This is a genomic window from Shimia haliotis (assembly GCF_900114415.1).
Taxonomy (GTDB): Bacteria; Pseudomonadota; Alphaproteobacteria; order Rhodobacterales; family Rhodobacteraceae; genus Shimia; species Shimia haliotis.
Window position 1 is genome coordinate 286,854 of record NZ_FOSZ01000004.1, and the last position, 109,329, is coordinate 396,182.

The window sequence follows — 109,329 nt, forward strand, 5'->3', positions numbered from 1 at the left end:
GGCGACGGCTTTGATTGAACTGGATCTGGTGCGTGAAACAGCGCGAGAGGGTGATCCACGGATCACACAGGGTGAACGCAAGGTGCGGGTTATCGAAGAACGCATTGCCCAAGAAAGAAATCGCTTTGGCAGTGAGATCGAAACCGAAGACGACACCTATTCCCGACTTGTCGGTGAGTATGAAGAGTTGGCGGTGGAACTTGAGTTTGCCAACAGCAGTTACCTGTCTGCCTCGGTGGCGTATGACGCCGCTTTGGCGGAGGCTCAGCGCAAGTCCCGGTATGTTGCGGCCTATATGAATCCAACCATGGCGGAGTCGGCGGAGTATCCGAGGCGCGCGCAGCTGAGCCTTCTTACGCTTGGGGCGTTGTTGGTGAGTTTCCTGATTTTGTGCCTTGTCTATTACGCGATGCGGGATCGGCGATGATCCGGATTGAGGACCTCTGGAAAACCTACCATATGAATGGCCGCAGTAAGGTCGTTGCGCGCAATATGAATGCGACGATGCCATCGCGCACGGCTGTGGCCTTGTTGGGCAGAAACGGTGCGGGCAAGTCCACTTTGATGCAGATGATTGCCGGAACCATGACACCGGACGACGGGCAGGTGGTGTCCAGCGGGTCGATTTCTTGGCCGGTGGGTTTTGCCGGCTGTGCGCATCCCCAACTCACCGGCCTTCAGAACACCCGGTTTGTGGCGCGTGTCTATGGTGTGGACAGCGATGAGCTTGTTGAATCCGTTAGAGAATTCGCGGAACTTGGCCAACACTTCTACCTCCCGGTTCGCAGTTATTCCTCCGGTATGAAGTCACGTTTGGCCTTTGGGCTTTCGATGGGCATTCACTTTGATACCTACCTTGTGGACGAGGTGACTTCGGTCGGGGATGCCACCTTCAAGCGCAAGAGTGATGAGGTTTTTCTGGAGCGGTTGCAGCACAGCGGAATGGTGATGGTGTCCCATTCGATGCAAGCGGTAAAGAGATTGTGCACTGAAGGCGCCGTGCTGGAGGACGGCAATTTGACCTACTACTCGGATATCGACGCCGCAGTGGATCACTACATGGAAATGGTCGAGAAAGACAAAGAGCGGAAGCGGCGCGGTGGTGCTTAGTCTGATCGCCTGTTAACCGGCTGAAATTTATATGAATTTCCTGTCGGCAAAACGTCGGTATTACGTCGGTATTGCGACGGTGCGATTTTGGTGACAGGTCTGGCAAATGCACCGCGCGTTGCGAGGGGAGCTGCTGAACTTGCGATGCGTGAGGATCAGCGGCGGCCAAATACGGTTTGATACATGATCACGAAATCCCAGCATGTGTTGTGATTGTCGCGATAGATAATGTCGAGGGCAGCTTTGCGAGGCACGCAGGCCCGCGCATAGATCTCGTCGGTTTCCTCTGCGGTGGCACAGCGTTCCAGAAGCAGTGCTTCGTGGCGGTGATAGACCAGTGACGCCAAGCCCGTGATACCAGGGCGGGCCTTGAGAACTTCGCGGTACACTTCGGGATGTTGCTCTACATAGCGGCGCAGGGGCGGGCGGGGACCAACAAGGGACACATGCCCCAAGAGCAGGTTCCAAAGTTGCGGTAGCTCATCAAGCCGCTTGGCGCGCAGCACGGCGCCGTTGTCAGTCACGCGCCCGTTTTTGTCGCCGCCTGTCGCCATCCCATCGTTGCTGCCGGTTTGCATGGTTCGGAATTTGACCAGACCAAAGGCCTTCTGAGGGGTTTTCATTCGTTCACTGACGAAGAAAATCGGACGCCCGTCTTTGATCAGCACACGCAGGGCGATCCACAGGATCAACGGTGACAGAACAAGGCCGAGAAACAGCGCAGAGAGAATGTCGATCAGGCGCTTGAAAGGGGTCATCCATGGTCCCTTTCTCGGGATTGGCAGGGGGGGGCGTGTTCGCAGGTACGACACAGGTCCGGTTCATTGTGAACTTTACCTTAGGCGAGGGTGGAGAGAAACAGGGAGATGGACCTGTAAGAGGCAGTGCTTTAACAATCACATAGCATTGGGCAACTGGCACTGAACCGTCGAATTGTCCCGTGAAAAGAACAAGGACGGCCGAAGTGACTTTCGAGAACGTGATTTTACATATCGGTCGCCACAAGTCCGGAACGTCCTCGCTTCAGCATTGGTTGGCGCTTAGTCGGGGGAGACTTTCTGAGGTTGGGGTCTTGTATCCGCACACCGGCGCACCAAACCGGATTGCACATCATCGCATAGCGGGTGCACTTCGGGAAAAGGCGTTTGGTGATGTGGTCCGGCTGGTTGAAGGTATCCGGCAGGAGCAAGCCGGAGAAGACACACTTCTACTGTCCAGTGAAGCCTTTCAGAACTTAGACGACATGGACGGTCTGCAATACATGTTGGCACATTTGGGTGCGCAGAAAGTGACCGTGATCTGCTATGTGCGGGAGCATTTGGATTATGCGGTTTCAGCCTATCGTCAAATGATACAGGCACAGTCCAAGTCGCCAAGTTTTTCCAAATACTGCTATCGGTTTCAGGGCATGACACCTTTCTTTGAGAGGTGGCGCTCGGTTGGGGATCTGCATCTTGCGTGGTATCACCGCGACCTTTTGAAGAACGGCGATATTATTGAGGATTTCTGCGAACGGGCTGGGTTGCCGTTTCAGGAAAGAAACCTTGAGGATCGAAATCCCTCCATTGGCGGTAATCTTCTGGTCTACAAGTTGTTTTCAAATCGGATGAAGGTTGAGGGACTGAAGTACGAAGCATTGCGTAAACTGGCCTTGGAAGAGCCAAGTTTTCGGGCGCCGTTTTTTGTGCCGGATGAGGCCGCAGCCGAGCTTCGTGCGCAAAGTCGGTATAATGCTACGGTTGAAGCCGAACTTGGCGCTGCGCCGGTCCGGTCGTGGGAATGCCACAAGCCGTTGCCGGATCTTGAAACGCTTGAAGGTGATTTTGACCGTATTTCAGTGGCCACCGGAACAAAATTTGATTCTGATATGCTGACCAAAGCCGGACGGTCGCATCGTGTGTTTAGCCTGACTCCGGAGCTGGCCAAGTGACTCTACAAAGCGCAATCGAGTGGGGGCGGGCCCTGTGACGACGTTGTTTGCCATTCAGGCCCACGGAGATATGCCTCAGATAGCGCCTTTGGTGGATGCGCTGGCAGGGCCCCGTTCGCGGTTTCTCGTGACCTTGGATAGCCCTGAGGAAACCGTGGCCCGAATTGGAAAACAGTTAAGGGCGTACAGCACATGGGATGTGGTCGATGTGGCGCAGTCGCGACCTGTAAGTTGGGGCGGCGGGTCATTGACGCAGGCGATGTTTGACGTGCTGAAGCGTGCGATGGACATTCCGGAATGGGATTGGATCGTGAATTTGAGCGCCCATTGCATGCCGTTGCGCTCGCCAGATCATTTAGCGCGCTTCTTGGAACGGGAGCATCGCGAAAAGGGGCGATTGGCGTTTTGCAATGCCTTTAACCTTAAGCGGGACTATGAGCCTTATGCGTGGAGTGACGCGCCGCTGGATCAAGAGCGGGCCTATGCGCGTATTGTGTTTCGCTGTGACGCCGAAATAGCGTCAGACATTGATGCCGGTCGGTTTGATCCGGCACGGGATGTGACCCATCGGCGCAAAGTCCGCTTCATGGAAGTCGGAAAAAACCTGTTCGAAGTGCATAGGATGCGTCCGAAGGAGGCTGCGCCAGTACGTCCTCCGCGGTTTGGCCGGCAATGGGTTGCGCTGCATCGTAGTCTGGTGGACCGGATCGTCACAGATCCGCGGACACAAACGGTATTGGACGACTTGATAACCTGCTTTATTTCGGATGAGAGCTTTTTTCAGGAACTTCTGATGACCGATTTTTTGGGCGTTTCGGATTTCGTTGCCGCGCGAAACCTGCATTTTCAGGGCGGCGGCGCGCGGCCTTTGGATGAGGCGCGTTTTCAGGACGCACTGGAATCGCCTGCGTTTTTTGCGCGCAAGGTTCCGGCAGATCAGTTTGAAGCCTATCTAAAAATTGCGAGAGACCATTGGTGATGACACCGTCGGAATTGTTCCAGAAAGCGCCGAACCGCTGGGCCTATGCTACTTGGATGGACGGGGATCGCGGGTACTTGTTTGTGGAAACACCTAAAGTGGCCTGTACCAAGGTGAAATGTACCCTTCAGGACATTTCGGGATATGCGCAGCCGCCCAATCAGACCAATATTCACTATCGCCGCAACGGGGAGTTTGTGGGCAGTGTGATGGACTATGTCGATCGTGTTGACGCCCTTTTGGCGCAAGAGAATTTTCTGAGCTTTTGTTTTGTGCGTCACCCCGAGAGCCGCATGAGGTCTGGATTTCGTGACAAGATCCAGAACTCTCCCGGCAAGTTCTGGCAGGTCTACCGTGATAGCATTCGCGCCAGATTTGGTCTGCAAGATGACGGCGACATCACCTTTGCCCACTTCGTTCGTTGGGTGCAGGAAACGCCTGATGGACAGCGTGATATTCACTGGCGGTCGCAAACAGCGCTGACAGCGCAGGGGGTTATTCCATATGACTTTATCGGACGTCAGGAGCATTTTGCGCGGGATTTTCGCAAAGTGCTCGAGATGTTGAATGTGCCTGATGCGGCAGAGCGCGCACAGGGGCGGGAGAATTCGTCAGATGCGGCCAGTTCGCGTGAGACCCCGCCGGAGTTGGTGGCTGTGATCGAAGACATCTATGCGGTGGATTATGAGACTTTCGGGTACTGACGCTCAGGTGCTCTGAAACCGATCCATTGCCGATTGCCACACCGCACGGTCATAGATGTTGGCTTCCAGTAAGCGACGGGTGAGATGGGGGTCTTCCTCGGATTCCGGTTTGGCTTGTGTGGTGTTGGCTTTGATGTTTTGAGCGACAAAATCCGGAAAGTGGGGAAGCATTTTGGCACGCAATCTCTGGAGGCTGCCGTTGAAGTCTTCGACCAGGCCAAGAACGGAGAGTTGATTCATACCGAGAATGGCGCGTTCCAGTTCCGGCGCTGGGCCTGGAACCAGAGAGGCGAGGCGTCCGGTCTGGAAATTGCGACATTGCCGATCGCCCTTGCGCGCAAGTCTGGCTTCGACGTAGCCCGCGAGATCGTGGTCCTTGGCGAGCTTGGCACCCCAGGTGTCGGCCACCTGTTTGCGTTCAAACCGATAAGCCGAACGGATGCGGGCCACCGGATCGCGCAGCAGCATCACCGAAATGATGTCCACGTTGGGTATGCGCGGCAACGGGCCGGAACCGGTGTGGGTGGAAAACACCACGGCCTCCGGTGTGTTTTCGATCCAATCCTGCAACGGGGCGGAATTGTCCCCACCCATGGGTGGAAACTCCTGTGTGACCCAGCGGTCGCCGAAATTCTTTTGGAAAATCCGGTCTAACGATGTGCCTGCATTTTTGAATAGATGATAGTGCAGGACGATCGTGCGTTTGGTCGGCATTTGTCTTTCTGTAATCCCCAAGCCTAGATGTGTTGGAACATATCAACACATTCAAACGCCGCGCGCATGTGTTCTTTGCCCGTTTCAAACGAGAATGTCTCTTTTATGTAGGCGCGGGAGTTCTCTGACATTGCCAGCCAGAGGTCATCGTCTTCGCACAAACGGCTTATGGCCACGGCCCAGTCCTCGGGGGTGCGGGCAATAAAGCAGTCGTGACCGTTGCGCAGGCCGATGCCTTCGGCAGCGGTTGGTGACAGTACGCACGGGATGCCGTGTGCCAGCGCGCTAAGCACTTTGCCTTTGATACCGGCGCCGGACAAAAGAGGGGCTACAAACACGCGATGCCGGTGGAATGCGTCGGCAATCTCGTCGACGAACCCGATGGGGGTCAGCATGTCAGAGGAGATATGATCGAGAGCGTCGCCCATGCCTGAGCCGTAGACAGATAGGTTGGCATTGGGCATTGCGGCACCAATGGCGGGCAGCACCTCTTGGGCGAACCATTCCAAACCTTCAACATTTGGATGGTGGCCAAAACTGCCGAGGAACGACAGGCCTGTACGGTTTTTCAGGCCGGGAATTTTTACAGGCACATCCACGACCCAAGGGCATTTGGCGACGGGAACTGCGCCTTCGAGGTGCGATGTGATCACAGCGTGTTCCGCATCATTGTAGGACAGGATCACATCCACATCGCGCATCACACGCAACTCTTTGTCGCGTATATCGCGCATTTGTTCGAGGTTGGTGTCTTGGCCATTGCTAAGAGCGCGGCGCAGTTCACGCAGGAAATGCAAATCCGCATTGTTAAAGAGGACTTTGGCATTGGGCGCGACACGGCGAATGATCGGCAAAGTTTCGTTGGCCACATAGTAGCGAGTAATGAAAAAGGCGTCGAAATCGGCGCCGAATTTCTCGAGGTATTCCGGCACAGACAGGAAGAACGGAGCGGTGATAACCTCAACGCCCATTTTTTGCAGCTCGTCCGTATAGCCGCCGAAATTGGCAAGGTTCTGAGGCAGGAACGTGACCTTGTAACCCAAAGACTGGACCAGTTTGATTTCCTGAATTGCCGCATATGATCCGGCATCCCTGTCTGGACGTGGAGTGGTGTAATCAATGAAAAGAACACGTCCGACGATGCCGCGATCTTTTTCAAGGTCAGGGCGGAAGCCTTCGTTCTGGCCGTGGGAGGCATAGGCTTTGACCCAGCGGCGCTTGAACTTTGGACGGTTCACCTCCTGATACCGTTTGTAGCCGGAGGTTACGTCAGTGCCCGAGGTCATGCCTTCGTAGTGGTAGACAATGGACGAGGGGATGAAGAAAGTTTTGTATCCGGCGTCGCGCACTTTGAACGAAAAATCGGTATCTTCGAAATACATGGGCTCAAGATAGCTCGACAGGCCTCCGACCTTGTCCCAGATTTTTCGGGTCGTCATCAGCGCCGCGCCGGACAGGTAGTCGACTTGACGGGCATAGCTGAATTGAGGAGCCCATGCATTCTGACGATTGCCATAGTTCCATGGATTGCCTGATCCCCAGACCATGCCCCCTGCGTCCTGGAGCTGTCCGTCGGGATAAAGCAGCTTGGAGCCGACCGCCCCCACATTGTCAAAGCGCGAAAAGCCGTCGATCAGCTGATCCAGCCAGCCAGAGGTGACTTCGACGTCATTGTTTAGCAGGACCACGTATTTGCCTTCAGCGGTCGCGACACCGGCGTTGCACGCTTTGATAAAGCGTTGCGGTTCTGCGTTGTGGATGACGCGAATACCGGAGACAAACGTTTCCAGCTCTGTGGTTTCATCGTTGGAGGCATCGTCGACCACAATCACTTCGAAAGAGGCCTTGTTGTGTGCAAGCAGCAAGCTGCAAAGGGCAAGATACGTCACTTCGATCTTGTTGTGGGCAGGAATGACAATGGAAACGTCAGGCTTGTCTACGACAGGGAAGTTGAGTGGCTTGAGGCTGACGTTGTCATACCCCGCTTCGAGCACCGACAATGCATAGGCGGCTTGTTGGCGGTCCGCGTCAGACGCGCAGGTTTTCAACAGAAGTTTGAGCGATTCATAGCGGTGTCGGGCCTGTGCCATCAGAGGCCCGCCGAAGGGGTATTTACCTTCGCGCAGGAGCACGTCGGTCGGAGTCAGGTGGCGCGGCAGCAGCGCATAGGTGGAAAAGAAGACCTGACTACCGGTTTCATCGCGCACTTCGACAAGTTTGTGAGTGCCATCCAGAAATTCATTTGGCACACGTACGAAGCTGGTTTCTGTACCGATATAGGCCCGTTCCGCCTGTTTTCCGTCAAGATAAATGGTGAATTCGCGCGCTTGGGTGCTGCGCAAATTCAGGCCCGCGCCATCGGCACCTTCCAAAGTGATTTCTACATCATCGCCTTTTAGAAGGGGTAGGCTTTGGCCTTGGGCGACAAGTTCCAGCGTGCTGTCGCGCATGATGCGATCCGGCAGTCGCGCCACCAGCCAATTGGGAGATTTGGCAGTCTCTGAACACTTTGCAAGGCGCCGGCTGACGACGAGTGGGTCTTTTTGTACGGCGCGGGCCACATGGGGGTTTGCGAGAAACAGAAAGGGTTCAATGGCGTGGTCTTCGTGAACGTATTTGTCAAATTCCAGCACAAGACGCAAAGTCACCGGCTTGTCATAGCGCGGTAGGGTGAAATTGATTTCCTGATACCCAACCGCGTGTTTCCCCCCCCGCCTGTCATTTGAGAATTTTTGTTCAAACAGCTTTGTGGTTCCGCCGGTATCGGAGTCTGTCACATTGACAATCAGGCGCCCGCACGCTCGGTGGGCGGCAACCCAGGCGCGGAATGCCATCTGGTGGCTGTGTGGAAAGCTCACATGCAACGGTGCAAGAATGGAATACTGGGCCGAGGTGTTGTGGTCAGTGACCATCAACTGCAGGGTTTCGCTGTTTTCGAGAGACCAGTCCTCGAGGTTGTTTACCCAGGCGGAGGGGTAGTCCTCGCCTTCGCCCGTTAGCGGGTTGATGAGTCTTGCAATGTGACCTTCTGAGAAATCCGGTCGGTATTCGACCGGAAAACTCATTTGGTTGTTGCCATTGAGATCCAGTGATTCAAAAGGCGTGTCACGCTGACCCTGGCGGATCGAAAGATGTTCCACTTTCGCGCCATTGCCGACATTGGCATAAATGGATCCTTCATAAAGAACGACTTGTTGGATACCTTGAGGCAACTCGGTCAGCATATATTTTTCCTTCGGCCACAACCAAACACACGGCTGTATATAAAAACCAATTTAATATTTCGAACAATCGTCAATGTAGCACATCACCGTGAGGCGAGGCTTGCTAAATTATTGCTTTTTCAGGTGGAATGTTTCATCTCTGAGGAAACAATGCAGGCTATGCATGAGTTCCGCCGTTGTCGGAAATTACAGAGTGGCTGCAAAGGGTGTGTGCTTTGCGTTAAAGTGAATAAATTAGGCCGTCAAAATTGTTTTTCCGCCTCAGCCTTCACGAGTAGGATTTCCTTTGAGTACCCCAAAAAAAATTACACCTGTGCTTCTTTCCGGAGGGTCCGGGACCCGTTTGTGGCCACTTAGTCGCAAAAGCTATCCCAAGCAGTTTTCACAACTATTGGGCGAAAACTCCTTGTTCCAGCGCTCTGCCGGGCGATTGAGCGGGGTTGATTTTGGAGCACCTATGGTGCTCACCAACTCGGATTTCCGGTTCATTGTGACCGAACAGCTTGCGGCAGTTGGCATTGATCCGAGCGCGATTTTGATTGAACCGGCAGGGCGCAATACGGCACCGGCAGTTCTCGCAGCGGCGCTTTGGCAGGCAAAAACCGATGCGGATGCGTTGATGCTGGTGGCGCCGTCAGATCACGAAATTCCGGATGCCGCGGCCTTCCGCGCCGCGGTCGCCGCTGGGGTGCCGGCTGCGTTTGAGGGTCGGTTGGTGACGTTCGGAATCAAGCCGAATCGGGCGGAGACGGGGTATGGTTATCTGGAGCTTGCCGAGAATCCGACCGATTTTGAGGCCCGTCCGCTGGCGCTGACGCGGTTTGTCGAAAAACCCGATTCGGTCCGTGCCGAGGAGATGCTGGCCGCAGGAAACTACCTTTGGAATGCGGGAATTTTCCTGTTCACCGCCAAGGCAATTATTGCGGCGTTTGAATCACATGCACCGGATCTTATCGCACCCGTTACGGCGGCCGTGGATAAGGGGAAGCCGGATCTTGGCTTTCTGCGGCTTGACCCCGATGCCTGGAACGGCGCGGAGGACGTTTCGATTGACTATGCGGTCATGGAGCGAGCTGAGAACCTGAGTGTGGTGCCGTTCAGCGCGGAATGGTCCGATCTTGGAGGCTGGGATGCTGTGTGGCGCGAAAGCGGGCCGGATGCGAATGGTGTGGCAACGCATGGGGCGGCGACAGCCATTGAGTGCGAAAATTCCTTGCTGCGCTCTGAGGATGAAGGGCTGGAGATTGTTGGCTTGGGGGTCCAAAACCTGATTGCCATCGCAATGCCGGATGCGGTTCTCGTGGCAGATGTGTCCCGCGCGCAGGATGTGAAACAGGCGGTCACGGCTTTGAAGAGCAAAGGGGCGCGACAGGCCACGGCCTTTCCCAAGGACCACCGCCCGTGGGGGTGGTTCGAAAGCCTAGTGATTGGCGATCGGTTTCAGGTGAAGCGTATTCACGTACATCCCGGTGCCGCCTTGAGTTTGCAAAGTCACCATCACCGCTCAGAGCATTGGATCGTGGTTGAAGGCACTGCGAAAGTGACCGTGGATGACGATGTGAAGCTCGTGAGCGAAAACGAGTCCGTTTATATTCCTCTGGGTGCAAAACACAGAATGGAGAACCCAGGTAAGGTGCCGATGGTTCTTATCGAGGTGCAGACCGGCTCGTATTTGGGTGAAGACGACATCATCCGTTTTGAAGACGTGTACGCTCGTCAGTAGATAAATTGGGTGGCGGGTGACTTAGCCCGCCACAACTGCCTGAAGGTCAAAGATCGGCAAGAGTACAGCCAGTACGACCAATAGCACAAAAGCACCAACCAGCATCATCAACATGGGCTCCAGCAGAGCAGCAATGCGTTTGCGTTCGGCAGTGAGATCGCTTTCCACGAGGATCGCGCTGCGTTCGGCCATCGGGGCAAGGCGGGCCGACATTTCCCCCGCGCCGATCAACTGACGGGCAACGGGCGGGATTATGGACAGCCGATCCAGCGCATCGGACAAGCTTGCGCCTTCCTGAAGTCCGGAAAGAACACTGTCTGCTTCTTTGCGAAATTGCACGATATCCAGAACGCGGGCGGCGTTTTCCACCGCTACTGGCACTGTCTGGCGGCTGCCAAGGACCAGCGCGAGTGTGCGCAGGTATTGCACGGCCGCTGCTCGTCGAATGAGGCGGCCGACAAGAGGCACTCGCAGGAGAAACCGGTCTCGCAAATTACGCAAAGTGGGATGCCTGTTTGAGGCGATCATTAATAGAATCAAAACACCAAAGGCAACGGCGAGGCCGGTAATATGATCGCGAATCCAGTCACTTACAGCCAGAACATGGCGGGTAAGAGGGGGGAGTGGTTGGCCGGAGATCTCGAACATCGCGACGATTTCCGGAGCAACGTTGATCATCAATATGGCGCAGACGAGAAACGAAACGACTGCAACAAACGCCGGATAGACAAGGGCGCTGACGATTTCGGCTTTTTCGTTGCCGAGGGTTTCAAGATGGCGGGCGAGTTCCTCGAACACAGCCGCAAGTTCGCCGGCGCTTTCGCCTGCGTGTATCGCGGCAGTCACGTAGGGGGGAAACCCTGCCCCTGCGCTGTCGAGGGATTCTGCCAATGTGCTGCCTTGCATAAGGCTGGCGCGGGTGCGCGTCGCAACTGTAGACAAGGCAGTCCCGTCGCCGGAGGTCCGGATGGCTTCCAGTGCGGATTCAAGAGGCATGTCAGCGGACAGTAAGACCGCCATTTGGCGGGTAAACACCGATTGCAGATCGGGGTTCAGCCGCGTGGTCCGACGCAGGCGGTCAGATAGGTTGGCCCGCTGGCGGGTGGCGTCGAGCTTTTCTACAAACAGACCTTGCGAGCGCAATCGTGCAGAGGCGTCGGCCTCGGTATCAGCTAGGATCAAGCCTTTTGTGCGGGCGCCCGCACTGTCGTAGGCGATATAGGAATAGGGTTTCATGCGCCATCGCCCACAACGCGCAGAGCTTCGGCAAGGGAGGTTTCGCCGGCGGCAACTTGCAAAAGGGCCTGACCAATCAAGGTCTGTTCTTCCGACAGCCCAAGGCGGGTCAATTCCATTTCCGATGCGCCGTTGTCGATGGCTGCGCGCAGGGTTTCGTCCACTTCGGTCATTTCAAAAATACCAACACGCCCAGCATATCCGGAATTGTTGCACGAAGCACACCCTTGGGGTGCGTGTATCACCGGAGGGGCAGACATCTGGTGGCGCAGAAAATGCGCGGCTTCATTCTGAGTTGGTGGGGCGGGTGTTGCACAAGAGGGGCACAGTCGGCGTAACAGGCGCTGGGCGACAACGCCACGCAAGGTGGCGGAAATCAAGAAATCGTCCAAGCCCAAATCGCGCAATCTCACGACCGCGCCGATCGACGAATTGGCGTGCAGCGAGGAAAAGACGAGGTGGCCGGTCAGGGCGGCCTGGGCGGCAACCGATGCGGTTTCGGTGTCGCGGATTTCGCCCACCAGGATCACATCGGGGTCTTGCCGCAAAGTGGCGCGCAGACCGGCGGCAAATGTCATGCCGATGTCGGAGTTGACTTGCGATTGGTTCACGCCGGGCAAATCATATTCCACGGGGTCCTCGACGGTGACGATGTTGCGTTCGTCACGGTTGGTGAGTTTGAGCAGTGAATATAGCGTGGTGGTTTTGCCTGATCCAGTTGGGCCGGTGGCGAGGATGATGCCGTTTGGCAATGCGGAAAGCCTTTCAAGCAAGGCAATCTGATCTTCGGTCAGGCCAAGTGCATCCAGATCCATCAAGCCTGTGGAACGATCGAGAATCCGCAAAACGATGCGTTCGCCATAACTGCCAGGCAGGGAGCTTACGCGGGTATCGATCAGGCGCCCGCCAAGGCGCAGAGGAATACGGCCGTCTTGGGGAAGGCGGGTTTCGGCAATGTCGAGCCCCGCCATAACCTTGAGGCGGCTGACAACGCGTCGAACGGGGACATCGTCGCGCTCCATAATTGTTTGCAAAAAGCCGTCGATGCGCATCCGCACCCGCAGACCGGTTTCAGAAGGTTCGAGATGCAGGTCCGAAGCCCGTGACAGTACCGCGCGCCGCAGAAGTTGATTTACGAGCTGAATGACAGGTGCGTCTTCGGCGTCCTCCAGCAAATCCCGCTGGCTGGCGGCACTTTTGCCTTCCTCTAGATCAAAGGAGAGGCCGTCATCCGGTGCGGTGGCGTTGTTGTCGGCTTGATAAATCCGCTCCAGTGCGCGGTCAAAGGCATCCTGCGCGAGCTGCGTGATGGTCAGCGGTTGGCCAGTGCGTCGACAAATTTCCCGCAAGCCAAGAACTGTGGCACGTGGGCCAACCAGCAGCGCCCCGTCTTCCCGGGTGACCTGATGGTCGCGGGCAAACGCGAAGGGAACATTGTTCGGTGCGGGCGTCTCAGCGGGTGATGGGGAGGCGGGCTGGGAGCGGCGGGAGGTTTCGGCTTTGGGCGACATCGTCGATGAATCCCGCTTCAAAAGGTTGGTTCAAATTGTTGCCGTCAAATGGCAGCGCCGCATTGGGCGTATTGGGGTAAAGATGACTGTCTGCGGGTTGCAAGGCAAGGCTGGCCTTGCGTGTGTCCTTGGCAACCTGCCGCGTGATACGTTGACCCTCGGCCTCGGAATTGATCACGCGGGGTCGGAGCATGACCAGCAGAACGGATTGGTTTTTTGTGGCGCTCTTGCCGCGGAACAGTCCCCCGATCAAAGGGGCTTTGGAGATTCCCGGCACCTTTTTGGAGGTTGCGCCGCTTTCGTTTTCGAGCAATCCGCCAAGCATAATCACGTTGCCGTCGCGCACCAGGACGGTGGTCGAGAGCGCGCGCCGCGCAGTGATTTCACCGCCTGCAGCAGAGGCTGTGCGGGTGAGATTGGAGACCTCTTGTTTGATCAGAAGACGCACAGTTTTGTCAGCGTTGATTTGTGGAGTGACATTCAGGGTTAGGCCGACGTCACGGCGTTCGATTGTTTGGAAGGGGTTTTCAGGGTTCGCACCGTCACCTGTGGAGGTATAGGACCCAGTTACAAAGGGCACGTTTTGGGCCACCACAATCTCGGCTTCCTGATTGTTGAGCGTCATGATCGATGGCGTCGAGAGCAGGCGGACGGAGCTGGTGGATGCGAGCGCGGAAATGAAGCCAAAGAAGGCATTGTCGCCGCTTTGATTGCCGCCGCCAATGACACCACCGTCGCCCGGATTGACCACCTCTCCGTTGACAGCGGCCGAGATCAGGCTGGTCAGGCTGGGACGGCCTTCGAGTGAGAACTGCACACCTCCGACAATCGCGTTGTTGATCACACCGGCGAACTGGCTGGAAAGATCGGAGTAGCCTTCGACGGAGAGCTCAAAGATCACAGCCTCGACGAGCACCTGTGTTGGGCGTCGATCCAGATGGCGCACCATGGCTGTGATGTCACGCATCATGTCCCGCGGGGCAGTGATCAGAAGTGTGTTGGTTTGTGGTTCCGGCACAATACGAACAAGTTGGCCTTGTTCCGTTTGGTCGGAGAAGCTGCGGAGAACGACGTCGGCAAGGGCAGCGGAGTCGGCGTAGTTCAATTGTTCCACAGCCGATGTTGTGACTGTGCCGCGTTGGTCGAGTTTGCTCACAAGGGCACGCACCGTGTCACGAACCTCATCCGGTCCGGACACAATCAGCGCATTGGAGCGGCGATCTACAGAAATTGTTGCTCCGCCACGCAAGAGCCCCATGTTTTCAACAACGCCCACCATTTCTGCGGCATTTGCGTTGCTGAGCCGGATCAATTCGATGGTGTCGTCTTTGGGTTGATCAAGACGCGCGATCAGTTTGGCGATACGGCGATGGTTTTTACCGCGGTCCGAGAGGATCAGCAAACCAGCACCGGGCACGGGGGTGATCACGGCTTCGGCCGGAAGAAGAGGACGGATCACAGTGATCACTTCGTCCAGAGAGATGTGGTGGATCTTGATGACGCGGGTTTCAAATCCGGCGCTGTCGCCGGGCAGCGAGGTGCCATCTGCAAGCTCTCGAGCCACAGTCATGGGCACAATTCGAGCCACAGAGCCACCATCCACGACGGTCAAACGGTTGAGTTCCAGAACACTGAGAAACACTTCGTACAGGGCGTCCGGTGCAAGGCCTTGCGGCGCAAGAACGGTCACTGTGCCACGCACTTGCGGGTCGAGAATGAAATTGCGTCCTGTCGCTTCGGATACAATCTGCACAAAGCTGCGCAAATCGGCGTCGCGCAGGTCTAATTCGACCTGAGCTTGCGATGACGTTGCGGTGACAAGCTGCGCCAAGATCAGGCCCATGGCCAAAGCCAGCGCGCGGATGGGGTGTCTCAACATGGTATCGTCCGCCCTCTTTGAGCGTGCCACCCCTGCTACAAACCGTCAAACAGCCGCCGAACACGTCGGGGCCTCGGTGGGTCTGTCGCGGGATGCTCTGCCCGTGCCTCATAGATAGTCGCCAGTTTTTGGCGTTGTTTTGTGGCAGTTTAGACAATTTTTAAGATTTTGTCGCCAGTGAAATTTCTGACGTTGCGGTGAACACAAGAGGTTGTGGCCAAATCCCCTCAGTTGGGGCTCATTGTTCTTCAAAGCCGAGGAGCGCGCGGGTTCCTGCGCGATCAACCCAAATGCCCTCTTGAGTGATGCTGATGATCTCGACGCCGTCGCTCAGGCTGTCGCCAACACGCACCAGGCGATCTCCGGTCGGGTGGCTTACTATGGCCCAGTCGCCTGTGCCGTCTTGGGCATCGGTGCGCACCATTCCTTTGAGTGTGTAGCCGAGACTTTCAATTGGTGGCATCGGAGGGGGTGGCGGCAGCGCGGCGCGGGGGGGCGTCGGAAGTGTCGGAGGTTGCTTTTCTTCTTTGATCTCTTCGCCAAAAACAGCGGGCCACTGACGCGGCGGTTGTGGTTCGTCGCGACGGGTCTGTTGCAGAGCAGATGATTGGGCAGCGCGCGTTTCGGTCGGCGGAAGCGGAGTGGTCATCGCCGACCGGAGTTCCAATCCTGCCAAGATGAGCCCGGCAAAAGCAATCAGGGTTGCAAAAAAGGCTAGCAAACGCATGAGAGACTCATGTCTTGTCGTGAAGAGAGCCGCTTGGCGTTGATCGTAGGCATGGGCGGCGATGAACCTTTCGAGAATGTGGACGCGGGCGTGCGCTTCATGGTAGGGTTTTTGCAAAGAATATAAAGAGCATGTGATGCAGGCAGGATCATTTTTCAGAACCGCTATGGCTGGCGTGTGCCTGAGCCTTGTTGTGGCATGTGGCGGTGATGGCAACTTTGGCGGGTCTTTTAGCGAAGGCAACAGTTTTGCCTCGCGGTACGCGGCGGCGCGTAATGCGCTTGAAGCCGGAAAATATGATCGCGCAAACAGTATTTATGCGGACCTTCTGGAAGTTGCTGGCGCGGATGAGCCCGGCGTGCGGCTGGAGTATGCGCACAGTCTGTTACGGGCGGGTGACTATGCCGAGGCCCGAAATCAGGCGCGTTTCATCGCGCAGGGCAGCGAAGGTGCAATGCGCGCGTCAGCGCTATATGTGCAAGGTACGGCGCAAGATGAGCTTGGCCGTGACGCTGTGCAAGCCGGTGACAATGCGTCGGCCAAGGCACATTTCAGCGGCGCGGCTGCAGCTCTCGGAGAGGCATTGAAGTTGCAACCGGATCTTGATCCAGTTGGCGCGATGGCTGGCCGGTTGAAGGAAATTCAAATCCGGCTGAAATCTTTAGCTTAGTAGTTGGTCTCAGCCGCGCGGTGTGAGAGTCAAATCCGCGGAAACCACGCCGGCGACGGGTGTGCGCTCAAATCTGAATTTGGAAATTTCGTATCCCCAAATGGGATCGCTATCAGACAGCCAAAGGATCAGGCGCGCGAATTCGACTCTGTCAAAGCGCAGCGACAACCGACCGTCACCGAGATCCGATAACCCCGAAAGCGCGTCACGTAAATCAACCGATATCAGACGCTGTTCCACGCCGGATGCGCCGATGGCCGGAGGGGATTTTTCCGGCGCAGTAACGCGCAGTAGAGCATTTTCCGTCGCACGGTCGCTGACCCATGCGTCAAGGGCGCGGGCATTTTGCAACGCGGCGAGAGCGTCAGCGCGCGCCTGAACAAGAGGGCCAAGCCAAGTAAGCCAAAGCGCGAGCGGCAAGACCACGGCGATCAGAAACGCAATGAGCCCGCGTTCACGGGCCGAGAGGCGACCGAGAAGGTCAATTAGACGGTCGGTCATGCGCCTCCCTCCAATCTAAGTTCCAATGTCACACCGGCGCGGTCACTCACAGCTTCGGAGCGCAAAACATCGACAGTCAAGCCAGCGCCTTGAAGGGCCGTAACCAACGCTTCTCCGGTGGCAAAGTCGGACACTTCGAGAAGCAGGCGCAGCCCGTCCTCATCGCGATATTCGGCGCGTTCCGGAGTGATGCCGGGACCGGTAATCAGGTCGACAGATTCACCAAACAGCGCCAAAGGCGGCAACCCCTCGTCGCTGGTTAAGGCGGCCTTTCGGGCATCTGACAAAGCGCGGGTGACTTGAGCGCGAATGTCCAGAACCGGTCCTGCAGGCACAAATTGTGTGCGCACCGTGTTCATCGTTTGTAACTGTACGGCGCGCCGTTCTGTTTCTAAGGCTTCGACGGAAATCATTAGAGACGCCGCCCAGAGCCCGGTTGCGATCATGGCAACCAAAGCGGGCCAACGCCACGGCAATACCGAACGCCGCAGGCGCGCACGGGTGGCGAATGGATCTCGGCGAAGATCCAGCGCACGTTCACCATGGCCAAATACTTTGGCACCAACCTCAGCGGCTGTTTCTGTCGTCGAAATATCGGATCCCTCAAACAGTGCCTTAATAGACTCTATTTTTGGGCCAATCCAAAGGACCGATTTTGGCGGCAAACCTTCCGACAAATCCCGTTCGAGCATCAGCTGTGTTAGCTGTGCGTCTGCCGCAAAACCATCTTGCGGGCCAAGGCGAACCAATACGCGGTCTGCGTCGGGGTCGGCTTGCAACGTCCAAACGCCTTCCGTTGTGGGCAGCGCGAGATAGTCGGGCAACACGGTGCAATTTGGCGGCGCCGAAGCAATCCATTGCGCGATTTGGTCACGGTCGGCCACAAGGGCGTGGGACCAGGAACTGTCGGCACCCCCGAGAAAAAATGGCCTGATTTCAGCAGTGTTAGTGTCTAATCCGGCGCTATCAGCCAGCTGCCGTCTTGCGACTTGTTCGCGGGTACTTCCGCGCAGGCTGGAAGGTAAGTCGACCGGCAGCACAGGAATTAGTTCCCCAGGTACAAGGGCCACCCCGTCGGGGCCTGTGGTCATCTTGTTGCCGGTCTGCTTCATCATCATGCCTTGTGTCATGGCTGCTCTGTCAAACGATAGGCCACGCGTGGCGCGAGCGGAAGCGGGGGGCGTTCAAAGAGAGTGAAGCGTGTTACGCTGCGGCCACTGCCGTTCTCGGCGACGAGGCGCACGGCGACCCAATTTGTGGAAACGGAAAATCGGCTTTCGTCAATAGCCGGGGTCGCATCCATGCCGCCAGCGGCGATAACGCGGGACCGGAAATCTTCGAGCGAGGTTATTGGATTGCGTTCGCGGTCAAAGATGATCTTGGACAATCCACCTCGTGGCACCTCAGGGAGCAGAGCGCCCAGAACGTCTTTTTGAACTGTGTTCACATTGACGCGGCTGTCCCCAGGCAAAGCGATGATATGCGGTGCGAGTTTCAGAAAGTCGCTTTCGGGGAGCGTTGGCATGGTTTGAAGTTGTCGCACCATCAAAACAGGTCCGCCAATCGGGGAAATCGGTGGCACGCGGTTTTGGTAGCCGGACGGATTTGAATTGATTTTCATGAAACGTACGATGTCCTCACCGCGGGACACCGGCAAGCCGACACGCTGGATAAGCCGGTGAAACGCAGCACGACCGGCGGTGTCTTCGGGATTGGACAGCCAGTTGATGTTAAAGCGGCCTTGCAGGTCCACTGGTTCGATTGTGAGTAAGCTGTTGTCCAACGGCGCCTCAAATGTTCGCGCCCATCTGTCCGTTGCATGATCAAACGAGCGAACGTCCCGCATCAGGGCAGTCCGCATCATGGCCTCGCCACCATCCAAAACAAGCCGCAGTCGTGTTGCGTCCTGTTCGACCAGACGGCGTGCGTGACCCTCTCCCGCCCGCGACAGCAATAAAACGGCAACGGCGGACAGTGCAGCCACTAGGATCAGCGCATTCACCAAAACAAATCCACGGGGCGCACTCATTGTAGCACCTCCACGAGTGTGAATTCGCCAAAGTCGCGTGTCTGAAGTGTGACTTCGATGGCGATTGGAAGTTGATCCGAATACGCGCTGGAGGCAATCGGGCCGAGATCGCTGTCTTGGGCGGGGCCTGAGTTATTGGCGGTCGGATTTGGGTCGTTTGTGCCGCCAACCCATTCCTGTCCCGCCCAGAATGTGCGTATGGCCAAGCCGGTGACTCCGGTAAGGACAGGCACGTCGGGACTTTTTGATGTGGCGCTGGCTGGCGATAGCACTGGCCAGAAGCTGCGGGAAAGTGTGCCGTCAGAAGCAAGTTGCCAATCAACACGGTGAAAGCCGAGCGCGTTGATGGGTGGCAGATCGACCTGACCCGATACTGACAGCTGAAAACCGGTTGCAGATGCGGTGAGTGCCGAGCGCGGCCCGGCGTCACCTGGGGGATCAAATCGCATAGGGGTGGCGTTGGTCAGATCCGCACGCAACAAGGCAAGCGCGCGCGACAGGTCACCGGTTTCCGTTGAGGCGATCTCTAATCGGTCTCGTATGCGCAAAGTGCCCGTCAGAAGTTGCAGACCCATCACCGCCACAAGCGCAAAAAGCGCCATGGCTACGACCAGTTCCAGCAGCGATAGGCCGGTATCGCGTGGGGGATGTGTCATTGTCCCGGCCTTGCATTTGATGCCGCGATCCAAGTGATACGCAATGCCCCCGGACCGCCTGCGCCGTCGACGACGCGCGCGCGAATTGTGGCTTCGGTGAACCCGCCTTCGGTTGGTTGCAAATCTTGCGTGACCGCAAACCGCAATCCCCCCATGTTCACTTCGGCGGGCAAACCCCCAATCGGCAGGCGAAGTTCTTCGGCGCGGTTGTCCGCCACGACGCCGGCCAACAGGCGAGCGCGTTCTTGCATGATGCCGGTGCCGGATTGATCAACGGCCGACAGCACCGCAAGCGTGCCAAGCGCCATGACAAAAATTGCCACAATCAGTTCAAGCAATGTCAGGCCCTCATCGACGCTTTGGGCAATGTTAGAGTCTAATCTTTTGTACATTCCACCCCCAACCATCCGTCGCTTTTGCAAACCGCGCTCCTTGAACCAGAGCCAAAGAAGATAAGGTCAAACGACGTTGTTTGCCCATTTGGAAGAAAGATAATTTCAGGTGCATCAAGGGCTCTGAGTGCGCTGGCCGGTGTTTTGGTCCGAAAATCTGCGCGTCCCTGAAAGCGGATTGATTGGCGGGAGGTTTGCCATCCGTCGGCTGTCAGTTTCATCAAGGCCATGTCGCGCGACGTGAGGCGCAATCCCTGTTGTGTCTGACCGTGGATGGCAAGTGTTCGGGTTCGTTCAAACATCGACGCAAACCGAGCTGCATCTGCGGGTGCTTGGCTGCCGCCGTCACGCAGAGGCAATGAAACTCCAATTGCCAGCACCGACAGCACGGCGACCACCACCAGAAGTTCTATGAGGCTGACACCCGTGTCAGCGCCGGGTTTCACTGTGACAGGGTCCATGACCCGATGTCGGAGTCCGCTCCCGATCCGCCTGGTGCCCCGTCTGCGCCATAGGAGAACACATCAAAGTCGCCGTGAACGCCAGGTGAGAGATATTGATAAGCGGTGCCCCAAGGATCCACAGGTAGCCGGTCCATATAGCCGCCTGTGGCCCAGTTCTGGGCCTGTGGTTCGCTGGTGGGCGCAGTCACCAAAGCTGCGAGGCCTTGTTCCGTTGTCGGGTAGCGGAAATTATCGAGCCGGTAGAGGTTCACCGCGCTGGCAATGGCGGCAATGTCAGCTTGCGCCCGAGCGGCGCGTGCCTGATCAGGACGATCAATGACTCGCGGCACGATTACCAACGCAAGAACGGACAGGATCACGACAACGACCATCAGTTCCAACAGCGAAAAGCCGGCGTCTTGCGCGTTGGTACGCTTTTCTGAGTTGTGCATGTCTTGTCCCGTCCGGTCCCACCCAAGGTTGGCGGTATCATAGGCGCGCTCGAGGCGCGCTGGCAATTGGCAAACGCGCAAAGCCTGCGTAGAACTTTGCTATGTTTCAAACAGATGCCGTTTTTGGATCCATTCCCGTGATTGCCGTTTTTTTGGTGGTGGTATCGCCTTTTGTCGGATCGTTTCTGGCTGTTCTGGTCGATCGCTTGCCGCGAGGAGAGGGCGTTGTTGTGACCCGATCACGATGCAGAAGCTGCGGAACAGTTCTCGGGTGTTCTGACCTAGTGCCCGTTGTTTCTTATGCAGCGCGTCGTGGGCGATGTGGGTATTGTGGCGTGCGCTTGCCGCTCTGGTTGCCGGTCATGGAAATTGCGGCGTTCGGCGTGGCGATTTTGGTGGTTGTCACCCGATTTGGCCCTGTGCCGGCGCAGGATTTGATTTTGAATATGTTGCTTTTGTGGGTGTTGATCACCTTGTTTGCCACAGACGTTTTGTGGATGCGCCTGCCTGACGTGCTGACGTTAACTTTGTGTGTCGTGGCTGTGTTGCTTGCAAATGACAAGGTGGCCGCCTTTTTTGGGGGGGCGCTGGGCGTTGCGGTGTTTGCCGGACTGCGGTGGGGGTATTGGAAAATTCGCGGGCGGGAAGGCTTGGGATTGGGTGACGTCAAACTTATGGCAGGGCTTGGAGCTTTGTCCGGACCATTGGATTTGCCGCTCTTGGTGCTAGTCGCCGCCCTGTTGGCGTTGGCGGGCGCTGCCGGTTTGCGTCTTTCGGGTCGCAAGATTGACGGCACAACCGCTGTTCCGTTTGGCGCGTTTCTTGTCGTGTCGGGCATGCTGATTTGGCTTGCGCGGACCTTGGGCAGCCTTCCTCCTTTGTGACTCTTGGCAATCCCCACTGGACGTGGGGTTGGCTGGAAGGCATTCTTCGCCGGACGCACCCGAATTTGGGTGCAATTCGGAATGGATAACGTGGGTTAATGAAACGCTTTTTTGCTTTCGCCTTTTTACTTTCATCGATTTCTCCCACGGTGGGCTTTGCTGAGGTCTCCGCGGATGCCGGCCCTGTGCCAGCGACGATGGAGGAGATTGAGGTTGCCTATCGCAATCAGGATTTCCCAAGTGTCAGGGCGGGTTTGAAATTTCTCACTGAAACTGAGCCGTCTGGAAGTGTTGCCTATCGCTATGGGCGCATATTGATGGATCCCCGTGCTGGTGACGTGGATATTCCGGAAGCCGCGCGCTGGCTTGAGGTCGCGGTGCAGGCGGAAAACCTGCCGGCGGGGACGCTTTTGGCACGGGTTTTGCTGAGTGGTGGCGACGTGCCCCGTGATGCCGAGCGCGCTGCGCTGCTGTTGCAGGACGGCGCGACGCGAGGGGATCAGGAAGCGCAATATTACCTCGGTTTGCTATACGCCTCGGGTGAAGGGGTGCCGCAGAGCGATCGGGATGCGTTTGTCTGGCTGCGGGCGGCTGCTGAGCAAGGGCATATTGCGTCGGCATATGAGTTGAGCCGGATTTACGCACAGGGCCGCGGCACCGACGCGGATGGAGAAAAGGCACTGGCGTGGTTGCGTCGCGCCGCCGGTGACGGGCATGTGGACGCCCAGTTTTTTCTGGCAAATGCGCTGGAGACCGGACAGGGCGTCAAACAGGATCGCAATCAGGCGTTTGACTGGTTCCGACAAGCTGCGCAGGGCGGGCATATTCTGTCGATGCGAATTATCGGAACCAAGTATCTGCGTGGAGAAGGTGTGTATGAAGACCCCGAGGCGGCGGTCAAGTGGTTGAGCCTCGCTGCGGAAGGCGGGGAGCCCGGGGCCTTGTTCAACATGGGATTGTTGCATGCTGCGGGGGAGGCGGTTCCTCAGGACGATCAAAAGGCACTGGCGTTTTTTACCAAGGCGGCGGAGACCGGCCTTCCGCGTGCCAAAGGTATGCAAGCCACCTTTCTTGAGCGTGGTCGCGGTGCGGAGGCGGATTTGTCTCGAGCTGTGACTCTTTATGAAGACGCTGCAGCAGCTGGTCACAAAGAGTCGCAAGAAGCGTTGGTGCGATTGGCGTTGAGCGGTGCTTTGGAAACTGAAATGGCGCCACACGATGTGGTGCCGTTTGTGGCTGCTGCTGCCGAAGCGGGATCTGCGGAGGCTGTGGGCTGGTTGCAAGAGCAGACGAAGGCCGGTGTCAGCCCTGCGGAAGTGGCGCTGGGCAAGGCGCTCATGGCGGAGACGGGTCGCGCCGAAGAAGGTCTTGTTGTCCTGGAAGCTGCGGCGCGCAAAGGTCTGGCGGAGGCTCAGTATCTTGTGGGTGACGCTTATAGCGCTGGAGTTGGAACTGCGCAGGATTACGTAAAGGCCCACATGTGGCTCAATCTCGCGGCCGCACAGGGGTATGCAGGGGCAGCGGAAAGCCGTGATGTGTTGACGGAATTGATGACAGCAGAGCAAATTGGCGCGGCTCAGGCCGCAGCGCGCGACTTTGTTGCGGAAACGCCGGATGGGCGGACGGATCAGTGATGATCTTCGCACGGGGATTGGCGGTTTGTCTGGTTGCTATCTGGGCTGGCGTGGCGGTTGCTCAAGACAACGCTGGCGCGCTATTTCTTGAGGCGAACCGATATCACACAGGCGACGCGGTGCCCCAGAACCACAGACGGGCCGCGGGGCTTTATTTGCGGGCCGCGAAGCTGGGCCATGCGGGCGCACAGAACCAATACGGAAAGTATCTTTTTTCCGGTATGGGCGGAATTGGCGAGGATCGCGACGAAGCACTCGTGTGGCTGCGCAAGGCGGCGTCCACGGAACATTCTGAATTCACATATGACTTGGCGCGGGCTTTGGAGGGGAGCGGAGCTATAGTCGAAGCAGCCGAATCCTATGGTCGGGCCGCCGAAGCGGGACACCTGGATGCCTTGGCAAGCCTTGGCGTTCTTTATCAACACGGTACTGGTGTGGCGCAGGATTTCGACAAGGCGAGGCAATACTACGAGGCCGCGGCGCTCAGGATGCATCCACGCGCGTTGAACAATCTTGGCTTGTTGTATGTACGCGGCGACGGTGTTGTGCAGGACTATACAAAGGCGGCGGAGCTATTTGCGAAAGCTGCTGATTTGGGTTTGCAGGAAGCAATGAACAATCTGGGCGTGCTTTACGACAACGGTTTCGGCGTTGAGCAAAGCGACGAAGTGGCGGCGATGTGGTACCGGCGCGGCGCGCGCGGCGTTGATGCGAGGCGGTCCGGCCCCATTCTTGATCCGCGACTTGCTCCTCTTCCAGACGATGAGGAATTGCGCCCGCAGGTGATGAAAACCTATCGCGCTCAGGCGCGGGCGGGGGATCCTGTTGCTCAGTTCCTCATAGCGCTCTTGCTCTTGGAGCAAGAGCTGCCCGCCGAAGCAGCACGTTGGTTTGAAAAGGCAGCATCCAAAGGGCACGCGCCGTCTATGGCCAACTTGGCGCGTCTATATTTTTTGGGGCAGGGTGTGCTTCAGGATTACGTTTCCGGCCAGATGTGGGCGACGCTGGCGATGTCAGGCGGCATGCCGCAAGCCGAAGGAATTGCAGATGATCTTGGAGTGCAACTGACGCCTTCTGTGATTGCTCAGGCTCAGGATGCGGCCACTGCGCGATGGGTTTTGCCAACGAAAGATGACGTTAAGTAAAGAAATTTCAAATTTGGTAAAAATTAGTTTAATATGAAATTCATGACTCGCTAAGCTGCGGTCAAAGGATGTGCGTGTTTGGCGCGTCACAACAAGAATATAGCGCCAAGTTACAGCGCGTTGAAACCAGGGATAGAAATCATGGCATGCCTATTTGACCGGCGACTGGCGTTTGTGTTTGCGCTTTGTTTGGCGCCATTTTCGGCTGCGATGGCCGCGTCTGATCCTGTTAAACAACACAATTCGAACGCGGTCTGGTTCGAAAACTGGGGCGGCATGACAAATGCGACGCTTAAGGTTTTTGCGCCTGATGGTCAGGTTACAGAGCTTTATACGGAAGCCGGAACTCCGGTTTATCAGTTGCCGGGAAGGGATGTGCTTGACGGCATCTATCATTTTGAGTTGAGCGCTGCGACTTTGGAGCAGGAAAAGATCGTCAATCAGCTTAACAATGGGCGTGGCGAGGCTGCCAAAGATACGGCCGCAAAATCATACTATGCCTCTGGCCGGTTCACAGTGTCGCGCGGCGTGATCATTGTGCCGGAAGATATCCAAGAAGAAGACGGCAACTAACTGAACCAACAGATAAACGGGGGACGCCCCGTCCATTTTTCAGGGAGATTGGAACGTGAAACAATTAGGGACCAAAACCTTCACAGCGTTGGCGGGCTCGGCCTCGGCGTTCTGCCTGATGGCTGGCGTTGCCAGCGCGGATCAGGTGTTTAATGACGATGTTATTGTCAACGGTAGCCTTTGCGTTGGTTTGGACTGCGTCAATGGCGAGAGCTTTGGCTTTGACACCCTTCGGTTGAAGGAAAACAATACGCAACTGCATTTTGACGACACGTCGACTTCGGCGAGCTTCCCTAACAACGATTGGCGCATCATCGCAAACGATTCATCCAACGGCGGCGCAAACTTTTTGGCGGTTCAGGATTCAACTGCGGGTCGGAATCCCTTCCGCATCGAAGCTGGTGCCCCGAGCAACGCGCTTGTGGTTGAGGCTGATGGCGACCTCGGCATCAAGACGCGCGACCCAGTGGTTGATATTCATGTGGTTGAAGGCAATACGCCAACTCTGCGCCTTGAGCAGGATGGCTCGGACGGGTTTACACCGCAGACCTATGACGTTGCCGCAAATGAATCCAACTTTTTCATTCGCGATGTCACCAACGGTTCGAAGCTGTTCTTCCGCAGTAAACCGGGTGCGCCTGAGAATTCGATTTATATTGCGGCGGATGGCGACGTTGGTCTAAGCACCTCTTCTCCTGACGCGGCAATGCATGTTATTGGCGATGCATTGATTGTCGAAGACACCGACAGCAACACGGCGCCGAACTATGCGCTCGAAGTGCGGAATAATGCTGCTCCGGGCAACCAAACGCTGATGTTCCTGGAAAACACGCAGGGCCGTCCTCGCCTTGAGATGAAAGGTACAGGCAACACGGCCCAAACCGGCAACTGGTCGATTTCCGCCGGCAGCACGTTTGTGCTTCAGGACCGCACCAATGGCGACAATGAAATGATCATTGATCAGTCTGGTAACATGACCATTAAAGGCACGCTGACGGAAAACTCGGACAAAACAACGAAGATGGCGATTGAGCCGGTGAACCCGTCTGAAATCCTCGCGAAGGTGGCTGCGTTGCAAGTGTCCGAATGGACGTACAAAAACGACGCGGCACTGGGTACGCGGCACATCGGCCCGATGGCGCAGGACTTTTACGCGTTGTTTGGCACCGGTGCGAGCGAACGCGGTATTTCGACCATGGACACCTCCGGTGTTGCACTGGCCGCAATTCGCGCGCTGGCCGAAGAGAATGCAGCTTTGAAGGCGCGTCTTGATGCGCTGGAAACCAAGGTTGCCGACTAAAGCGACCGAAGCTTTTGCCGAAGAATTGGCCGGTGCAGTTTCTGCACCGGCTTTTCTTATGGCTGAGGCCTCTGCCAGTCGCTGCAATCAAGTCCGGTGAGAGTTTCGAGGCGGCGCAGATCATTGGCAAATGTCGCCCTGAGAACGCGGTCCAACCACCGTGGCAACGGGGCGTAGTCCCGACTGTGCACGGTTTTTGGCGTCGGAAGATCGGCGGTAGGCACTTCAAGAAATTCATGCACCAGATGCAGTGTTTTGGCGTGGTTTTTCCGAAGATCATCACTTCTGAGAATGAGACACTGGTGCTTTGGAAAATGGTCATAGAGGTGCGCAATCTGACCCGCATAAAAGCCGCGCTGCAGATATGAGATCACCCGATGCCGCCGTTTGCCCATCAAGTACATCCGCACTTCGTTCAGTAGGGCAAATGCGAAGCTTCGCGGTTCATCGCCGCGTTCGTGTTCCATTGCCCAATGCGAATGGGCGCGCGCCACAGGATCGCGCAGCAGCACAATGACCTTCATGTCAGGATTGTAGGCTTTGATGCGCTCGATGCTGGGCGGGTGAAAGATGTAGATAGGGGTCACGTCGCCAGTGACGCGGCTCAGGTCTTGGGCATCAAACAGCGCATGGTAAGCGTCATATTGCGGCGGGTCTTTGTGGCGGTATCTTTTGTCGAAATAGTGCGGTTCCGGCAACCTTTCTATGGACAGCCCGATGTCGGGGTGTTGGCGCAAAAAATGCGCTAAGGCGCGGGTGCCTGATTTCTGTGCGCCAGCGACCACAAAGTTTACTTTTGGCGGCGCCACTGTCATTGGAGTGGCTCGCCAGGCGCCTCAGACAAGAGCCTGTGGCGGAAATGGTTATAGATCTCGTATTCTTGAGCATTGCGTTCGACAAACGCGGCCTTGAGGTGCGTCGGCAGCCCTGCGTTGCGCGGCGTGGCATTTTGATGAGGCGTGCTGGGCGGTGTCGGCCTGCCCAGAGCCGTGGCGATAACCGACAGACTTTTGGGCAGAAGCTCTAGTATACCAACGGCGACACAGTGTTCCTCCATCGCGTCTATAATCGTTTGGCCAGCGGCGGGTTTGGGTAGGAAATTGGTCATTGGGGGACCAAAATCCGGATCGTCGTAGGGCCAGCCAGATACATAGTCATCAAGGCTGAGAGCCACCACACGCTGAAAAGCGGGACTGTTGGGGTGTCTTGGATTGGCCAGCACCCGTTGGCGATAGAAATATCCAGATACCACCCGTTCCCAAGGATTACGCAGAACAGTCACGAGTTGCTGGACTTCGGGATAGAATGCCTCAAGAGATGACCCACGCATCCGGTTGAAATGGCCACAGACCACCGCCGGGGCAGTGGGGTCCGGCAAATTGGCCAGATCCTGTTTTAGCCAGATGCCCTTTCGTTTCCGATGAAGCAGGTAATTGTCACCGAACCATCCAGCGAAAACCCGTTTCACGGAGCTGCCACCGGTTTTGGGGATGTGGCTGAAGATCAGCGGTTGATCGGGATCATAGGTGCGCATATCGAAATTAGGGAAGGCCTTCGGCAACGGAAGCGGGCGAATTTCAATTAATATAGCACCAGCCTCTTGCGCGAAAACACATGCTTTTACAATAGTTCAGATATGGTCTCGATTTCCTTTGTTCATACCGGCCGCTCTTTGCGGTTTATGATTTGTGCCGCAGTCATTGTCCTGCTTGCGGCTTTGTTCTGGACCGGATCGCGGTATCCGGCACTGGACGAGAAGGCGATGATGAGCGGCGCGATTCAGCTTGATGACCCGCTGAGTTTTGACGCGGTCGTCCCGATCGATGGTTCAATGAGCACTGTGGAAAGGATTGGCTACACCACACTGAATTGGTTGAATACCAACAAAAAGGGCATGACTTTCGGGGTGCTCTTTGCGGCGGTTTTTCTGACGTTGATGGGATACGTCAAACAGCGCAGCTTTCGCAGTGGCCTTGCGAATGCGACGCTGGGATTGGTGATCGGTACACCTTTGGGGGTTTGTGTGAACTGCGCCGCGCCGATCGCCCGGGGCATGCATGCGGGGGGGCTGCGTGCTGAGACCACGCTGGCGGCCATGATGGCCTCTCCAACACTCAATGTTGTGGTGATGACGCTCGCGCTGTCACTGCTGCCGATCTATTTGGTTGTGGCCAAGCTTGCGATTTCCTTGGTGATCATATTGCTGGGCGTGCCATTGGTTGCGCGATTCTTGCCGGAAGACATACGAAACCCGGCGCCGATAGTGTCTCCTCCCCAAAGTTGGTCAGCCAGAGAGCTTGGGCTGCCGTTATCCGAAGGGCTTGGCTCGGCCACAGTCGGAGTTGCGACGGATTTTGCCAGAAACCTATGGTTCATCCTTCGTATGACTGTGCCTTTGATGTTTCTCGCGGGATTCTTGGGGGCTATAGCGATCACGGTTCTGCCGGGGGAGATGATCACCGAATTGCCTTTTGGCCTGCTCGCTCTTGTGACCATCGCTTTAGTGGGTTTGTTTTTGCCTGTGCCGATTGCCTTTGACGTGGTTGTTGTCGGTGTATTGCTCGCCGCAGGGCTGGCGCATGGCTATGCCATGGCGCTGTTGATCACATTGGGCAGCTATTCAATCTATTCGTGGTTTATTGTGACCCAATCCATGAGTGCGCGCGCGGCAAATATGATGGCTGGGGTTGTTCTTCTCTGCGGGGTTGCGGCTGGTTTGGTTGTGCAGGGGTGGCATGATCGCCAAAGCGACAACGCTTTGGAAATTCTGACCGGTGAGGCGCCAATCGCACAGCCATTTATGGCTGCCAACGCACAAGAAACCAGCGGTTTGGTGGTGACCTCGAAACCTTTTGCACCGCGTTCTCTGGCGGCGGAGACACCGTTTCTTCGGTTGGAGGCCCATGAAATTGGCATCGACAAACCTCTCGAATTCTCAATGCGGGATATGTGGCCACCGTTTTGGGAGGGCCGCAGCCTGTCGAGTGGCGATATCGACAACGATGGAGACATTGATCTTGTGGTCGCGTCGACCGAAGTGGGGCTCTACGTCTATTCCAACGATGGAAAAGGTCATTTTGACCGCGCTGATGTTTCCGCTGGGCCGCTGGACACTTTGCCGGTCTTCAATGCGGTTCTTGTTGATGTCGACAACGACGGGTGGCGCGAACTGGTGGTGGCCACCTACCGCCGAGGGCTGTTTGTGGTTGAAAACGACGCAGGCCAGCTATTGACGGATGCGCCCATATCGTTGGCCAATCGTGAGGATGCGATTTTGGCCCTGGCGATGACATTTGGAGATCCGGACAAAGACGGCGACCTTGATCTGGCGTTGGGCAATTGGGCGGCGGGATGGTATCGCCGTATCCCCGGCGACGAGTCTCGCAATCGCATTGTTTGGAATGAGGATGGCGTTCTAAGCGGAGACGCCTTTACCGACCTGCCGGGCATTCCCGGTGAAACTCTGTCGATTCTTTTTGCCGATATGAATGCCGACGGGAATGCGGATCTTCTGGTCGGCAATGATTTTGAGATCCCCGACTATTACTATCTTGGCAACGGGCAGGGCGCCTTTGAAGCGATCACCTATCAAGACCGATTGGTAGAGCATGTGCCGACAACGACAATGGGCCTTAAGGTGGCGGATCTGATGAACGACGCGGTGCCCGAACTTTATGCGGTGCAAATTGCGGGCCGATCTTCGGGAGTTTCGGATCGATTGAAAATGCAACCTTTGGAACAGTATTGCGACGGAATTGAGGATCAGGCAGCGCTGGCGACGTGCCAAGAAAACATGGCGATCAAGCGGTGGTACAAATCGGGCAACAGCTTCAATCCGGGATATGCGTCCAAATGTCAGGACATGTCTGGCCGACAGGCAGCCGAATGCAAGGCGATGCTGATCAAGGATCTGGCGATCCAGAAACGCGACCCGAAAGTTTGCCGCCTGATACCGGCGGATCAATGGGTGGCGCAAAGCTATTGCGAGGTTCATTTTATGCCGCCGCGCGCAATTTTACAGGCCGAGGCAGACGCGGCCTTGGCGCAGGTAAAACGCGCAAATGTTTTGCTTGAGCGCAACGGGCCGACTGCGCCCTTCAAAGACACCGCGCAAGCGCGAGGGTTGGAAGTTGGAGGATGGAGCTGGGACACAAAAATTGCGGATTTTGACAATGATGGCTGGCAGGACGTTTATATCGTGAACGGCACTTGGGTGCCCAACGAAGTCAGCCCGTCCAATCTGTTCTTTCACAATCAGGGCGGTGGAACATTTGTGGAAGCGTCCGGATTTTTTGGTCTTGAGGACTATCTTATGACGGCGGCCGCCACGCGGTTTGACATGGATGGCGATGGCGATCTGGATATGATCACCCATCCGGTAAACGGCCCATTGGTGGCCTTTGTGAATACATCGCAAGACGGCAATGCCGTGCTGCTGCGCCTTAGTGACAATTTGGGCAACCGGCATGGTGTTGGCGCGGTTGTGACCGTGACCGACGACCTGGGCGTCACACGCACGCGCGAGGTTCAGATTGGCGGCGGTTTCATGAGTTTTGACGCGCCAGACGTGCACGTTGGTTTGGGCAGCGGAACAAGAATCGAGAGCGGAAACATTCGTTGGGCCGATGGCGTTCTGACCCCGTTGCCCATGCCTTTGCCCGCGGGCGCAACCCACACTATCACCCGAAATTAAAGCGGGGTCCTTGGGCCCCACCGAACCGACGGTTCTGACAAAACGTCAGAAAATAAAGTCGCTGCCGTCCAGATCAGCGAGGTTCACACCGAGCAATGTGATGGTGTTGCCGCCCCCGGTGTCGATCACAACATTGCCGCCCGCAGAGGACAGGATGTGGTTGGTCAACAGATCGGTGATGTCGGTGATCGCACTGACGCCCGACAGGTTGATATCCTCAGCACCGTTCGTGGCGAGGAAATCGGTGATCGTGTCGTCGCCGTGGCCATCCGCGAACACAAACACGTCTGCGTTGCCGCCGCCGGTCAGTTCGTCATTGCCAACGCCACCGTCCAGAGTGTCGAACCCACCGCCGCCGTAAAGCGTGTCGTTGTCGCCACCGCCGCGCAGCAAATCGTTGCCGGATTCGCCCCAGGCGCGGTCATCGCCAGCGGCGCCAATAAAGGTGTCGTTGCCAAAGCCGCCCCAGAAGCGGTCATGGCCATTACCGCCTTCGCCGCTGTCGTTGTCGTTGCCGCCAAACATACGGTCCTGACCGCCGCCGCCCAGCAGAGTGTCGTCGCCGTCACGTCCGAAAAGCGTATCGGCAAAGGTGCCGCCATCGAGCCGATCGTTGCCTTCGCCGCCGTCGAGCCGGTCAAAGAGGTTGCCACCGATCAGAATATCGTTGCCGGCCTCTCCATTCAGTGTGTCGTTGCCGCCATTGCCGCGCAGCAGGTCGTTGCCGGCCCCGCCAAAGAGGGTGTCTTCGCCAAAGTCGCCAAACAACGTGTCGGCGCCGTTGCCGCCAAGCAGTCGGTCGTTGTTGCTGCCGCCATACAGGCGATCGGCGTCACCGCCACCCACAAGCGTGTCGTCGCCGACGCCACCCAGAAGCGTGTCGCTGCCCGCGTTGCCCAGCAGGCTGTCGCGTCCACCCAGACCACGGATTGAATCGTTGCCCGCCAAGCCGTCGATGGTTTCCGCGGCGGATGTGCCATCAATGGTGTCGTTGCCGGTTGTTGGCGTGGGCGTGTTGCCCAGCAACACTGCCAAGGTCACGGTGCCGTCGTTAAAACGGAAGTTTTCCACGTTGTCGTAAACGTCGGTGCCAAAGGCTGACACGATGCGAACGGAACCGCTGCCAAGGTCAGTGACGGTCACGCTGCTCCGGTTGACCGCGATGACGGCGGTGTCTGTGCCGGCCCCGCCATCAATGGAGTCGTCGCCCTGACCGCCAGTGATTGTGTTGTTGGCGTCATTGCCGGTGACGGTATCGTTGCCAACGCCGCCGATGAAGTTTTCGATAACTGTTCCGCGGGCAATACCAACGTTTCCGGTCAAGCCGTTGACGTTGGAGAACTGACCCCCGCGCATATCGATACGGTTGTCGGAGGTCGAGGTCGACAAGTCGAATGTGTCCGTGCCGCCATTGTCAAAAATGGTGTAAGACATCGAGTTGGCGGCAACCGAAGGCGAGTTGACGCCGTTGTAAAGTTCGCCAAATAGGGTCGCCCAATACCCGCCCAAGTTGGTGTTGGCACCCCAGGTGGTGTTTCCATTTGTCACCGTCGATGCGCCATAGAGGTTCTGGCCCGCGATGACGTCCGCCATCATCAGGCTGACGATATAGGCGAAGGAGGCACTTGTTGTGGTGTTGTCGGTCTGGTCGAAGTACGACATCACAGAAATTTGCCAGCTGTCGTTGCTGAAGGTTTCGTCGGTGCCGTAGGTTGCCGACCCGTTGTAACCACCTTGGTGGCCAAGACCCAAGGCATGTCCGATTTCGTGGATATAGGTTTGCAAGCTGTACGTGCCGATTTGAGTACCCGAACCTGAGAGCCAGGCCGTTGACACGTTGATGTCAGAGCTAAGAATTGTTGAGCCGGCGACGGACGAGACCGCATAGGCTCCTGAATCGTTGTCATCGAATGTGATGTCTGCGGATCCGACGGTTTCAACAAAATTCAGATTTACAACGGTTTCCCACACCTCAAGCGCCCAGCGTGCGAGCGCCTGACCCTGGGCAGTCAAGCCGGTCAGGTTCACAGAGATGATGTTGTCCGAAGACGTGCTGAAGGCTCGCCCCGCGCGGTTGGTATTGTCCCAATAGCCGTCGGTCAGATAGTTGGCCAATTCATCCAACGTGCCCGCGGCCACCGGTGGCGGCGGCGTAGATGTGGTTGTTGTAAGAGTGTAGGTGCCGGTGTTTGCGCTAAAGGCGTCTGCGCCGAGGAAGTAGGTGCCAGTGGATGTAGCGGTGAAGGTGATAAGAGACTCCAAACCGTTTCCGCCATCGTCATTTGACGTGATGAATCCGCCGGAGGAATTGTACAGATTCAAAAGCGGATCAGAGAGCGTACCTCCGCCCGACGGAGACCCCAAAAGTTCGAAAGTATATGTCTGACCGGCGACCAGATTGATGCGGACGATATCCATTTCGTCACCAGACCCAATTGTGCCACGGAAGGTATCACCGACCGAAATTGTGTATGGCGTTGACGTGGAAAACGGAGCGTCGGTGCCCTCGAAAATGGTTGCGGACTCAGGATCGTCAGAATGGCGACCGGGGTCAAAAGTCGAAGTGGCAGCACACATGAAACACATTTGTCGGTTTCCTTTTTCTAAGCAATTCTGTGCGGGTTTGTGGCTTTTCAGCGCGCGAACAATTCCGGCGTTGATTTGAGAAGCCCTTGCACAAACTTGGGATAAAATTTCTCGGACATTGTGGTGTCCATGACATCAAAATCGACCGTGGGGCCGACGCTAGGTTCAGAAGATTCGGACGTGCGCCATTCCAGACGCCCTCCGATGCCGGACTCGGTCAGGTGGGTCAAATGCAGCGTCACGGCAAGATCGTTTGGCTTTAGGGCGACATCGGACCCCGTCGGATCGCGCCGGACCTTTGTGGATGGAGAATCCTTGGAAATTGCGTCGATCAAGGCGTCGCACAGCTTCTGCGGCGCAGGCACATCCTGCGGGCAGCTTACTGAAATCTTGTGCTGAGTCTGGCGATCTCCCATCGCGTAACCCCCCCCCGAAGCCAAAAGTACGCATGTCATAGCCAAAAGGCCTGTTCTTCGCGCTTTGTTCGCTGGTCCCAGAAATTTCTCAGACCAATCCATAACCTTCCCTCGCGAACTATGGGCGTAACGACCCTGATAATTCTGCGGATCAGAGTCCCAACAAAATGTCTTTAACCTTTTGTTAACTACCATCCGGTTTGCGACTTTGGCGAGTCTTTTTCGGCTGATTTCGATACTCTACGACTGCGGAAAACCGGAGGTTTTTGGGATTTAGAGGCGTCCGAGTACGGCGGCGACCCAAAGCGCAGCGGTGCTGGAGCGGGATTGTCGGTACAGTCCAAGACTGCCCAGAGAGGCCAATCGGGCGGGAAGCGGTTGACTGCGGAGCGCGGCAAAGGAGGCGAGTTGAGCCTGAGCTTTGGATGTGAGGATGTGCCCGTTTTCTGCAAGGGCTGCGACATTGGTGTCGTTCCATGACCGAAAGTCGCCACGCAGCATACGCAACAAGCGCTGCATCTTGGCGCGCCAGCCGGTATTTGCGCCAACCTCGTTGTCGGCATGTTGCCGATACAGCAGCGTCGGCGTGTCGTCGTGTATCACCACGCCGCCGGCGCCGGTGATCATCTGATAGGTCCACCAATCGTGCATCACCACAGTGCTTGTGCGGTTCGCGGCCTCCTGCAAAAGGCGCGCAGCTGGGGTGTTCAGCAAGATGGTGTTTCCGGCCGCGATGTTTTGCGCCAGCGCATTGAGAAAGCTGGGCTCTCTGGGGCGCTTGGCAGACAAGGTACGCCCTCGCAGATGTTGGTCCACCACCCAAGTCCGGCTGCAATAAAGTGCCGGTCGGTCGCCCTGTAGCTTGGACAAAGCAGTCACACCCAGTGCAAGGCGGTCGGGCAGCCAGACATCATCCTGATCGCAAAACGCGATCCAGCTGTTTTCAGGCAAATGCGCGCCAGACCGGGCAATAAGCGACATGAAGTTAGGTGCTGCGCCGGATTGAGGACCATCAAGCACATCGACATTTTGGTGCGCTGCGAAAGCGTTCAGAATTTCACGAGTGGCGTCCTTTGACGCATCATCGCTGGCTAGCAGGGACCAGTTTGTGTGCGTTTGTCCGGCAAGGCTATCGAGCTGCTCTTGCAGGCAGTCCGCACCGTTGTAGGTGGCCAGAAGAATGCCAACATGCGGTTGGTCGGCTTGTTCGGGTTTGTGCGTCGGCATGCCGTGCCTTGTGATTGTCCGGTTGTGCGATGGCCTAGAGCACAGTTTGGCCTGCGTCCAGTGTCTAGGCACCTCGGTTTATGCGGAAAGGCAACGATCACCGGTCGGAGGCTTCAGCCCCTGTGAACAAACTGTTGCGACGGTTTGCATCGGTTTTTTCAGCACATAGGACACCCGATGCCGGATCGTTCCCCAAATTTGGATATGCCGTTTCTGATACCCTCTCAGGCGCAGAAACACGTCACGCACAACGAGGCCTTGCAACATTTGGATGCCGTTGTGCAACTGAGGGTCGGCGCGTTTGGCGCCACTTTGCCGCCCGCCGCACCGGAACACGGCGATTGCTATGCTCTTGGCACCGGTGCCAGCGGCGATTGGGCGGGACAGGACGGTTCGCTCGCTTATTGGGACGGCACAGGGTGGCTGTTTTTGACACCCGTTGCAGGATGGCGGGCTTGGGGGCAAGCCGAAGGCGAGATGCGCGTATATGACGACGGTGATTGGCGTACGCAGGGGCATTTGGGAGTGAACACCCATGCCGACACCACAAACCGTCTGGCTGTAGCTTCCGATGCAACGCTTTTGACTCATGACGGTGCAGGGCACCAGGTGAAGGTCAACAAGTCGTCGTCTGCTGACACAGCATCGCTGGTGTTTCAGAGCAATTGGAGCGGGCGGGCAGAGATGGGATTGGCGGGGCAGGACAACTGGTCAATCAAGGTGTCGCCGGACGGTGCAGGGTGGACCGAAGCCCTCACCATTGACGCCACAACCGGTGTTGCGTCGGGTGCTGCGGTACAAGCGACTCCGCAAGACACCACGCCGGGCCGTCTGATGCGCGCGGATTATGGGTATGGGCCGGGCAATATCCTGTCCACGGTGGGTCAGTCTGCAGGCACACCCACCGGCGGCGTGATGGAACGTGGCAGCAACGCGAACGGCGAATACATCAAATTCGCGGACGGCACGGTGGAATGCTGGTCTGCGCTTAATTTGACCTATGTAATCCCGTCCAAGCTGGCGGCTTTGTGGACCTATCCAGTTGCCTTGATCAATGGCGTGATCGTGCCCAACGCCTTGTTGAACGTCAGTAGTTACAACGCAGGAGCCACGCCGCCGATCAACGACCTGACCGGCGTTTATGCCGGCGCGATTGATGTGGGGAGTTGCTATTTCCAATTGTTTCGCAACACCGGCGCGGCCGATTTTCTGGCCGGAGATCAGGCTCAGGTTCGCGTTCGTGTATTGGGCCGCTGGTTTTGAGGAGACCCACAATGAAAATCATTCTATCCCCGCAGGCGCGTCCTGACCGTCTGGTATTATTCAAAGAAGGCGACAAGCTTGTCTTTAACGGTGAGTCGGCTCTGGTGCGCGATTTTTTGTGTGTTGAAGAACACGATCATCCTTGGATCGCAGGGCCAGTGATCGAAATTGACGGCGAGATACAGGTGCAAATCATTCTGCCGCACGGACCGGACGCACCTGAAACGACGCGGTTTCCCGATCCGATCACCGTTGCCGTTGATGGGCAGGTTGCCTTGCCGAGCTATGGCCGGAACGGTTCTGACACCTAGTCCGAGCCAAAGATATCGCGGGTGAACACTTTGTCTGCGACATCATCAAGTTCGATGGAGGCGCGGTTGGCGATGATGACGTCGGACTCGGCTTTGAATTGCTCCAGATCGCGAACCACACGGGAATTGAAGAAATCGTCGTCGGGCAGTGCGGGCTCAAACACAATGACTTTGATTCCTTTGGCTTTGATCCGTTTCATAATTCCCTGAATGGAACTTTGGCGGAAGTTGTCTGAGCCCGCCTTCATCACCAGACGGTGCACACCTACGGTTTTGGGGCCACGCGCTATGATTTGATCCGCGATGAAATCTTTGCGTGTGCGGTTGGCGTCGACCACCGCACGGATCAGGTTCTGCGGCACCTCGGAGTAATTCGCCAGCAACTGTTTGCTGTCCTTGGGCAGGCAATACCCGCCATATCCAAAGGATGGATTGTTATAGTGGTGGCCAATGCGCGGATCATGCCCGACGCCTTCGATGATCTGCCGACTGTCCATGCCCAACGCCAAGGCATAGCTGTCCAGTTCGTTAAAATAGGCAACGCGCATGGCGAGATAGGTGTTGGCAAACAATTTAATCGCTTCAGCTTCATCGGAGCCGGTGAAAAGGGTTGGCACATCGTCCTCCAACGCGCCATCCTTGAGCAATTGGGCGAACCTCTTTCCCTTGTCGCTGTCAGAGCCGACGATGATCCGAGAAGGATGCAGGTTATCGTACAAGGCGCGCCCTTCCCGCAGAAATTCGGGGCTGAAAACCACGCGGTCGGTGTTCATTTCGGAACTGATCCGTTTGACAAAACCGACGGGTACGGTCGATTTCACCACGATCAAGGCCGAGGTGTTTGTGGCAAGCACGTCCTTGATCACGGACTCGACAGAGGACGTATCAAAGAAGTTGGTGTTTGGGTCATAGTTTGTGGGCGTTGCAACCACCACATAATCCGCCCCGCTATAAGCGGCCTGCGGATCCGTTGTGGCACTCAGGTCCAGTTCTTTGCTTGAGAGGTACTCTTCGATTTCCGCGTCTTCGATCGGGGAAACTCGATTGTTGAGCATATCCACCCGATCTTGCGAAAGATCCACGGCGACCACTGTGTTGTGCTGTGCCAAAAGCACGGCGTTTGACAGGCCTACATACCCAATACCAGCAACTGCAATTTTCATGACCACTTGGTGCCTCTACTCAAAATGCTTTGCGTACCAATGTCATGAAGCCCCAACCCGCGCAAGAAACACCGCGTCAAAGGTAGTCATCGCAGTGGTTAACAGCGCGGCATCAGCCGAGCAATTTTCCCAGCTTCATGGCCACCCCCATGTCGCCGGAGACCTTGAGCTTGCCTATCATCACGCCGGTCATCGGGTTGAGCTTGCCAGTCAGTAGCTTGATCAGATTGTCCTGCGAAATCTTGATTGTGCAATCGGTGTCGCGGTCGTCTCGTGATGCGCTGCCGTCGGCGAGAACCACGACTCCGTCGTCGCCACAGTCAAATTTTAGAGACCCGTCAAAGGCTTTGCTTTGTAGCTCTTTTTGCATACGTTCCACAACTTGATCCAGCATCGGTTTCTCCGCTTAACAAAGGGGTTTGTACAACTGCTGGCATCCGTCCGGAGGCGACGCAAGCGTGACGTTTGGGCACTCAGGTCGCAGGGAAACTTCCGCCTAGCGCCACGTTCAAGTCCACAAAATCCACAGCGCGGTTTCTGCGATCCAGCGCGAGGGCGTTCTGGCTGTCCAGAAACGCCCGCTCGGCATCCAGAACCTGCAAGAATGACACTTTGCCCTCGGCATATGCGCTTCGGGCTATTTTGAGTACAGTTGCCGCTGCTTTTTCAGCATCCACGCTTTTTTCAACGGCGATTGTGTTTTGATCGAGGGCAAAGAGGCTGTTGCGCACTTCTTCAACCGCAAGAACCACCTCTTTCTCCCATGCCGCCTGGCGCTCTGTGATAAGCCCTTTGGCGGTTTCTACTTTGCCTTTGCGGACTGGCAAATCAAAAATCGGCAGATCAAAGTTCAACCGAATAAAGCCGGCCACCGGTTCGAAACCGGCGCCGCTGTTGGACAGGCCAATGTTTCCGGTCACCCCCATATTCGGGTAAAGATCCGCCTCCGCCACTCCGAGCAGGGCGACCGCTTCGGCGAGTTTCTTCTCGGCGTAAATGATGTCCGGCCGATTTCTGATCAGATCGCCGGGAACGCCGGTTTTCAGAACTTTTATGCTTGGCTGTGGTTGCGGAGCTTTGACGTCCAGGTCCTCGCGCTGCACCAGATCTGTGGTGCCGGCGAGGGCTGCGATCCGGTTTACCATGCGCACGAAGAAAATGCGCGCGTCTGGCACTGTCGAGGCTGTGCGCAGGACCAGCGCCTCCGTCTGCGCGACCTCCAATTCGCCTGCGCCGCCGGACTCCTGTAGTTTGCGGGTGGCGACAAGAGTGTCTTCCCGACTTTTGAGAACGCGTTGGATGATCCGTATCAGCTCCTGCCCATAGCGCATGTCCATATAGGCCGTGACGACCTCGTCAACGAAGAGAAGACGCCATACGTCCACATCCGCATAACTGGCCTCAAGACGGGCAAATGCCGCTTCTTTCTCGCGCGCAAGCTTGCCATAGAGGTCAAGTTTCCAGGTTGCTTCAGCACGCACAAATCCGGTGTGATCCACAGGATCGCCGCCCCCGCCCGAGATGCGGGCTTCGCCCACCCTCGTGGCGCCAGAAAGCGGAAAGCCGGACGATGCGAGAATACCCTGAGACTGTTGGATTCGGGCAGCAATCCTCTGGATGTCTTTGTTGTTTTCCAGTCCATAATCGACGAGCTGATTCAGCAGCTGGTCGTTGAACGCTTTCTACCATTGCGCGTCGTTCTTGCGCGTCGCGGCGGCCGGTTCGTTAAGAAATTTGTCGGGAAGGCCAATTTTGGGACTGGTGAAATCCGGCCCGGCGGTGGTGCAGCCCGACAACAATCCCAGCATGAACATCCTGCGGGAAAGACCAGTTCCTGACATCACGATGGCTTGGCCTCGGCGACGTCTGTGCTTACTGCTACCTCATGCGCCAGTGGCTCGTCCCATTCCACCTCCGAAATCTTGAGGTCGGCCGTGTCGGCCTCATAGTTCGGCGTCATGATCTGCACTTTGTTTTCGTTGAAGACGTCGGTGATGTTTTTGTGTAGCTCGGATAGAAGCAGCGGCAGAGAAGATCCGCGTGTTGTGAACGCATTGATCTGATAGACGGTCGCAAAATCCATCAAGCCGGTAACCAGCACAAATGGTGCAGGCGAATTTTTGAGCCCTTTTGTGCGCCGTGCGGCTTCTACCAACATGGCTTCGACTTTCTTGCGCGGTTCCTCATAACCGATGCCGACCGAAGTGTGCAGCAATAGACCTTTGCCATCGATTTGGCTGGAGTAGTTGGTCACTTCGCTCGACAAGAGGGTGGCGTTGGGAATGCTAATAAGTTCATTCTTTACGGACTTGAGGTAGGTTTCCATCAAACGGATTTGCATTACGTCGCCGTAGAAATCCCCGACTCTGATGCGGTCTCCCACGTTCATGCTGCGTTTGTAGAGCACGAAAAGACCGGCCAACAAATTGGAGACAACCGAGTTGGAACCCATCGACACCATCACGCCAACAAGGATGGTTAGACCCTGAAACGCAGCCGAGTCCGATCCGGGAATATAGGGAAAACAAATCACTGCCGCGATCAGAATCAAGCCGCCACGGATCAAATTATAAGTGGGCCAAATCCAGTGACTTTCGAAAGAACGCAACTCCACAACCCCTTGCTCAACGCTTTCAAAAAACAGGTGCGTGCCCTTGATCAGCCATCGGGTGAGGCCGGCGATGATCAGGATGGTGATCAAATTTGGCAGGTAGGCGACAAAGCCCGACAACAGACCGAGGATCGGATTTGTGACATACCGGATCAGCAACTCTGCGGCGGAGCGCGTGTTTGGAAAGGCCAAAAGCACAAAGGACAGGAAATAGTAAAATCCAGTGAAGAGAAAAATGTCGATCAGCAGCCTGATAAAGAAACGGGCCAAATCGGACACCGCAGAGCTTTGAACTATGTCCTTGGTTGCCTCCTGAAGCACTTTTGCACGTCGTTCGACAATACGGGCCACCAATCGTGGCAATCGTCTTCTGATCCAAAGAAGTACAGTGAAGTATACGACAAAAACGCCGGACCAGATCGCGGCGGTCAAGGCCCCGTGCGAGAAGGCTTCGTCTGTGCGATTGGCACGATAGGCCAGAATTGCTTGTTCTACGGCCTCCGAATGCAGCTGCGCCAGCACCGCAATATCCATTTGTTCGAATTCGGCGTCAGCCTCAGTTGTCAGCGTGACCAAGGTGCCGTCTGCATAGATCGAACGGCCGATCTCGCTGCGCTCTACTCGCATTGTAACAGAGGGCGCTTCGTTTCGGGTGGCCACCTCAACGATGCGTTGTGTCACCAGATCTGCGCGTTCTTCTGCGGGCAGCGCCGTTGAGCCCCGCACAGAGAAAATTTCTTCACCGTCGACAACAACGGGTTGCAAAAATACATCGCTGTCCACGGCGGGCTGGGTTTCGACAACGGTTTCAGCGTCCTGCGCCCACACGGTTGTGGCCAACGCGATGATGCTCACGAAGATGTGCAGAATTTTTTTCAGCTGTCTCATTTTGGTGGCCTCTCCCGTAATGCGGGTCGCGATACGCCGCATAGTTCCCCACTGAAGGCTAGTAGGGAGGAGCGGGATCACAAAGACTTATCTCGCGAAGGGAGGCCACAAAAAAACCCGCCCACGAAGGGGCGGGTCAATTTTTCTGGTTTGAACAGCCGCTATTTTTTTTCCGCTACGTGCTTATTGCGCATCGCAATCAGCTTCAGACGCAACGCCTGCAGCTGGATAAAGCCCGCCGCGTCTTTTTGGTCATAGGCGCCGGCATCGTCTTCAAATGTCACATGCTCTTCGGAATAGAGCGAATGATCCGACCAGCGGCCGACAGTGTTCACGGAACCCTTGTAAAGCTTCACGCGCACAGTGCCGGTGACATGTTCCTGGCTGCTGTCGATGGCTGCTTGTAGCATTTCGCGCTCAGGCGAATACCAGAAACCGTTATAGATCAGCTCCGCGTATTTCGGCATCAGCTCGTCTTTGAGATGCATCGCGCCACGGTCCATGGTGATGGATTCGATGCCACGGTGTGCTTCCAAAAGAATGGTGCCGCCCGGAGTTTCGTAGATGCCACGGGATTTCATACCGACAAAGCGGCCTTCAACCAGGTCCAGACGTCCCACGCCGTGCTTGCCGCCGTATTCGTTCAACTTGGTCAGGATGGTCGCTGGGCTCATTGCCTCGCCATTGATGCTGACCGCGTCGCCTTTTTCAAAGCCGATCTCAATGAATTCCGGCTCGTTTGGTGCGTCTTCGGGGTGCACGGTGCGCTGATAGACATAGTCCGGCGCTGCGATGGCGGGATCTTCCAGAACCTTGCCTTCGGAGGACGTGTGCAACAGGTTCGCGTCAACCGAGAATGGCGCCTCACCGCGCTTGTCCTTGGCAACAGGAATCTGGTGCTGTTCAGCAAATTCCAAAAGGCGGGTGCGGCTTGACAAATCCCACTCACGCCAAGGCGCGATCACCTTGATATCGGGGTTCAGAGCATAGGCCGCCAGTTCAAAGCGCACCTGATCGTTGCCTTTGCCAGTCGCGCCATGCGCCACCGCGTCTGCACCGGTTGCTTCGGCAATTTCGACGAGGCGCTTGGAGATCAGGGGTCGCGCAATCGAGGTGCCCAGCAGGTAAAGACCTTCGTAAACGGCATTGGCACGGAACATCGGGAACACAAAATCGCGCACAAACTCTTCTCGGACATCTTCGATGAAGATGTTCTCGGGCTTGATGCCCAAAAGCTCGGCCTTTTTGCGAGCGGGGTCTAGTTCTTCGCCCTGACCAAGGTCAGCGGTGAAGGTTACAACCTCACAACCGTATTCGGTTTGCAGCCATTTCAAAATGATCGAGGTGTCGAGGCCACCTGAGTAGGCCAGCACAACTTTTTTCGGAGCGGACATATCTGATCTCTCTAACATTTTAACGATCGCGCGATATCGGGTTTTGGCGGGCAGGGCAAGGCGACCGGATGCCCTTACTTGCATTTGCTGGCAAATCCGGTTTTCTGAGTGCAGAAAAATAACTCAAACACGATTGAACGGGGAAAATTATGAAGGGTTGGACGATATTCGCTCATTCCGTTGGCTTGGCCGCAAGAAACTGGAAAGAAGCGCTTAAGATTTTTTTGGTGCCAGTGGCACTCTGCGTCGGTCTGTTCGTCGTGGTCGGTGGCTCGATCGGTCTCACTTCGGGCGAACCAACCGGAAGCATGGCACTTTTGTTTCTGATGTTTCCGCTGATGTTTATCGTGATCTTCTGGAGCGTGGTCAGCTGGCACCGTTTCGTTCTGCTCGAAGAATACCCGACGGGATGGCTTCCGACGTTCCGCTTTGACCGTATTCTGTCCTATCTGGGGCATGCTTTGCTTCTCGGGTTGGTTGCCTTTGTACTGATGATTCCGGTGGTGGCGCTTATGGCGCTTTTTGCCAGCATGGGTGCCGAAGTCCTCGCCGTGATCGTGGCTGTTCCGGCCTATATCGCGCTGGTGATCGTCATGTATCGACTGGTTCCAATCCTGCCAGCTGCGGCAATTGGCAAGCCGCTCAAGCTTATGGAGTCCTTCAATGCCACCAAAGGCGCCGCCGGCGCGATCATTGTGCTTTTGCTGGTTGTGTTCGGGGTGAACCTTGGTGTGCAATTGGTTGTGATGGCGCTGACCGCACTCTTCGCGCCATTGGGGATCCTGTTTAGCCTCGCGGCGTCTTTGTTCCTTAGCATTGTGAACATCAGTGTCCTGACCACGTTCTATGGGCACTACATCGAGGGCCGGCCGCTCGACTGACCCTTGCCACCGGCACCGACTTCGGTATGTGATCGGGCATGTCTGATTTTCAATCAAATGCCCGGTCCGCCGTTGCAGCGATGCGCGATGTCTTTCCTGCGACTCCGCTGCAACTGAACGCTCATCTATCCAAGCGGTTTGGCGCGGATGTCTGGCTCAAACGCGAAGATCTGACGCCGGTGCGCTCCTACAAGCTGCGCGGAGCACTGAACGCCATGCGCAAGCGGCGTGTAAGCAACCCGGATCAGCGGATTTTTGTCTGTGCCAGTGCCGGAAACCACGCGCAGGGCGTGGCGTTCATGTGCAAACATTTCGACGTGAAAGGCGTGATCTTCATGCCCGTGACCACGCCCCAGCAAAAGATCTTCAAAACGCAGGTCTTCGGTGGGGACAATGTCGAAATCCGCCTTGTGGGCGACTACTTTGATGACACGCTTGCCGCGGCTCAGGCTTATTGCGAAGAGGCCGGCGCGGCCTTCCTTTCGCCTTTTGACGACGAAGATGTGATTGAAGGGCAGGCGGCTGTGGCGGTCGAAGTGCAAGACCAGCTTGGTCGCGTGCCTGATCACATCATTCTGCCTGTGGGTGGAGGTGGCCTAAGCTCGGGCGTGCGCAGCTATTTTGGGGACAGCACCCGTTATACATTTGTCGAACCCTCCGGCGGCGCCAGCCTCGCGGCGGCGGTTGAGGCGGGGCACCCGGTCACATTGAACCAGCTTGACGGTTTTGTGGACGGTGCGGCGGTGGCACGGATCGGAGAACGCACTTTTGCGCGGCTTTCGGACATTACCCGCGATGATGTAATTGCCGCGTCCGAAGACCGGATTTGTGCCACGATGATGGAAATGCTGAATGTCGAAGGCATCGTTCTGGAACCCGCGGGGGCGCTCGCGGTGGATGCCTTGACGGATGTGGCCGACCAGATCCGAGGCAAAACCGTGGTTTGTGTTGTGTCGGGCGGAAATTTCGATTTCGAACGGCTGCCCGAAGTCAAAGAGCGGGCACAGAGATTCTCTGGCGTGAAGAAATATTTTATCCTGCGAATGCCGCAGCGCCCCGGTGCCCTGCGCGATTTTTTGGAAACGCTTGGGCCCGACGACGACATCGCGCGCTTTGAATACCTGAAGAAGTCCGCGCGGAACTTCGGGTCGGTTCTGATCGGGATTGAAACCAAAAGCCCGCAAAATTTCGACGCCCTGTTTAAACGCATCGAAGCTGCGGGAATGACTTTTACCGACATAACCAATGACGAAACATTGGGTGAATTTGTGCTCTAGAGGTTTATGCTGCGGCGAGCTTTTGTTGGAAGATCGCTTTGCTTTCCTCAAACGCGCTGAGCACAGCCGAAACGTCTACTGTTGCCGCTTGGCCCGCGGCGGAGGCGGCTTCGCCAGCCTGACAAAGCTGCGAAAACGTTTCGAACCCGAGGTTCAGAGCGCTGCCCTTCAGAAAGTGCAGGTCTGCTTCGAGGGAGGACAGATCCGGTGCCGTGCGCAGGCGTTCGGTCACTTCCTCAACCTCATCAAGAAACAGGTCGACCACCTCGTCGAAATCTTCTGCTCCAATTTCGTCGCGCAATTCTTCGACTCGTTCCCAGTTGATCATGGCGCTCTCCTTGTGACTTTGCCTGCAGGGTCGCAGCAAAGAGTTAAGAAAGTCTGGTTGATAAAATTTTTAACAAACTCCGGGATTTGTTGACGCTCCGTTAAGTGACAGAGCCCTAGAGTTGCGGGGATTCCCAAGCACCGAGGGTTGGATGACTGTGCAAACTATGACTGTTCAAGCTATGGACGCGGTGGCGGATTCCGGTGTGATCCGTCGCGTTCTTGTTGTTGACGACAGCCGTGTACAGCGGCGCATTCTCAGCGTGTCTCTCAAACGGGAAGGCTACGACGTGATCGAGGCTGCCTCAGGTCAGGAGGCGCTGGAAATTTGCCGTGAGAATTTGCCTGATCTCATTCTTTCCGACTGGATGATGCCCGGGATGTCCGGTCTGGAGTTCTGTCGGGAGCTGCGGGAGATACCGGTAGAAAGCTATGCCTATTTCATTCTGCTGACCTCCAAAAGTGAGAAGGACGAAGTGGCTCAGGGTTTTGCCGCTGGCGCGGATGACTTCCTGACCAAACCGGTGAACGGGTATGAGCTGCGCGCGCGGATCAGTGCGGGTGAGCGCATCCTGCGCATGCAGCATGAGTTGACGGAAAAAAACCGTGTTATCACCGATACCTTGGATGAATTGCAGCGCCTTTATGATTCGTTGGACAACGACCTTTTGGCCGCGAAAAAGCTGCAACAGTCTCTTGTGCCGGACCGGTTCCGCGACTTTGGCCTAGGCGCGGTGTCGTTGCTCTTGCAGTCCTCCGGTCACGTTGGCGGCGATCTTGTCGGCCACTACAAAATTTCGGACACCAGACTCGGTCTTTATTCCATCGATGTTTCCGGACATGGCATCAGTTCCGCCCTGATCACCGCGCGGCTGGCGGGGTATCTCTCCTCTTCCTCGCCGGAACAGAATGTGGCGATGCAAGTTTATCCGGACGGGTCACATGAACATTTGGAACCCAAAGAGGTGATCTGCCGCCTGAATGAAATCATCCTCGACGAGATGGAGACTGAGCACTACTTCACGATGCTTTTGGCCGACGTTGATCTGGAAACCGGCAGAGTCACCATGGCACAAGCAGGGCATCCCCATCCCCTGATCCAACGTGCTGATGGCACGGTAGAACAAGATGGCCCTGGCGGGCTGCCAGTCGGTCTTATTCCCGGGGCGGAGTTCTCGCAGTTTGTCTTGCAGTTGCACCCCGGAGACCGGCTTTTCATGATGTCCGATGGCGTGACCGAATGTCCTGATACCGATAGCGGCATGTTGGGAGAAAACGGGTTTGAGACAATGGTGCGCGATCTGCATGGACATGCGTTGGATGAAACCCTGCAGGCCATCGTGTGGAAGCTCGACGAATACAGCGGCGGTCGGGGGTTTCCGGATGACATTTCCGGTATCCTTCTGGAATACCGAGGTTAAAGCAGGAACCGCCTGACAAAAGCGCGATCGCCTTCGTTTGCCAGAGTCCTCGCCGCCACGGTGATCGGCATCCAGACCGCTTCGTGATCGGCCTCCGGCGGTGGACCCAGCCGACGGGCCGGTCGTGCCGCATAAATGGCACAGACCTTTTCCGCCCATTTGTCGTACTCCGGCATATAGGTGAAACGCCGAAACGCCCCCAGCCGACGTGGCGCAGTCATGGTGTATCCGGTTTCTTCATAGACTTCCCGATGCAGCGCGGACACGGGAGACTCCCCCAGATCAATACCGCCGCCAGGAAGTTGGAACTCGTCGTGTGGCGCGTGCTGATACGTTACCAACATCTCGTCGCCACGCAGCAAAATCGCATAGGCCCCGGGCCGAATACCATAACGTCGGCCGGCTTCTGGCGGTGTTCCAAAACGTGGTATCATGGGTGAAACCCCTTTTTGTGGCCCTTGCTGGCCCTATATAGTCGCGGTATGGCAAGGGAAGGCCGATAAGGAAACCCCATGAAACCCGCAAACACGATTGCCTGGGACGACACGGTACTGCCGTTCCAGCTGGATAAATCTGACATTCGCGGCCGCGTCGCGCGCCTTGATGGTGTGCTGTCGGGCGTATTGAAACAACATGCCTATCCGGAAACGGTAGAAGCGCTTGTGGCCGAGATGGCTCTGCTGACCGCATTGATCGGGCAGACCATCAGCCTGCGCTGGAAGCTGTCGCTGCAAGTGCAGACCGATGGCCCCGTGCGCATGATCGCGACCGATTACTATGCACCGACCGCCGGAGGCGAGCCGGCCCGCATTCGCGCCTACGCCAGCTTTGATGAGGAACGCCTGACCGACGGCGCGCCGTTTGATCAACTTGGCAACGGCTATTTCGCGGTCCTGATTGATCAAGGTGATGGCATGAAGCCCTATCAGGGCATCTCCGGCCTCATTGGTGGATCACTGCAAGCGTCGGCAGAGGCGTATTTCGCCCAATCTGAGCAGCTGGCGACACGTTTTTCGCTGAAGTTCGGCAAATCTGTCGAACCCGGTGTGGGCGAGCATTGGCGGGCTGGCGGCATCATGCTGCAGCACATGCCCAAAGCCAGCCCGCATGTGTCGGGCGAAGGCGGCAGCGGCGAAAGCGGTCTGTTGCTGGCCAAAGATGTGGTGAACGAGGAAGACATGGAGAACTGGAACCGGGCCAACATTCTGTTGGACACGGTTGAAGAGCTCGAGATGATTGGCCCTTCGGTGCCGCCGACGGATCTTCTGGTGCGTCTCTTCCACGAAGAAGCGCCGCGCGTATATGACGCCCAGCAGGTCAAATTCGGCTGTACGTGCTCCGAGGATCGTGTGCGCCAGTCGCTGTCGATCTATTCGGCCAAGGACATTCAAACGATGACGACGCCGGAAAACCGTGTCGAAGTCGATTGCCAGTTCTGCGGCGCGCATTACGACCTTGATCCGACCTCGGTCGGATTTGAGGCGAAGAAAGACGGAGACGCCGCGGGTGCCTGACCCGTTGTCCACCTTAAAGGCCGCGCTCTCAACCGAAAGCGCGGCCTCTTCCGATTTTGATCTAAATCCTGATGTTGTTTTGCCAAAAGGCCGCAAGCTGCGCCCAGCAGGTGTCTTGATGCCGATCGAAATCAGCAACGGCACCCCGCATGTGATCCTCACCAAACGCGCCAGCCATCTGAAACACCACCCCGGCCAGATCGCCTTTCCGGGGGGAAAGCAGGATGAAAATGACGCTGATGTGGTCGCCGCCGCTTTGCGCGAGGCGCGTGAGGAAATTGGACTGCCGCCCGAGATCGTCGAGGTGCTTGGAACCCTTCCGACCCATGAAACCGTGACCAGTTTCTCCATGACGCCAGTTCTGGGTCTCGTCAAAGATGCGTTTGACGTGATCCCAGAGCCGGGCGAAGTCGAAGAAGTCTTTCGCGTGCCGTTGGCCCATGTGACCACGTCTGCGCGATTTTCCGTGCAATCCCGCCGGTGGCAGGGACAGCGACGCCACTACTTTACCGTGCCCTTCGGCCCCTATTACATATGGGGCGCAACGGCCCGCATCCTGCGAGGTCTTGCGGAGCGAATGGAGAGGGTATGAAAGTAGTTGGCGATTGGTTGACCAATCCGGCGACGCAGAAGGTTTGCAAGGCGCTGACTGATGCGGGATATCAAGCGCTTTTTGTTGGCGGCTGTGTGCGCAATGCCTTGCTTGGCGCTCCGGTGAATGACATCGACATTTCCACTGATGCATTGCCGGAGCGGGTCATGGAACTGGCAAAATCCGCGGGTCTCAACGCCGTTCCAACAGGTATTGAACACGGCACAATTACGGTTGTCTCAAACCACATTCCCCACGAAATCACCACCTTTCGCCGCGACGTGGAAACCGACGGTCGCCGCGCCGTTGTGGCGTTCTCTGACAACGTTGAGGACGATGCGCTTCGCCGCGACTTCACCATGAACGCGCTTTATGCGACTCCCGATGGCACTGTGGTCGACCCGCTTGGCGGCATGACAGATCTGAAGGCCCGCCGTCTGCGGTTTATCGACAATGCCGAAGACCGCATCCGCGAAGATTACTTGCGCATCCTGCGCTATTTCCGGTTTCACGCGATCTATGGTGACCCGATGGCGGGCATGGATCCTGATGCGCTGGCCGCTATCGCGGACAACATTGACGGTTTGGCGACTTTGTCCAAAGAGCGGGTCGGCACAGAGGTCAAGAAACTGCTCTCCGCCTCGGATCCGGCGCCCGCGGTGGCGGCCATGCGGTCGACTGGCGTATTGACTGCCATCCTGCACGGCTGCGATGACAAGGCTCTCGCGCCCTTGGTGCATCTTGAGGCACAGTTCGGCCTTGCTCCCGATCCCATCCGCCGACTCGCGAGCCTTGGCGGTGTCGGCCTCACCGAGGCCTTGCGTCTGTCTAAACGCGACTCTCGCTCCCTGTATGATCTGCGCGACGGGGTGGAAAACACAATGGGGCCGGCTGAACTTGGCTATCGGTTGGGTTCAGAGGCAGGCACGTCAATCCTGCTCCTGCGCGCGGCGATGTTGGAACTCCCATTCGATCCCGCCTCACCCGCTGAAGTCTCCCGGGGTGCGGCAGCGGATTTTCCAATCCGTCCTGCCGACCTGATGCCGGATTATTCCGGCCCCGCGCTAGGCCGTGCGCTCAAGACGCTCGAATCCCGATGGATTGAAAGTGGCCTGACAATGGGCAAAGCGGCGCTTTTGGCGACGTTGACCGCCTGAATAGGGCACCGCAGACATACAGTCGTGATACCGACGCAAAACCGACGTAGTGCCGACAGCGATTTTGTCCCTAGGAAGAGATAGGGTTCAACCACCAATCAGCCTGATTGACAGGTGGCGTTCATTGCGGCAGTCTTGCCGCACCTGAGTAAAAGGAGGGTGCAAGATGTATCGCGGAATCTGGTTGTCATAAGCACAAGCTGACCGCATTCGCGTGGCCAACGGCTGCGCATTCACATTTTGTCCTGTCTTCTTTCTTTGGGTTTCCCCATGTTCAAGTTTTTCGAAAACCTCGTTGATCCTTATTGCGACTATGTCGAGACCGACACGCCGCCGACCAAGCTGTGGCCGTTCATCATGGACTATGCACAGCCGTTCAAACGGGTCTTTTTCCTTGCTGCGGTGATGTCCGTGGTGGTTGCCGCTGTGGAAATCGGCCTTATCGGCTATATGGGCCGCATCGTGGATTTGCTGATTGGCGATCCTGCCGATGTCTGGGCTGCGCATAAGGTTGAATTCCTTGCAGTGATCGTTTTTGTGCTGCTGCTCAGGCCCCTTTTGCAGGGATTGGACGTGCTGCTTCTGAACAACGCGATGTTGCCGAATTTTGGCACTTTGATCCGGTGGCGGGCGCACAAACATGTTTTGCGCCAATCGGTTGGCTGGTTTGAAAACGACTTTGCCGGACGTATTGCCAACCGCATTATGCAAACGCCGCCTGCCGCTGGCGAAGCGATGTTCCAGGTCTTTGACGCCATCACTTTCTCGATCGCTTATGTGGTTGGTGCCGCGCTTTTGTTGATGGACGCAGACCCGCGTCTGGTGCTGCCGATGCTGATTTGGTTGGTGCTTTATGGTGCGTTGGTGCGCTGGACGGTAGTCCGCGTTGGTCCCGCCTCACAGAAAGCGTCAGACGCCCGTTCACAGGTCACAGGCCGTGTGGTGGACGCCTACACCAACATACATTCCGTCAAACTATTCGCCCACAACCAGCGGGAGCTGGAATACGCCAAAGAGGCTATCGATTACTCTCGCGATACGTTTCAGCAAGAGATGAGGATCTTCACCATAATGGATGTGGTTCTGGTCTTTTTGAACGGACTTTTGATTGTGAGCGTTGTGGGATGGGCGATCTGGCTCTGGATGCAAGGGCAGGCGAGTGTCGGAGTGGTCGCGGCAGCCACCGCTTTGACACTGCGGCTCAATGCGATGACCGGCTGGATCATGTGGGCGCTGACCTCTTTCTTCCGTCAGCTGGGCGTGGTGGCCGAGGGTATGGAAACCATCGCACAGCCGATTGATCTTGTGGATGTTGCGGAAGCAAAACCGCTACAACTTACTGAAGGTAAAATGGAAATTGACGCCCTGTCGCACCATTATGGTCGCGGATCTGGCGGCTTGGATGCGATTTCCCTGACCATAAATCCGGGCGAAAAGATTGGCCTGATCGGACGCAGTGGCGCGGGGAAATCGACGCTCGTGAAGCTGCTTCTGAGGTTTTATGACGCCGAAACCGGCCGCATTCTGATCGACGGTCAGGACATCGCCAAGGTCACGCAGGACAGCCTGCGCGACGAGATCGGTATGGTGCAGCAGGACAGTTCGCTTCTGCATCGTTCGGTGCGTGACAATCTGTTGTATGGGCGGCCGGATGCCACTGAGGAGATGATGATTGCCGCGGCGAAAAAGGCCGAGGCGCATGAGTTTATCCTTGATCTTGAAGATCCGCAGGGCCGGAAAGGGTACGATGCGCACGTCGGTGAGCGTGGTGTGAAGCTGTCAGGAGGACAGCGGCAGCGGATCACGTTGGCGCGGGTGATCCTGAAAGATGCACCGATTCTTCTGCTGGATGAGGCCACAAGCGCGCTTGATAGCGAAGTGGAGGCCGCCATTCAAAGCACGCTTTATGGCATGATGGCGGGCAAAACCGTGATCGCGATTGCGCACCGTTTGTCCACGATTGCCGAGATGGACCGCATTCTGGTTCTGGACGCAGGTAGAATCGTCGAGCAGGGCAGTCACGCCGATCTACTTGCGCAGGGAGGCCTCTATGCCGGTTTCTGGGCGCGGCAGTCGGGTGGGTTCCTGAATGCCGACGAAGCCGCCGAGTAAATTGACCAATGCGCGTCCTCGCGGTAGGGGACGCGCATGAGCCAGATCATCATCCAGCGACTGGGCCTGCACGGCGACGGGATTGCCGAAGGTCCGATTTTTGCCCCCCTGACCTTACCAGGTGAGGAGGTGAGCGGAGAAATTGACGGCGATCGTCTGCGCGATGTGCGGATTGTGACGCCATCAGAGAACCGCGTGAAACCGCCATGCCGGCACTTCAAAGCCTGCGGCGGGTGCCAGTTGCAGCACGCGAGAGACGGTTTTGTCGCGGACTGGAAAGTGGATGTGGTCAGGAATGCGCTTGCGGCGCAGGGGCTTGTGGCCGAGATGAAGCCGATCTTGACCTCTCCGGCGGCCACACGTCGTCGCGCAGTATTTTCCGCGCGCCGCACTAAGAAAGGCGCAACTGTGGGGTTTCACGCCCGTGCCTCTGATGTGATTGCGGAAATCCCCGATTGCCAACTGCTTGATCCCAAGCTGATTCCGGCGATGGAGATTGTGGGCGATTTGGCCAAAATTGGCGGATCTCGCAAAGGTGAAATCAGCGCAACTGTCACCCTGAGCGACGGCGGTTTGGATGTGGCGGTGTGGGGCGGAAAACCGCTTGACGGACCGTTTCTTTCACAACTGGCGCAGGAAACCGAACGGCACAAGCTGGCTCGACTTTCATGGGATGGAGAAGTGGTCGCGACCCGCGTGCCGCCATATCAGCAATTCGGAAAGGCCAAGGTTGTGCCGCCAGCCGGCGCGTTTTTGCAGGCCACTCCGCAGGGTGAAGCAGATCTTCTCGCAGCGGTTCAGTCCGCCATCACGCAAGGCGAGAAAGGCATCGACCTTTTTGCGGGGTGTGGCACATTCACTTTGCCGATGGCAGAATGCGCACAGATGCACGGGGTGGAGGGCGAGCGAGCCATGACGAAAGCTCTGGACGCCGGCTGGCGCATGGCTGAAGGCTTGAAACACGTGACAACCGAGGCGCGGGACTTGTTCCGCAATCCGATCATTGCCGAAGATCTTCGCTATGATTTTGCAGTGATTGATCCACCAAGGGCCGGCGCCGAAGCGCAGGTTGCGGAATTGGCGCAGTCGGATGTTTCCGAAATTGCCTTTGTGAGTTGTAACCCTGTTACTTTCGCCCGCGACGCCGCGACTTTGGTCGGCGCAGGTTATGCGCTGGACTGGGTGCAGGTTGTGGATCAGTTCCGGTGGTCCAGTCACGTGGAGCTTGCGGCCCGATTCGCAAGACTTTGATACAAGTCACAGCGTCGTGACGGGTTTTTGCCGCTTTCATCTGTTATTGGACTAGGGCAATAGAACAAAAACAACCGAGGCACCTTCGATGCGCTGGCTATCTCTAGTTCTTCTTTTTGTCGTTGCTATCGGCGCGGCGGGCTGTTCGTCCAAATTCAAGACCTACAGCGGCCCTAAGGTGACGCATGTCGTGATCTACAAAGAACAGCGCAAAATGCACTTGCTGCACAATGAGACTGTTCTGAAGTCTTATGACGTGGATCTGGGGTTTGCGCCGGCTGGGCACAAACAGTTTGAGGGCGATGGTCGAACGCCGGAAGGGCAATACTGGATTGATCGTCGCAATCCGAACAGTCAGTTCTATTTGTCGATTGGCATTTCTTATCCAAATGCGGCCGATCGCGCCTATGCCGAAGCTCAGGGAAAATCGCCTGGCGGTGACATCTTTATTCACGGGCAGCCCGAAGTGTTCAAAAACAAAAAGGCCGACTGGACCGCGGGCTGCATCAGCGTGACCAATCGCGAGATGCGGGACATCTATGCGATGGTCAGGAACGGCACACAAGTTTGGATTTATCCGTAACTACCCGTCGAAATTGGCAATATCGGTTGTGGCATAGGTTGGTGCGCCCATGACGAGGGTCCACCAGATTTTGCCATTCTTCTCCTGAAACCAAGCAAATCCGATGTCGCGGGCATTTTGATCAAGGATCACTGCACGGGTGTCGTCCTGTTCCATCCAAGCGGCGAGTGTTTCCATTTCGGTCTCGTATGTCTCGGAAATGGTCTCTCCGGTCAGTTCACCTTGGTAGCCTACACGTTTGACGCGATCGAGGGGTGAGGAGCCGTCAGAGCCGAAATGCCAGGGGCGGTTTTGCAACGCCATGTCTCTGGAGTGGGTTGCCGCAGCCGCATTGAGCTGTGCGCTGTATTCAACCGGAACAGCGCCCGAGGCCTGTCGCAAAGCGTTTACGCTGTCCAGAACACGGAATTGAATCTTGTTAGACGCGTTCGAGGAGATCCTGTATTGTTTGGCTCCGGAAGAGCCGCCGGTGGTGGTGCAGGCCGCCAGAGTTAGCGCCAGAACAATAAATAGAGTAAAGATCCGCATGTCTTCCCCGCTTGGTGATTTTGCGTTTTGCATTGATCTACCTGTATGAAGTTGACATGAAAACCCACATCGGCGTGACGTGGCCGATCTGACGATTGATTGATTTGCGACTGAGGCTTTCGGGCAATATCGTTTGACGTAACATAAGACCGTGTCTGGGAGAGCACCATGACAGATAATTGCAAAAATTTTTTGGGCCGCCGCGCATTTTTGGCGACGGGTGCGGCTTTTGCAGGGGCGCCGGCGTTGGCGCAAACCGAATCCAGCACAACCGAGGTCGAACGGGACTTGGACGAGGCGGTCGTGCGCAACATCTCAAGCTTCCGCTCACTTGATTGGCAGCCGTACTTCAGCAACCTGAGAAACGGTGCTGTTCTTGTGGATATCACGAGCCGCGCCTTGCATTACTGGTCTGAGGATCAGTCGGTCTATAAGCTGTACCCGACATCCGTGCCTTTGACCGAGGATTTGACCAAAAAAGGGCGTACAAAGATCATTCGAAAGGTCGAGGGGCCGAGCTGGCGTCCGACGCCATCGATGCGCAAGCGCAACCCAGAATGGCCTGAGTTTGTTGGCCCGGGACCGGACAATCCCTTGGGGACACATGCGCTGTATCTGAGCTGGACCTACTACCGGATTCACGGGACGCATGATACACGTAAAATTGGACGTAGATCGTCCAACGGCTGTATTGGCCTTTACAACGAACATATTGCAGAGCTGTTTGCGCTCACGAATGTGGGCACACAAGTGTTGCTTATTTGACGACATTTTGCTGTTAGGAGTCGTGAATCCCTAAACTAGGGTTTGCAAACGCAGACTTTTTCCTGTTTAGACGATTGCACGAGGTTAAGTCTTGGGTGCTTGTCATCGCCCTCTTTTTTGTTTTTGGTGGCAAGCGAATTCTGGAGGATACTATGAAGAAACTCGTTCTCGCTGCTGCACTGACCGCCGCTGCTTCCACTGCCTTTGCTGGCTCCATGGCCGATCCGGTTGTAGAACCGCCGGTAATTGAAGAAGCAGCGTCGAGCTCCAACGCAGCTGTCTGGGTTCCGCTGCTTCTGTTGGTTGTTATCGCCGCAGCAGCTACTCAGTCGTAATTCACACGAATTACAACAAACAGTTAAAGGCGAGGGTATTACCCTCGCCTTTTCTTTTGGTCTGACGCTCGTGGCCCGCCTTTAGGACGTGACCCAGCCTCCCAGATTTTCAGAGATGATGTCAGACAGCGCATCAATATGCGCTTCGTCCGAGTTCAGGCAGGGAATATAGAGAAAGTCCTCGCCGCCTGCTTCCTCAAAGCTCTCTTTGATCTCTTCATTGATCTCTTCCAGCGTTTCGATGCAGTCCGCCGAAAAGGCTGGCGCGACGACGGCGATGCTTTTCTTGCCTTCTTCTTGGGCCAGACGCGCCACCTCTTCTACTGTGTAGGGGCGAAGCCAGTCTTCGGGTCCAAACTGGGATTGGAACGTGGTGCGCAATTCTGTCTTGTCCCAGCCCAGCCGCTCCTGCAAAAGACGTGTCGTTTTTTGGCACTGACAGTGGTAGGGATCCCCCTCCATCAGATAGCGTTTCGGCATGCCGTGGTAGGAAACCACCAGCAAATCAGGGCGTTTCTCCCGAGACGCATAGGCGGCCTCGATGGAAGAAGCCAATGCCTCGATATAGGCGGGGTGATCAAAATAGGCGGGCACTGTGCGAGCCGCGGGCTGCCATTTTTCGTCCATCAATGCGCGAAAGAACTGGTCATTCGCGGTGGCTGTGGTTGCGCCTGCATATTGCGGGTAAAGCGGGAAAAACAGCACCCGCTCACAGCCCGCCGACACCATTTCACGCACCTTGGAAGGCGTGGAGGGGTTGCCGTAGCGCATACAGAAATCGACCATCACCTGATCGCCGTAACGCGCCTGCATTTTATCTGCAATCGCGGCGGTTTGCTCTTTGGTAATCACCATCAGAGGGCTTTCGCCCCGCTCTTTATCCCAGATCGACTCATAGGCCTCGCCACTGGAAAAAGGTCGTTTGGTGAGGATGATGAGTTGCAGGATTGGTTGCCATTTCCACCACGGGTAGTCGATCACCCGCTTGTCCGACAAAAATTCGTTAAGATACCGGCGCATGGGCCAATATGTGTAGTCATCCGGCGTACCAAGGTTGGCCAGCAAAATACCGGTTTTGCCACGCGGAACGGCGGGGTGGTCGGCAGGGGCGTGAGCGGGGCAGGCGACGTCTTTCATCTTTTGGTCCACTGTTTTTCGCGCCGTCATTTCGGCAGTTTGATTTCTGATGCGCCTAGCGCATCTGCAAGGCGGGTTGACGCGGACCCAGGGCGGAGCGGTTGCGGTTGGCTCTCGTCAGGAGACCAGCCGGTCATAAAGATCATATCAAAGGTTGCTGTGAGGCGGCCCTCTTCCATGAAGTTCTCTACGTAAAGTTCCGCCGCGCGGATCAGCACTTTGCGCTGTGTTGGTTTGCGCAGGCGTTGATCAAGGGCGTTGGCTTCCCCCATCGCACGAAGATCCTTCATCAAGGCCCAGGGCGTTTCGTAGGTGACCTTTAGAGGGAGAGAATCGGCAACCGGCAAAGCCAGTCCGGCGCGTTGCAACAAGGCGCCCATATCGCGAATTTCACCCATCGGAACGACGCGGGGCGACAGGCCGCCCGTAATTTCGCTTTCGGCCTGCGCCAAAGCGCTGCGCAGCTCATTCAAAGTCTGGCCGCCAAATGTCACAGCCAGAAAAAGCCCGTCCGGAGAAAGGGCGCGGCGGCTTTGGATGATTTGCCCGACTGGATCATCGGCCCAATGCAGGCTTAACGCATGCACCACCAGATCATGCGCACCCTCGCGCAAATCAAGCACATCGGTGTCTTCCACTATCGCGGCGTCCGGAATGCAGCGGCGCCAAACATCAGGAAATCCGGTCACAATCGCGGGCCTTGTAAACCCTCTGTTAACCATACTGAGGCGATCCTGAACCTCCTCGATCGCGACCTCATGTAGGAACATACCTTTGGACACATCAGCGCGCGCGCGATTGCGCGTCAGGGCCTTACGATCGGTGAGTTTCGGCTGGGTCTGCATGAGGCGGACAATATGACGAAGAAAAGTAAGTTTCAAACGGCCTTGCAGATGGTTTTTCCATCCCGCTGTGTTGCCTGCGGTGCATTGGTTGAAGGAGACTTCGGACTTTGCAGTTTATGTTGGGCGCAGACGCCGTTTTTGGGTGGTGCGCAATGTGATTTTTGCGGAATTTCTGTTTTGGCAGAAAGTGTGGAAGATCAGCTCACTTGTGATGCGTGCCAATCCGTCCCTCGGCCTTGGGTTAAGGGCGCGGCAGCGTTGTCATACGAAGGTGTGGCGCGCAAATTGGTGTTGGCCTTGAAACATGGAGACCGGCAGGACATTGCATTGCCATGTTCAAAATGGATGGCGTCGGCCGGCAGGGAACTGTGGGAGGCGGAAGCCATAGTTGTGCCGGTGCCCTTGCACTGGAGCCGTTTGTTGAAACGGCGCTACAATCAGGCGGGCGTTTTGGCCAAGCGCGTGGCACGGCATTTGGATTTGGCATTTTGTCCTGATGCGTTGCTTCGGCCCCGCGTCAGGGGAACCACCGCAGGTCTCACCACCGAGGAGCGGTTTGATAAAATGTCTGGAGCCATAGAGCCGCACCCCAAACGCGGGCAGCGTTTGGCCGGCAGGCGGACGATTGTGGTGGATGACGTGATGACGAGCGGGGCGACTTTGACCGCCGCAGCGCAAGCGGCGTTGCAGGCTGGTGCCAAAGATGTGTGTGTGCTGACACTGGCACGCGTTGCAAAGGGCGACTAAATGCCTGACAAATGTTGAAACACTGAGGATCGCGCAATGACGATTGAAATTTATACCAGCCCTCTTTGTGGCTTTTGCCACGCCGCCAAACGCTTGTTGAATCAAAAGGGCGTTGAGTACACCGAATTTGACGTTCTGTCAGAGCCTGACCGTAAGCCGGAGATGATCAAACGCGCCAACGGAGGTCGAACGGTTCCCCAAATTTTCGTCGGCGACATTCACGTGGGCGGGTGTGACGATCTTTATGCGCTTGAGCGTGCGGGCAAGCTCGATGGGCTGCTTGGCCGGTGACGCCAATGCGGATCGCACTTTTACAGATCACGTCATCGGATCAGCCGTCGGAAAACCTGACGACTGTTGAAGGCATGATCCGCACAGCGGCGGCGCAAGGAGCCGGATTTATCTTTACGCCAGAAGTGACCAACATTGTTTCCATGAGCCGGAAGCATCAGGTGAGTGTTTTGTGCCATGAAGGCGACGATCCAATGCTGGCGCGGGTGCGGGGCCTTTGTTCTGAATTGGGCGTTTGGGTCAGTCTTGGAAGCCTTGCCTTGAAAACAGAGGACACAGACGGACGGTTTGCCAATCGCTCCTTTGTGATTGATGACAAGGGCGAAATTGCTGCCCGATACGACAAAATCCACATGTTTGATGTGGATGTGTCGCCAGAAGAAATCTATCGCGAATCCGACGGCTATCGTCCCGGAGCGGTGGCAACGACTGTGCCAACACCCGCTGGGACGGTCGGGTTGTCGATTTGTTACGACCTGCGGTTTCCGCATCTCCATCGCGCTTTGGCCAAATCTGGGGCGCAGATCTTGACCGTCCCAGCGGCATTTTCACCTGTCACCGGTGCTGCGCACTGGGAGGTTCTGTTGCGGGCGCGGGCCATTGAAACAGGATGTTTCGTTGTTGCGGCTGCACAAACCGGCCGGCATGACGCCACCGTAGGCAAATCGCGCCAAACTTATGGGCATTCGATGGTAATTGCGCCATGGGGAGAGGTTTTGGCAGATGCCGGAACCGACTGCGGCATCACATATGTTGATCTTGACCTGTCGATGGTGGACAAAGCGCGCAGACAAGTGCCCGCTTTGGGCCATGACCGAGAGTTCGACGGACCCTGATGAACGACAAAAGCGGCTTGGCCATTACCCTGTTTGGCGAGATCCTGATGGTGGATCAGCTCGCCCGTACGCGCTTGACCAAAGCGTTGCCCAAGGGAATGGAACTGTCTCATTTTTCCGTTTTGAATCAATTGGATCGAACGAATTCGGAGCGCAGCCCCGCACAGTTGGCAAAGACGTTCCACGTCACCCGCGGTGCCATGACCAATACCCTGCATAAGCTTGAACTGGCTGGATATGTGCATATCCGGCCGGATTGGGACGACGCCCGCCGCAAGATGGTGGCCATAAGCCCCGCCGGCCGTCAGGCGCGGGATGCAGCGTTGGCGGGCATGGAGCCGCTGATTCGGGATATTGTCGAGAATCTCGGCGACGAGCGTGTCCGCTCGGCCCTACCGATTTTGCGGGAACTGCGCCTGCGCCTTGAGGACGACACTTAAGGTTTCGTGCTGGCTGTGACGTAGTTGACAGACAGGTCCCGAGCCGAGATCGACCAGCTCCAAGCGATCGGGTTGAACACAAACCCTTTCCGGTCGACTGGTGTCACACCGGATTTCTCCAGTAGCGCAAACAATTCATCTGGCGTGATGAATTTGTGCCATTCATGCGTTCCCTTGGGCAGCCAGCGCATAACAAACTCGGCGCCGACAATCGCCATAGCAAAGCTCTTGGGATTGCGGTTGATCGTAGAGCAGAGATGCAGGCCACCCGATTTCAGAAGACGTTGGCAAACCGTCAGAAATTCCAGAGGATCGGCAACGTGTTCCACAACTTCCATGTTCAGAACGACATCGAATTGCTCGCCAGCTTCGGCCATCGCTTCAGCGGTGGTGTGTCTATAGTCGATGTCTAGACCGGATTGTTCCGCATGGACTCTTGCCACAGGAATATTGCCGCCTGCCGCATCGGCGCCCACGACTGTTGCTCCGAGGCGTGCCATTGGTTCGGAAAGCAGTCCGCCACCGCATCCGATATCCAGCAATCGCAATCCGGCAAAGGGCAACTCTGTGTTCAGGTCGCGATTGAACTCTGCCGCGATCTGCGTCGTAATATAGTCCAGACGGCAGGGATTGAGCATGTGGAGAGGCTTGAACTTGCCATTGGGGTCCCACCATTCGGCGGCCATGGCCTCGAATTTGGCGACCTCGGACGGGTCAACGGTGCTCTGGGAGGCTTGCATTTAATACTCTCCGTGGGTCATGTGGGCTGTCTCTACATTTAAGGAAAGACATGGACAAGAACTCGGGCCAAAAGCGCGCAGTGCAGTATCTTTATCCGCCGGTCGAGCCATTTGACCAGAGGATGTTGGATGTTGGCGACGGGCATCAGGTTTATGTGGAACAATCTGGCAATCCCAAGGGGCTGCCGGTGGTGGTTGTGCATGGCGGTCCGGGCGGCGGGTGCAGCCCTGCGATGCGACGGTATTTCGATCCCAGTGTCTATCGGGTGATCCTTTTTGATCAGCGAGGCTGTGGCAGGTCGCGGCCTCATGCGAGCATCGAGGACAACACAACATGGCACCTTGTTGCGGATATGGAACTTATTCGCACTACGCTTGGGATTTCCGATTGGATCGTCTTTGGCGGCAGCTGGGGCGCGACCTTGTCCTTGCTTTATGCGCAGGCGCATCCAGAAAAGGTGGTCTGTTTGGTGCTGCGTGGCGTCTTCTTGATGATGCAGCGGGAACTCGATTGGTTTTACGGCGGTGGCGCAGGGCATTTTTGGCCGGAACCGTGGGAGCGATTTACATCGTTGGTGCCGACGGAAGAGCGTGGCGATTTTATCGAGGCCTATCACCACCGCTTGTTTTGCGGCGATCGCGCGACCGAAGTGAAATACGCCCGTGCTTGGGCGTCGTGGGAAAACGCCTTGGCGTCTGTTTATTCAAGCGGTGCTGGCGGAGAGGCGCCGGCGGAATATGCGCGTGCCTTCTCTCGGCTGGAGAATCACTATTTCCGCAACAAGGGTTTTCTTGAGTTTGACGGGCAGATTCTGGGCCATATGGACAGAATTAAGGATATTCCCGGATTCATTGTCCAGGGTCGCTACGACATGATTTGTCCGCCAAAGGCAGCCTATGAGCTGACCGAGTCTTGGGGAGAGATGGCGGATCTGCGTATGGTGCGCAATGCGGGGCATGCTCTGTCTGAACCCGGTATAAGTGCGGAACTTGTGCGCATAATGGATCAACTTGCGCGGGCCTGAGGGCGACTTGGTATGATGGGGGCTGGACATCGGGGCGATGTCGTCGTCTGATCGGCGTCCGAAATTGGAGAGTTAACCCATGACACGGATCAGCAGGCGTAGCCTTTTGACCAGCGGTGCTGCAGCCGGTGTGCTTGCCGCCAGCGGTCTTGGCGTGGCGGCTGCACCGAAAACCGGCGGCACGTTGCGGGCGGTTTTGCCGGGCGGATCGGTGTCCGACACATGGGATGCGCGCGAACATTCCGAGCTTTTCATGATGGCTGCAGCGCATGGCGCGGTGTTTGACTGTTTGACCGAGATCGGCCCTGACGGTGCATTGCGCGGTGAGCTGGCCGAAAGCTGGGACGCCAGCCCGGATGCGCGCGTCTGGACCTTTGATCTGCGGCGTGATGCCGTGTTCCACAACGGCAAGGCTTTTGGCGCGGATGATGTTTTAGAATCCTTTGCGCTGCATGGGCCGGAAAGCCGTTCTCCGGCCGCGCCGTTGTTGGCGGGTGTGCAAAACCTGCGCAAGTTGACCGGCCATCAGGTGCAGTTTGAGTTGGCTGCACCCAATGCAGACTTCCCTTATTTGCTTTCGGATTATCACCTCGTGATCTATCCGGCAGGCTACGTGGAATTGGCGATGATCGGTGGGATCGGCACCGGAATGTATCGCGTCGAGAATTTCCAACCCGGCGAGGTGTTCAGCGCATCTCGGGTGCAGGGCCATTATAAGGACGGCAAAGCGGGGTTCTTTGATAGTTTGGAGTTTACGGCCGCGACCTCGGCGCTGGGCATGCAGATGTTGTCGGATGGAACGGTGGATACCGTGGGTCAAATCAGCGCGGTGGATGCAGTGCATTTGGCCGATTGGCGCGGAGTCCGGTTACAGAAAGCCACCGGTAACGCCCATGTGGCCCTGACATCTCACGGTGATCTCAACCTGCGTCGGGCGTTGCAGCACGGCCTGGATCGGCGGGCGCTTTTAGATGATGTGTTGCTTGGTCACGGCGATATTGGTCGAGACTCACCGGTTGGACCGGCAAACCAGTATTTTGCCGTTAAGTTGGATGCACCAGCGTTTGATTCTGATTTGGCCCGACACTTCCTGAAGAAATCTGGCGTAGATCGTTTGAACTTGTCTGTGATGCATCATCTGCCAGCACCTTCGAGCCAATTGGCAGAGGCGATTGGGACGCAGTTTTCAGCGCTTGGACTGCCGGTTCAGATCGGCACGGGGTCTGGCGTGGTACACAGCAGTGCGGGTCGTGCGACCGAAGACTGGGTGCTGTCGATATACCTGACAGCTGGCGCGCCTTGGAATGCTTCAAATTGGACGCATCCAATGTTTGAAACCATGCTTTTGTCCGCACGCTCGGAGCTGGACTCTACCAAACGCCGCGCTCGGTATCAGGACATTCAGGAATTGCTGAGAAACGAAGGCCCAATGACCGTGCCTGTGTTTGCAGACCACTTACAGGCGGTGTCGAATCGCATCGAAACGCCATCGGCCATTGGCCGCCACTGGGCGATGGACAATGCGCGGTTCGCAGAGAGATGGTGGCGCGCCTGAACGCATAGACCGATTGGCCCTTGCAGACTCAGCCTATCGGACGTATATCGCTCTCAACAGCGGCGCGGTCGGTTTAGCCTGAACGCTCCACCGGGAAACATCGACGGGCCGCGCGCCCGTTTTTTTGTGCTTGGAAGACATCAATGAGTGACCTGATTGCCAAGGCGGCAATTGACCGCAAACTAGCCGAGATCGTCGGCCCCGTTATCGAAGATATGGGGTTCGAACTGGTCCGTTTGCGTCTTATGGGTGGCAACACCCACACACTGCAAATCATGGCGGAACGTCCGTCGGGCGGCATCGAAGTGGATGAATGCGCAGCAATTTCCAACGCGGTCAGTGCCGTTCTGGATGTCGAAGATCCGCTTGTTGACAGCTATGTTCTTGAAGTTGGCAGCCCTGGTATTGACCGCCCTTTGACTCGCCTCAAGGATTTCGACACCTATGAGGGATATGAGGCAAAACTGGAAACCAGTGAGCTGATCGGCGGGCGTAAGCGTTTTAAGGGCGTTTTGGCGGGCGTTGAAGGTGATGATGTCCTGATCAACATCGATGATCAGGGTGAAACCGTGACCGTTGGGTTGCAGTTTGACTGGCTGGCCGAGGCCAAACTGGTTCTGACTGACGATCTGATCAAAGAAATGCTGAAGGCTCGCAAGGATGCGGGCGTTTTGAACGAAGACAAATTTGACGACATCGAGACCGACGAGTCTGCGGACGAGTCCGAGGAGTAAATAAGATGGCAATCACCTCTGCAAACCAGCTTGAGCTTCTGCAAACTGCTGAAGCTGTGGCACGCGAAAAGATGATCGACCCGGGCCTCGTGGTCGAAGCGATGGAAGAATCCCTCGCCCGCGCAGCCAAGAGCCGCTACGGCGCCGAAATGGACATCCGTGTCAGCATCGATCGCAAGACCGGTAAGGCGACGTTCACCCGCGTGCGCACCGTGGTCGAGGACGAAGAGCTTGAGAACTATCAGGCCGAGTTCACGGTGGAGCAAGCCAAGCAGTACATGGAAAGTCCCGAAGTCGGTCAGCAGTACATCGAAGAAGTGCCGCCGGTTGAAATGGGCCGTATTGCTGCGCAATCTGCCAAGCAGGTTATTTTGCAGAAGGTGCGCGAAGCAGAGCGTGATCGTCAATATGATGAATTCCACGATCGCGTGGGTACCATCATCAACGGTCTGGTCAAACGCGAAGAGTATGGCAACGTGATCGTTGATGTGGGCCGTGGCGAAGCCATTCTGCGTCGCAACGAGAAGATCGGCCGCGAAAGCTATCGCCCGAACGACCGCATCCGCTGCTTCATCAAAGATGTACGCCGTGAGACCCGTGGTCCGCAGATCTTCCTGTCGCGCACCGCGCCTGAGTTCATGGCAGAACTGTTCAAGATGGAAGTGCCGGAAATCTATGACGGCATCATCGACATCAAAGCCGTAGCTCGCGATCCCGGTTCGCGCGCCAAGATTGCCGTCATCAGCCACGATGGCTCTATTGATCCCGTGGGGGCCTGTGTTGGTATGCGCGGCTCCCGCGTTCAGGCGGTTGTGAACGAGCTTCAGGGTGAAAAAATCGACATCATCCCATGGAACGAAGATCAGCCGACGTTCCTTGTAAACGCGCTACAGCCGGCCGAAGTGACCAAAGTTGTTCTGGACGAAGAAGCCGGCAAAATCGAAGTTGTTGTGCCTGATGAGCAGCTTTCGCTGGCCATTGGCCGTCGCGGCCAGAACGTGCGCCTTGCGTCGCAGCTGACTGCGTTGGATATCGACATCATGACCGAGGCCGAAGAATCCGAACGCCGCCAGAAAGAGTTCGAAGAGCGTACCAAGCTGTTCATGGACACGCTGGATCTCGATGAGTTCTTCGCACAGCTTCTGGTTTCGGAAGGCTTTACCAACCTTGAAGAGGTTGCCTACGTGGAAGTTGACGAACTGTTGGTCATTGATGGTGTTGACGAAGACACGGCCAACGAACTTCAGGCACGTGCACGTGACTTCATCGAAGCACAGAATAAAGCCGCGCTTGATGCGGCGCGTGAACTGGGTGTTGAAGACAGCCTGGTTGCATTTGAAGGTCTGACACCCCAGATGATTGAGGCGCTCGCGAAAGACGGCGTTCTGACGCTTGAAGACTTCGCAACATGTGCAGATTGGGAACTCGCCGGTGGCTGGACCAATGTGGATGGCGAGCGTGTAAAAGACGACGGTGTGCTAGAGCCCTTCGGCATGACACTGGAAACTGCGCAAGACATGGTGATGACCGCGCGTATCGTTTTGGGTTGGGTTGATCCGGCCGAGCTGGAAACCGCTGCTGAGGAAGAAGCCGGTGAAGAAGGCGCTTCCGACGAGGAGGCCGAGGCCTGATCTCAGGCCTCGGGGGTCTTGACATGAGCCGCGGAGGGCGGGCCGACGAACGGCCATCCGAACCGGAGCGCAAGTGCATCGCCACTGGTGCAAGCTCGTCTACCAACGGGCTTGTACGGTTTGTGGTTGGACCTGATGGCACTGTAGTGCCCGACATCCTCGGCAAGTTGCCTGGTCGCGGTATGTGGGTTTCCGCGGATCGCGAAGCGATCGAGAAAGCAGCCAAGAAAGGTCTGTTTTCGCGCGCAGCAAAACAAAAGGTGCAGGTTCCGGCGGGGCTTGTTGACGAGGTCGAGCGCCAATTGGCACATCGCGTTGTTGAGCTCGTAAGCCTGTCGCGTCGATCTGGATCGGCTGTGACTGGATATGAAAAGGTCAAGGATTGGCTTGTCAAAGATGTGGCTGAAATCCTGCTTCAGGCATCTGACGGGTCAGAGCGCGGAAAAATGAAACTGCGGCCGCCAAATGGGGGCCATTACTTTGACTGCCTGACAGCCAGCGAATTGGGTTTGGCATTTGGGCGACAAACTGTGATACATGGGGCGCTTGCGTCTGGCGGACTCACTCTACGTGTTGTAGAGGAAGCCCAAAGATTAAAAGGCGTACGCAAAAATTCGGTGGCAGGGGCCGCCGGGAAGGACAAGAAAGCCAGATGAGCGATAACGACGGTAAAAAAACCCTGGGTCTGCGCGGTGGCAACCGCCCTGGTAACGTGAAGCAGAGCTTCAGCCACGGGCGCACCAAAAACGTTGTGGTGGAAACCAAGCGTAAACGCGTGGTTGTGCCCAAACCAGGTGCGGCCAAACCGGGTGCTGCATCGGGTAAAATTGCGGGTGATCCCTCGCGGCGTCCGGCGGGCATTTCCGATGCGGAAATGGAGCGCCGTATGAAGGCATTGCAGGCCGCAAAGGCCCGCGAAGCCGAAGAGGCTGCGAAGCGCGAAGCTGAAGAAAAGAAACGCGCCGAGGCGCGTGAGCGCCGCCGTCAAGAAGCGGAAGCCAAAGAGCGCGAACAGCGCGAGGCCGAAGAGAAGGCCCGTAAAAAGGCCGAAGACGAAGAGCGCAAGAAGAAGGAGGTCGAAGAGGCCGCCAAACGTGCAGCTGCCGAAGCTGCTGCTCCTGCGCCCGCCGCCGCGGCACCTCAGGGTCGTGGCGCTCCGAACCACAAGGCTGCACCGGCGCCGACGCCTCGCAAGGCCGACCGTGAACGCGAACAGCGCAACACGCGCGGCAAAGGTCGAGACGATGGCCGCCGTTCCGGCAAGCTGACACTTGGTCAGGCAACCGGAGGCGAAGGCAACCGTCACCGTTCGATGGCTGCGATGAAACGTAAGCAGGAACGTGCCCGTCAAAAAGCGATGGGTGGCACGGTCGAGCGCGAAAAGGTTGTACGCGATGTTCAGCTGCCCGAGGCGATCCTCGTCTCCGAGCTGGCCAACCGTATGGCCGAGCGGGTGGGTGAAGTTGTGAAAGCGCTCATGAACATGGGTATGATGGTCACACAGAACCAGACGATCGACGCCGATACTGCGGAACTGATCATCGAAGAGTTCGGCCACAAGGTCGTCCGCGTTTCCGACGCTGACGTAGAAGACGTGATTGCCGAAGTTGAAGACAAAGAAGAAGACCTGAAGCCGCGTCCGCCCGTGATCACCATCATGGGCCACGTTGACCACGGCAAAACGTCTTTGTTGGATGCGATCCGCGACGCACGTGTTGTGGCTGGCGAAGCTGGCGGGATCACACAGCACATCGGTGCATATCAGGTGAAAACCGAAGGTGGTGCCGTTCTGTCGTTCCTCGACACCCCGGGCCACGCGGCGTTTACTTCGATGCGCTCTCGCGGTGCTCAGGTGACCGATATTGTTGTTCTGGTTGTGGCGGCGGATGACTCGGTCATGCCGCAGACGATTGAGGCCATCAACCACGCTAAGGCAGCCGGAGTGCCGATGATCGTCGCGATCAACAAGATGGACCGTCCGGCGGCTGATCCCCAGAAAGTGCGCGCAGAGCTTTTGCAGCATGAGGTGATCGTCGAGGCGATGTCCGGTGACGTGCAGGATGTTGAAGTCTCCGCACACACTGGCCAAGGTCTGGATGAACTGCTCGAAGCCATTGCGCTTCAGGCGGAAATTCTTGAACTGAAAGCCAACCCCGATCGCGCGGCACAGGGTGCCGTGATTGAAGCACAGTTGGATGTGGGTCGTGGTCCAGTTGCCACCGTTCTGGTGCAGACAGGCACGCTGAAACAAGGCGATATCTTCGTTGTGGGTGAGCAGTACGGTAAGGTTCGTGCGCTGATCAACGACAAGGGCGATCGCGTCAAAGAAGCCGGCCCGTCGGTACCTGTAGAGGTTCTTGGTCTGAACGGCACACCCGAAGCGGGTGACGTTCTGAACGTGACCGAAACCGAAGCGCAGGCGCGTGAAATTGCCGCCTATCGCGAGCAAGCTGCGAAAGACAAACGTGCTGCGGCCGGTGCTGCAACCACTCTGGAACAGCTGATGCAGAAGGCCAAGGAAGACGAAAACGTCGCCGAGCTGCCAATTCTGGTCAAAGCCGACGTACAGGGCTCCGCGGAAGCCATCGTTCAGGCGATGGAAAAAATCGGTAACGGCGAAGTGCGTGTGCGTGTTCTACACCATGGCGTAGGCGCCATCACCGAAAGTGACGTTGGCCTTGCGGAAGCGTCTGGTGCGCCGATCATGGGCTTTAACGTGCGTGCGAACGCATCGGCCCGTAACAGCGCCAACCAGAAGGGTGTCGAAATCCGCTACTACTCGGTTATCTATGACCTTGTGGATGACGTGAAAGCCGCCGCATCCGGCCTATTGAGCGCGGAAATTCGTGAAAAGTTCATCGGATATGCCGAAATCAAAGAAGTCTTCAAAGTCACTGGCATTGGCAAGGTTGCCGGCTGTCTGGTCACTGAAGGCGTGGCGCGTCGCTCTGCGGGCGTCCGCCTGTTGCGCGACAACGTTGTGATCCACGAAGGCACCTTGAAGACACTCAAGCGCTTCAAGGATGAAGTTGCCGAAGTCATCTCGGGTCAGGAATGCGGTATGGCGTTTGAAAACTACGACGACATCCGCCCGGCGGACGTGATTGAGATTTTCGAACGCGAAGAAATCACACGGACTCTGGACTAAGGTTCGACCCAACCAAACAGAAAAAAGGCCGCCTTTTTCAGGCGGCCTTTCTATTTGTTGATCGTTGAGATCGGTTTTCCTGAGAAAATCTTGTCGCCGACCAGAACGGAAATCCGTCCGTCGGGCAAGTTTCCGACAAGGGTGCCCTGTATGGACACGCAGCTGCCCACTGTGATGGTGCGTAACATGCCAATGTCCCCAGATGATTGACGGGTGATGTAAGGTGACAGGCATGGAGCCCGCGAGTTGACCGCCCCATGTCTTCATTTCTAGCAAAAATGTAGCACGACGCGCGGGAGGGTTTCATCCCACCGGCTCAAATCACAGGGAAATGAGCGAAATACCGCGAAACCTAGACCCAGTCGCGTATCATCGGGATCAACGGCAGGTCTGCGGGTGGCATTTCGTAGTCCCGTAGGTTTTCAGGCCGGACCCACTTCAAAACCTGTCCCTCGCGCGCGATTGGTGTGCCTTCCCATTTTCGACACGCAAATAGCGGCATCAACAAATGGAAATCATCGTAGTTGTGCGAAGCAAAAGTGAGCGGGGCAAGGCAGCTTTGCCACGTGTTGATGCCGAGCTCTTCCTCCAGTTCACGGATCAAGGCGACCTCGGGTGTTTCGCCGGACTCGACTTTACCACCGGGGAATTCCCACATTCCAGCCATGGATTTACCCTGCGGGCGTTGTGCCAAAAGGATACGCCCATCAACGTCGATTAGACACACAGCAGAAACAAGAATAGTTTTCACGAGCGATAGTCCGCATTGATAGTGATGTAGCCATGGGTCAAATCGCAGGTCCAAACGGTGCTGCTGCTTTCTCCCAAGCCCAGATCGACAGTGATTTGAATTGATGCGTTCTGCATATAGGCCGCGCCGGCGTCTTCGGTATAGTCAGGCGAAACCCAACCGGCCTCTGCGACAAGGATATCGCCAAATCGAATGGTCAAAAGGTCCCGATCAGCTGCCGCGCCGGATTTGCCGATCGCCATCACGATCCGGCCCCAGTTTGGGTCTTCGCCTGCGATGGCGGTTTTCACCAGCGGCGAATTTGCGATAGCCAAAGCATGCGTGCGGGCATCTGCCTCGGTTGCGGCTCCGGTGACAGAAACTTCGACAAACTTGGTTGCGCCTTCTCCGTCTCGCACCACCTGATGGGCCAGATCAAGCATCACTGCGTGCAGGCAGGCTTTGAAGTCAGCGTCATTGGTCACATCGACGCCGCTTTGGCCAGTGGCCGCCAGCAGTAACGTGTCCGACGTCGATGTGTCGCTGTCGACGGTGATGCTGTTGAACGTTCTTTCGTTCAGCTCAGACAGCATGGCCTGAAGCGGGGCGCGGTCAATTTTGGCATCCGTGAAGATGTAAACCAGCATGGTCGCCATATCCGGTGCAATCATGCCGGACCCTTTGGCGATGCCGGCGATTTTTACGTCTCCGTTGGATGTGGAAATCGTCCGCGTGGATCCCTTGGCAAAGGTGTCAGTTGTGCGGATCGCCTCTGCGGCTCCCGCCATCCCATCCGCGCTTAGCCGTTCTGAAAGATCGGACAGTTTGGCAGTGATACGATCGTGCGGCAGGGGTTCACCAATCACACCGGTCGAACTTGAAAACACCCGCGTTTCTGGCAAACCGAGTGTTTCGGCCACAGCGTTGGTCACTGCCTTGGTGGAGTGAACGCCGTTCTTGCCGGTAAACGCATTGGCATTGCCGGCATTCACCAAAATGGCAGCGCCCAAATCGCTGTCGTCACCAATTTTATCCTGACAATCCAATACGGCGGCTGAACGCGTTGCAGATTTGGTGAACACCCCTGTCACAACTGTTCCCGGTGCGAGGTGCGCAAGCATCACGTCCATGCGACCGGCATACTTCACACCAGCTTCAACGCTTGCGAAACGGGCGCCAGCAATCTCCGGCAAATCAGGAAAGGCTTTTGGGGCGAGCGGAGAGACGTGTTCGATGGAGGCCATGATCAGTCCTGTGTCACCTGGCCGCCGATCAAGTCAGCGCGGCGGATGATTTCAGGGCTCATGTTGGCGGCTTCGGTTTTTACGATGTCGGCGCCTGCGGTCAAATCCGCGATATAGGCGCGCGCAGCTTCTTCTTGTGCCTTGTTCAGGAGTTCTCCGCGAGTTTCTTCAAAAGAGGGGGCCTGAACCTGACGGGTGTCGTTGAGCTTGATGACATGCCAGCCAAATTGGGTCTGAACCGGTGCAGAAACGGCCCCAACAGCCATATCAATCACCGCAGCTTCGAACGGCTGCACCATTTGACCCTTGCCAAACCAGCCCAAGGCGCCGCCGGACGGGCCGGACGGACCAGTGGATTTGGCCTGCGCCAATTCCGCAAAATCCGCACCACCTTCGAGTTCCTGCACCAAAGCAAGCGCCTCTTCTTCAGTGTTCACCAAAATGTGGCTGGCGTTGTATTCCGATTCATCAGCCAGATGCGCGAACTGCTCATCATAAAGTGCCTGCAGTTCCTCGTCGGAGATCTCGCTAACGGACATGAAGTTTTCGAGAGCCTCATTCGCCTGAAGTGCCCGCTTTTCGTTCTCAAGCGTGAGTTCGATTTTGCGGGAAACCTCTCCGTCCAGCGTGGCGGCAAGGGCTGTTTGCTGAATCAACTGATCGAGGATGCTATCAAAAAGAACATCGTCCCCAAGCTCTTTGTATTGATCCGGAAGTGCCTCGCGGACAGCGATGACCATGCCCAGGGTGATGTCTGACCCGTCCACAGTTACCAGGACTGTGTTCGCGCTGGGCGACTCTTCGGCGACAACTGGAGCAGCAACGAGAAGAGCAACCGCACCGGCACGCAGGAAATTGAGGGTTTTAGACATCGTTTTGTCCTTGGCTAGGGCCGCGTGGGTCCGCGGCGTTGACACTGTATACTACGCCCCTTACATCGCTTTGAGGCTGAGGCAAACGCCTGTTTCCTCTCTTGTATGAGGGTGGCGGCAGGACAGCAACCAATGTGCCTCGCACGAATGCGTCAACGAAGGACACGACATAATGCTCGGATTTGGAAAAATCGCCCGAAAGGTGTTCGGAACGCCGAACGACCGCAAGATCAAGGCGACGCGTCCACTCGTTGAAAAAATCAACGCACTGGAGCCGGAATTCGAGAAGCTCTCCGACGACGAGATCAAGGCGAAGACCACGGAACTGTCCGAGCGGGCCAAAGGTGGCGAGTCGCTGGACGCCCTCCTGCCGGAGGCCTTTGCCAACTGTCGCGAGGCGGCAAAACGAGCGCTGGGATTGCGCGCTTTTGATGTGCAATTGATGGGCGGCATCTTTTTGCACGAAGGCAATATCTCGGAAATGAAGACCGGCGAAGGTAAAACCCTCGTTGCGACCTTCCCCGCCTATCTGAATGCGCTGACCGGCAAGGGTGTCCACGTCGTAACCGTGAATGACTATCTTGCAAAACGTGACGCTGAGTGGATGAGTAACGTTTTCGGCGCTCTGGGTATGACCACCGGTGTTGTGTACCCGCAGCAGGCCGAAGATGAAAAACGCGCCGCTTACGCATGTGATGTGACCTATGCCACCAACAACGAGCTGGGTTTTGACTATCTGCGCGACAACATGAAGTCTGAACTCAAGGACATGAGCCAGCGCGACCACAACTTTGCGATTGTGGACGAGGTCGACTCGATCCTTATTGACGAAGCCCGGACACCGCTGATTATCTCTGGCCCCGCGCAGGACCGGACCGAGCTTTATGTCGCGATCGACAAGCTGATTCCGGACGTTCAGGATGATCATTTCGAACTGGACGAAAAGACGCGAAACGTGACGTTCACCGACGAAGGAAATGAATTCCTTGAGGAGCAGTTGCAGGCGCGAGGATTGTTGCCCGAAGAGCAGAGCCTCTATGATCCGGAAAGCACAACCATCGTGCACCACATCAACCAAGGTCTGCGGGCGCACAAGCTCTTTACCAAGGACAAGGACTATATTGTCCGCGACAGCCAGATCGTTTTGATCGACGAGTTCACTGGCCGGATGATGGCCGGGCGCCGCCTGTCGGACGGCTTGCATCAGGCGATCGAGGCCAAAGAAGGCTGTAAGATCCAGCCCGAAAACGTGACGCTCGCACAGGTGACGTTTCAGAACTACTTCCGGCTCTATGACAAGCTTGGTGGTATGACCGGCACAGCAGCGACAGAGGCCGAGGAATTTTCTGAGATTTATGGTCTTGGTGTGGTTGAAGTGCCAACCAACCGCGACATCGCCCGCAAAGATGAAGACGATGCCGTTTATCGCACGGCGAATGAAAAATTTGCGGCGATTGTCAAAACCATCAAGGAAGCGCACGAAAAAGGTCAGCCGATCCTTGTGGGCACCACGTCTATTGAGAAATCGGAATTCCTGTCAGGCCTGCTTGATCAAGCGGGTGTGACGCATAGTGTTTTGAACGCACGCCAGCATGAGCAAGAGGCGCAAATTGTTGCTGATGCGGGCAAACTGGGGGCGGTGACAATCGCGACCAACATGGCCGGCCGCGGCACTGACATCAAACTGGGCGGCAATGTCGAGTTCAAAATCCTGGAAGCCATTGCGGCCGATCCGGATGGTGACCATGAAAAGCTGCGCAATGAGATCGAAGAGTCTCACAAAGCCGACGAGCAAGCCGTAAAAGACGCAGGCGGTCTCTTTGTTTTGGCCACCGAGCGTCACGAAAGCCGTCGCATCGACAACCAGTTGCGCGGTCGCTCCGGCCGTCAGGGTGACCCGGGTCGCTCTTCGTTCTTCCTGAGTCTGGAAGATGACTTGATGCGCATTTTTGGCTCTGATCGGTTGGACAAGGTGCTGTCCTCTCTGGGTATGGAAGAGGGTGAAGCGATCATCCACCCCTGGGTTAACAAGTCGTTGGAGCGCGCCCAAGCGAAGGTGGAAGGCCGCAACTTTGACATTCGGAAACAGCTTCTGAAATTTGATGACGTCATGAACGATCAGCGTAAGGTGATCTTTGGTCAACGTCGGGAAATCATGGAAGCCGAGGATATTTCCGAAATTGCACAGGATATGCGTCATGATGTGATCGCCGAGTTGGTGGATCAGTACATGCCTCCGAAAACCTACGCCGATCAGTGGGACACCGAAGGTCTTTATGCTGCTGGTATTGAGAAGCTTGGTATCGATGTACCCGTGATGGAGTGGGCGGACGAAGAAGGCGTCGACGACGATGAGATTCGCGAACGTCTTGAAAAAGCTGCTGATGAGATGATGGCAGCCAAGGCGGTCAGCTTTGGCCCCGAGGCGATGCGCATGATCGAAAAGCAGATTCTGTTGCAAACCATCGACACCAAATGGCGTGAGCACCTGTTGACACTGGAACACCTGCGCTCTGTCGTCGGATTCCGGGGATACGCGCAGCGCGACCCACTGAACGAATACAAAAACGAATCGTTCCAGTTGTTTGAGGGAATGCTCGACGGTCTTCGTGAGGATGTAACGGCGACTTTGTCCCGTATTCGCCCAATTTCGGAAGAGGAGCAGCGCGAGCTGGCGCAGCAGATGGCAGCGCAACAGCAGGCGTCACAGCAGGCCGTGACACCCGCGGCACCGCAAGATGATGACCCCGCTCCGAACCCTGAAAACGCGTTGGCCGGCTTTGATGAAAATGATCCCACCACATGGGGAAACCCGGGGCGAAATGACAAGTGTCCCTGTGGTTCCGGCAAGAAGTTCAAGCACTGCCATGGGCGTCTTGCCTGACCAATTTGCGACAGACTTAATTCAAAAGGGCGCCTTACGGGTGCCCTTTTTATTTGTGATCTTGGCCTCCGTGTTTGAGTGACCGGAGATTTTCATGCGCAATCTAAGAAACGTATACCGCCGCTATTCCATGGCGTGTGCAACAGCGACGATCGCCATTTTTATTGGCTTTGTCATGGAGCGCACAGAGGCTAGCCAAGCGCCGGTATCCTCGCAACATGACCTGTCTTCGGAACCGTCATTGCCAGTGGTCAAAGCCAGCCTGAGCAGCGGGGTGCTATCGTCGCCCAAGCATGCCGCTGGGGTTGCCTTGCCCAATATGCCGACAGATCGCTCCAGCGAAGTCAGCTTGCCGGGAGGGCCTGTCTTGGTGGCGGTCGCAGATGACCTTCCGGTCGGGCTCATTCCCGAAGAAGAAGTCGCGCCGGCGATGGGGTGCGATGTGACACTGGAGGCGGAGTCAACCGCGGGGGCAATGGTGCGCCTTGTGATGACTGCGCCCTGTCACACCGGAGCGCGAGTTTCGGTTCATCATGGCAACATGACATTTACCGAAATTGTAGGAGATGACGGGTTCCTTGAGCTTGTAGTGCCAGCGTTAGCGGTGAACGCGGTATTTGCGGTCATGATGCCCAACGGCGATGGCGCAACAGCTTCGGCCACCGTGGATAGCCTCGAATTTTACGACCGCACTGTCATCCATTGGATAGGTCAGTCAGGGGTTGAACTTCATGCGCGTGAGTTTGGCGCAGCCTATGGCGAGGACGGCCATGTTTGGCGGGAAGAGGCTCGGGATATTTCCGTTTTGATTGGTGGCCTCGGTGGTTTCCTGACGCCTTTGGGCAGCGCAGACTTGCCAGATGCCGCCCGTGCGGAGGTTTATACGTTTCCCAGTCTCACCACATCGCAGTCTGGAAAGATTTCCCTAAGTGTTGAGGCCGAAATTACCGAGGCCAATTGCGGGCGCAGCATTGCCGTGCAGGCTGAGAAAATCGAAGCTGGAAAAGTGGCCTCGAGTCGCGCCTTGCAGATGGAGATTCCGAGCTGTGACGCAGTGGGGCAATTTCTGGTGTTGAAAAACCTCGTAGAAGACCTGACAATCGCACAAAAATAAGCGGCGGTCAGGACCAATCCAATGTTGAGATTCCGTGCGGCGATATGCGCCGCACTTTCTGTTTTTGCCAGCGCGCTGTTTGCGCAGGATGTCACCCTTAAATCCCATGACGGGGCCGTTGAAATCATCGGCACGCTGCGTGGGTTTGACGGTGAATTTTACCGCGTTGACACGGTGTATGGCGAACTGACTGTCGATGGCTCCGGTGTGACATGCGACGGTCCGGGATGTCCTAATCTTATCAATTATGTAGCCGACATTTCCATTTCCGGGTCAGAGCGGATGGCGCAGGTTTTGATGCCTGCGTTGCTGGAGGCTTTTGCCTTGCGAAATGGCTACGCTATTGCCCGCCATGATCTCGAGGAAGGTCGATTTGAATATCGGGTTATGCAGGAAACAACAGGAGAGTTGCGGGCCCGTTTCAGATTCCATGCCAGCAATGCCGATGAGGGGTTTGCCGACCTTTTGGCGGACGAAGCGGATATTGCGATGTCGTTGCGGGAAATTAGGCCGGAGGAAGCCGCACTGGGCTATGAGGCGGGTCTTGGAGACATGAGCGACAGCAACCGCAGCCGAGTCTTGGCGCTTGACGGAATGGTGCCGGTTGTTGCTGCGGGGAATCCAGTTTCGACAATTTCCTTGGTTGAGCTGGCCACGGTTTTTGCGGGCAAGGTCACAAATTGGAAGGCTTTGGGCGGGCCGGATGCGCCGATTTCTGTACATCTGGAGGCGCCGACGTCGGGTTTTGCGCAGGCTGTGGAAGATCAATTGATGCGACCGGCGGCACAGGAGTTTGACGCCAACATTACACGCCATAGCGCCGGGGCCGATCTTATCACTGCTGTGGAAAGAGACCCTTTTGCCATTGGAATCACAAACTTTTCCAATACATCAAATGCCAAGGTTCTGACGTTGAGTGGCACTTGCGGCTTTTCGTTGGAAGCGTCCCGAAGGACAATCAAAACAGAAGATTACCCTCTCAATGCGCCGATGTTCCTTTACTTTCCAGCACGACGCTTGCCCAAGTTGGCGCGGGACTTTCTTGCCTATACACGCGGGCCATCGGCGCAGGTGGTGATCCGGCGCGCAGGATTTGTTGACCAGACATCCGAAGAAATTCCGGTCAACATTCAAGGGGATCGTCTGGCCAATGCAATCTCCGTGGTCGGAGAGGATCTGACATTCGAAACCACGCAAGAGATGATGGCAACGCTGCTGGGTAAGAAGCGCCTGACAACGTCGTTTCGATTCCAAGCTGGGTCTTCTCGACTGGATGCGCAGTCCCGTTCCAATGTGCATCAACTCGCGCGGGCGTTGGAGAGCGGACGGTATGATGCCCGTCGCTTATATTTTGTTGGGTTTTCTGACGGAGATGGCCCCGCAAAGATCAACCGCAGTATTGCATTGAAGCGGGCGGAGGCGGTGCGTGATGCGGTTCTGGCAGCCGCAGAAACGGCGAACCCTGATCGCCTGTTGCTTGAAACTGTGGCCTTTGGGGAGGCGATGCCGATGGCCTGTGATGACACGTCCTGGGGACGGCAGGTGAACCGGCGGGTGGAAATCTGGGTAGAGTGATCTCAGAGATGTCCCTCTGAGCGAAAGCTCAGCTCGCGGGATTTTCCTATAATCAGGTGGTCGTGCAACGTGATGCCTAACGCTTGGGCTGCTGTGTTGATTTGATGGGTCATCGCGATGTCACTGTCGGATGGTGTGGGATCGCCGGATGGGTGATTATGTACTAAAATCAGAGCACTAGCGTTGAGTTCAAGCGCTCGCTTGGCGACCTCTCGGGGGTAGACCGGCACATGGTTTACGGTCCCCTGTGCCTGAGCTTCGTCTGCGATCAATGTGTTTTTTGTGTCCAAAAACAACACTCTGAACTGTTCCGTATCCCGATGCGCCATGGTGGTGTGACAATAGTCCACCAAGGCGTCCCAACCAGAGAGCACGTGGCGTTGCATAACACGACTGCGGGCGAGGCGATGAGCGGCAGCCTCCACGAGCTTGAGTTCGGTCACTACCGCGTCGCCGACGCCGTTGACCGCCTTCAATCGGGCCAATGGGGCAGAAAGGACGCCATTGAAATCACCGAATGTTTCCAACAAGATATGGGCAAGGGGTTTGACATCCTGACGGGGAATGGCGCGAAAAAGGACCAGTTCGAGCATTTCGTAGTCGGGCAGTGCGTCTGCCCCGCCAGACAGAAACCGCGCTCTCAGACGTTTGCGATGATCGCGCAGATAGGATGGCAATTTGCCGGATGGCAGAGGGGCCATAGGGGCTTCATCCACATCAAAAAGAGGCAGCGGTTTCTCCGAAAAGGTGCTTGGGTCAGACATAATCCAAGGCTGCGCGGACAAGGTTAACCAATGGTAAATATCAGCGAAAACCCCTGTGAAATCGACGTCGGCAAAACGTCGGTATTATGTCGGTATCGCGTCGGTGCGAAAAGACGCGCGCCGGATTTTCCGGACATAGAGACTTTCTTGAGGGAGCAAGCCGACGTCTTCGGGTTGTGACTTTGCACTTTGGGTGAAATGGTGCCGCAAGGGATTTAGGGATAGGTGGAGATATTCGTGCGACTTTTTTCAGCAGCGCTTTTGGTGGGTCTGGCAACGACGGGCGGGGCAATGGCGCAGACCATTGACCGTATTCTGGAGCGCAACGAGTTGCGGCTTGGCTATCGTGTGGATGCGCCCCCTTTGTCCTTTCAGACCACAGATGGACAACCGGGCGGGTTCACGCCGCAGGTCTGTGTGCAGGTGGCGCATGGTATCGTACAGGCACTGGGTGCTGAGAGTCTGAATGTGCAAATGGTGCCAGTGGACGCGACGGACAGGTTTAACAAAGTCGCCAGTGGCGAGATTGATCTGTTGTGCGGTGCAGCGAGCATCACGCTGGAGCGGCGCAAGGTCGTGGATTTTTCGATCCCCGTGTATGTTGATGGCGCAGCGGTTCTGATGCCGTCAGACAAGCCTACCAGCTTTGGTGACGATCTGCGTGCCAATACCGAGATGCCAGTGGGTGTCCGGCAAGGCACCACTACCGAAGCGCAGCTTCAGGTGTTTATGGAGGCCAACAAAATCGATCGCGAGATCGCCCCTTTCGCCGATCACCAGAGCGCGATTGTGGCGATGGAAGAGGGAGAGATTGGGGCCTATGTGGCAGACCAATCCATTTTGGTAGGACTTTGGCTGTCGAGCCCACAGAAGAATGCGCTGATGGTGTCGCCCAACCTGTTAACGATGGAGAAGCAGGGGCTGGCAATGGCGCGTGGAGATGCGGATTTCCGTCTGATGGTGGATGGCATCTTGTCCAATATGTATCGCAACGGTGTGCTGGTGGAACTTTTAGAGCAATCCATTCCCGGCCTGGAGCCGGGGCAGGCGCTTAAGGCGATGATGTTGATTGCGCCGGAGGTGGAATAACTTCTTTGTAGTTATCTACCGACGGCTTTTTAACTTGTATTGGAATTGGAGTTGCGGTCATTTGGCTGAAACAACCCTAAGAAGATAATTTCATTAATAGGTTGAGAGCAATTTGCCTGGCCATTGCCGGATTGGTTTTGGCGGGCTGTATGACGACGACCTCAGAGGCACCTGATCCGCGGTATGCGGGGATGGAGCGGCAGACAGCGACTGCATTGGGGGAGGTCTTCTATTACTTTGAACGCCCGTAGGACGGTCGGGTTCTGGCCGTTTTGAGGGATAACTCAATTGGCAGTATCCTTGTGTATTCCGGTTCGACCGAGGCTAGTCTTCGACAAGGGTTGCAGTCCCACTTCTATGCGAAGGGGCAAGCCTGTGACATTGGACGCGGAACTCTCATTAATGATGGCAGCTATGAGTATCGATATACTTGTACAGGCTCCGTTTCGCCTACCCGCTATTGCGTGACGGAAGCAGAGTGTCAGGAGTTTGCCCGTCAGGGATTTGCGGTGGATCGAAGTTTTGTTGGGGTGCCCGGCAAGCCATTGAGGTGGTCGTACCACAAAGCCATCGCCTATGAGAAACGTGAGTACCACCGTTTGTTGATCAAGATGGACTTGTCCCATCGTATTGGCGGCGGACAGTTCGATACATCGGACTACATTGAGGGGGTTAAAGCTTTTTTCGTCATGACTGGAAAGTCGTGTAAATCCAAAATTGAAACTTACAGAGGAATTGAAAGCGCAGTCTTTAGCTATTCCTGCTAACAAAAAAGCCCCGGTTCACTACGCCGGGGCTTCATTCTTTTCGACGTACTTAAAGCGGTCAGCCTTTCATCGAGTCCCAGAAACTCTTCACCGAACTGAAGAAGCTGGAGCTTTCGGGGTTGTTCTCCTCGCTCAACTCTTCGAACTCACGCAACAGCTCTTTTTGGCGGCTGGTGAGTTTGACGGGGGTTTCCACCGCCAGTTCGATCACCATATCGCCGGAGCCGCCGCCGCGCAGGGCGGGCATGCCCTTGCCGCGCAGGCGCATCTGGCGGCCGGATTGGGAACCCGAGGGGATTTTCACACGCGAGCGGCCGCCGTCGATGGTCGGCACTTCGATGTCGCCGCCCAGTGCCGCATTGGTCATGGAAACCGGTACGCGGCAATAGAGGTTGACGCCATCGCGTTCGAAAATTTTATGGGGCGCGACCTCGATGAAGATGTAGAGATCGCCCGAAGGGCCGCCGCGCATGCCGGCTTCGCCTTCGCCCGCAAGGCGGATGCGGGTGCCGGTTTCCACGCCTGCGGGGATGTTGACCGAAAGTGCGCGGTCTTTTTCCACGCGACCTTGGCCGCCACAGGATTTGCACGGGTTCTGGATGATCTGACCAAGGCCCGAACAGGTCGGACAGGTGCGTTCCACGGTGAAGAAGCCCTGTTGCGCGCGCACCTTGCCCATGCCGGAGCAGGTCGGGCAGGTGGTGGGCTCTGAGCCGCCTTCGGCACCAGAGCCATTGCAGCCCTCGCAGGACACGGAGGTGGGCACGTTGATGGTCTTTTGCATGCCGCTGAAGGCATCTTCGAGCGTCACGCGCAGGTTATAGCGCAGGTCGGCGCCACGAGAGGCTCGGCGTCCGCCACCGCGTTGACCGCCGCCGCCCATGAAGTCGCCGAACAGGTCGTCAAACACGTCGGAGAAGGCAGAGGCGAAATCACCTTGACCCGGGTGGCCGCCGCGCGGGCCGCCGCCCATACCGCCTTCGAAGGCAGCGTGGCCGTAGCGGTCATAGGCCGCTTTCTTCTCTGCGTCCTTCAGGACTTCGTAGGCCTCGTTGGCCTCTTTGAACTGTGCCTCGGCATCGGGATTGTCCGCGTTGCGGTCAGGGTGCAGTTCTTTGGCTTTCGTACGATAGCCTTTTTTGATTTCGTCTGCCGAAGCCCCTTTGGCGACGCCAAGGACCTCATAGAAGTCACGTTTAGCCATGGGTTACTCCTTTGGGTCGGAAAACAAAGGGCCGATCCGGCAACCGGACCGGCCCAAATGTGTGTTCCGAGAGCGCAATTTAGCGCTTGTCGTCGTTCAGGTCTTCGAAGTCGGCGTCGACGATGTCGTCGGCACCCGGACCCATGTCTGCCGCTTCTGGCTCTTCGCCGGCCTCAGCTTGGCTTGCCTTGTAGATGGCTTCGCCAAGTTTCATGGCCGATTCGGTCACGTTCTGGATGCCGGATTTGATTTTCTCGGCGGACGCGTCGTCTTTTTCCAGATCATCCTTGAGCGCGGCGATTGCCAACTCGATGGCTTCGACGGTTGTCGGATCGACCTTGTCGGAGTGCTCTTCCACAGATTTCTCGGTCGAGTGGATGAGGCTTTCCGCCTGGTTTTTCGCTTCGATCAGCTCGCGGCGTTCTTTGTCCGCCTCGGCATTCTCTTCGGCGTCCTGAACCATCTTTTCGATGTCCGCGTCAGAAAGGCCACCAGATGCCTGAATGGTGATTTTCTGTTCTTTGCCGGTGCCTTTGTCAGCCGCACCAACAGACACGATGCCGTTGGCGTCGATGTCGAAGGTCACTTCGATTTGGGGCATACCGCGCGGTGCGGGCGGGATGTCTTCGAGGTTGAACTGGCCGAGGATCTTGTTGTCGGCAGCCATTTCTCGCTCACCCTGGAACACTCGGATGGTCACGGCGTTCTGGTTGTCTTCCGCGGTGGAGAAGATCTGCGACTTTTTGGTCGGGATCGTGGTGTTGCGGTCGATCAGGCGGGTGAACACGCCACCCAGCGTTTCGATGCCCAGCGACAGCGGGGTCACGTCCAGCAGAACCACGTCTTTGACGTCGCCCTGCAGAACGCCGGCCTGAATGGCTGCGCCCATGGCAACCACTTCGTCAGGGTTCACGCCTTTGTGGGGCTCTTTGCCGAAGAACTTGGTCACTTCTTCGATGACGCGCGGCATGCGGGTCATACCACCCACCAGAACCACTTCGTCGATCTCGTTTGCGGACAGGCCGGCATCCTTCAGCGCTGCCTGACAAGGCTTCATAGAAGCTTTGATCAGGTCACCCACGAGGCTTTCCAGCTTGGCACGGGTCAGTTTGATGACCATGTGCAGCGGGGTGCCGGAGGACGGGTCCATGGAAATAAACGGCTGGTTGATCTCGGTCTGGGAAGAGGAGGAGAGCTCGATCTTGGCTTTCTCCGCGGCTTCCTTCAGACGCTGCAGCGCCATTTTGTCTTTGGTCAGGTCGACGTTGTGCTCTTTTTTGAACTCACCTGCGAGGTAGTTCACGATGCGCATGTCGAAGTCTTCACCGCCGAGGAACGTGTCGCCGTTGGTGGATTTTACTTCGAACAGGCCGTCGTCGATTTCGAGGATGGTCACGTCGAATGTACCGCCGCCGAGGTCATAGACCGCGATAGTTTGGGTTTCTTCTTTGTCCAGACCATAGGCCAGTGCAGCTGCGGTCGGCTCGTTGATGATGCGCAGCACTTCGAGGCCAGCGATTTTGCCGGCGTCTTTGGTGGCCTGACGCTGAGCGTCGTTGAAGTAGGCAGGCACGGTGATGACCGCTTGGGTCACGTCTTCGCCAAGGTAGGACTCAGCGGTTTCTTTCATTTTGCCGAGGATGAACGCGGACAGCTGGCTCGGGGAGTACTTCTCACCCTTGGCTTCGACCCATGCATCGCCGTTGCCGCCGTTGATCACAGAGAACGGCATGTTCTTGAGATCTTTGGCCAGAGCGGAATCGTCATAGCGGCGACCGATCAGACGCTTAACGCCAAATACGGTGTTTTCGGGGTTGGTGACGGCCTGGCGTTTTGCCGGCTGGCCTACGAGGCGCTCGTCGTCGGTGAACGCAACGATAGATGGCGTGGTACGCGCACCTTCGGCGTTTTCGATTACTTTTGGTTGGGAGCCATCCATGATGGCCACACAAGAGTTTGTTGTACCGAGATCGATACCAATCACTTTGCTCATTTTGTATCCCTTCTACTTAAGGCGATGTATGGTGCCCGGACCCGAAATGGCATCCGCGCCTGATCCAGTTTGCCTTCCCGAGAGATCGGAAAAGCGCTTCGGAGCGTATATAGGGCCGAGAAATAGGCCCTGCAAGCGCAAGGGGTGGGCGATTTGGGATGAATCACGACATTTGTTTTGGCAATTGCGCGGAGAGCACAGGCAGAAATGAACGATCGGTTAATAATTCGGGGGTTTGAGGTGGTGAAAGAGGCTCTTGAGCCTGCCGCTCAGGCCGCGATGGTTGCGGACCTGCGTGATATCGCCCGCGCGGCACCGATGCGATCACCTGTCACACGCTGGGGCAAACCGATGAGTGTGAAAATGACCAGTGCAGGGCGCGTGGGCTGGATTTCGGACAGACGGGGGTATCGTTACGAGCCCACGCATCCGGACGGAACGGCATGGCCTGCGATACCGCATTCTATTCTCACTTTGTGGCGGGATGTCACCGGACTTGAGCGGGAGCCGGATTGTTGTCTGATCAACTACTACGGCGAAGGCGCGCGCATGGGGTTGCATCAGGACAAAGACGAAGGGGATTTTGATTGGCCGGTGGTGTCGGTGAGCCTTGGGGATGACGGATTGTTTAGAATGGGAGGCGTGGAGCGTGGTGGCAGCACTGAGTCTCTCTGGTTGCAGTCCGGCGATGTGGTGGTGATGGGCGGCGCGGCGCGTTTGGCCTATCACGGAGTGGACAAAATCAGGTTCCGTTCGTCACGCTTGTTGCCGGACGGAGGGCGGATCAACATCACCTTGCGGGTGGTTGAATCATAGTTTGACCGGTGCAGGAGCTTGCCACGCTTGCTTGAGTCAGTATCCGGTGATCGAACAGCATCCAGACAGAAGGGCAATTTCGCCATCATGGCTGTGATAGAGTGCGACCGACAGGCCGAATTGGCGATCCGACATACCGTCCGAGCATATTTCACGACGGATGGTGGCCACCGAGTCGCCAAACGCCATTGCCCATAGGTCAGGGACACCAGATGCGGGCACCATCAACCCTGCTCCCGGATGGTCATAGCCGCCCTCCGGTGAGGTGAATTGCACGTTTTGGCCCTGAACAAATTCAGCGCCCCAAAAGGGTTCTGTTCCATAACAGCTGATCCGCTGAGCCAGAGCATAATCCGGGTTGGGCTCTTGGCGCGCCATATAGCGCAACGAGACCCAACCGGTGCCCTCACCGGAGTTGACTTGACCCCAGTTGCCGTTTGTGGCGATCACCTCAATGTTGCGGGAATTGTGCGCGATCGCGCCAATGGTGTCCGAGCTTGCGCTGGCCTCTGCGCGAAGGTTGAGAACATCGTCGCTTGCCACATCAGTGACATCGTAAAGCGCAGGGAAGTCTTCTGCCCACAGGAGAGTGGGAAGGCACAGTATCGCAAAAATAAGGCGGATCATCGTTTGGCGTTCCAGGAAAGGGAGGCATGACGACGGGTGTAAAATTCGCCCATCAGCCCGATCATCAAAAGAACAATTCCCACCATGAGCGGATAGATCACGGAGGAATTGCGGGGGAAATAATTTATGAAAGCAAATCCACGCGCTTGGTCGATGCAATGGAACAGCGGGTTCCAGTCAAACATCGCCAGCATAAAACTGGGAAGGGTGTTTGCGACAAACATTTTGCCGGAGGCAATCATGTTCGCGCGGGCGTAGACCGTGGACGCAATTGACACAAATGTCGGGAACCACGGCTTGAGCGCCAGAAAAACAGTGCCGATGGCCAAGCCCGTGAACCAGCCCAAGAGCAACATGCCAAAGGTCTGGATTGGCTTGTCAATCGAGATGGGCGTGAAGGCAACGTGATAGACAAACAGGATCGCAAAGAGCGACAGCACCTGAATATAGAGCGTACCCAGCGCCGCAGACAGGATCGAGATGATCGTGTTCATCGGCGCGTGTTTCATCATTGGCGATGATGGGCCTTCTGACCCCACCACCGCGCCCAGCGTTTTGGTGTGAGTCAGGAACAGAAACACACCGGACATCAGGTAAATCAAGAAATCCCCTCGCAGCACGGCGCTGCGCAACCCGAGAACCGAAAACATGACGTAGAATGCGAGCACGAAAATGATCGCCTGCAGCATGTTGGTAATGATTGAGAGCACCGCATTGCCGTGGCCTTTGCGCACGTTTCTGACAATCGAGTGATAGACCAACTCGAGAATATTCAGCGCTGACGTGAGTGTCGTTTTTTGTGCTGTATGTTGAAACATTGCCTGTGCTTTGCGCGGGGTTATATCGTTATTGCAGGGAATTCTTGCCGTTCGGTTACGCTGGCATCATAAGGGGCCGGACTGTGCAGTTCAACAAATGCCCGCCTAGGAGAGATCTTTTGAATTACGATGTGCTTATTCCTGTTATCCGAAAACTTGCGATCGAGGCCGGCGCCAAGATTATGGAGATTTACAACTCCGACGATTTTGACGTGAAGGTTAAATCGGATGACAGCCCTGTAACGGCAGCGGATGAGGCAGCGGATGCGATCATTTCGGCAGGTTTGCGTGCGGCGTTTCCGGACGTGATGCTGGTGACAGAGGAGCAGGCGGACAGCCATTCGGCCAAGGGGGAGACCTTTCTGATTGTGGACCCGTTGGACGGCACCAAAGAGTTCATTCATCGCCGCGGCGATTTTACCGTGAATATTGCTTATGTTGAAAAAGGTGTGCCGCAGCGCGGTGTGGTTTACGCGCCCGCCAAAGAGCGCATGTTCTTTACTCAGGCGGACGGTCAATCCGTTGAAGAGGTTGGCGTGTTTGATCTGGACGTTGTCGGTGAAACCCGTGAGATCAACGTGGCGAAATCGGACAACGCGGCGCTGATGGTTGTGGCGTCCAAATCGCACCGCGATCAGGCGACCGACGACTACATCAACAAATACAACGTCAAAGACAGCAAATCGGCGGGCAGTTCGTTGAAATTCTGTCTCGTGGCCACAGGCGAGGCGGATATTTACCCGCGTGTTGGCCGCACGATGGAGTGGGACACCGCCGCAGGCCACGCGGTTCTTCTGGGTGCGGGCGGTCAGGTGGTGCGTTTTGACGACCACACGCCGCTGACCTATGGCAAAGACGATTTTGCCAACCCGTTCTTCATTGCTTATGCACCTGATGTGGAGTTGAAAACCGCCTGATGTCTGTTCTGATCATCATTCCCGCGCGCTATGCTTCGACGCGCTATCCTGCCAAACCCCTCGCGGAACTGCGCGGGGCCACCGGAGAAGCCCGCAGCCTGATCCAGCGCAGCTGGGAGGCGGCTTGTGCGGTCGAAGGCGTGGATCGCGTGGTGGTGGCGACGGATGATGATCGCATCAAGGACGCCGCAGAGGCCTTTGGCGCGGAGGTTGTGATGACCTCGGAAGATTGCGCCAATGGCACAGAACGTTGTGCTGAGGCGTTTGACGCGCTGGGCGGGGGATACGACATCGTTGTGAACTTGCAGGGTGACGCGCCGCTGACGCCGGCGTGGTTTGTTGAGGATCTGGTGCAGGGGCTGCGCGACGACAGTATGGCGGAGGTGGCGACACCTGTGTTGCGCTGTGACGGGCGGGCGCTGAACGGGTTCCTCGAAGACCGCCGTGCCGGGCGCGTGGGCGGCACAACGGCGGTGTTCACCACTGATCGTCACGCGCTCTATTTTTCCAAAGAAGTGGTGCCGTTCACGTCAGAAACCTATGCCGACGAAGACGCAACGCCGGTGTTCCATCATGTCGGCGTTTATGCCTATCGCCCGTCGGCGCTGGGCGCTTACCCACGCTGGTCAGCGGGGCCGTTGGAGCAACTTGAAGGGTTGGAGCAGCTGCGGTTCATGGAGCACGGGCGGCAAGTGTTGTGCGTCGAAGTCGAGGCGCGCGGGCGGCAGTTTTGGGAGTTGAACAACCCCGAAGATGTCCCACGGATCGAGGCGATGATGGCTGAGATGGGCGTTGCATGAAGCAGCTTCCGGTCAGCGTGATCGTTGTCAGCCGGGGGCGGCCCCGGTCTTTGCGGCGCACGCTGATGGGGATTTCCCAACAGGTTTATCCGCAATTTGAGATCATTGTCGTCACCGACAGTGAAGGCATCGATGCGGTGCAGTTTCTAGATTTCGGACATCAGCTTAAACTGGTGGAATTTGACGAGCCCAATATCTCGGCGGCGCGCAATCATGGTGTTGCGGTGGCTGCCGGTGAGGTTGTCGCGTTTATTGACGATGACGCGGTTCCGGAAACAGGTTGGCTTTGGCATTTGGTGGCGCCTTTTGCCCGTACCGACGTTGCTGCGGCTGGCGGGTTTGTGCGGGGGCGTAATGGTATCGCGTTTCAATGGAAGGCACGGTCAGTCGATGGTGCCGCGCAGCATTGCGATATTTCCTTGGGCAACGACAAGCCGGTTGAGATGACACCAAGCAAGGGGCGCGCGGTCAAGACCGAAGGCACCAACATGGCCTTTCGTCGGGATGTGTTGGCCGAAATGGGCGGGTTTGATCCGGCGTTCCGATACTACCTTGATGAAACCGATCTGAACCTGCGGCTGGCCGATCAGGGCGCTATTACGGCGATTGTACCCCTTGCCGAAGTGCATCACGGATATTTTGAGAGCGTCAGGCGGTCAGCCCGTCGCGCGCCGAGGGACTTGCATGATGTTGGCGCGAGCATGGCGGTTTTCCTGCGCAAACACTGTTCCCAAGAGGCACGGGCGAAGGTTTGGACAGAATACCAACGCGGGCAGCGTCGCCGGCTAGTTGATTTTATGGTCCGTGGAGAGATCATGCCCGGAGATGTCGCGCGGCTGATGCGGAGCATGCGGGTCGGGCATTCCGACGGAATGGAACGCCCGATTTCGGTGTTGCCGCGGATCGCGCGATCTTCGGAGGGGTTTCGCGCCTTTGAGAGAACATCTGGCGGTGCCGTGGTGATTGCGGGGCGTCACTGGCGGCGGCGCAAAATTCTTGAAGAGGCCCAGAGCGCGGCAATCTCGGGCAAGGTGCCCTCTGTTTTTGTGTTTTCGCGCACAGGCCTTTTTCATAAGGTGATCTATCACTCCGAGGGATACTGGGAACAGGTTGGTGGTCTGTTTGGTCGATCTGACCGGAATGGCCGATTGTTTCGTTTGATGGGTTTCCGGAACCGATTGAAGTCGGAAAAACAGAGGGTTGCCCGTCAAAGGATGTTGATGGATGAAGGCGGGAACGTCTGACAGGAAGGACCGAGCATGACACAACAACAGCGCACTGCATTGGTGACGGGGTCGGCAGGCTTTATCGGCTATCACACCGCGAAGGAGTTGTTGGCGGACGGCTGGCGGGTGATCGGGTTGGATGCCATGACCGATTACTACGATGTGACGCTCAAAGAGCGTCGCCATGCCATGTTGCTTCAGAATCCGGGTTTCGCAGCCATCAAGGCCCGGCTCGAGGAGCCAGGCAAATTGATGGATATTTTTGCCGAGTACAGGCCGGATGCGGTGATCCATTTGGCGGCACAGGCCGGTGTGCGGTATTCGATTGACGAGCCGCGATCCTATGTGGAAGCGAACCTGATCGGAACCTTTGACTTGCTAGAGGCCGCGCGGGCTTATCCGCCGGCGCATATGCTGATGGCTTCGACCAGTTCGGTCTATGGGGCCAACACCGAGATGCCCTATGCAGAGACACACAAGGCAGACAGCCAGATGTCGTTTTATGCGGCCACCAAAAAGGCCAACGAAGCGATGGCGCATTCCTATGCGCATCTCTATGGCGTGCCGATTACCATGTTCCGGTTCTTCACCGTGTATGGGCCGTGGGGGCGACCGGATATGGCGCTTTTCAAATTCACCAAGGCGATTTTGGAAGGACGAGCGATCGACGTTTACAACCACGGCGATATGAAACGTGATTTTACCTTCATCGACGATTTGACGCGGGGCATCGTGAATTTGATCGAAGCCGTTCCGGCAGCGCCGGATGCTCGTGAGCAGGAGTTTGAGAACGACAGCTTGAGCGCCGTAGCGCCGTGGCGCGTTTGCAATATCGGCAACGGGCAACCGGTGCAGTTGATGGACTATATCAAGGCGATTGAACTCGCGCTTGGGCAGGAAGCCGAAAAGAACTTTATGCCAATGCAGGCTGGGGATGTGCCTGCAACTTGGGCGGATGCGGGATTGCTGGAGCAATTGACCGGCACCATTCCGAAAACGCCTGTCCAAGAAGGTGTGGCAAAATTTGTGGCGTGGTATCGCGACTTCTACAGCGTTTGATCAGCTTTTGCCCGTCATGGTGCGATTGGCGAAATTGGCATCCTCGGCGGATTCCACCCAGCGCATCATGGTGGTTTCCAGAAGCTCGGCGTCGCGTGTTTCCACCGCGCGGCGCAGATCCTGAAGCGCGCCTGCGATCTCAAGCTCGGACAGGTAGCTTTCCTGCGCTCTCAGGATTTTCTGGTGTGGTGTGGTCAGCATGTCAGAGCCAATTAGAAGCTCTTCGTGAATTTTCTCGCCCTGTTTTAACCCGGTGATTTCGATTGGAATATCCCCATTGGGATCACGTTCGTCCCGAACAGTGTAGCCGGCCGCCTCGATCATTTTGTGGGCAACGTTGAGGATTTTCACGGGCTGGCCCATGTCGAGAACAAACACATCTCCGCCCCGCGAGAAAGATCCGGCGAGCAGCACCAAACGGACCGCTTCGTCGACGGTCATGAAATAACGTGTGACTTCCGGATGGGTAACGGTGACTGGGCCACCGTTGCGGATCTGGTCCTGAAACAAGGGGATCACGGAACCTGAGGAGCCCAACACATTGCCAAAACGCACCATGGAAAACTTGGTGGTCTGCGAGCGGGTCGCAAGATCCTGAATCACCAACTCAGCCAGCCGTTTTGAGGAGCCCATAACAGATTCCGGCCGAACGGCCTTGTCTGTGGACACAAGAATAAAGCGGCGCACGCCTGCGCGGCGGGCTTCTTCGGCAACGACACGCGTGCCAAAGACGTTGTTGCGCACACCTTCGAATGCGTTGCCCTCTACGATGTTGACGTGTTTGTAGGCGGCGGCATGAAACACCACATCAATCTCGTGTGCTTCCAGAGTTTCACGGATCAGTTCTGTCAGGCCGACAGATCCAAGGACCGCGGTGAGTTTGACGTTGAGGCCGAAGTCCTCAAGCTCGCGCTGGATTTTATATAGCGCGTGTTCGCTGTGATCGAGCAGCACCAATTGCGCCGGTTCGAGGCGGATGATCTGTCGGCAAAGTTCAGACCCGATGGATCCACCGGCGCCGGTCACAAGAATGTTGTGGCCTCGATAGGTGGAGTCTGAGGCCGGAAGGTCCGTTTCCAGAGCGTCGCGCCCCAAAAGCGCGTGGAGTTTCACTGGAGCGGCGTTGGTAACCTTTTCGCCGTGCAGAACGATGTCAGAGAAAGAAGGCAGAGCCAGGACTTCGCAGTTTAGGCCGCTCAGTTTCTTTGCGAGCCGCAGACGCACGGCCTGATCCGATGATGGCATCGCGAGGATCACACGGTCGATGCCAATTCGACGCACAAGCATGGGGATGTCATTGGGGGAATGCACCCGCAGTCCCAAGATCGACAGGCGGTGCAGATTGGGGTTGTCGTCAACAAAACACGCCCCTTCAAATTCGTCATCTGTCCGTAGCGCGGCCGCAAGCTGTTGCCCGGTTTGGCCGGCGCCGTAGATCAGCACCAGTTTGCGCTCAAGCCGGCTGGAATAAATTCGGGACACAATTTTGCGCAGGATCACCCGGTTGCTTACCGACAAAACGGCAAAAATGATGCCCGAGTTCAGGAGCGCCGCAAATGGAATGTGTGGGAAAATGCTTGTGAACTGGCTGAGAGCTTCTGCAACGATGATCAGGGTGCCGGAAATGATCAAGGTATGACCGATGTCATCCATACCGTAGGCATTGAGCTTGATACGGTGCAATCCAAAGAAGCTCATCATGCCGGCGGCGAGCGGGAGCAGGACGGCAAGGTACCAAAGCAGATCCGGTAGGCGAAGGGATTCGCCCGTCCTTGTGCCGATCAAAAGTGCTCCAATCACGCAGGAAATGCAGACAAGGGACAGGTCAGTGCCTAAGAGAATTTTCCCTTTTTGAGAACGTTTTAAAGTGGTTACAAATTCATAAAGCATAGCTATTCTCAAATTAGGCGGGTGAGACAAAGGCGAACTTTCGCCGCCCTTTTAGCATCACTCAAAACGTTCTGTTAACCTACTATAGCACCGTTGTTCGTACAGTGCGGAATTCCTGCAATTGGCTTTTGGGGGTGCTGGCTCGAGAACTGATCGTGAAAATATGGGGCACATTTGGCATCTACGGGTGCGTTTCAAAAGCGGGGACACCTGAATTGCGAAGTGCGGAAGAAAATTGAGAAATTCGGCGGCTGAATTGCGCAAGAAAGTAGCCAAAGTAGTCTAAAGCTGTCATTTAACAATCGCAAGAAAGTGCTGTGCGCTGCAATAACTGGGGCAATGTGAATGAAATCCAAGGCTGCTTTGGCGGTGATGTTGTTGGCGCTTGGCGTGTTGACTGCGTGTTCGTTGCCGCGCGGCGGACCGGTTGCTTCTGAGATTATTGGACAAAACAAGCCTGAAGATATCGTGGTCGAAGAAGTGACCCGCGCTTCTGTGGCCCAGATCGAGAAATGGCCCTCTGCGGGCTGGCACGGACACTATCACTGGTTCTCGCGGCAACCTGGCCCAAACAACCGTCTGATCCGGCCGGGTGATTTGGTCATCCTCACGATTTGGGACAATCAGGACAATTCGCTTCTCCTTGGTCCGGAACAGCGCAGCGCGCCGTTGCGACCTGAAGAAGTCGCGTTAGATGGCACGGTTTTTGTTCCATATGTCGACAACATTCAGGTGAATGGCCTGACCCCTCAGGAAGCACGGGAAGTTATTCAGGAACGTCTGACACCAATTGCACCCTCTGCTCAGGTGCAGATCGAGGTACAATCCGGCCGCCGGAATTCGGCCGATCTGGTCACTGGTGTCAAAAATCCCGGCACATATCCCTTGCAGGACCGGAATGTGTCGATCTTGTCATTGATTGCGCAGGGCGGTGGCATCGATGGCAATGTCGAGAACCCTTTGGTTCGCTTGATGCGTGACGGAAAAGCCTACGAGATCCCAGTGGATAGCCTATATAAGGATCCCGCAAAGAATGTGATCATTCGAGGGGGAGACCAGATTCTGGTGGAGGAGGAAGAACGATTCTTTCTCGCATTGGGTGCCACGCAATCAGAAAAACAGGTTTTCTTCCACAAAGAGCGCATATCCGCGATGGAAGCCTTGTCGCTGCTTGGGGGTTTGACCGATACGCGGGCCAATCCACAGGGCATATTGGTGTTGCGGGAATATCCGGAGGACGCGGTGCGCCTGGATCGGTCTGGCCCCTCGACGCGGCACGTTGTGTTTGTTTTTGACATTACAAATGCCGACGGTGTGTTTGGCGCGCGAAATTTCCGAATTCAGCCTAATGACATTGTAATGGCATCAGAATCTGCCGTAAAACCAGCGCAGGCGGTGATTGCGTTGGCCGGATCGCTGTTTGCTTTGAACAACGTTTTTGATTGATTTGGGTTCTTGAAGTATATCGCCCAAGAGTGCGAATTTTGTTAGGATTTCTCCCGCCGGAATTGATGTCCAGGCGGACATAGTATTGGTAACAGGGAGGCTAGAATGCCTACGGACGAACGAGAAGAGTGAGTGACACATGCGTAGAAAAGTGACCAAAGCAATTTTTCCAGTTGCGGGGCTTGGCACTCGATTTCTTCCAGCAACGAAGGCTGTTCCTAAGGAAATCATGACGCTGGTGGATCGCCCCTTGATCCAGTACGCGATTGATGAGGCCCGTGAGGCCGGTATCAAGGAATTCATCTTCGTTACGTCCCGCGGAAAAGGTGCGCTTGAAGACTACTTTGATCACACTCCCCAACTTGAGCAGGAATTGCGCAAGAAGGGTAAGACCGAGCTGTTGAAGACGCTCAAAGCGACCAATATGGACAGCGGGGCAATTGCCTATATTCGCCAACACAAGGCGCTTGGCCTTGGTCACGCGGTGGCTTGTGCACAGCGCCTGATAGCCAACGAACCTTTTGCTGTGATTTTGCCGGACGACGTGATTGCCGGTGAGCAGGGCTGTCTCAAACAGATGGTGGATGCCTACAACGAGACCGGCGGCTGCATGGTGGCTGCGATGGAAGTGCCGCCAGAGAAGGCCTCTTCTTACGGTGTGCTGGATGTAAAAGAGGACATGGGTGCGTTGGTGTCGGTCAAAGGCATGGTTGAAAAACCCAAGGCCAATGAGGCGCCGTCCAATCTCGCGGTGATTGGGCGTTATATCCTGACGCCTGATGTGTTGCGCAATCTAAACAAGCAAGAGAGCGGCGCAGGTGGTGAAATTCAGTTGACCGACGCGATTGCCAAAGAGATTGAGATGGAACGCAACGTCTATGGCTTCCGATTCAAAGGCCAGCGGTACGATTGCGGATCCAAGGCAGGTTTCTTGCAGGCAACTGTGGCTTTTGCTTTGGCGCGGGATGATCTGCGTGACGAACTTGAAATGTATCTGGAAGAGATGCTTGCGGCTCGACGCGCGGCGCAATAATCCCATAGTCAGATAAGACGGGGAGGGTTGGCGTGACCAATGTTTTGGTGACCGGAGGGGCCGGATATATAGGCTCTCACGCGTGCAAGGCACTTCGGGATGCTGGGTTCACACCTGTGACCTATGACAATTTGTGTACCGGATGGCAGGACGCCGTAAAATTTGGCCCGTTTGAACAAGGCGACTTACAAGATCGCGCACGGCTGGATCAGGTTTTCTCCAAATACAGCCCGATTGCCGTCATGCATTTTGCAGCGCTGAGCCAGGTAGGCGAGAGCATGCAGAAACCTGGTCTGTATTGGCACAACAATGTGGGCGGTTCTCTGTCCTTGCTTGAGGCGGCAGTGGCTGCCGGATGTTTGAACATTGTCTTTAGTTCGACCTGTGCGACCTATGGCGACCACGACAACGTGCTATTGGATGAAACCGTCGCGCAACACCCGATCAACGCTTATGCCAGTTCAAAGCGGGCGATTGAGGATATGTTGAGCGACTTTGAAGGTGCGCATGATCTGCGCAGCGTTGTGTTTCGGTATTTTAACGTGGCCGGAGCCGATCCGGAGGCAGAAGTTGGCGAGTTTCATCAACCAGAGACACATTTGGTGCCGCTGATGCTGGATGCCATTGCCGGCAAGCGCGATGCTCTGACCATCCATGGTACAGATTATGACACGCCGGACGGCACTTGCATTCGCGACTATGTACATGTTTGCGATCTGGTGGATGCGCATGTGCTTGGCTTGCGGTGGTTGCTTGATGGCAAGAAGAGCCGCGTATTTAGCCTTGGGTCTGGCACGGGCTTTTCGGTGAGAGAAGTGGTGGATCAATCGCGGGCCGTGACCAATCAGGCTGTGCCGATCAAAGAAGGCCCGCGCCGTGCAGGAGATTGCACCAAACTGGTTTCCGGCTCGACACGTGCCGAAAAAGAGCTAGGCTGGACGCCAACACGCTCCAAAATGGACATCATGATCGCCGATGCATGGAGATGGCATCAATCCGGCCATTACGACCGCTGACCCTTCGGCCAGACTGATTGAGCTGACTCGGGTGCTCGCCTTGAAGGGGCGGCCACCGACGGGCGTGGATCGTGTGTGTCTGGCCTATTTGCGTGCGGTGGTTTCGGATGTGGTTCCAGCCTGGGGTTTGGCGCGGACAAAAGCCGGTTATGTTCTTGTTAATAAAGAGGGAATGAATGCGCTTCTGGCTCGGCTTGAAGGGCGGACCCCATGGGGTGAGAGCGACTGGATTTCACGTGTGACGCGCGACGCAGAAAACCCACGTCGCGAGACAGAGGCAGATCTCAGGCGATTGCGCACAGCGCGCTGCACCCGATCGTTTCTTGGTCGCATGTTGAGGCGGTATTTGCCTTCTGGCACTGTCTACATCAACGTTGATCATGCCAATTTTTCGCAGCGTGTTGTGAACGCTGTCAAAAGCATCCCGCACGGCAAGATTTCAGTGTTTTTGCACGACACAATCCCATTGGATTTGCCGGATTTTGAAGCGTCCAAACCGTCTCTTGAATTCGCGCGTCTTTTTGAGCGCGCGCGCAGGAATGCCGATGTGTTGATCGTCAATTCAGAGGTCACGCGACAGGATGTGATCCGTCATATGTCCCGTGCCGGGGACGTGCCGGAGATTGTCGTGGCACATCTGGGTGTGGAAGGGGATTTGTTCCAAATCGTGAACAATCAGCCGAATTTGGTGTCCGCGCCATATTTTGTTGCTGTGGGAACGATTTCACCGCGCAAGAACCACGGCTTTCTTCTTGATATTTGGGACCGGATGGCAAAGGAGCAGACGGCCGAGTCCTTGCCGCATCTGGTGATCGCTGGGCGTCGCGGATGGAAGAGTGACGAACTGTTCGCCCGATTGGGCAACAGCCCCCTTAGAGGCGTGTGCGTCCATGAGTTCAACAGCTTGGATGACGCGGCCCTCGGGCACCTCGTGGCAGGGGCGTCGGGACTGGTGTTTCCAAGTATTGCAGAAGGTTTTGGCCTGCCACCAGTTGAGGCAGCGGCGGCAGGGGTGCCCGTGGTCTGTAATGATTTGCCTGTGATGCGGGAAATTCTCGGCGAATATCCCATTTACGCAAGCGTTACAGACAGTTATTCATGGATTCAGGCAATAAGAACTTTGGCGCAGGCTGATCGGGACGTGCAGGACGCGAACGGTCGGCCTCAGGCGCGTTTTGAGGTGCCGACCTGGGAGGCGCATTTCAACACCGTCTTAAGGGTCACATGATAGCCCAGATGGGTGCGCCGTGAGAGGCAGAACAAGGAAGAGTTAACGGGTTGGGTGTTTGGCAATCATATCGGCTTCGGGTCAGACGCCGTTACCGGCTGGGCCGCGCAATTCGCAAGCGCCGTGAGTTGCGGTCGATTGTCAATCGGACCGGCAAGATCAAACGCGATGATCTGCTTTTGTTTTCCACTCAGCGCAACGAACAAATTCGCCTGCCGTTCTTCTTGGATTATTACCGGAACAAAGGCGTCGATCATTTCCTGATCGTGGACAATGACAGCGATGATGGCTCGCTTGAATATCTTTCGGAGCAACCGGATGTATCGGTTTGGCACACGCGCAAGAGTTATAAGCGGTCCCGCTTTGGTGTGGATTGGCTGAACTGGCTGCAGTTTCGGTATGGCCACGAACATTGGTGCCTGACCGTCGATCCGGACGAGTTCTTTATCTATCCCTTTTGTGACACACGCCCGATCAAGGCGTTGACGGATTGGCTGGATGCCTCTTCGATCAAATCCTTCAGTGCGATGTTGTTGGATATGTACCCACGTGGCCCGATCACCGAGCAGCCTTACCGGTCCGGGCAGGATCCTCTGGACATCGCCTGTTGGTTTGACGCCGGCAATTATACGATGTCGAAGAATCCGCAGTACGGCAATCTGTGGATTCAGGGCGGGCCACGGTCGCGGGTGTTCTTTCCCGACGATCCGGAACTGGCGCCGGCGCTCAACAAAATTCCCTTGGTCAAATGGAACAGGCGCTACGCCTATGTGAGTTCGACCCACATGCTGCTGCCACGAGGGCTTAATCAGGTGTATGATGAATGGGGCGGGGAGAAGGCCTCCGGCCTGTTGCTGCACGCCAAATTTCTCGACACGTTCACCGCAAAGGCCGAAGAAGAATTGCTGCGCAATCAGCATTACTCGGCCAGTGTCGAATATAAAGCTTATGCCGAGCGCCTGCGGGACAATCCCGAGCTGTGGTGCAAGTGGAGTGAAAAATACATCAACTGGCGCCAGCTTGAAATTCTGGGCCTCATGTCCAAGGGGAACTGGGCATGAGTGTTGGTATTCTGATGTTGGTGCACACTGCGTTCGGCCGTGCCGAGCAGGTGGCACGACATTGGAACAAATACGGCTGTCCGGTGGTGATCCACGTGGACGCAACAGTGAAGCAGAAGCAATACAAACGGTTTGTGAAAGCGCTTGAGGATTTGCCGGACGTGAAGTTCTGCAAGCGACACAAATGTGAGTGGGGTGCTTGGGGGCTGGTGGCGGCGGCACAGTCTGCGGCGGAGATGATGCTTGAGGACTTTCCAAGTGTGCGCCACGTTTATCTGACCTCGGGGTCGTGTCTGCCTCTGCGCCCTGTGCAAGAGTTGAAAGATTATCTTGCCGCCCGCCCAAGGACAGATTTCATCGAGAGCGCGACAACTGCAGATGTGCCTTGGACGGTTGGTGGTCTGGATGCGGAACGGTTTACGCTTCACTTCCCGTTTTCTTGGAAGAAGAACCGGTACTTGTTTGACAAATGGGTCGATATTCAGCGGTTTCTGAGGATCAAACGACGCATTCCACACGGGATTGTCCCACATATGGGCAGCCAGTGGTGGTGCCTGACACGGCAAACACTTTCAGCCATTCTGGAAGACCCCGAACGGGCCACATTTGACAAATACTTCAGTCGTGTCTGGATTCCCGATGAAAGCTATTTCCAGACTTTGGTCCGGCTCTATTCAACGAAAATCGAAAGCCGTTCTCTGACGCTGTCGAAGTTCGACTTTCAGGGCAAGCCGCACATTTTTTATGACGACCACCTACAGCTTTTGCGTCGGTCCGACTGTTTTGTGGCGCGCAAGATCTGGCCGCGCGCGAACAAGCTTTATAACGGGTTCATGAGAGACCCTGAGGGCGCCATCAAGATGAGCGAGCCCAACCCCGCCAAGATCGACCGGATTTTTGCCAAGGCGGTGGAGCGCCGGACCAAGGGGCGGACCGGTCTTTATATGCAAAGCCGCTATCCCAATGAGGGTTGGGAAAACGGCATGACCTTCGGGCGCTATTCGGTGTTTCACGGGTTTGCCGAGCTGTTTGAAGATTTTGAACCTTGGCTGTCACGCGCAACAGGTGCGCAGGTGCATGGCCATGTGTTTGCGCCGGAGAGGGCAGAGTTCTCGGGCCGGCAGCGTGTGATCAACGGCGCGCTCAGCAGCTCTCCGAAGCTGCGCGATTACAATTCCATAGCCTTCCTGTCGAACCTGATTTGGAACACACGCGGCGAGCGGCAGTGTTTTCAGGTTGGCCCCAGAGATGAGGGCGCACCGGTGTGGTTCATTGCCAAAGATCCCAATGCACAAGTGAGTGTGATTTCCGGGGCGTGGGCGGTGCCTTTGTTCAAGTCCAATCTGAATTTCACCGAAATTAGGGCTGAGGCGGCACGATTGCAAAAGCTGGAAAACGAACAGTTGTTTGCCTTGAGATCGCCCTATGCCAAGGCGCGGGTGCGGATTTGGACTATGGCTGAGTTCATCGAGGCCCCAATGGAGCCGTTGCAGACGATCATCGACGAGATTGGCATGGACCGTGCCCGCCGTCTGGCAGAGGCCCCGCGGATGGCTGACCTGAGCGGGTTTGGTCAATTCCTGCAGAACCTCAAAAATCAGGGGATGCATCCCTATCTGATGGGCGATTTCCCTGTCGAGCAGCCTGAAGGCGGACAAAAGAAGCCACCGCGCAAACCCTATTTGGTGCAGTAAAAACCCATGTCCAAGTTTGATTATTTCGTCGTGTTTGCAGAGATGCGCACAGGGTCCAATTTTCTCGAGACCAACATCAATGCTTTTGACGGGCTGAATTGTCATGGTGAGGCGTTTAACCCCCATTTCATCGGCTATCCGAACCGCGACGACGTGCTGGGCGTCACCTTGGAGCAACGGACGGCGGATCCAATGGTCTTGCTTCGCGCGATCAAGGAAGAACCGGACCATTTGTCGGGGTTTCGATATTTCCACAACCATGATCCGCGGATTCTCGACACGATCCTGAACGACGAGCGCTGTGCCAAGATTGTTCTTACCCGCAATCCGCTGGACAGCTATGTGAGCTGGAAAATTGCGCAAGCTACCGGACAGTGGAAGCTGACGGATGTGCGGCGTCGGCGGGACAGCAAAGTGCGTTTCGATGGGGCAGAGTTCAAACTCCACGTCGAGGATTTACAGGATTTTCAGGTCACGTTGATGAAGGCGCTGCAGACCAGCGGGCAAACGGCGTTTTACGTGGCCTATGAGGATCTGCAGGACATTGACGTGATGAATGGCCTCGCTCGGTATCTTGGCGTGGACGAGGTGCTGCCAGCGCTCGACAAGTCTCTGAAGCGACAGAACCCGAGTGCGCTGTCGGAGAAAGTGTCCAACTTTGCGGAGGTGTCTTTGGCGCTGGCGGATCTGGACCGGTTCAATCTCAACCGCACTCCGAATTTTGAGCCCCGCCGAGGGGGCGTGGTGCCGAGCTATCTGGCGGGGGCCGTCGTGCCGCTTCTGTATATGCCGGTGCGATCTGGGCCCGAGGCCGAAGTGGCGCAATGGCTGGCCGCGTTGGACCATGTGCCCGAGACGTCTTTGTTGACGGATTTTTCGCAAAAAACCCTGCGCAAGTGGAAACGAGGCAACAAAGGGCATCGCACGTTCACCGTGGTGCGCCATCCCGTGCCGCGCGTTCATGCGGCATTCTGCGAGCGTATTCTGTCGACCGATGAAGGCAGCTATACCAAAATCCGCAACACGTTGCGCAAGACTTACAAGTTACCAATCCCCAAGGACGGACCAGACCCGGATTATGATGTGGAGGCTCATCGCACAGCGTTTCTGGCGTTCCTTGATTTTGTAAAAGCGAATCTTCTGGGTCAAACCAGTATTCGGCAAGATGCCCATTGGGCGACTCAATCGGGCGCAGTGCGGGGATTCGGTGACATGGCGCTTCCGGATATGATCATTCGTGAGGAAGAAATGGCCAGCTATCTTCCTGCTTTGGCGATGCAGGTGGGGCGTAAATCGGTACCCGATCCCATTCCGGCGGCTCAGGATGCGCCGGTGTCTCTAGAGGCAATCTATGACGCGGAGATCGAAGCGCGGGTGCGTGAGATTTACCAGCGGGACTATATGATTTTCGGTTTTGAGAACTGGCGCTGACGGGCAGAAGGCAGGCGCCGTAGGGCCGGTTGGTCAGGCGGTTTTAGGCCGCCTGAACCTTGTCGTCTTGGGTCAGGATCGCGAAAAGCGTTCCGGCATCCTGATTGGCGCGAAGTTTGGCGCAAACGGCGGCGTCGCGCAGGCTGCGAGACACACGGGCAAGCGCTTTGAGATGTTCGACGCCGGCATCTTCCGGCGCAAAAAGTGCAAACGCAATGTCCACGGGCTGACGATCTACCGCGTTGAAATCAACAGGCTTTTCCAAAAGAATAAAGGCGCCAAGGACGCTGTCGATATCGGTCAGGCGCGCGTGCGGCAGGGCCACACCGTTCCCGACACCGGTGGGGCCGAGGTTTTCACGGTCCTGCAGGGCCTCGACCACGCGGGACGCGGACAGGTCATATGCCGACGCCGCGAGGTCGCCGAATTCTTGCAGCAAACGCTTCCTGCTTGAGGCGGCAGTAACAACTTTCACCGCCTCTGGCCGGAGGATCGTAGATAGGTCCATCTTGCCTGTAACTCCGGATTGGGGGCATTGCCCCCAACCGCATTATGTCTGCGGATCAACCCAGCCGATATTGCCGTCCTCACGGCGATAGACCACGTTCAATCCACCTTTGCTTTCGTTCTTGAAGACCAGCACAGGCGCTCCGGCAAGTTCCATTTGCATCACAGCTTCGCCGACGCTCAGAGATGGGATCTTGGTTTCCATCTCGGCGACGATCACCGGTTGCAGGGTTTCGGGCTCGGCCTCATGTTCTTCAGCTTCAGGCGCGAGGATATACGAGGAAGCGCCGAAGAGTTCAACCGGGTCTTGGCGCTCCTTATGGTGGTCTTTCAGGCGGCGCTTGTAGCGGCGCAGTTGTTTGTCCATTTTTTCGCCACAGCCGTCGAATGCTGCATAAATATCGACTGCGTGGGATTTGGCCTGAGCTGTCAGTCCGGTGGACAGATGGACGGTGGCTTCACAGACGTATTCATGTGCGCTTTTTGAGAAGACAATATTCGCGTCGGTCGGTCGGCCGGCATATTTTTCTAGAATACCACTCAGCTCGGTTTTTACGTGGGTCTGCAGGGCTTCGCCGACGTCGATTTGTTTTCCGGTGATTTGATAGCGCATCCTGTCTCCTTTTCGATGACATGTCGGACCACGGGCAAAAAACGCCCGTCAAATGCTTTAGATCCGAATGCTGGAACTCGACACCTTGCACCGTGTTGCGCGATCCGGCACCGAAAAAACGGAGGACGGGATCACAGCATGGGGTGGCCGAGGTGTCATAGTGTTTATTTGAGTATCAGGACCGCCGAGAGTCAATGACGGGGATCAACTTTGCGCCGGAATTTGCCAGCCGGACTTAAGAAATCCTAAAGTTATCACCAAGATAGACGCGGCGGACATTTTCATTTTCCACCACTTCCTCGGGGGTGCCGGACATCAGCACTTTGCCGTCGTGCAGAATGTAGGCGCGGTCCACGATCTCAAGAGTTTCGCGGACGTTGTGATCGGTGATCAAGACGCCGATGCCCCGCTTTTTCAAGTCCGCCACCAAATGACGAATGTCGCCTACGGAAATCGGGTCAACGCCGGCAAAGGGTTCATCCAAAAGCAGATATTTCGGATCAGCGGCCAAACAGCGTGCGATTTCAACGCGCCGACGCTCTCCGCCGGACAAGGCCAAAGCTGGCGCACGGCGCAGGTGTTCAATGGAGAACTCGCTCAGGAGTTCCTCAAGACGTTCACGACGTTTGTGTCGGTCTTTCTGCGTGATATCGAGAATCGCGGTGATGTTGTCTTCGACCGAAAGGCCCCGGAAGATCGACATCTCTTGGGGCAAATAGCCAATACCCAGCTTGGCGCGGCGGTACATCGGAAGGGTGGTGGCATCCAGACCATCAATCACCACGCGCCCGCCTTCTGGCTGCAAGAGCCCTGCAACCGCATAGAATGTCGTGGTTTTTCCTGATCCGTTCGGCCCCAACAGCGCGACCACCTCACCGCGGTTGAGTTCCATAGAAAAGTCGCGGATCACCACACGCTTGCGATAAGCTTTACGAAGGCTTTCGACCTTCAGGCCGGATTGGCCGTCTGTTATGGCAAGGTCCGGTTTTGCCATGTTCACTGGTTCCTCAGGATCGTTTTGACCTGACCGTGCATCTGGGCGGTGTTGTCGTTGAGGTTTACAGACATGCTGTCGGCGGTGATGGTTGTGGCCTGTTGAACCACCATGACATCACCGGACATCACAACGGAGCCGTTTTCAATGCTATATTCTGCTTTCTGGGCTTCGGCGGCGTCACTGCCTTGCACCAAGAGCACATTTCCTTCGGCCACGAGGCGGGCGATCCCGACCTGACCTTCTTGATAGAAGACGTTCACTTTGTCGGCGGTCATATGCATCGCGCCTTGTGTGATTTTGACATCGCCACTGAACACGGCGCTGCCGTCATTCTGGTTTACAGAGAGGCTTTCTGCGGTGACTTCCACGGGAAGGGAGCTGTCTTGCTTCATGTCGCCAAAACCGACCTTGATCCCCTGAGCTGAGGCGAAAGCAGGGAAAAAGCTTACGGCCATAATGAGCAGCGCGCGCAGCATAGTTATCAATCCTTTGTAGTCACTGTTGGCGTGTATAACAGGCGCACGCCGTTTGTGAAAAACAAATAGACATCATCGGCCTCGCCGGCAGGTCGAATTGCCATGCGACCGGATTCAAGACGTCCGATACCCGTAGTGGCCACCACATCTCCGCCGCTCTCGGCGCGGACTTCCTGAACACTCATGACCATGGTTCCGGTTTCCAACTCGAAGCCGTTTGAGGTCGAGATGGTCACGCCTTTGTCCAGAACAAGTTCCTTGAACGTCGCATCCATTTCGCCATGTGTGGCGATGATGGAGATGTTGTTGCCGTTGCTCATGGAGATCTTGGCATTCAGGTCGTTGGCGATTGTGCGTGATGAATCGTCAGCGTCTGGGTGTGCCGTGGTCGCGGTGACGGCAATGATGTGGCCTTGCGGCGTCTGTGCGGAAAAGGATGGTGCGGTGATCTGTTGATCCCGCAAACGTTTTTCCAATTCGATATCGGCAAAAGGAATGGCGCTTTCGAGGTCAACATCGCGCGGTACCAAAAAGAGGGTCGCCAGAATAATCAGAGCAATCAGCGGCAGGACAACCTTCAGGAAGGCCACAACGTTGGAATATGTCAGGCCACCCGCCACGAGGGGTTAGCCCAGCCCTGCGCGGAGGCAGTCGTGGATGTGCAGAATGCCCTCGGGTGTGCCGGCGCCGTCGGGGTCGACCACAAACAAACAGGTGATTTTGCGCTGGTTCATGATGGCAACGGCTTCCTCGGCTAACGCTGAGGGGGCGATTGTTTGCGGATCGCGCGTCATTACATCTGCGGCTGAACGCTCAAGCAGGCCAGTCATATGGCGTCGCAAGTCGCCGTCGGTCACGATGCCAGACAGTGTGCCGTTTTCTCGGGTGACGCCGACAACACCAAAGCCCTTTTGGCTGATCTCGATCAGGGCATCAGACATGGGAGTTTTTTCGGAGATCAGAGGTACAGATCCCCCTGCGTGCATCAGGTCACGCACGCGGCTGAGTTGCGCGCCGAGTTTTCCCCCTGGGTGGAACTCGCGAAAATTCTCCGGCGTGAATTTACGATGCTCCATCAAGGCCACTGCCAAAGCGTCTCCCAAGGCCAATGTCATCGTGGTCGATGTGGTGGGCACGACGCCGGTGCCGCAGGCTTCTTCCGCTTTGGGTAGGATCAGGCCGATGTCGCTTTGTTTGATCAGCGTGCTTTCGGCGCGGCTGGCGACGCCGATCAGCGGGATATTGAAGCGCCGCGTATAGGCCACAAGGTCGGCAAGTTCCGGCGTTTCACCGGAGTTGGACAATACGAGCGCGACGTCGCCTTGTGCCATCATGCCTAGGTCGCCATGGCTGGCTTCGGCGGGATGCACAAAATGCGCAGGTGTGCCGGTCGAAGCAAACGTGGCCGCGATTTTGCGCGCGATGTGGCCGGATTTGCCCATGCCTGAGACAATCACTCGTCCCTTTGCCGACAACAAGAGCGCCACAGCATCGCCGATCTCGGCTCCCAGACTGTCACCCAGTAGGCGCAGAGCTTCGGTTTCGATCGACAGCACGCGTTGAGCTGTGGCGAGGAAGGTATGTTTGTCCTGCTCGGTCATCAGTGTGAAAAAATGTCCTGTTCGGGCCAGCCGGCAATATCAAGCTGCGCTCGCATCGGGAGAAAGTCAAAGCAGGCCTGTGCCATTTCGGTGCGGCCTTCGCGGGCCAAGCGTGTGTTGAGCTCTTCGCGCAGTCGATGCAGATAAAGCACATCTGACGCGGCATAGTCGAGCTGGGCATTGGTTAGTTCGGGCGCGCCCCAGTCGCTCATCTGTTGTTGCTTGGAAATGTCTACGCCTAAAAGTTCCTGCAACAGGTTCTTCAGGCCGTGGCGATCAGTGTAAGTGCGGATAAGCTTGGACGCAATTTTGGTGCAATAAACCGGCGCTGTCACGGCGCCAAAGGTATTGAAGAGTGCGGCGATGTCAAAGCGGCCAAAATGAAAGAGTTTGAGCACTTTGGAATCTTGCAGCATTTTTACCAGATTTGGCGCTTCGGTCTGCCCAATAGCCACTTGCACAAGGTGCGCGTTGCCATCGCCGCCAGACATCTGGATCACACAAAGCCGATCCCGATGCGGGTTAAGCCCCATGGTTTCACAGTCGATGGCCACAATGGGGCCAAGATCAAGCCCGTCGGGCAGGTCGTTTTGATACAGGAAATTCGCCATTTGCGCCTCGGTGTCTGAGTTGACTAGCACTTACGGTGTCTTGCGGGACGTTTCAATGTTTGTTGGCCGAAGTTGGCAAGCCGAAGGGGCGATCCGGCACCCCTGTTGTGGCGGTTTGGCGATGCTCCTATATTGCCGATATGGAAGAAAGACCTCCCTTCACCGTTGAAGACGAACTGCGCATGTTGGTGGAAACCCGTGCCCGCGAGGCTGCACCGCGTGTGGAACGTGTCGAGACACAGCATGGCGTGTTCTGGATAAAGAGACCCGAACGTTTGTCTTTGAGATATCGTTTGCAAAAGGGCGATCCCCGTAAGGCGTTTGAACGCGAGCGTCTTGGGTTTCACGATCTGAATGCCGCTAATGGGCCGGCGCCGCATTTGGCATTGGAGGGGCAGGATTTTATCGTTCTACCGGATTGCGGCCCGAACCTGCGGCACAGGCTTGCCATCGAGGAAGATGCAGACACTCGGCGGGGTTTGCTTATGGATGCGGCCCGATCTCTGGGGGACATGCATGCGCTCGGCTTTGCCCATGGTCGACCCAGTCCAAAGGACATGTGTCGCCTGAATGGACAGGAAGTTCTGCTGGATTTTGAGCGGTACGACCGACGCAACAATTCGCTCAAGGGGCAGGCGCGGGATCTGGTGATTTGGGCCTTCAACGTCGCCGCCCATTCACCCCAGATGTTGTCAGACCTGCCAGAGGCACTTGAGGTGCACGGCAATGTCGCTCCAGCTGGTTTGCGGACCGCTGCGGAGGAGTTGTGTCACAAGCTGGTGTGGGCCGATTGGCTTACCAAACCCATTCAAAAACGCCCAGGCAACAAGTCGCGGGAGTTTAAGGCGATTCCTGCCGTGTTGCAGCTTTTTGGGGTTCGGTAATAGAGGTCTTGGGAATTCCGTGGCGCGTGGTCGGTGGGTGGAATTTGGTGCGAATTAAGCTTGCCCAGTGCACAAGCCGGTTGTAAGAACGCGCCCGGAGCCGCTGTAGCTCAGCTGGTAGAGCACGTCATTCGTAATTAGCGGGTCGATCCGCGATTGACGTTTAGGACCAGTGAGTTAGAGAAGGCGCACGGTAACTAGTAGGGCCATAGTAGGGCCGCGGAAAAGAGAAGAAGGCCCCATTAGCTCAGCTGGTAGAGCAGGTCCTTCGTAAGGACAAGGTCGGCGGTTCGAGTCCGTCATGGGGCACCACTCTTCTCAACACACCACCAAATTTAGCACTGGAATCAACGCCTTCGGCAAGCCCGCAAGGTGACGTTTGCGCTTTCGATTTTCAGACATACGGGCTAGGCTACGCTCAGGATTGGCAAACAGAGCCGGTCTCGGGGCGTAGTAACCCCTCCAAGAGCGGTCGGTGTCGACCGTAATGACACTTCCTCGAACCCTATGGTCGGGGAGGCACTGGCGTATGTCCAGGGCTCCGGCCTAAAGGCCAGCGCGGTCGTCTCTTGGCGGCTTACTAACTCCCCGGCTGCCAGAGGTAACTCTGGTGGCCGATTTCGTTAGTAGAGGAGCCGTTATGAGCAACGCTGATTTGAAGAAACAGGGAACAACCATCGTTGGTGCCTTTGTGCGTTCCCAGACATTGATTTTGGAACTTATCGCCTTTGGTTTTGCTCTGTATCTGCTCCAGCAGAGCAACGTGACCGCACAAACCTTGGTGGCAATGCTGCTATTCTGCGTGTTCGTCTTTACTCTGATCACTGGCAAAGGCGTGCCGCATTTCCGCCATCGCGGCAAAGCCCTGCTGTTTCTGATTGCGGCAGGGTTCTTCTCCTTACAGGGCGCGGTTATGTTCGACGAACAACGCGAGGCTCGTTGGGCCGACCTCCGCGAAAGTGATCCCGCCGCGTATCTGCAAGAACTGCGCGAGGTGGATGCAGACAGATGGTTTTCCGAACTGAGCGAGTTGGACCCGGAAGCCCATGCAACTGAGGCTGCAAGGCGCACCGCACAAGCCCAAGCAAACCGTCTTGCCGAATGCTCCAACGAAAAAATCGCGCTAGCCTATGTCATGATCCAAGAAGATGTACGCCGGTCACTGCGAGCGCCATCGACGGCGGAATTTCCGGGTCGCTTCGGCGTGGGGACACGAAACATGGGAAACTGCATCTATCGGGTTGTCGGACACTTCGATGCCCAAAATGGCTTCGGCGCGATGATACGCGGAACATTTACCGGCACGACCGAGTATTTCCCGGAGCGCGGTAGCTGGCGCACCCTAACCTTAGATGTGCAAGGGTAAGCCAAAAAGGCACCACCACACGTCCGCAGGCGTCCTTCGAGTGGCTTAGTGGGCCGCCCGGAGGTACGCCCACCGCATACCCTAAACCGCCGCTGCTCAGCCCGCATGTTTCGTTCATTTCCCTTGCGCAAGAAGGAAGAAAAAGAGGTGCTTGTATAGGTAGTATAAGGTGTATTGGGAAAACTGGTGACCACCACGACAGCACAAGAGAGGGCGGCCCAAAGCCGCCCCGTTTGCCTATTTCACCTATATCAAAAGGGTGGTTCGCCACCGCCTCCGAAATCACCATAGTCGTGCGGGGGATCAACGTCGTCCTGCCATTCATCGACGTCCTCAGACCAAGGGATCGGCTGCCCGATATAATCCTCGAACATTGCCCGGCAATCGCGCAGAGGCGGGAAGTGATAGCGCATGGAGCGCACCACCTTCGGCTCGCCATGCGTGCTGTAGCCGGTGATAAACTTGCCGCTCTGAACCTTCCTGAGACCGGAGAAGACCTTTCCGAGGTCACGACCGAACAGCGTTTCCTGAACATACTGAGCGCTCGGGTGAGACCGTTTCATGTCCGAGTACATCGCTGCGATTGTGGTGATGCCGGGGCCGTTTCCCGGGGCGTCGGGCTGCGGAAGGATACCCGTGTCCAGCATCTGATAGACGTACTTCTCCACCGGTCCTTGTGCCTGAATGATCTGATCGAACAACTCGGGCGTGCGGATTGTTTTCCGGGGGTCAGGCCCCATGGAAATATCACGCTCGAGAAGCTCATGCAGCATGGCTTCGAAGCCGCCCGCATTCATCTGTTTTGCGATGGCCGCGAAGTAGGCTTTATCTTCACGCTTCCGGTCGGAGACTTCGAAAACCTGCCAGCGGCGGTCGCCAATGTCGGCAGGAACGACCGACCGCTCATTGGAAGTGACCATGAAAATCATGTGATTGTTGAGCCAGATCGGGTCGACACCCTTTCGCTCAATCATGATCTGGGGTTCGGTCAACATCGTCTTGATCACACCCGCGTTCTTGCGATCACCGCCAAACATGGCTTCGTCTACGTAGACAAATCGCCGCCCCTCCATGTGCTGATTAAAGCGACCTCGTACGTGATCATCCTTCGTGATCGACACAAAGTGCGGCATCCAAAGCTGACCGTAAGCGTTGGCAAGAACACCTTTACCTGTGCCGGGGAGGCCCTTGAGAACCGGGGCAGTACCGATGACAAGTGCGGGCTGCTGGACGCCCAGCGCCAACCAATTCATCAACCAGCCGAAGTATTCGTCGTTTCCACCGCAGATGTTGTCGAAGATGTGGTCTTTAAGTTTGCTCCAATCCCCAGGAATGGGCTCGACTGCGAAGCCGCGCCACATGTTCCAGACGTGATCATTGTGGCCCGGCGGCAGAGCGGGATCGAAATCCACTTCGTGATAGTGGGCGGCAAACTGGTGCTGCATCCAGTACCGGGCCTTGGGCCGCCAAGTTGTGTTGCCGTTGTCGTCTGTAACGGGGAACTTTTCGGGTGCCAGCCGATCCTCAAACGGCCCTTTGCCTAGCAACGACAGCACTTCATTGCTCACACTGTTCTTCAAAATAATCCGTGTCGTGGTGGCATAGGTCAGAATGCCAAACCGGGAATTCATTTCGCGGACAAGGGAATGCGTCGGCCCGTTCCACCCACGCTCTTTTGCGAGCGCGAAGACAGTGCCAATTGTCAGGCTGCCGTCAGGTTCGAAACCGTCCCACTTCAACGCGGATTCATCTCTACCTTCGTACTTAGAGGACTTCCTTGCCCATTCATCCCAGACATCGGTAATCCCCCCGAAATTTAGGTGTGTCTGAAAGTAGAATTTTCTCGAATGATGAAAGAGGAGATTCTGATGAAAAAGTCGAAGTACAGCGATGCACAGATCATGGCGATCCTGAAGCAGGCAGAGAACGGTGTGCCGGTCTCTGATCTGTGCCGAGAACACGGCATGAGCAGCGCAAGCTTTTACAAATGGCGATCCAAGTATGGCGGGATGGACGCCAGCTTGATGGCGCGCATGAAGGAACTGGACGAAGAGAATAAGCGGCTCAAGAAGATGTATGCTGAGAAAAGCATGCAGAACGATTTGCTGAAGGAAGCGCTTGGAAAAAAGTGGTGAG

The 109,329-nt window shown here is 56.4% G+C and carries 102 protein-coding genes, 1 tRNA gene and 3 pseudogenes (1 of these 106 cut by a window edge); 57 read left to right on the top strand and 49 right to left on the bottom strand.

The genetic code is table 11. The features are described 5' to 3' along the window. Together BM069_RS12015 and BM069_RS12020 are read left to right on the top strand one after the other, a co-directional pair. Window positions 1-427, top strand: the 3' end of a protein-coding gene (locus tag BM069_RS12015; protein WP_093323982.1) for a KpsE/RkpR family capsule polysaccharide export protein. The gene continues 644 nt to the left of window position 1, outside the view; the window shows 427 of its 1,071 coding nt (coding positions 645-1,071); its start codon lies beyond the left edge, outside the window; the stop codon is at window positions 425-427. Next, the gene (locus tag BM069_RS12020; protein WP_093323983.1) at window positions 424-1,110 is read left to right on the top strand and encodes an ABC transporter ATP-binding protein; all 687 of its coding nucleotides are present in this window, start codon (window positions 424-426) and stop codon (window positions 1,108-1,110) included. Before BM069_RS12015 ends, BM069_RS12020 begins: the two co-directional genes overlap by 4 nt. Before the next feature lie 155 nt (window positions 1,111-1,265). On the opposite strand, the gene BM069_RS12025 is transcribed toward BM069_RS12020, so the two are convergent. Continuing rightward, entirely contained in the window at window positions 1,266-1,868 is a 603-nt protein-coding gene (locus tag BM069_RS12025; protein ID WP_093323985.1) for a sugar transferase, read from the bottom strand. A 206-nt stretch (window positions 1,869-2,074) separates the two neighbouring features. On the opposite strand from BM069_RS12025, the gene BM069_RS12030 reads away from it, so the two are divergent. Genes BM069_RS12030 through BM069_RS12040 form a run of 3 tightly spaced genes read left to right on the top strand, consistent with a single transcriptional unit; the run spans window position 2,075 to window position 4,723 of the window. Next, a complete protein-coding gene (locus tag BM069_RS12030) occupies window positions 2,075-3,040 on the top strand; it encodes a hypothetical protein (RefSeq protein WP_139216191.1) in 966 nt (321 codons plus the stop codon). 34 nt (window positions 3,041-3,074) lie between these two features. Then, entirely contained in the window at window positions 3,075-4,019 is a 945-nt protein-coding gene (locus BM069_RS12035; protein WP_139216192.1) for a beta-1,6-N-acetylglucosaminyltransferase, read from the top strand. Further along, a complete protein-coding gene (locus tag BM069_RS12040; RefSeq protein ID WP_093323989.1) occupies window positions 4,019-4,723 on the top strand; it encodes a sulfotransferase family protein in 705 nt (234 codons plus the stop codon). Before BM069_RS12035 ends, BM069_RS12040 begins: the two co-directional genes overlap by 1 nt. Window positions 4,724-4,726: 3 nt before the next feature. On the opposite strand, the gene BM069_RS12045 is transcribed toward BM069_RS12040, so the two are convergent. Together BM069_RS12045 and BM069_RS12050 are read right to left on the bottom strand one after the other, a co-directional pair. Beyond that, window positions 4,727-5,317 carry a hypothetical protein gene (locus BM069_RS12045; protein WP_244503607.1) on the bottom strand — a complete coding sequence of 197 codons (591 nt, stop codon included), beginning with the start codon at window positions 5,315-5,317 and terminating at the stop codon, window positions 4,727-4,729. 143 nt (window positions 5,318-5,460) lie between these two features. Beyond that, window positions 5,461-8,661, bottom strand: a complete 3,201-nt coding sequence (locus tag BM069_RS12050; protein WP_093323992.1) for a glycosyltransferase — start codon at window positions 8,659-8,661, stop codon at window positions 5,461-5,463. Window positions 8,662-8,965: 304 nt separating this feature from the next. Here BM069_RS12050 and BM069_RS12055 point away from each other — a divergent pair, with 304 nt between their 5' ends. Beyond that, window positions 8,966-10,384, top strand: coding sequence for a mannose-1-phosphate guanylyltransferase/mannose-6-phosphate isomerase (locus BM069_RS12055; protein WP_244503612.1), 1,419 nt, complete (start codon window positions 8,966-8,968; stop codon window positions 10,382-10,384). Between the two features lie 21 nt (window positions 10,385-10,405). Here BM069_RS12055 and BM069_RS12060 read toward each other — a convergent pair whose 3' ends face one another. The 4 genes from BM069_RS12060 to BM069_RS12075 all read right to left on the bottom strand — a co-directional run bounded on the left by BM069_RS12060 (window position 10,406) and on the right by BM069_RS12075 (window position 15,737). Beyond that, on the bottom strand, window positions 10,406-11,620 hold the full coding sequence (locus BM069_RS12060; RefSeq protein WP_093323995.1) for a type II secretion system F family protein: 1,215 nt from the start codon (window positions 11,618-11,620) through the stop codon (window positions 10,406-10,408). Then, window positions 11,617-13,131 (bottom strand): GspE/PulE family protein, encoded by a 1,515-nt coding sequence (locus tag BM069_RS12065; RefSeq protein ID WP_093323996.1) that lies wholly within the window; start codon window positions 13,129-13,131, stop codon window positions 11,617-11,619. Before BM069_RS12065 ends, BM069_RS12060 begins: the two co-directional genes overlap by 4 nt. Beyond that, on the bottom strand, window positions 13,073-15,010 hold the full coding sequence (locus BM069_RS12070) for a secretin N-terminal domain-containing protein (protein WP_093323997.1): 1,938 nt from the start codon (window positions 15,008-15,010) through the stop codon (window positions 13,073-13,075). Before BM069_RS12070 ends, BM069_RS12065 begins: the two co-directional genes overlap by 59 nt. A 238-nt stretch (window positions 15,011-15,248) precedes the next feature. Then, window positions 15,249-15,737, bottom strand: coding sequence for a type II secretion system protein N (locus BM069_RS12075; RefSeq protein WP_093323999.1), 489 nt, complete (start codon window positions 15,735-15,737; stop codon window positions 15,249-15,251). Window positions 15,738-15,873: 136 nt separating this feature from the next. On the opposite strand from BM069_RS12075, the gene BM069_RS12080 reads away from it, so the two are divergent. Further along, the gene (locus BM069_RS12080) at window positions 15,874-16,407 is read left to right on the top strand and encodes an outer membrane protein assembly factor BamD (protein ID WP_139216194.1); all 534 of its coding nucleotides are present in this window, start codon (window positions 15,874-15,876) and stop codon (window positions 16,405-16,407) included. 9 nt (window positions 16,408-16,416) lie between these two features. Here the strand turns inward: BM069_RS12080 and gspM are convergent, their stop codons facing one another. From gspM to gspG, 7 genes are read right to left on the bottom strand one after another with little or no spacing between them, the layout of a single operon-like run. Next, window positions 16,417-16,908, bottom strand: coding sequence for a type II secretion system protein GspM (gene gspM, locus BM069_RS12085; RefSeq protein ID WP_093324002.1), 492 nt, complete (start codon window positions 16,906-16,908; stop codon window positions 16,417-16,419). Further along, window positions 16,905-18,038, bottom strand: coding sequence for a type II secretion system protein GspL (gene gspL, locus BM069_RS12090; RefSeq protein ID WP_093324003.1), 1,134 nt, complete (start codon window positions 18,036-18,038; stop codon window positions 16,905-16,907). The genes gspM and gspL overlap by 4 nt, the downstream gene beginning before the upstream one ends. Next, a complete protein-coding gene (locus tag BM069_RS12095; protein ID WP_093324005.1) occupies window positions 18,035-18,937 on the bottom strand; it encodes a type II secretion system minor pseudopilin in 903 nt (300 codons plus the stop codon). The genes gspL and BM069_RS12095 overlap by 4 nt, the downstream gene beginning before the upstream one ends. Beyond that, entirely contained in the window at window positions 18,934-19,593 is a 660-nt protein-coding gene (locus BM069_RS12100; protein WP_093324006.1) for a type II secretion system protein GspJ, read from the bottom strand. The genes BM069_RS12095 and BM069_RS12100 overlap by 4 nt, the downstream gene beginning before the upstream one ends. Next, window positions 19,590-19,985, bottom strand: a complete 396-nt coding sequence (locus tag BM069_RS12105) for a type II secretion system protein (protein WP_093324008.1) — start codon at window positions 19,983-19,985, stop codon at window positions 19,590-19,592. Before BM069_RS12105 ends, BM069_RS12100 begins: the two co-directional genes overlap by 4 nt. Then, window positions 19,970-20,431 carry a prepilin-type N-terminal cleavage/methylation domain-containing protein gene (locus BM069_RS12110; RefSeq protein ID WP_212611539.1) on the bottom strand — a complete coding sequence of 154 codons (462 nt, stop codon included), beginning with the start codon at window positions 20,429-20,431 and terminating at the stop codon, window positions 19,970-19,972. The genes BM069_RS12105 and BM069_RS12110 overlap by 16 nt, the downstream gene beginning before the upstream one ends. Continuing rightward, window positions 20,428-20,880 carry a type II secretion system major pseudopilin GspG gene (gspG, locus tag BM069_RS12115; RefSeq protein ID WP_093324150.1) on the bottom strand — a complete coding sequence of 151 codons (453 nt, stop codon included), beginning with the start codon at window positions 20,878-20,880 and terminating at the stop codon, window positions 20,428-20,430. Before gspG ends, BM069_RS12110 begins: the two co-directional genes overlap by 4 nt. Before the next feature lie 101 nt (window positions 20,881-20,981). Here gspG and BM069_RS20125 point away from each other — a divergent pair, with 101 nt between their 5' ends. The 5 genes from BM069_RS20125 (at window position 20,982) to BM069_RS12140 (ending at window position 26,416) form a co-directional block, all read left to right on the top strand. Then, entirely contained in the window at window positions 20,982-21,764 is a 783-nt protein-coding gene (locus BM069_RS20125) for a prepilin peptidase (protein WP_093324010.1), read from the top strand. A gap of 98 nt (window positions 21,765-21,862) precedes the next feature. Next, window positions 21,863-23,398, top strand: coding sequence for an SEL1-like repeat protein (locus BM069_RS12125; RefSeq protein WP_093324012.1), 1,536 nt, complete (start codon window positions 21,863-21,865; stop codon window positions 23,396-23,398). After that, the gene (locus BM069_RS12130; protein WP_093324013.1) at window positions 23,398-24,543 is read left to right on the top strand and encodes a tetratricopeptide repeat protein; all 1,146 of its coding nucleotides are present in this window, start codon (window positions 23,398-23,400) and stop codon (window positions 24,541-24,543) included. Before BM069_RS12125 ends, BM069_RS12130 begins: the two co-directional genes overlap by 1 nt. 141 nt (window positions 24,544-24,684) lie before the next feature. After that, window positions 24,685-25,116 carry a hypothetical protein gene (locus tag BM069_RS12135; protein WP_093324015.1) on the top strand — a complete coding sequence of 144 codons (432 nt, stop codon included), beginning with the start codon at window positions 24,685-24,687 and terminating at the stop codon, window positions 25,114-25,116. Window positions 25,117-25,171: 55 nt separating this feature from the next. Beyond that, window positions 25,172-26,416 carry a tail fiber domain-containing protein gene (locus BM069_RS12140; RefSeq protein ID WP_093324016.1) on the top strand — a complete coding sequence of 415 codons (1,245 nt, stop codon included), beginning with the start codon at window positions 25,172-25,174 and terminating at the stop codon, window positions 26,414-26,416. 56 nt (window positions 26,417-26,472) lie between these two features. Here BM069_RS12140 and BM069_RS12145 read toward each other — a convergent pair whose 3' ends face one another. Next, window positions 26,473-27,231, bottom strand: coding sequence for a sulfotransferase family protein (locus BM069_RS12145; protein WP_093324017.1), 759 nt, complete (start codon window positions 27,229-27,231; stop codon window positions 26,473-26,475). Then, window positions 27,228-27,950, bottom strand: a complete 723-nt coding sequence (locus tag BM069_RS12150) for a sulfotransferase family 2 domain-containing protein (protein WP_093324019.1) — start codon at window positions 27,948-27,950, stop codon at window positions 27,228-27,230. The genes BM069_RS12145 and BM069_RS12150 overlap by 4 nt, the downstream gene beginning before the upstream one ends. A gap of 102 nt (window positions 27,951-28,052) precedes the next feature. Between BM069_RS12150 and BM069_RS12155 the strand changes: the two genes are divergently transcribed. After that, on the top strand, window positions 28,053-31,109 hold the full coding sequence (locus tag BM069_RS12155; RefSeq protein WP_093324020.1) for an FG-GAP-like repeat-containing protein: 3,057 nt from the start codon (window positions 28,053-28,055) through the stop codon (window positions 31,107-31,109). A gap of 45 nt (window positions 31,110-31,154) precedes the next feature. Here the strand turns inward: BM069_RS12155 and BM069_RS12160 are convergent, their stop codons facing one another. From BM069_RS12160 to BM069_RS12170, 3 genes are all read right to left on the bottom strand, one after another. After that, entirely contained in the window at window positions 31,155-33,695 is a 2,541-nt protein-coding gene (locus BM069_RS12160) for a M10 family metallopeptidase C-terminal domain-containing protein (RefSeq protein WP_093324022.1), read from the bottom strand. A 47-nt stretch (window positions 33,696-33,742) separates the two neighbouring features. After that, on the bottom strand, window positions 33,743-34,111 hold the full coding sequence (locus BM069_RS12165; protein ID WP_139216196.1) for a hypothetical protein: 369 nt from the start codon (window positions 34,109-34,111) through the stop codon (window positions 33,743-33,745). 273 nt (window positions 34,112-34,384) lie between these two features. Next, window positions 34,385-35,338 carry a glycosyltransferase family 2 protein gene (locus tag BM069_RS12170; protein ID WP_093324024.1) on the bottom strand — a complete coding sequence of 318 codons (954 nt, stop codon included), beginning with the start codon at window positions 35,336-35,338 and terminating at the stop codon, window positions 34,385-34,387. Window positions 35,339-35,515: 177 nt separating this feature from the next. On the opposite strand from BM069_RS12170, the gene BM069_RS12175 reads away from it, so the two are divergent. Together BM069_RS12175 and BM069_RS12180 are read left to right on the top strand one after the other, a co-directional pair. Continuing rightward, entirely contained in the window at window positions 35,516-36,601 is a 1,086-nt protein-coding gene (locus BM069_RS12175) for a DUF2793 domain-containing protein (protein WP_093324026.1), read from the top strand. A gap of 11 nt (window positions 36,602-36,612) precedes the next feature. Then, window positions 36,613-36,912, top strand: a complete 300-nt coding sequence (locus tag BM069_RS12180) for a hypothetical protein (protein WP_093324027.1) — start codon at window positions 36,613-36,615, stop codon at window positions 36,910-36,912. Here the strand turns inward: BM069_RS12180 and BM069_RS12185 are convergent. From BM069_RS12185 to BM069_RS12205, 6 genes and pseudogenes are all read right to left on the bottom strand, one after another. After that, on the bottom strand, window positions 36,909-38,075 hold the full coding sequence (locus BM069_RS12185; RefSeq protein ID WP_093324029.1) for a nucleotide sugar dehydrogenase: 1,167 nt from the start codon (window positions 38,073-38,075) through the stop codon (window positions 36,909-36,911). The genes BM069_RS12180 and BM069_RS12185 overlap by 4 nt on opposite strands. 112 nt (window positions 38,076-38,187) lie before the next feature. Further along, entirely contained in the window at window positions 38,188-38,469 is a 282-nt protein-coding gene (locus tag BM069_RS12190; RefSeq protein ID WP_093324030.1) for an SCP2 sterol-binding domain-containing protein, read from the bottom strand. A 79-nt stretch (window positions 38,470-38,548) separates the two neighbouring features. Next, a pseudogene (locus tag BM069_RS12195) lies at window positions 38,549-39,745 on the bottom strand (efflux transporter outer membrane subunit); the annotation flags it as partial. 12 nt (window positions 39,746-39,757) lie between these two features. Then, a complete protein-coding gene (locus BM069_RS20130; protein WP_280137035.1) occupies window positions 39,758-39,883 on the bottom strand; it encodes a hypothetical protein in 126 nt (41 codons plus the stop codon). A gap of 32 nt (window positions 39,884-39,915) precedes the next feature. After that, window positions 39,916-41,574 (bottom strand): mechanosensitive ion channel family protein, encoded by a 1,659-nt coding sequence (locus tag BM069_RS12200; protein WP_093324032.1) that lies wholly within the window; start codon window positions 41,572-41,574, stop codon window positions 39,916-39,918. A gap of 161 nt (window positions 41,575-41,735) precedes the next feature. Further along, the gene (locus BM069_RS12205) at window positions 41,736-42,968 is read right to left on the bottom strand and encodes an argininosuccinate synthase (RefSeq protein WP_093324034.1); all 1,233 of its coding nucleotides are present in this window, start codon (window positions 42,966-42,968) and stop codon (window positions 41,736-41,738) included. 149 nt (window positions 42,969-43,117) lie between these two features. Between BM069_RS12205 and BM069_RS12210 the strand changes: the two genes are divergently transcribed. Together BM069_RS12210 and ilvA are read left to right on the top strand one after the other, a co-directional pair. Then, window positions 43,118-43,849 (top strand): hypothetical protein, encoded by a 732-nt coding sequence (locus tag BM069_RS12210; protein WP_093324035.1) that lies wholly within the window; start codon window positions 43,118-43,120, stop codon window positions 43,847-43,849. 38 nt (window positions 43,850-43,887) lie between these two features. Further along, window positions 43,888-45,126, top strand: a complete 1,239-nt coding sequence (gene ilvA, locus BM069_RS12215; protein WP_093324037.1) for a threonine ammonia-lyase IlvA — start codon at window positions 43,888-43,890, stop codon at window positions 45,124-45,126. A 4-nt stretch (window positions 45,127-45,130) separates the two neighbouring features. On the opposite strand, the gene BM069_RS12220 is transcribed toward ilvA, so the two are convergent. Next, window positions 45,131-45,454: an Hpt domain-containing protein gene (locus tag BM069_RS12220; protein WP_093324038.1), complete on the bottom strand. Its 324-nt coding sequence runs from the start codon at window positions 45,452-45,454 to the stop codon at window positions 45,131-45,133. 166 nt (window positions 45,455-45,620) lie between these two features. Between BM069_RS12220 and BM069_RS12225 the strand changes: the two genes are divergently transcribed. Further along, window positions 45,621-46,874 (top strand): PP2C family protein-serine/threonine phosphatase, encoded by a 1,254-nt coding sequence (locus tag BM069_RS12225; protein WP_093324040.1) that lies wholly within the window; start codon window positions 45,621-45,623, stop codon window positions 46,872-46,874. Here BM069_RS12225 and BM069_RS12230 read toward each other — a convergent pair. Continuing rightward, entirely contained in the window at window positions 46,871-47,308 is a 438-nt protein-coding gene (locus BM069_RS12230) for an NUDIX hydrolase (RefSeq protein WP_093324041.1), read from the bottom strand. The two genes, BM069_RS12225 and BM069_RS12230, sit on opposite strands and share 4 nt — an antisense overlap. 78 nt (window positions 47,309-47,386) lie before the next feature. Between BM069_RS12230 and hslO the strand changes: the two genes are divergently transcribed. The 6 genes from hslO (at window position 47,387) to BM069_RS12260 (ending at window position 54,083) form a co-directional block, all read left to right on the top strand. After that, entirely contained in the window at window positions 47,387-48,388 is a 1,002-nt protein-coding gene (gene hslO, locus BM069_RS12235; RefSeq protein WP_093324043.1) for an Hsp33 family molecular chaperone HslO, read from the top strand. Beyond that, the gene (locus BM069_RS12240; RefSeq protein ID WP_093324044.1) at window positions 48,381-48,980 is read left to right on the top strand and encodes a CoA pyrophosphatase; all 600 of its coding nucleotides are present in this window, start codon (window positions 48,381-48,383) and stop codon (window positions 48,978-48,980) included. The genes hslO and BM069_RS12240 overlap by 8 nt, the downstream gene beginning before the upstream one ends. Beyond that, the gene (locus tag BM069_RS12245; RefSeq protein ID WP_093324045.1) at window positions 48,977-50,137 is read left to right on the top strand and encodes a CCA tRNA nucleotidyltransferase; all 1,161 of its coding nucleotides are present in this window, start codon (window positions 48,977-48,979) and stop codon (window positions 50,135-50,137) included. The genes BM069_RS12240 and BM069_RS12245 overlap by 4 nt, the downstream gene beginning before the upstream one ends. A gap of 270 nt (window positions 50,138-50,407) precedes the next feature. Beyond that, on the top strand, window positions 50,408-52,249 hold the full coding sequence (locus tag BM069_RS12250) for an ABC transporter ATP-binding protein (protein ID WP_093324047.1): 1,842 nt from the start codon (window positions 50,408-50,410) through the stop codon (window positions 52,247-52,249). A 36-nt stretch (window positions 52,250-52,285) separates the two neighbouring features. Next, window positions 52,286-53,500 (top strand): class I SAM-dependent RNA methyltransferase, encoded by a 1,215-nt coding sequence (locus BM069_RS12255; protein WP_093324048.1) that lies wholly within the window; start codon window positions 52,286-52,288, stop codon window positions 53,498-53,500. Window positions 53,501-53,588: 88 nt separating this feature from the next. Then, window positions 53,589-54,083: a L,D-transpeptidase family protein gene (locus BM069_RS12260; RefSeq protein ID WP_093324049.1), complete on the top strand. Its 495-nt coding sequence runs from the start codon at window positions 53,589-53,591 to the stop codon at window positions 54,081-54,083. Here BM069_RS12260 and dalA read toward each other — a convergent pair whose 3' ends face one another. Further along, entirely contained in the window at window positions 54,084-54,611 is a 528-nt protein-coding gene (dalA, locus tag BM069_RS12265; protein ID WP_093324050.1) for a divisome-associated lipoprotein DalA, read from the bottom strand. A 168-nt stretch (window positions 54,612-54,779) separates the two neighbouring features. On the opposite strand from dalA, the gene BM069_RS12270 reads away from it, so the two are divergent. Both BM069_RS12270 and BM069_RS12275 read left to right on the top strand, forming a co-directional pair. After that, window positions 54,780-55,376, top strand: a complete 597-nt coding sequence (locus BM069_RS12270) for a L,D-transpeptidase (protein ID WP_093324052.1) — start codon at window positions 54,780-54,782, stop codon at window positions 55,374-55,376. A gap of 152 nt (window positions 55,377-55,528) precedes the next feature. Next, window positions 55,529-55,711 carry a hypothetical protein gene (locus BM069_RS12275; RefSeq protein WP_093324152.1) on the top strand — a complete coding sequence of 61 codons (183 nt, stop codon included), beginning with the start codon at window positions 55,529-55,531 and terminating at the stop codon, window positions 55,709-55,711. Window positions 55,712-55,792: 81 nt separating this feature from the next. On the opposite strand, the gene hemH is transcribed toward BM069_RS12275, so the two are convergent. Further along, window positions 55,793-56,848 (bottom strand): ferrochelatase, encoded by a 1,056-nt coding sequence (hemH, locus tag BM069_RS12280; protein WP_093324153.1) that lies wholly within the window; start codon window positions 56,846-56,848, stop codon window positions 55,793-55,795. 26 nt (window positions 56,849-56,874) lie between these two features. After that, window positions 56,875-57,693, bottom strand: coding sequence for a methyltransferase domain-containing protein (locus BM069_RS12285; RefSeq protein WP_093324053.1), 819 nt, complete (start codon window positions 57,691-57,693; stop codon window positions 56,875-56,877). A 48-nt stretch (window positions 57,694-57,741) separates the two neighbouring features. On the opposite strand from BM069_RS12285, the pseudogene BM069_RS20170 reads away from it, so the two are divergent. From BM069_RS20170 to BM069_RS12305, 5 genes and pseudogenes are all read left to right on the top strand, one after another. Further along, a pseudogene (locus tag BM069_RS20170) lies at window positions 57,742-57,903 on the top strand (double zinc ribbon domain-containing protein); the annotation flags it as partial. Between the two features lie 87 nt (window positions 57,904-57,990). Further along, the gene (locus tag BM069_RS20175) at window positions 57,991-58,440 is read left to right on the top strand and encodes a ComF family protein (RefSeq protein ID WP_342028856.1); all 450 of its coding nucleotides are present in this window, start codon (window positions 57,991-57,993) and stop codon (window positions 58,438-58,440) included. A 36-nt stretch (window positions 58,441-58,476) separates the two neighbouring features. Beyond that, entirely contained in the window at window positions 58,477-58,731 is a 255-nt protein-coding gene (grxC, locus tag BM069_RS12295) for a glutaredoxin 3 (protein ID WP_093324055.1), read from the top strand. Window positions 58,732-58,736: 5 nt separating this feature from the next. Then, window positions 58,737-59,567 (top strand): carbon-nitrogen hydrolase family protein, encoded by an 831-nt coding sequence (locus tag BM069_RS12300; RefSeq protein ID WP_093324056.1) that lies wholly within the window; start codon window positions 58,737-58,739, stop codon window positions 59,565-59,567. Continuing rightward, on the top strand, window positions 59,567-60,007 hold the full coding sequence (locus BM069_RS12305; RefSeq protein WP_093324058.1) for a MarR family winged helix-turn-helix transcriptional regulator: 441 nt from the start codon (window positions 59,567-59,569) through the stop codon (window positions 60,005-60,007). Before BM069_RS12300 ends, BM069_RS12305 begins: the two co-directional genes overlap by 1 nt. Here BM069_RS12305 and ubiG read toward each other — a convergent pair. After that, window positions 60,004-60,747, bottom strand: coding sequence for a bifunctional 2-polyprenyl-6-hydroxyphenol methylase/3-demethylubiquinol 3-O-methyltransferase UbiG (ubiG, locus tag BM069_RS12310; protein WP_093324059.1), 744 nt, complete (start codon window positions 60,745-60,747; stop codon window positions 60,004-60,006). The genes BM069_RS12305 and ubiG overlap by 4 nt on opposite strands. Window positions 60,748-60,797: 50 nt before the next feature. Between ubiG and pip the strand changes: the two genes are divergently transcribed. The 6 genes from pip (at window position 60,798) to infB (ending at window position 68,840) form a co-directional block, all read left to right on the top strand. Continuing rightward, entirely contained in the window at window positions 60,798-61,772 is a 975-nt protein-coding gene (gene pip / locus BM069_RS12315; protein ID WP_093324061.1) for a prolyl aminopeptidase, read from the top strand. A 79-nt stretch (window positions 61,773-61,851) separates the two neighbouring features. Continuing rightward, window positions 61,852-63,327 (top strand): ABC transporter substrate-binding protein, encoded by a 1,476-nt coding sequence (locus tag BM069_RS12320; RefSeq protein ID WP_093324062.1) that lies wholly within the window; start codon window positions 61,852-61,854, stop codon window positions 63,325-63,327. Window positions 63,328-63,470: 143 nt separating this feature from the next. Continuing rightward, the gene (rimP, locus tag BM069_RS12325; protein WP_093324064.1) at window positions 63,471-64,061 is read left to right on the top strand and encodes a ribosome maturation factor RimP; all 591 of its coding nucleotides are present in this window, start codon (window positions 63,471-63,473) and stop codon (window positions 64,059-64,061) included. A 5-nt stretch (window positions 64,062-64,066) separates the two neighbouring features. Beyond that, entirely contained in the window at window positions 64,067-65,692 is a 1,626-nt protein-coding gene (gene nusA / locus BM069_RS12330; protein ID WP_093324065.1) for a transcription termination factor NusA, read from the top strand. A 23-nt stretch (window positions 65,693-65,715) separates the two neighbouring features. Next, window positions 65,716-66,348, top strand: a complete 633-nt coding sequence (locus BM069_RS12335; protein ID WP_093324067.1) for an RNA-binding protein — start codon at window positions 65,716-65,718, stop codon at window positions 66,346-66,348. Next, the gene (gene infB / locus BM069_RS12340; protein WP_093324068.1) at window positions 66,345-68,840 is read left to right on the top strand and encodes a translation initiation factor IF-2; all 2,496 of its coding nucleotides are present in this window, start codon (window positions 66,345-66,347) and stop codon (window positions 68,838-68,840) included. Before BM069_RS12335 ends, infB begins: the two co-directional genes overlap by 4 nt. 50 nt (window positions 68,841-68,890) lie before the next feature. Here infB and BM069_RS19835 read toward each other — a convergent pair whose 3' ends face one another. The 4 genes from BM069_RS19835 to BM069_RS12360 form a co-directional block, all read right to left on the bottom strand. Next, window positions 68,891-69,028, bottom strand: coding sequence for a hypothetical protein (locus BM069_RS19835; protein WP_093324070.1), 138 nt, complete (start codon window positions 69,026-69,028; stop codon window positions 68,891-68,893). 164 nt (window positions 69,029-69,192) lie between these two features. Continuing rightward, window positions 69,193-69,591: an 8-oxo-dGTP diphosphatase MutT gene (gene mutT, locus BM069_RS12350; protein WP_093324071.1), complete on the bottom strand. Its 399-nt coding sequence runs from the start codon at window positions 69,589-69,591 to the stop codon at window positions 69,193-69,195. Beyond that, window positions 69,588-70,814 carry a bifunctional glutamate N-acetyltransferase/amino-acid acetyltransferase ArgJ gene (gene argJ / locus BM069_RS12355; protein WP_093324072.1) on the bottom strand — a complete coding sequence of 409 codons (1,227 nt, stop codon included), beginning with the start codon at window positions 70,812-70,814 and terminating at the stop codon, window positions 69,588-69,590. The genes mutT and argJ overlap by 4 nt, the downstream gene beginning before the upstream one ends. Before the next feature lie 2 nt (window positions 70,815-70,816). After that, window positions 70,817-71,686, bottom strand: a complete 870-nt coding sequence (locus BM069_RS12360) for a peptidylprolyl isomerase (protein ID WP_093324074.1) — start codon at window positions 71,684-71,686, stop codon at window positions 70,817-70,819. 172 nt (window positions 71,687-71,858) lie between these two features. Here BM069_RS12360 and secA point away from each other — a divergent pair, with 172 nt between their 5' ends. The 3 genes from secA to BM069_RS12375 all read left to right on the top strand — a co-directional run bounded on the left by secA (window position 71,859) and on the right by BM069_RS12375 (window position 77,259). Then, window positions 71,859-74,570, top strand: coding sequence for a preprotein translocase subunit SecA (gene secA / locus BM069_RS12365; RefSeq protein ID WP_093324075.1), 2,712 nt, complete (start codon window positions 71,859-71,861; stop codon window positions 74,568-74,570). Between the two features lie 94 nt (window positions 74,571-74,664). Then, the gene (locus BM069_RS12370; protein ID WP_093324077.1) at window positions 74,665-75,684 is read left to right on the top strand and encodes a hypothetical protein; all 1,020 of its coding nucleotides are present in this window, start codon (window positions 74,665-74,667) and stop codon (window positions 75,682-75,684) included. A gap of 21 nt (window positions 75,685-75,705) precedes the next feature. Then, window positions 75,706-77,259: a phosphate ABC transporter substrate-binding/OmpA family protein gene (locus tag BM069_RS12375; RefSeq protein ID WP_093324078.1), complete on the top strand. Its 1,554-nt coding sequence runs from the start codon at window positions 75,706-75,708 to the stop codon at window positions 77,257-77,259. 2 nt (window positions 77,260-77,261) lie between these two features. On the opposite strand, the gene radC is transcribed toward BM069_RS12375, so the two are convergent. Further along, window positions 77,262-78,023 carry a RadC family protein gene (gene radC, locus BM069_RS12380; RefSeq protein WP_170846743.1) on the bottom strand — a complete coding sequence of 254 codons (762 nt, stop codon included), beginning with the start codon at window positions 78,021-78,023 and terminating at the stop codon, window positions 77,262-77,264. A gap of 237 nt (window positions 78,024-78,260) precedes the next feature. On the opposite strand from radC, the gene BM069_RS12385 reads away from it, so the two are divergent. Then, on the top strand, window positions 78,261-79,112 hold the full coding sequence (locus tag BM069_RS12385; RefSeq protein WP_093324079.1) for an amino acid ABC transporter substrate-binding protein: 852 nt from the start codon (window positions 78,261-78,263) through the stop codon (window positions 79,110-79,112). Between the two features lie 825 nt (window positions 79,113-79,937). Here the strand turns inward: BM069_RS12385 and dnaJ are convergent. Beyond that, complete coding sequence (gene dnaJ / locus BM069_RS12395) at window positions 79,938-81,083, bottom strand: molecular chaperone DnaJ (protein ID WP_093324082.1); 1,146 nt, start codon at window positions 81,081-81,083, stop codon at window positions 79,938-79,940. A gap of 79 nt (window positions 81,084-81,162) precedes the next feature. Beyond that, window positions 81,163-83,076, bottom strand: coding sequence for a molecular chaperone DnaK (gene dnaK / locus BM069_RS12400; RefSeq protein WP_093324084.1), 1,914 nt, complete (start codon window positions 83,074-83,076; stop codon window positions 81,163-81,165). 207 nt (window positions 83,077-83,283) lie between these two features. Between dnaK and BM069_RS12405 the strand changes: the two genes are divergently transcribed. Continuing rightward, the gene (locus BM069_RS12405) at window positions 83,284-83,892 is read left to right on the top strand and encodes an alpha-ketoglutarate-dependent dioxygenase AlkB family protein (RefSeq protein WP_093324085.1); all 609 of its coding nucleotides are present in this window, start codon (window positions 83,284-83,286) and stop codon (window positions 83,890-83,892) included. A gap of 36 nt (window positions 83,893-83,928) precedes the next feature. On the opposite strand, the gene BM069_RS12410 is transcribed toward BM069_RS12405, so the two are convergent. Together BM069_RS12410 and BM069_RS12415 are read right to left on the bottom strand one after the other, a co-directional pair. Then, complete coding sequence (locus BM069_RS12410) at window positions 83,929-84,519, bottom strand: SH3 domain-containing protein (protein ID WP_093324087.1); 591 nt, start codon at window positions 84,517-84,519, stop codon at window positions 83,929-83,931. Then, window positions 84,516-85,337 carry an ABC transporter permease gene (locus BM069_RS12415; RefSeq protein WP_093324088.1) on the bottom strand — a complete coding sequence of 274 codons (822 nt, stop codon included), beginning with the start codon at window positions 85,335-85,337 and terminating at the stop codon, window positions 84,516-84,518. The genes BM069_RS12410 and BM069_RS12415 overlap by 4 nt, the downstream gene beginning before the upstream one ends. Before the next feature lie 119 nt (window positions 85,338-85,456). Between BM069_RS12415 and cysQ the strand changes: the two genes are divergently transcribed. The 4 genes from cysQ to BM069_RS12435 are packed head-to-tail and all read left to right on the top strand — an operon-like array spanning window position 85,457 to window position 89,339. Beyond that, window positions 85,457-86,254, top strand: coding sequence for a 3'(2'),5'-bisphosphate nucleotidase CysQ (gene cysQ, locus BM069_RS12420; protein ID WP_093324090.1), 798 nt, complete (start codon window positions 85,457-85,459; stop codon window positions 86,252-86,254). Then, window positions 86,254-87,054, top strand: coding sequence for a 3-deoxy-manno-octulosonate cytidylyltransferase (locus BM069_RS12425; protein ID WP_093324091.1), 801 nt, complete (start codon window positions 86,254-86,256; stop codon window positions 87,052-87,054). The genes cysQ and BM069_RS12425 overlap by 1 nt, the downstream gene beginning before the upstream one ends. Beyond that, window positions 87,051-88,298, top strand: a complete 1,248-nt coding sequence (locus BM069_RS12430; protein ID WP_093324093.1) for a glycosyltransferase family 2 protein — start codon at window positions 87,051-87,053, stop codon at window positions 88,296-88,298. The genes BM069_RS12425 and BM069_RS12430 overlap by 4 nt, the downstream gene beginning before the upstream one ends. 15 nt (window positions 88,299-88,313) lie before the next feature. Beyond that, entirely contained in the window at window positions 88,314-89,339 is a 1,026-nt protein-coding gene (locus BM069_RS12435) for an SDR family NAD(P)-dependent oxidoreductase (RefSeq protein WP_093324094.1), read from the top strand. On the opposite strand, the gene BM069_RS12440 is transcribed toward BM069_RS12435, so the two are convergent. Then, window positions 89,340-91,229 carry a polysaccharide biosynthesis protein gene (locus BM069_RS12440; RefSeq protein WP_093324096.1) on the bottom strand — a complete coding sequence of 630 codons (1,890 nt, stop codon included), beginning with the start codon at window positions 91,227-91,229 and terminating at the stop codon, window positions 89,340-89,342. A gap of 345 nt (window positions 91,230-91,574) precedes the next feature. On the opposite strand from BM069_RS12440, the gene BM069_RS12445 reads away from it, so the two are divergent. The 7 genes from BM069_RS12445 (at window position 91,575) to BM069_RS12475 (ending at window position 100,138) form a co-directional block, all read left to right on the top strand. Further along, on the top strand, window positions 91,575-92,675 hold the full coding sequence (locus BM069_RS12445) for a polysaccharide biosynthesis/export family protein (protein ID WP_093324097.1): 1,101 nt from the start codon (window positions 91,575-91,577) through the stop codon (window positions 92,673-92,675). A gap of 139 nt (window positions 92,676-92,814) precedes the next feature. Next, window positions 92,815-93,708 carry a UTP--glucose-1-phosphate uridylyltransferase GalU gene (gene galU / locus BM069_RS12450; RefSeq protein WP_093324099.1) on the top strand — a complete coding sequence of 298 codons (894 nt, stop codon included), beginning with the start codon at window positions 92,815-92,817 and terminating at the stop codon, window positions 93,706-93,708. A gap of 32 nt (window positions 93,709-93,740) precedes the next feature. Further along, window positions 93,741-94,724 (top strand): UDP-glucose 4-epimerase GalE, encoded by a 984-nt coding sequence (gene galE / locus BM069_RS12455; RefSeq protein ID WP_093324100.1) that lies wholly within the window; start codon window positions 93,741-93,743, stop codon window positions 94,722-94,724. Next, the gene (locus BM069_RS12460) at window positions 94,684-95,952 is read left to right on the top strand and encodes a glycosyltransferase family 4 protein (RefSeq protein WP_093324102.1); all 1,269 of its coding nucleotides are present in this window, start codon (window positions 94,684-94,686) and stop codon (window positions 95,950-95,952) included. Before galE ends, BM069_RS12460 begins: the two co-directional genes overlap by 41 nt. Window positions 95,953-96,002: 50 nt before the next feature. After that, window positions 96,003-97,013, top strand: coding sequence for a glycosyltransferase family 2 protein (locus tag BM069_RS12465; RefSeq protein ID WP_093324103.1), 1,011 nt, complete (start codon window positions 96,003-96,005; stop codon window positions 97,011-97,013). Continuing rightward, window positions 97,010-98,707, top strand: a complete 1,698-nt coding sequence (locus tag BM069_RS12470; protein WP_093324105.1) for a DUF5927 domain-containing protein — start codon at window positions 97,010-97,012, stop codon at window positions 98,705-98,707. Before BM069_RS12465 ends, BM069_RS12470 begins: the two co-directional genes overlap by 4 nt. A gap of 6 nt (window positions 98,708-98,713) precedes the next feature. Beyond that, window positions 98,714-100,138, top strand: coding sequence for a sulfotransferase family 2 domain-containing protein (locus tag BM069_RS12475; protein WP_093324106.1), 1,425 nt, complete (start codon window positions 98,714-98,716; stop codon window positions 100,136-100,138). Between the two features lie 43 nt (window positions 100,139-100,181). Here the strand turns inward: BM069_RS12475 and BM069_RS12480 are convergent, their stop codons facing one another. The 7 genes from BM069_RS12480 to BM069_RS12510 form a co-directional block, all read right to left on the bottom strand. Next, window positions 100,182-100,646: a PTS sugar transporter subunit IIA gene (locus tag BM069_RS12480; protein ID WP_093324107.1), complete on the bottom strand. Its 465-nt coding sequence runs from the start codon at window positions 100,644-100,646 to the stop codon at window positions 100,182-100,184. A 42-nt stretch (window positions 100,647-100,688) separates the two neighbouring features. Next, window positions 100,689-101,258, bottom strand: coding sequence for a ribosome hibernation-promoting factor, HPF/YfiA family (gene hpf / locus BM069_RS12485; protein ID WP_093324109.1), 570 nt, complete (start codon window positions 101,256-101,258; stop codon window positions 100,689-100,691). A 235-nt stretch (window positions 101,259-101,493) separates the two neighbouring features. Next, window positions 101,494-102,252, bottom strand: coding sequence for an LPS export ABC transporter ATP-binding protein (gene lptB, locus BM069_RS12490; protein ID WP_093324110.1), 759 nt, complete (start codon window positions 102,250-102,252; stop codon window positions 101,494-101,496). A 2-nt stretch (window positions 102,253-102,254) separates the two neighbouring features. After that, a complete protein-coding gene (lptA, locus tag BM069_RS12495; protein WP_093324111.1) occupies window positions 102,255-102,731 on the bottom strand; it encodes a lipopolysaccharide transport periplasmic protein LptA in 477 nt (158 codons plus the stop codon). Window positions 102,732-102,736: 5 nt separating this feature from the next. Continuing rightward, window positions 102,737-103,351, bottom strand: coding sequence for a hypothetical protein (locus tag BM069_RS12500; protein WP_093324113.1), 615 nt, complete (start codon window positions 103,349-103,351; stop codon window positions 102,737-102,739). 6 nt (window positions 103,352-103,357) lie between these two features. Further along, window positions 103,358-104,332, bottom strand: a complete 975-nt coding sequence (locus BM069_RS12505; RefSeq protein WP_093324114.1) for a KpsF/GutQ family sugar-phosphate isomerase — start codon at window positions 104,330-104,332, stop codon at window positions 103,358-103,360. Next, the gene (locus tag BM069_RS12510; RefSeq protein ID WP_093324116.1) at window positions 104,332-104,943 is read right to left on the bottom strand and encodes a ribonuclease D; all 612 of its coding nucleotides are present in this window, start codon (window positions 104,941-104,943) and stop codon (window positions 104,332-104,334) included. Before BM069_RS12510 ends, BM069_RS12505 begins: the two co-directional genes overlap by 1 nt. A gap of 59 nt (window positions 104,944-105,002) precedes the next feature. On the opposite strand from BM069_RS12510, the gene BM069_RS12515 reads away from it, so the two are divergent. The 3 genes from BM069_RS12515 to BM069_RS12525 all read left to right on the top strand — a co-directional run bounded on the left by BM069_RS12515 (window position 105,003) and on the right by BM069_RS12525 (window position 107,193). Beyond that, entirely contained in the window at window positions 105,003-105,827 is an 825-nt protein-coding gene (locus BM069_RS12515) for a BUD32 family EKC/KEOPS complex subunit (protein WP_093324117.1), read from the top strand. Between the two features lie 236 nt (window positions 105,828-106,063). Further along, window positions 106,064-106,139, top strand: a tRNA-Thr gene (locus BM069_RS12520). Between the two features lie 328 nt (window positions 106,140-106,467). Beyond that, window positions 106,468-107,193, top strand: coding sequence for a hypothetical protein (locus BM069_RS12525; RefSeq protein ID WP_093324118.1), 726 nt, complete (start codon window positions 106,468-106,470; stop codon window positions 107,191-107,193). Window positions 107,194-107,444: 251 nt separating this feature from the next. Here BM069_RS12525 and BM069_RS12530 read toward each other — a convergent pair whose 3' ends face one another. Further along, window positions 107,445-109,154 (bottom strand): DUF5906 domain-containing protein, encoded by a 1,710-nt coding sequence (locus BM069_RS12530; RefSeq protein ID WP_139216197.1) that lies wholly within the window; start codon window positions 109,152-109,154, stop codon window positions 107,445-107,447. On the opposite strand from BM069_RS12530, the pseudogene BM069_RS19660 reads away from it, so the two are divergent. Beyond that, window positions 109,062-109,322 (top strand): annotated as a pseudogene (locus tag BM069_RS19660) (transposase); the annotation flags it as partial. The gene BM069_RS12530 and the pseudogene BM069_RS19660 sit on opposite strands and share 93 nt — an antisense overlap. Between the last annotated feature and the right edge of the window lie 7 nt (window positions 109,323-109,329).

What these genes read in the sequence shown, in the direction of transcription:
- BM069_RS12020 (WP_093323983.1), top strand. Translation starts at nt 424, where the DNA reads ATGATCCGGATTGAGGACCTCTGGAAAACCTACCATATGAATGGCCGC.
- BM069_RS12025 (WP_093323985.1), bottom strand. Translation starts at nt 1,868, where the DNA reads ATGACCCCTTTCAAGCGCCTGATCGACATTCTCTCTGCGCTGTTTCTC.
- BM069_RS12040 (WP_093323989.1), top strand. Translation starts at nt 4,019, where the DNA reads ATGACACCGTCGGAATTGTTCCAGAAAGCGCCGAACCGCTGGGCCTAT.
- BM069_RS12045 (WP_244503607.1), bottom strand. Translation starts at nt 5,317, where the DNA reads ATGGGTGGGGACAATTCCGCCCCGTTGCAGGATTGGATCGAAAACACA.
- BM069_RS12050 (WP_093323992.1), bottom strand. Translation starts at nt 8,661, where the DNA reads ATGCTGACCGAGTTGCCTCAAGGTATCCAACAAGTCGTTCTTTATGAA.
- BM069_RS12060 (WP_093323995.1), bottom strand. Translation starts at nt 11,620, where the DNA reads ATGAAACCCTATTCCTATATCGCCTACGACAGTGCGGGCGCCCGCACA.
- BM069_RS12065 (WP_093323996.1), bottom strand. Translation starts at nt 13,131, where the DNA reads ATGTCGCCCAAAGCCGAAACCTCCCGCCGCTCCCAGCCCGCCTCCCCA.
- BM069_RS12070 (WP_093323997.1), bottom strand. Translation starts at nt 15,010, where the DNA reads ATGTTGAGACACCCCATCCGCGCGCTGGCTTTGGCCATGGGCCTGATC.
- BM069_RS12075 (WP_093323999.1), bottom strand. Translation starts at nt 15,737, where the DNA reads ATGCGTTTGCTAGCCTTTTTTGCAACCCTGATTGCTTTTGCCGGGCTC.
- BM069_RS12080 (WP_139216194.1), top strand. Translation starts at nt 15,874, where the DNA reads ATGCAGGCAGGATCATTTTTCAGAACCGCTATGGCTGGCGTGTGCCTG.
- gspM (WP_093324002.1), bottom strand. Translation starts at nt 16,908, where the DNA reads ATGACCGACCGTCTAATTGACCTTCTCGGTCGCCTCTCGGCCCGTGAA.
- gspL (WP_093324003.1), bottom strand. Translation starts at nt 18,038, where the DNA reads ATGACACAAGGCATGATGATGAAGCAGACCGGCAACAAGATGACCACA.
- BM069_RS12095 (WP_093324005.1), bottom strand. Translation starts at nt 18,937, where the DNA reads ATGAGTGCGCCCCGTGGATTTGTTTTGGTGAATGCGCTGATCCTAGTG.
- BM069_RS12100 (WP_093324006.1), bottom strand. Translation starts at nt 19,593, where the DNA reads ATGACACATCCCCCACGCGATACCGGCCTATCGCTGCTGGAACTGGTC.
- BM069_RS12105 (WP_093324008.1), bottom strand. Translation starts at nt 19,985, where the DNA reads ATGTACAAAAGATTAGACTCTAACATTGCCCAAAGCGTCGATGAGGGC.
- gspG (WP_093324150.1), bottom strand. Translation starts at nt 20,880, where the DNA reads ATGCACAACTCAGAAAAGCGTACCAACGCGCAAGACGCCGGCTTTTCG.
- BM069_RS20125 (WP_093324010.1), top strand. Translation starts at nt 20,982, where the DNA reads ATGTTTCAAACAGATGCCGTTTTTGGATCCATTCCCGTGATTGCCGTT.
- BM069_RS12125 (WP_093324012.1), top strand. Translation starts at nt 21,863, where the DNA reads ATGAAACGCTTTTTTGCTTTCGCCTTTTTACTTTCATCGATTTCTCCC.
- BM069_RS12130 (WP_093324013.1), top strand. Translation starts at nt 23,398, where the DNA reads ATGATCTTCGCACGGGGATTGGCGGTTTGTCTGGTTGCTATCTGGGCT.
- BM069_RS12135 (WP_093324015.1), top strand. Translation starts at nt 24,685, where the DNA reads ATGGCATGCCTATTTGACCGGCGACTGGCGTTTGTGTTTGCGCTTTGT.
- BM069_RS12145 (WP_093324017.1), bottom strand. Translation starts at nt 27,231, where the DNA reads ATGACAGTGGCGCCGCCAAAAGTAAACTTTGTGGTCGCTGGCGCACAG.
- BM069_RS12150 (WP_093324019.1), bottom strand. Translation starts at nt 27,950, where the DNA reads ATGCGCACCTATGATCCCGATCAACCGCTGATCTTCAGCCACATCCCC.
- BM069_RS12155 (WP_093324020.1), top strand. Translation starts at nt 28,053, where the DNA reads ATGGTCTCGATTTCCTTTGTTCATACCGGCCGCTCTTTGCGGTTTATG.
- BM069_RS12160 (WP_093324022.1), bottom strand. Translation starts at nt 33,695, where the DNA reads ATGTGTTTCATGTGTGCTGCCACTTCGACTTTTGACCCCGGTCGCCAT.
- BM069_RS12165 (WP_139216196.1), bottom strand. Translation starts at nt 34,111, where the DNA reads ATGGGAGATCGCCAGACTCAGCACAAGATTTCAGTAAGCTGCCCGCAG.
- BM069_RS12170 (WP_093324024.1), bottom strand. Translation starts at nt 35,338, where the DNA reads ATGCCGACGCACAAACCCGAACAAGCCGACCAACCGCATGTTGGCATT.
- BM069_RS12175 (WP_093324026.1), top strand. Translation starts at nt 35,516, where the DNA reads ATGCCGGATCGTTCCCCAAATTTGGATATGCCGTTTCTGATACCCTCT.
- BM069_RS12180 (WP_093324027.1), top strand. Translation starts at nt 36,613, where the DNA reads ATGAAAATCATTCTATCCCCGCAGGCGCGTCCTGACCGTCTGGTATTA.
- BM069_RS12185 (WP_093324029.1), bottom strand. Translation starts at nt 38,075, where the DNA reads ATGAAAATTGCAGTTGCTGGTATTGGGTATGTAGGCCTGTCAAACGCC.
- BM069_RS12190 (WP_093324030.1), bottom strand. Translation starts at nt 38,469, where the DNA reads ATGCTGGATCAAGTTGTGGAACGTATGCAAAAAGAGCTACAAAGCAAA.
- BM069_RS20130 (WP_280137035.1), bottom strand. Translation starts at nt 39,883, where the DNA reads ATGCTGGGATTGTTGTCGGGCTGCACCACCGCCGGGCCGGATTTCACC.
- BM069_RS12200 (WP_093324032.1), bottom strand. Translation starts at nt 41,574, where the DNA reads ATGAGACAGCTGAAAAAAATTCTGCACATCTTCGTGAGCATCATCGCG.
- BM069_RS12205 (WP_093324034.1), bottom strand. Translation starts at nt 42,968, where the DNA reads ATGTCCGCTCCGAAAAAAGTTGTGCTGGCCTACTCAGGTGGCCTCGAC.
- BM069_RS12210 (WP_093324035.1), top strand. Translation starts at nt 43,118, where the DNA reads ATGAAGGGTTGGACGATATTCGCTCATTCCGTTGGCTTGGCCGCAAGA.
- ilvA (WP_093324037.1), top strand. Translation starts at nt 43,888, where the DNA reads ATGTCTGATTTTCAATCAAATGCCCGGTCCGCCGTTGCAGCGATGCGC.
- BM069_RS12220 (WP_093324038.1), bottom strand. Translation starts at nt 45,454, where the DNA reads ATGATCAACTGGGAACGAGTCGAAGAATTGCGCGACGAAATTGGAGCA.
- BM069_RS12225 (WP_093324040.1), top strand. Translation starts at nt 45,621, where the DNA reads ATGACTGTTCAAGCTATGGACGCGGTGGCGGATTCCGGTGTGATCCGT.
- BM069_RS12230 (WP_093324041.1), bottom strand. Translation starts at nt 47,308, where the DNA reads ATGATACCACGTTTTGGAACACCGCCAGAAGCCGGCCGACGTTATGGT.
- hslO (WP_093324043.1), top strand. Translation starts at nt 47,387, where the DNA reads ATGAAACCCGCAAACACGATTGCCTGGGACGACACGGTACTGCCGTTC.
- BM069_RS12245 (WP_093324045.1), top strand. Translation starts at nt 48,977, where the DNA reads ATGAAAGTAGTTGGCGATTGGTTGACCAATCCGGCGACGCAGAAGGTT.
- BM069_RS12250 (WP_093324047.1), top strand. Translation starts at nt 50,408, where the DNA reads ATGTTCAAGTTTTTCGAAAACCTCGTTGATCCTTATTGCGACTATGTC.
- BM069_RS12255 (WP_093324048.1), top strand. Translation starts at nt 52,286, where the DNA reads ATGAGCCAGATCATCATCCAGCGACTGGGCCTGCACGGCGACGGGATT.
- BM069_RS12260 (WP_093324049.1), top strand. Translation starts at nt 53,589, where the DNA reads ATGCGCTGGCTATCTCTAGTTCTTCTTTTTGTCGTTGCTATCGGCGCG.
- dalA (WP_093324050.1), bottom strand. Translation starts at nt 54,611, where the DNA reads ATGCGGATCTTTACTCTATTTATTGTTCTGGCGCTAACTCTGGCGGCC.
- BM069_RS12270 (WP_093324052.1), top strand. Translation starts at nt 54,780, where the DNA reads ATGACAGATAATTGCAAAAATTTTTTGGGCCGCCGCGCATTTTTGGCG.
- BM069_RS12275 (WP_093324152.1), top strand. Translation starts at nt 55,529, where the DNA reads ATGAAGAAACTCGTTCTCGCTGCTGCACTGACCGCCGCTGCTTCCACT.
- hemH (WP_093324153.1), bottom strand. Translation starts at nt 56,848, where the DNA reads ATGAAAGACGTCGCCTGCCCCGCTCACGCCCCTGCCGACCACCCCGCC.
- BM069_RS12285 (WP_093324053.1), bottom strand. Translation starts at nt 57,693, where the DNA reads ATGCAGACCCAGCCGAAACTCACCGATCGTAAGGCCCTGACGCGCAAT.
- grxC (WP_093324055.1), top strand. Translation starts at nt 58,477, where the DNA reads ATGACGATTGAAATTTATACCAGCCCTCTTTGTGGCTTTTGCCACGCC.
- BM069_RS12300 (WP_093324056.1), top strand. Translation starts at nt 58,737, where the DNA reads ATGCGGATCGCACTTTTACAGATCACGTCATCGGATCAGCCGTCGGAA.
- BM069_RS12305 (WP_093324058.1), top strand. Translation starts at nt 59,567, where the DNA reads ATGAACGACAAAAGCGGCTTGGCCATTACCCTGTTTGGCGAGATCCTG.
- ubiG (WP_093324059.1), bottom strand. Translation starts at nt 60,747, where the DNA reads ATGCAAGCCTCCCAGAGCACCGTTGACCCGTCCGAGGTCGCCAAATTC.
- pip (WP_093324061.1), top strand. Translation starts at nt 60,798, where the DNA reads ATGGACAAGAACTCGGGCCAAAAGCGCGCAGTGCAGTATCTTTATCCG.
- BM069_RS12320 (WP_093324062.1), top strand. Translation starts at nt 61,852, where the DNA reads ATGACACGGATCAGCAGGCGTAGCCTTTTGACCAGCGGTGCTGCAGCC.
- rimP (WP_093324064.1), top strand. Translation starts at nt 63,471, where the DNA reads ATGAGTGACCTGATTGCCAAGGCGGCAATTGACCGCAAACTAGCCGAG.
- nusA (WP_093324065.1), top strand. Translation starts at nt 64,067, where the DNA reads ATGGCAATCACCTCTGCAAACCAGCTTGAGCTTCTGCAAACTGCTGAA.
- BM069_RS12335 (WP_093324067.1), top strand. Translation starts at nt 65,716, where the DNA reads ATGAGCCGCGGAGGGCGGGCCGACGAACGGCCATCCGAACCGGAGCGC.
- infB (WP_093324068.1), top strand. Translation starts at nt 66,345, where the DNA reads ATGAGCGATAACGACGGTAAAAAAACCCTGGGTCTGCGCGGTGGCAAC.
- BM069_RS19835 (WP_093324070.1), bottom strand. Translation starts at nt 69,028, where the DNA reads ATGTTACGCACCATCACAGTGGGCAGCTGCGTGTCCATACAGGGCACC.
- argJ (WP_093324072.1), bottom strand. Translation starts at nt 70,814, where the DNA reads ATGGCCTCCATCGAACACGTCTCTCCGCTCGCCCCAAAAGCCTTTCCT.
- BM069_RS12360 (WP_093324074.1), bottom strand. Translation starts at nt 71,686, where the DNA reads ATGTCTAAAACCCTCAATTTCCTGCGTGCCGGTGCGGTTGCTCTTCTC.
- secA (WP_093324075.1), top strand. Translation starts at nt 71,859, where the DNA reads ATGCTCGGATTTGGAAAAATCGCCCGAAAGGTGTTCGGAACGCCGAAC.
- BM069_RS12370 (WP_093324077.1), top strand. Translation starts at nt 74,665, where the DNA reads ATGCGCAATCTAAGAAACGTATACCGCCGCTATTCCATGGCGTGTGCA.
- BM069_RS12375 (WP_093324078.1), top strand. Translation starts at nt 75,706, where the DNA reads ATGTTGAGATTCCGTGCGGCGATATGCGCCGCACTTTCTGTTTTTGCC.
- radC (WP_170846743.1), bottom strand. Translation starts at nt 78,023, where the DNA reads ATGTCTGACCCAAGCACCTTTTCGGAGAAACCGCTGCCTCTTTTTGAT.
- dnaJ (WP_093324082.1), bottom strand. Translation starts at nt 81,083, where the DNA reads ATGGCTAAACGTGACTTCTATGAGGTCCTTGGCGTCGCCAAAGGGGCT.
- dnaK (WP_093324084.1), bottom strand. Translation starts at nt 83,076, where the DNA reads ATGAGCAAAGTGATTGGTATCGATCTCGGTACAACAAACTCTTGTGTG.
- BM069_RS12405 (WP_093324085.1), top strand. Translation starts at nt 83,284, where the DNA reads ATGAACGATCGGTTAATAATTCGGGGGTTTGAGGTGGTGAAAGAGGCT.
- BM069_RS12410 (WP_093324087.1), bottom strand. Translation starts at nt 84,519, where the DNA reads ATGATCCGCCTTATTTTTGCGATACTGTGCCTTCCCACTCTCCTGTGG.
- BM069_RS12415 (WP_093324088.1), bottom strand. Translation starts at nt 85,337, where the DNA reads ATGTTTCAACATACAGCACAAAAAACGACACTCACGTCAGCGCTGAAT.
- BM069_RS12425 (WP_093324091.1), top strand. Translation starts at nt 86,254, where the DNA reads ATGTCTGTTCTGATCATCATTCCCGCGCGCTATGCTTCGACGCGCTAT.
- BM069_RS12430 (WP_093324093.1), top strand. Translation starts at nt 87,051, where the DNA reads ATGAAGCAGCTTCCGGTCAGCGTGATCGTTGTCAGCCGGGGGCGGCCC.
- BM069_RS12435 (WP_093324094.1), top strand. Translation starts at nt 88,314, where the DNA reads ATGACACAACAACAGCGCACTGCATTGGTGACGGGGTCGGCAGGCTTT.
- BM069_RS12440 (WP_093324096.1), bottom strand. Translation starts at nt 91,229, where the DNA reads ATGCTTTATGAATTTGTAACCACTTTAAAACGTTCTCAAAAAGGGAAA.
- BM069_RS12445 (WP_093324097.1), top strand. Translation starts at nt 91,575, where the DNA reads ATGAAATCCAAGGCTGCTTTGGCGGTGATGTTGTTGGCGCTTGGCGTG.
- galU (WP_093324099.1), top strand. Translation starts at nt 92,815, where the DNA reads ATGCGTAGAAAAGTGACCAAAGCAATTTTTCCAGTTGCGGGGCTTGGC.
- BM069_RS12460 (WP_093324102.1), top strand. Translation starts at nt 94,684, where the DNA reads ATGCATGGAGATGGCATCAATCCGGCCATTACGACCGCTGACCCTTCG.
- BM069_RS12470 (WP_093324105.1), top strand. Translation starts at nt 97,010, where the DNA reads ATGAGTGTTGGTATTCTGATGTTGGTGCACACTGCGTTCGGCCGTGCC.
- BM069_RS12475 (WP_093324106.1), top strand. Translation starts at nt 98,714, where the DNA reads ATGTCCAAGTTTGATTATTTCGTCGTGTTTGCAGAGATGCGCACAGGG.
- BM069_RS12480 (WP_093324107.1), bottom strand. Translation starts at nt 100,646, where the DNA reads ATGGACCTATCTACGATCCTCCGGCCAGAGGCGGTGAAAGTTGTTACT.
- hpf (WP_093324109.1), bottom strand. Translation starts at nt 101,258, where the DNA reads ATGCGCTATCAAATCACCGGAAAACAAATCGACGTCGGCGAAGCCCTG.
- lptB (WP_093324110.1), bottom strand. Translation starts at nt 102,252, where the DNA reads ATGGCAAAACCGGACCTTGCCATAACAGACGGCCAATCCGGCCTGAAG.
- lptA (WP_093324111.1), bottom strand. Translation starts at nt 102,731, where the DNA reads ATGCTGCGCGCGCTGCTCATTATGGCCGTAAGCTTTTTCCCTGCTTTC.
- BM069_RS12505 (WP_093324114.1), bottom strand. Translation starts at nt 104,332, where the DNA reads ATGACCGAGCAGGACAAACATACCTTCCTCGCCACAGCTCAACGCGTG.
- BM069_RS12510 (WP_093324116.1), bottom strand. Translation starts at nt 104,943, where the DNA reads ATGGCGAATTTCCTGTATCAAAACGACCTGCCCGACGGGCTTGATCTT.
- BM069_RS12525 (WP_093324118.1), top strand. Translation starts at nt 106,468, where the DNA reads ATGAGCAACGCTGATTTGAAGAAACAGGGAACAACCATCGTTGGTGCC.